This window comes from Sulfuricurvum sp., assembly GCF_028681615.1.
Classification (GTDB): domain Bacteria; phylum Campylobacterota; class Campylobacteria; order Campylobacterales; family Sulfurimonadaceae; genus Sulfuricurvum.
In genome coordinates, this window is record NZ_JAQUHV010000001.1 from 113,948 (window position 1) to 228,183 (window position 114,236).

A 114,236-nucleotide genomic window follows, 5' to 3' on the forward strand; every position below is an offset into this window, starting at 1 on the left:
ATTTCGGGTTTAGAAGAGCGAGTGCAACAAAAAAAGAGAATGCCGTGGCGCTGTGGCCTGAAGGAAACGAGTAAAAAGCACTTTCAAATTTAAAACCGCTAAACCCGTATTGCTGATTTTCGAAAAACAGTTCCGGACGCATCCGCCCTGCAATCACTTTGACGACATCGACGATCAACCCGCTGATGGCTACCGCACTGAAGATGTAGAGATTCTTACGGGCGAAGTGTTTATCGCTTCTGCGATAGATGAGATAAAACAAAAACGTTCCGATAAGGGGATATTTGGAATCCCCGAACTGGGTAACGGCATGAAAAAAAGTGTTGGAGACATTGATCCCCAACGTATGGATATAGAGGGCAAGTGCCTGATCCACATACCAATACGATAAAAAAGCCGATGCGAAAAGCAAAAACGCATAATTTGATATCAGAGCTCTGTTCATGCCGATGCATCCTAGGTTAAAAAATTGCAAAAGTGTACAGAGTGATGATAACGGTAAGGTAACGTCGGTACAATTCCACCTATGAAAACACAGATCCTTTTTGACAACGACGGCGTCCTCGTCGATACCGAACATTGGTATTTCACCGCCAGTGCCGAGATTTTAAACACGATGGGATTCCATCTGAGCGAAGAACGCTACCGTGAAATCATGATAAACGGTCAAAGCGCCTTTCTTATCGCCGAAGAAGCAGGTATACCGATCAGTGAAACCGATCAATGGCGCGCACGCCGAAACGAGCTCTATCAGCACTATCTACGTACCGAAGAGATCGCTATCCCCGGTGTCAAAGAGGTACTCGCAGAACTCTCGGAGCGTTTCCGCATGGGAATCGTCACCTCGGCACTGAGATGCGATTTCGAACTCATCCATGCCTCACGGGGACTTACCGACTACATGGACTTCGTCCTCTGCAGCGGAGAATACCCCCGTGCCAAACCCTACCCTGATCCGTACTTGATGGGGCTGGAGCGTTTGGGAGGAGAAAAAAGCGAGACGATCATCGTCGAGGATTCGGAACGGGGGCTCCGTTCTGCGGTGGGTGCGGGGATCGAGTGCGTCATCGTGCACAACCGCTTTACCGAAAGCCACGACTTTAGCAAAGCGACCCATCGGATCCAAACGCTCGAAGAATTATTAACACTACTCACATAAAGGAGAGACAATGGACGGCAAGGAACGCAAAAACATCATGTCAGGCAAACGGGTAAGCATCGTCCTCAAAGAGGATCAATCGACAGGAAGATTAACCGAGGGGATCGTCCGTGATATCCTCACCAAATCACCGAATCATCCGCACGGGATAAAAGTACGGCTCATGAGCGGAGAAGTGGGACGGGTCAAAGAGGTGTTTTAATCTTTCGTAAAACTGCATCGTCACGACAGCAAACAAGACATTTATCCGACCGCTATTTTCAAGCTATAGAAGTAGTATAAAGTATTGGCCGAGAAAAAATTGCTGGAAAAATTCCGTCAACTTTCTTCACGAAATTGAATCAAAGGAAAAAAAGTGGCATATGCAAAACCGACTTACAAAGCTCAGTATGAGAATTTCATTGGTGGAGAGTGGGTCGCTCCACAAAGCGGCGAATATTTTGAGAATATCTCTCCTGTCGACGGTGAAGTTTTAACCAAAATCCCAAGATCAAATGAAGCCGATGTCGAACTGGCAATCCAAGCTGCAAACAAAGCATTCCAATCATATAAACATACTTCCGTCGTTGAACGAAGCATTATGCTCAACAAAGTCGCCGATGCGATTGAAGCCAATTTGGAAGCCCTCGCGATTGCAGAGACGCTGGATAACGGTAAAACGATCCGTGAAACACTCTATGCCGACGTTCCGTTAGTCGTCGATCACTTCCGATATTTTGCTTCCGTTATCCGGGCCGAGTCCGGTACCGTTGCGGATATCGATGAAAATACCATCTCCCAAGAGATTTTTGAGCCCTACGGCGTTGTCGCCCAAATCATTCCGTGGAATTTCCCGTTATTGATGGCGGCATGGAAGTTGGCTCCTGCATTGGCAGCGGGTAACTGTATCGTCATGAAACCCGCGTCCGCAACCCCTATGTCGATTCTCCTCCTGATGGAAGCGATCCAGGATGTCCTTCCAAAAGGTGTCGTCAACATCATCAACGGTGCCGGCGGAAAAATCGGCAAATACATCTCAACCCATCCTGACGTCAAAAAAGTCGGCTTTACAGGTGAGACGACAACGGGTCAGCTGATCATGCAATACGCGACCGAAAATATCATCCCGACGACATTGGAACTGGGCGGTAAATCTCCGAACATCTTCTTTGAATCGATTATGGACGCCGACGATGAATTCTTCGACAAAGCGATCGAAGGGCTGATCCTCTTTGCCTTTAACTCCGGTGAAGTATGTACGTGTCCATCCCGTGCCCTCATCCAAGAGTCAATTTATGAGCCGTTTATGAAACGTGTTTTGGAGCGAATGAAAGCGATCAAACTCGGAAATCCTTTGGATGTCACCAACATGATGGGTGCACAATGCTCGCTCAATCAAAAAGAGAAAATTCTCGAATACATCAACATCGGGAAAGAAGAAGGGGCAGAGTGTCTCATCGGCGGAAATGTTTATGAGTCTGAAACCTATCCGAACGGATTTTACATCCAGCCGACCGTATTTAAAGGGCACAACAAAATGCGCATCTTCCAAGAAGAGATCTTCGGACCGGTTCTTGCCGTGACGACCTTCAAAGACGAAGAAGAAGCATTGGCAATCGCCAACGACACCATCTACGGATTGGGTTCAGGGGTATGGTCACGCGATGCCCATCAACTCCACAAAATCAGCCGAGGAATCGAAGCGGGCCGTGTCTGGGTAAACTGCTATCACATGTACCCTTCACACGCATCGTTCGGCGGATACAAAAAATCGGGTCTCGGCAGAGAAACACACATGATGATGCTCAACTCGTACCGTCACACGAAAAATATTTTGACGTCATACAACAAAAGCGCTATGGGATTTTTTTAATCGATAGTTGAAACATTCGGGCGGGGTCAATACCGTTTTGATCCCGCACATAGGGTATTTTAGGAATTAAACATGAACATAGAACGATTAACCCTCACCCCAAAAGCTGCAGAAGTCATCGAAACACTCAAAAAACAAAACGGCGCATTAGTCTTTAACCAAAGCGGCGGGTGCTGCGACGGAACGGCTCCCATGTGTTATGAAAAAAGCGATTTTTATGTTCCCAGCAGAAATGTCAAACTCGGTGAGATATGCGGATGCGAGTTTTTCATCGATAAAGACCAGTTCGAATACTTCCGTCATTCTCAGATCATTATCGATGTCAAAGAAGAAAAAAGCGCGTTTGGAAACTCGTTTTCATTGGAGATCGATTTGGGGTATCAATTTATTACTCGATCTAGAATCTTTACGGATGAAGAGTATGCGTATATCAAAGAGCAAGAGACAAACTAAATATTCAAGCCAATCCGCTCAATATTCACCGCTTTCCCTTTGCTATTCCCCTTCACATACTCCACAATCATCCCATGAAACCGCGCAAATGCGGCAGGGAGCTGAACGGTGTCGAAATAACCTCGGATTCCCGCTTCGCACCACTCCTGCAACTCATCGTAACTCTCGAACTCGTATCCGAATGCATTGAGCAGCCGCGCGGTATAGGCATCGACGACCATAGCCGGACGGGCGCAGGCGTAGCAGAGGATGGAGTCTGCCGTTTCGGGGCCGATCCCTTTTTGAGATAAGAGCCAGTCGCGGTCGACCGAGAGGGAAAAGGTCTCGAAATCGCCAAACTCTTCGAGTATGGCACGGGAGAGACGGATAAGATTGGTGGCTTTGGCTTTGAACAGACCACTCGGGCGGATAAGCTCCATGAGGATTTCATGATGGCATTGAGAGAGGACGGCAGGATCTATCAGCTCTCGGTTTCGAAGGTTATCGAGAGAGATTCGGACACGTTCCCATTGGGTATTTTGGGTGAGGATGGCACCGACGACGACCTCAAAGGTTCCATATGCCGGCCACCACAGCGGCGGAGAGTTCTCTAATAGTTTGAGGCGTTCTAGCGCACTGAAAAGTTCAAAAGAATCCTGCAATTCCACCTATTATTCCTCCAGCCACGCATCGGTGCGAAGCACCCGTCCGTCATCGAAGATTTTGAGTTTGAACGCTTCGGTGCATTTTCCCTCTTCGAGGTTCATAATGGCGATTTGGAGGATTTTTCGGCATTTTTCGGGAACTTCGAACCGCCCTGCGACACCGGTCAAAAATCGCTCAAGCGGAACATTGGCATCCATTCCGATAACGTTGTCACGGCATCCGCTGAGGCCGATATCGCTGAGATATGCCGTCCCCTGAGCAATCTGAAAATCATCGCTGCTGACGTGGGTATGGGTACCGATAATACCGCTCACCTGTCCTTGCAATAGCATCATCATCGCCCGTTTTTCGCTCGTCGCTTCGGCGTGGAAATCGAGGAAGATATGATCGATCCCCTCTTCTTTAAGGCTCGCGACGTTGTCGCGGGCACATCGGAAGGCGTTGTCGACATACGGCATCCCGTAGTGCCCCATGATGTTTAAGACGGCGAGTTTTTCCCCCGCCACCTCAAAGATGCGGCATCCGCTCCCCGGTACACCCGCAGGATAGTTGTGGGGGCGTAACAGAGGAAACGTCTCCATCAAAAGGACGATGTCTTTTTTGTCCCACGTATGGTTGCCGCCCGTCATGACGTCGATTCCGCTCTCGAACAGCTCATGGGCATTTTTGACCGTCAGTCCGAAACCGTGCGAAGCGTTTTCGTAGTTGGCGATGACAAAATCGATCCCGTGCTCTCGACGCAGTCTCATCAGATGTTCTTTGATCATGACCCGTCCCGGCCGACCTACGACATCTCCGATAAATGCTATTTTCACTCTTTCTCCTCTCTCAAATCCTCTCTCAGTTCTGCAATTCTCTGACGAAAGTTCTCACTGTCTCCGTAATCGAAGAATTTTTTATAATTGTTGTGCATAAATTTGACCCTCGACGCATGGCGTATCGGACACCAGTATTGTTCTGTCCGGCCTGCAATCTCCGAAATATACCCCATCAAACCGTTAAAATAACTGCAATAAAGGCAGTTGAGCTTTTCGATGATATTGAGATATGCCAGTCTGTGACGATCGATGATGATGTAATCACTCCGTTTCACTTTGCTTATCTTATAAATCGGAAAACAAACCCACTGATAGACACTCACAAAAGCGTCCAAAATCAAAGCAGGGATAAGAACCGACCAGATAACAGGAGAGCTCAGGAGATGCAAAATCGGAGCCGTTAGCAAATATCGCAGAGTTCCCAAGCGCTCTTTCCGATAGGAAGCGAGGATTTCTTCACGCTTTTTCGTGATTTCGCAGGTAAATTTCTCATATTCCTGATGGAGTTCCGCTTCCAATTCCGCTTCGAGTACTTTGATCTTTGCGACGAGCTCGTCGATCTTTTGGTGTTCCATCCCCGAACCTTTACACGATAATTTTCTGCTCCGAAGAGGCAGGTGCAGGCGAAGGGATTTTAAGCCTGAGCCGTTTGATTGTATGAAACTATACTATAATTTCACATGCACACCCTTAAATACCTAGCCCATTACAGCCAAGAGATACGGACTCAGGTGCGTCATCTGATCGATGCCGGCAGTCTCGGAGAGCGTCTTTTGCTCAAATATCCCGACACCCATCCCTATGCAACCGATAAAAGTCTCTATGACTACGTAGTGGAGATCAAAAATGCCCATTTACGAAACAGTTCGCCTATCTCAAAAGTGCTCTACGACACCAAAATACGCGATCTAAGCTCCGCGCTGGGAACCCATACCTTCGTCTCACGGGTGCAGGGAGGAAAACTCAAAGCCAAAAACGAGATCCGGATTTCGCATCTCTTTAAAAAAGTCCCCGAACCGTTTCTTCGGATGATCGTCACCCACGAGCTCGCACATTTGAAAGAAAAAGAGCACAACAAAGCGTTTTACAAACTCTGCACCCATATCGAACCGCAGTACCATCAGCTCGAATTTGAAGTGCGTCTCTATCTAACGTATCTTGATCACTTTGGAAAACTCTATTAATATTGAACGTAAAAGGAATTAGATCCCTCATGTGCGTAACCGCACTTTATTCTCGTATCAATTCCACCAAAACTTCGTAATGTGCCGTATGAGGGAACATATCAAACAGCTGAACCCGATTCACGCCGTAACCGCTCAGGACTTCAAGGTCTTTGGCCAAACTCACCGCATTGCAGCTCGAATAAAGTATCCGCTCCGTCCCTACGCGCATCAGCCATTTGCACAACTGTTCACCCAGCCCGCGGCGCGGAGGGTTGACGATGATAACATCCGGTTTTTCCCCTGAACTCGCTCCGAAACTCGCCGCATCGAGCGATTCGAACCGGATGTTTTGGATCTCCAGCTGTGCCGCCGAATCGCGGGCGCACTGGATCGCTTCAGGCTCGATCTCGATCCCTACGATGTTTCTATCCGGTGCGGCACAATGGAGCGCAAACCCACCTGCTCCGCAAAACAGGTCCCATAGGATTTTCGGTTTGCTCTCATCCGCCCACTCGCTCGCGGTACGGTACAGTTTTTCGGCCACTTCGGGATTGGTTTGGAAAAAACTTTTGGGACGGATATAGAGGGGGATGCCGTTTAGCCGCTCTTCGAGACGGCGTTGCTCGGTAAAAAAAATCTCCTCATCCCCTTCCAAAATCGCCATATGTACAGGTTGGATATTGGCTGTAACCACTTTCAGCTCGGGAGCGCGTTTGAGTAAATCGTCCAGACCATTTTCCAGCCGTCCGATAATCCCGTGCGATCGGAGGACGAAACGGAGCATCATCGTTCCGTTGGATTTGCTTCGGGTGAGGAGAACGTATTTCAGCTCCCCTTTTTTCTTTTTGACATCATATCCTTTGACTCCCAACTCCCTAAGCCACGTTTCTACCGTATGCAATACTTTCTGCATACTCATATCGTACAAAGGACATTCGATCAGACTCACCTCTTCGGAGAGTCCGAGCACGACTCCCTCCGGTGTCGGAGTCGCTACCATCTTGGCTTTGTTTCGAAATCCTTTGATCTGTGACGTGGCAGGCTTTAGCCATTCGACCGGGTTATAGGGGTTCAAAAGTGTATGTAAATGCTCACTCTTGAGCTTCAGCTGTTCGGCATAATGGTAATCAATCCAACTGCACGAGCGGCATTGGTAGGTATCATAGTAACTGCAAAAACTCATCAGATTCCTTTCGGCTTTACCGTACGGAGATAGTGCAAGACGGCGCCGATCAGATCATCATCGTCTTTGCTTTTGCTTTGCAGCGTCTCTTTGACACCGCTTTGGTATTCGATGGTGATGTTTTGGTTGTAATTGCTTACCATTTTAATCTTCTTCTCGATACACAGCAGCTTGATCACCATAATCTCGAAGAACTGTTTCGTCGGAGTATCCGGCTTGCCGAAACGGTCCCCCACCTCTTCTTCGATCTCGTATATCTCACTCGGAGATTCGCACTGGCTTAGACGGCGATAAAGCTCGAGGCGAAGACGGTCTTCGCTCACCAGCTCATCACTGATAAAGGCGCTGACGGTGAGTTTGATGTCCACTTTCGCACGAACCGCCGTCGTTTGGTTGGTAAGGATTTTGATCGCATCTTCCAGCATCCGCAGATAGAGGGCATATCCGATGTTTTTGATATGACCGCTCTGTGCATCCCCGACGAGATTCCCACCGCCGCGAATTTCGAGATCATGATAGGCCAGCATGGAACCGCTTCCTAAAAAGGAGTTCGATTCGAGTGCCACGAGGCGCTTTTTCGCCTCTTCAGTGAGATGGTCTTTATCATCAACGATGAAATAGGCATACCCCTCGATATGCCCCCGTCCGACACGGCCGCGCAGCTGATGCAGATCAGCCATCCCGAAACGATCCGCTCCGTCGATGATCATCGTATTAACGGTCGGCATATGGATCCCCGATTCGATAATCGAGGTGGCAAGGAGTACGTCGTATTGACGGTCGGCAAATTTTGCCAACTCCTCTTCCGTTTGGGTTGCACTAATCTGGGAGTGGAGGATGAGAATCCGCAGTTCCGGCAGGATCGCTTTAAGCTCTCCCGATTTGATGATCATCGAATCGATCGAGTTGTGGACGTAAAATACCTGACCGCCGCGTCGCAACTCGCGCAAGATGACCTCTTTGATCAGCTTTTCATCATAGTTTTTCACAAACGTCCGTACCCCTAAGCGCTCGCTCGGAGGGGTGAGAAGCTCGCTCATCGTTTTGATCGAACTAAGCGCCTGATTAAGACTGCGCGGGATCGGTGTCGCACTCATGCTGAGGAGGTGGACGTTCTCATAGAGCGATTTAAGTTTCTCTTTTTGTTTCACCCCGAATTTGTGCTCTTCGTCGATGATGACGATCCCGAGTTTCGCGCAGCTCACCCCGAACAGCGCATGAGTTCCGACGACGCAATCAAGTTCTCCCGCCTCAAGCGCACGAAGGGTCGCATTTTTCTCTTTGGTGCTGACGAAGCGATCGAGCTTCGCGACCCGAAGCCCGAACGGTGCCAACCTGACTTTGAGCGACTGGAAGTGCTGGGAACTAAGCAACGTGGTCGGAACGACGAGGAGCGATTGGTAGCCCCCTTTTGCGGCGGCGAAGATAGCGTTCATCGCCACCTCGGTTTTCCCGAAACCGACGTCTCCGCTGAGGAGCCGATCCATGATCTGCCCCGATGAGAGATCACGGACGATAGAAGCAATCGCGCTCGCTTGGTCAGGGGTGTAGTCGAATCCGGCGGAATCTTGGAATCTTCGAAGTTCACCCGCATCGACATTGATCACCGACGCTTTAATCAGCGCACGGCTCGCCGCGATCCCGACAATCTCGGAAGCGATCTCGAACAACCGTGCTTTAACCGACTCTTTGAGTTTGCCGAAGCTCCCTTTGCCCAGACGATCGAGGACAGGGAGCGAACCCGAAGCGATATAGCGGTCGATCGTGTCGAGGTTTTCGACCGGGAGAAGCAGCTTGTCATCCCCCATGTATTTGATCACGACGAGATCTTTGATCCCTCCGAGAATCTCCGCCTGCTCGATCCCGACAAATATCCCGACCCCGTACTCTTCGTGAACGACGTAATCTCCCACTTTGAGATCATCGAGGAGAATCGACGTGCGGCGGCGACGGCGTTTTTTCTCATGACGGTTGAGGGAGAATATCACCTCATCGGGACCGATCAGATTGAGAACAATCCCTGAGGTTTTAACGCTGATCCCTTTGAGTTCAAAAATTCCCGCCGCTTTGAGCTGCGTATCGCTTGCGGCGATGAGGGTGAATTTTTTGTTTTTATGGACACTCCGAAGGGTCTCGAAATTACCGCCCCCCAGAGGGGTGTAGCGTTCCGATTCGGGAAGAATATCGACCTCTAAGCGCTCGCGTGACAATACAGGCTGATTCAGACCGTACGCCTCATCAAGAACGCTTTTCATCTCACGGATACGGGCAACCTTTTTCCCTTCGCACAAATCGAGTCCATGCTCACCCAAGACCCAGAACCCGAGGGAGGCGATATCTTTGACAAAACTGTCGCTTTGTGCCGCGGCAATCGCTTTTTCGAATGCTTTGTGCTGCTGTTCATCGAGAGAGAAAAAAGCGCTGGTCACTTCGATGGAGGCGAGTTCCTCTTTGTCGGTGCGCTGGGTTTCGACATCGAATGCTTTGATCTCTTCGACCTCATCGTCAAAAAGGCTGATACGGTACGGGTTGCTTTGGTTAGGGACATAGATATCAAGAATATCGCCTCGATGGGAGACTTCACCTTCCATCTCGACCATGTCGACAAAGGTATACCCCCAATGGAGAAGCTTCTCTTTAAAGCCGTTCAAATCGATCCGTGAAGCAAACTCGATTGTTTCACTTTGGAGCAATGAAGGATTCGGCATCGGGAAAAGGAGCGTTTTAAGCGGAGCGATAATCAGCGGCTTTTTGGACGCCGTATAATAAGTACGCAATGCGGCGAAAAGGGCAAAAAGCTCTTCGCTGAAAGGGCGAAGATCGTCCATATAGGCGGCACGAAAATCGGGAAGGACGATGTGAGGAATTTCCAAAAATGACGATACATCGCTGAGTTCCGACGCCTCTTTCGTATCCTCACATAGAAGAATCTCGGGAAGAGCCTTCGGATTATTTTTTACGTATTCATACCAACGGGCTTGTGACATTTATCCTCTTTAAAAACGTTTCGGCTACACTGAAGGAGCCGAAAACCAAATACTCTTTATCTTCTCGAATCGTTTCAAATGATCCAAAAGGGATATTAAAATCATCTAAAACCTTTTCCAACTCTTCACGTTTAACAATCCGAGTTTCATCGACATCGATAATCTCGACCTTCTCGATGATCGGTTGTAACAGGCTCAATATCTCGCGATACTCTTTATCGGCGTAAGTGTTATAGATCAGGGTCACTTTTTTCCCGACATACGCTTGTGCTATCGAATCAGCCGCCAATGCATTGTGCCCGACATCCAACGTGATATTGGGTGCGATGCGGCTCAGCCGTCCGAACAGCGCGTTTTGATCAAAAAGGGGCTCAGTGGCTTCATACCCCAGAAGGGTATACGCCGCCATGGCCAAAGCGAGATTATCGCGCAAATACTCGCTGAGACCGTTTTTAGTGGCAAGATGCAATGCCTGTTCTTCGATTTTCGGAGTGAACATCTCCGATACTCCCAAAAGCGTGCACCCTTTTTCCTCAGCAATTGTTCTCGCAATCGTTTCGACTTCCGGATGTTTTTGTTTTCCCAAAAGGGCAACACGCTGCATACTGCGCAATTTTGTAGCGGCAATGGACGCTATCGTCCCTCCCAAAAATGCCGCGTGATCAAAATCGATGGGGGTAAAAATGGTGAGTATTTTGTCAAAAACAGCCGTCGCATCAAACTCCCCTCCGAGCCCCGCTTCGCATACGACGTATTCACACCCCGCATATACGACCATCGCGAGGAGCGTCGTATACTCGAAATAGCTCAGCGATTCGGCAACCTCCAACGCTAAAAGAGCCAAAAGTTTTTTATGTGACGCCTCCAAAGCTTCATCATTGATATCCGAGCCGTCCATCCATATCCGCTCGTTAAAACGAAGAATATGCGGCGAGGTGTAATGTCCTACCTTTTTACCGGAGCGATGCAATGCCGTGGCTAAAAAACGTCCCGTTGAACCTTTACCGTTGGTACCGACGAGATGAATAATCTTGGGGTGCGGAAGCAGATGTGCGATTTCTCGATACGCTTTGGGAAAACGCTCATAATCGATCACATCGTAAAAGAGCGGTTTTTGGGCTAAAAAATCATCTAACGTCATGCAGGCTCTATACGGTTTCGCCCTTTACGTTTGGCACTGTAGAGTCTCTCATCGGCACCCTTCATAAGCGCTTTCAATGAAGGGTAATCTTTGCGCTCGGCGGCTCCGATGCTGACACTGACACTGATCCGCTCTCCCTGAAACATAAAATGGGCCTGCTCAACATGGGCACGTACTTTTTCACAAAAGACTTTTGCCCCTGTGAGATCGGTGTCACCTAAAATCGCCAAAAATTCTTCCCCGCCGTAGCGTCCAACGATATCGCTTGTTCTCGCTTCTTCTTTGAGTATTTTGGCAAAAGCAAGGAGGACTGCATCCCCCGCTTCATGTCCATAGGTATCATTCACCTTTTTAAAATGATCCAGATCGAGCATCGCGACACTAAAAGTACGGCCATGCCGCTCATACTCCGCTTCTTTGATGGTTAAATACTCTTCAATCGCCCGTTTGTTGTAGAGTTTGGTCAAAAAATCTTCACGTGAAGCCTGTGTCGCCTGTGAGAGTTCAGCTTCCAGCGTTGCAATCTTTTTACCCATTTGGGTCACTTTGTCGTTATGAATTTTGAGGTCTTTGCTCAAAACTTCTACTTTCTCTTCCAGCGTGCTTGCAATCGCATAAAGGCGCTTATGTGCGGTTTTAAAATCGCTGGGTTTATTGCTCTCAAGTGATTCAAGATCCCGTTTGACTTCCCGGATTTCAGTCGTCGAGTTTTCGCTCCGTTCAATCAGTTCAATCAGCTGCGCGGAGAGCTTTTCCAACAGCGTATCGAGTGCCCGAACCATCTCTTCGACACTTTGTTTGTCCAATGCAATCCGCATCGAGATTGCTGTTTTAAGCTCTTTTTCGCATTCATCCGTTGCGATATAAGCAGGATTATCACGCAATTTTTGAGAGAGCTGAATCGTCGCGGTGTCCATCGTCGGTGCAATCGAAGGAACCAGTGAAGAGACCAGCAGACGCACTGTTTTGGCGTGATCGATCTCAACCGTCTGGGCTCCCCCCTCTTGGAGATTTAACCCCTCAATCGTTTTACGCAGATTGGCGGTATCCACCGGGCCGAACGTTGCCAATCTCATCAAAAAAGTATCGTCATAAATCGTGAGAAAATTGCTCCACGCCTGTTTGAGCAGATCAATCTGTGTGGCACCGCCTTGGGTTTCTAAAATAGCAATGGTTTTTTTAGCGAGTGCGGATGCATCCGGGTTGTGCAAAGCATCGATACTCTGCGCCATTTTTTTCGCTAATGAACTGAGTAATTCAACGAGGATTGAGGCTTCGCTCGGGTTGAGACGGCTGAGTTTTGAGATCAAAAAACGGATCAGTTCCGCTGTCGTTCGTACACGATACTGCTTGATCTCTTCGGCAGTTTTTTTATCCAATAACGATACATAGCGATCGATTCCGCTGCAATCTTCGACAGAAAAACCGGCTTTTTTAGCTTCTGCGCAAAAGGTTTCGGTATACACATCGGGAGTCCATACTTTACCTTCGGCTTTGAGCCGATCTACGGTGTTGCGAACAATTTGGTTGATGGTCATCGGATACCTCTTATTTCGAGCTTGCGCCCTGTGCCGCTACCTGTGCGATAAATGAATCGATCCCTTTTTGCGCCCCTTGGCGTATCGCCTCAAAGCGTGCCTGATCCGAAATGATGGCATTCGGTTCGATCGAGAAGTCATACATTCCCCGTGTCGAATACGAAGAGGTTGTTTCCCCTACACTACGGTCAATATGCATTATAACCGTTGTACGATACGTAATAACATATCCATTGGTATCATAGCGCAACGGTGTGAATAATACCGAAGCAATTGATATTTTCAAGTGTGTTTTAGAGAGTTTTTTCGAAACGAGTGCCGTTCTGAATTTTGTAATAACGGCCTCGTCCACGGCATCTTTAATGATAACCGTATTTTGCGGGTCTTCCATGGAGATAACTACTTCGGTGCTGACGCTGTCTCCGAGAACATTTTTGGCATAGTAGGATGCCGGAGCATACCCGCATCCGCTGAATAACACAACCCACGCCAAAAATATCACTAAACGCATCACACTACCCTTTTATAACCAGATTCACCAGTTTACCCGGAATGACAATCGATTTCACGATCTCTTTCCCATCAATCCATTTTTCAACGGCACCCTTGGCAATCTCGATAATCGCTTCTTGGCTCTCGTTTACTCCAACCTCGATTGTAGCACGATTTTTACCGTTGATAGAGACACCCAGGCTCAATGCTTCGACTTCGAAAACCTCTTCGCGCACGGTTTGGATACCGAAATTCTTTCCGTTAAACAGATTAGTCGAGAGTTCCCAGCAGATATGAGGGACGATCGGTTCCATAATCGAAGTGAGTATCCAATACCCTTCCGTCCACACATCACGGTTGCTCTGCTCATTCAGCGCGTTCATCGCTTCCATCACACCGGCAATCATCGTGTTAAACGTATGACGTTCACCGTAGACCTCTTGAGCCCGTTTCAGTGCTTCGTACACTTTTTTGCGTGCGGCTTTTTCCTCTTTGGAGAGAGAACTATGATCGATCTTCGGTAAAGAATCGGTAACATTGACGTATTGACTGCGATCGGCGAATCGTTTAAGGAAACGGAAAGATCCCTCAACCGCGCTGTCGTTCCACTCCAACTCTTGGGTCGGAGGGGCGGCAAACAGAATAAATAGCCGCGCCGTATCGGCACCATATTTCGCTACCAGCTCTCCCGGATCGACGGTGTTGCCTTTGGATTTGGACATCTTAGCCCCGTCTTTAAGCACCATCCCCTGAGTGAGCAAATGTTCAAACGGCTCATCTGAGTTGACGTATCCCAAATCACGGAGCATTTTGGTAAAGAAACGGGCATACAACAGATGTAAAATCGCATGCTCAATCCCGCCGATGTAGTGGTCAACGTTCATCCAATAATCAAGCGCTTCTTTGTCAAACGCCTCTTTGAAATCGTTTTTGACGGTATAGCGTAAAAAATACCATGACGACTGGATAAACGTATCCATCGTATCGGTCTCACGAATAGCCGGTTTGCCGCATTTCGGACACGTGCAATGTTTCCACGACGGGTGGTGTTCCAGCGGATTTCCCTCTCCGTTTATGACAACGTCTTCAGGCAATGCAACCGGAAGTTTGGCTTTATCCTCAGGGACGATGCCGCAAGAGTCACAATGAATCAACGGAATCGGGGCACCCCAATAGCGCTGACGGCTGATTCCCCAGTCTTTGAGACGGAAATTAATCACTTTTTTACCGAGCTTATTCGCTTCAAAATAGTCCATAATCGAAGCTTTGGCGGTAACATTGTCTAATCCGCTAAACTCTGCACTCTCATGTAAAACACCTGTTTCGGTATACGCACACCCCTGCGGCAACTCGCCCTCGGATGGGAAAATAACCGCTTTGATCGGAAGATCGTATTTGGTCGCGAACTCATAATCGCGATCATCGTGCGCAGGAACCGCCATAACCGCACCCGAGCCGTAATCGGTAAGGACGAAGTTCGCCACCCACACCGGAACTTTTTCCCCGGTTAACGGATGGAGTACATTGATACCGAGCGATACCCCCTCTTTCGGGCTTGTCGCACGGTCACGTGCACTTACACGCTGCATCGCTTTGATGGCATCCGCAGTCGCATCATCAAGCAGACCGAATGAGAGCATATGGCGGACAATCTCGTGTTCCGGAGCCAATGCCGCATAACTCACACCGTAAATCGTGTCAGGCCGTGTGGTAAAGACATCAAAGCTTTGATACACAGCACCGAGTTTCGACTCACTCTCATCATCGAGTTTAAATGCAAATTCCAAACCGTACGATTTGCCGATCCAGTTCTCCTGCATCGTCAAAACCTGTTTCGGCCATTTCCCTTCAAGGGTCTTGAGCGATTCGAGAAGTTCTTCGGAGTAATCGCTGATTTTGAGATAGTACTGATACATCTCTTTTTGGACGATCGGGGTGCCGCATCTCCAACATCCGCCGTCAACAACCTGCTCGTTCGCTAAAACGGTCAAGTCATGCGGACACCAGTTTAGGAACCCCTGTTTGCGGTACAAAAGCCCACGGTTAAACATATCGATGATAAAACCCTGCTCGAACGCCGTATATTCCGGATTCGACGTTGCAAATTCCCGCTCTTCGGAGAAAGAAAGTCCAAGTCCCGCAAGCTCTCCTCGCATCGTAGCGATGTTCTCGTACGTCCATTTTTTAGGGTGAACACCGTGTTTGATCGCCGCATTCTCTGCAGGCATACCGAAGCTGTCCCAGCCGATCGGGTGAAGGACATTAAAACCTTGCTGACGATAATATCGGGCGAAAGTGTCACCGATGGTGTAGTTACGGACGTGACCCATGTGGATACGCCCTGATGGGTAAGGAAACATACTGAGGACGTATTTTTTAGGTTTGCTAAAATCATCCGAAGGCTCATACGCCTTCGTAGCACTCCACGTTTTTTGCCATTTGGCCTCAATCGATGCTGGGGTGTAATTCAAAAAAAACTCCTAAATCTATCTAGAACGCCAAAAGGGATAAAATTCCTTTGGACTACGCTAGCCGCTATGGCACTTAAGCTAGCCTCTTTGAGGCAGATTTCATCCAAGGCTTACACGATACCTTGTTCGAACTGCGCTCTTAAACGCTCTTTTTCAGCACGGTTGCGTGCTTTTTCGGCATACCCCGCTTTGGCTTTTGCAACATCATACCCAAGCCAAATCAAGAATGGAGAGGCTACGAAAATAGAGCTGTACGCTCCGAAGATAACTCCGATCAACATCGCAAAGCTGAATCCGTGGATAATCTCTCCGCCGAATAAAAAGAGGGTCAAGATAACGAAAAAGACGGTTGCAACGGTCAAAATAGTTCGTGAAAGGGTATTGGTAACACTCTCATTGATAATATCGGCCATACTGTAACGTGCCGCATCTTTCGATTCGCGAATCGTTTCACGGATACGGTCAAAAATTACGATCGTATCGTTGATCGAGAATCCTAATATCGTCAGCAATGCCGCCAATACCGTCAAATCAAACTCAACATTGAACAAACTGACCATACCCGCTGTAATCACAACATCATGCACCAAAGCAATGATCGCCGCAATCCCGTAACGCCACTCAAATCGAAATGCAACATAAATCAAAATTCCTAACACAGAAAGTGAAAGAGCAAGAATCCCTTGGGTTTGGAGTTCTTTCCCGACTTTCGGTCCAACCATGTCGACCCGTCGAATCTCAAAATTCCCCGTCCCTTGAAGAGCGGCTGTAACTTGCTGAGCCGTATCTTTGGTGACATCTGCCGTCGTATTTTGAAGGCGTAAGATAATCTCCTCCGGTGAACCGAACTCTTGGATTCCGGCTGAAGCGAACTGCGTATTTTTCAATTTTTCGCGTAGAACATCGATTTGTACCGGTTTGTCGTATTTTACCTGTACAACCGTCCCTCCTGCAAAGTCGATTCCGTAAATAAACCCTTTATTAAAAATGAGGTAAAACGAAATAATCGTTACAAGGAGTGAAAAAGTGAAGATGGGTTTGACCCATCCCATCAGATTGAATGCTTTTTTAGCTCTAAAAAATTCCATACCTACTCCTTGCGCTCAAGACGGATACCGAACCATCGGTTCATCTTTCCGCTTTTTTCGATGTGTTCTATGAGCGCACTGAAAATTCCGTGTGTCCCTAAAATAGCCGTAAACATCGATACCAAAATACCGACGGCCAACGTTACCGCAAACCCTTTGATCGGACCGGTTCCGTACATATACAATGCTACGGCCGCAATCAAAGTCGTCAAGTTGGCATCGACGAGGGTACTGAACGCATTGTCATATCCCCCCTCAATCGCTTTGCGCACTTTGGCCCCTTCACGAAGAAGCTCACGTATCCGTTCATTGATAATGACGTTACCGTCCACTGCCATACCGACGGTGAGAACGATCCCCGCCATCCCCGGCAATGTCAAGGTCGCTCCGAACATCGCCATAACAGCAATGATCAAAACAATGTTGATAATCATCGCGGTCGTTGCTATAACACCGGCATACCCGTAATAGGCAACCATAAACAAGACGACCAATGCCGCACCTGTAGCGAATGCAATAAGGCTGGCTTTAATGCTGTCCGCTCCAAGGCTTGGACCAACCGAGCGTTTTTCCATCATATAGATAGGAGCCAACAATGCCCCTGAACGCAATGCGATCGCAAGGTCATTCGCTTCGGCAACCGTATAATTACCGCTGATTTGTCCGCTTCCGCCGCCGATACGTTCATTAATCACCGGAGCTGAGTAAACTTTGCCGTCCAAAACAATCGCGAGACGCTTGCCGACACTTTTACCGGTAAAGTCACCGAAAATCTGCGCTCCGGCAGAGTTGAGTGAAAAATTGATCACAGGGCGGTTGTTTTGATCGTATCCGACATGCGCATCGGTCAACATCGTTCCATCCAAGATAGGGATTTCATTGACCAAATGTTTAAGCTGCGGCTGAAGCGCATCATCGAGAATTTTATCCCCGTAACTTGCCGCTTCGGCTTCATCCATTTCATTTACCCGCATCGAACGGTCTTCATCAACCGCCATCAATTCAAGCTTCGCGGCACGGGAAATCAATTCGCGCGCACGTTGTTCTTCTTGTGGTGTCTTAATCCCCGGAAGCTCTACAAGGATTTTATCGATCCCTTGTCGTGCAACCGTCGGTTCTGCAAGCCCGAACTGATCCAGACGGTTACGAATCGTTTCGATTGCCTGATCGACCGCACGGACTTTAAGTTTTTCGATTGCTTCAGGGGTCATACTGATCGTATATTTCCCTGCACTCGCATGGACAACCGTTCCTTCAATTGTTTTAAGGTAGGTATCGATCGCTGTCGCATCATCCGCATCTATCAGATCGAATGTTACTTTATTCTCTTGCGCGCTAATGGCATCGAGTAGAATATCATTATGTTCGCCGTAATGTTTAAGCGCCGACGCAATCGATTTCATCTGCGAATTTACCGCTTCATCGGTTTTGACACCCAACAGCATGTGGAGTCCGCCTTGAAGGTCAAGCCCCAATGTGATTTTTTTTCCTTCACTGCTTTGCGTGAACGAAGGAATCGAGAAAACGAGCCCGATAACCGTAGCGATGATCAGTAAAACGACGCGATAATTAAGCTTCATCCTCGTACTTTCGCGCCACTGCGTCTTTTACAAGACGCGCTTCAGTGTCATTGTTGAATTTCACAGCAAAAAATTGCTCTTCGACTTTTTTGATCTCGACGATTAAGCCGCCGCTTGTAACGACTTTATCCCCTTTGGTGAGTGCTTCCACCATTTCTTTGTGTTTTTTAGCCTGTTGGTTTTGGGGACGAATGATCACGAAGTACATAATAGCGATCAAAAAGACGAAAGGGAGTATTTGAGTGAGAATTTCCATAGATATCCTTAACATGAAGAAAATTGTCGCATTATACTCAAAAGACATTAACATCGGTATAATTGCGCCATGAAAATCAGTTCTATCCATCTCCCGACCTATGTTTATCTCCCCCTCCTGATCGCCGTCGGATTCTCCGCTTTTATCTATTGGGAGTATTTCGGGCTCACATCACCGCTGATTAATACCCTTTTCGGTTTGGGTGCTTTGTACGGGATGCTTCATGCCCCTAAAAGAGTCCTTCCCATCGCCGGTTTTTGGATCGGGCTGTTCTGGTGCTACTGGATCGGCTTTAGTTTTGAATTTTACAATCTCAGCTGGGCGATAGGGCTTGTTTCTCTCGGATTCGGTTTTGTCTACGCCCTCTATTACGGAGTGATGGGGTTAACCTCGAATCCCCTGATCCGAGCCGCAATCCTTTTCGGCCTTACCTATGTCTGGCCGATGGACTTTAACTGGATGCAGCCGGAACTCATCTTCGTCAACAGCTATCTCGGATTTTCCAAATGGCAATTTGCCCTGATCCTTTTTGCACTTGCTTCGACTGCATGGTTCAGCACATTTAAAAAACTTTTTCCGCTGCTGCTGATCTTGTTTGCGGTCCAAACCCATTATCCTAAACCGCCGATCCCTCAGCTAAAAATCAAACTCGTCTCAACCGATATTCCGCAGGACATCAAGTGGGAAGAATCTCAGCAATACCGATTGAATACGGACAATCTCTACGCCATCCAAGATGCCATCCGAGAAAAATACGATTTGATCGTCCTCCCCGAAGCGTCGTTCGCCCTGTTTATGAATCATCATCCGCATTTAACGGCCTACCTGCAAAAACTCTCCTATCAGATTCCTATCGTGACCGGAGCGCTGTATGAAGAGAACGGCTTAAATTACAACGTATCCTATCTGTTCCAAAACGGTCACATCACCGTTGCCAAAAAAACGATTCTCGTCCCGTTCGGCGAATACATCCCGCTTCCCGCATTTATCAAAGAGTGGGTAGATCGGGTGATTTTCGGAGGGGCTTCCGATTTTGTCACCGCCGACAAACCGACCGACTTCATCATCCACGGCGTCAAATTCCGCAACGCCATCTGTTATGAAGCGACGAGAAAAGAGCTCTATACCCCCGATGTACGGTATATGATCGCCATGAGCAACAACGGCTGGTTTACCCCTTCGATCGAACCGACATTGCAAAAACTATTGATTCAGTTCTATGCACGACAAAACAATACCGTTGTCTTTCATTCGGCGAACAGCGGTGGTACGGGAATTGTGTATTAAAAGATAAAAAGTGAAGCAATAAAAGCCGTAAAGGCTTTTATCGTTTAGTGGCGGACGTTGAGGTTGTTTTTGTTGATTGCTTCGATCACTGCTGTGATGTGTTTCATTTTAGCCTCTTCGTCATCCATGTTGTGGATCGCATCGAGGTTAAAGTGCTGCAATTTGCTATCAAGATAACCGGTGTCAAGTTCACCTTTGATGAAGTGTTCATCACGAACGATTTGACGGTGAAGCGGGATATTGGTCGGAATACCCTCGATCAAAAACTCATCCAATGCACGACGTGCTTTACGAACCGCATCTTCCCATGTCAAAGCGGTAACGATCAATTTACCGATCATTGAATCGTAGTTTGAAGGGATTTGGTAGTTGGTATACGCCATAGAGTCCAAACGTACTCCCGGACCACCCGGTGCAAGATAGTTGGTGATAAGACCCGGTGATGGGACGAATCCGAGTTTCGGATTTTCTGCATTGATACGGAACTCGATCGCATATCCGCGGAATTTGATCTCTTCTTGCAAGAAAATAAGCTGATCGCCTTCAGCAATCGCAATCATACGTTGGATCAAATCGATTCCTGAGATCGCTTCCGTAACCGGATGTTCTACCTGTACGCGGGTATTCATTTCGATGAAATAGATGTTATCGTCTTGGTCGACCAGATATTCGATGGTTCCGACACTCTCGTATCCGAGTTTGAACATCGCTTTGGTAGAGATGCGGTAAAGCTCACGGCGTGTCGCTTCGTTCAAAAGCGGAGACGGAGCGATTTCGATCACTTTTTGGTGACGGCGTTGGATAGAACAGTCACGGTCACCGAGGTGAACGACGTTACCGTATTTGTCTGCTACGATTTGGATCTCGATGTGGCGAGGGTTTTTGAGGTATTTTTCGATGAATACTTCACCGCGGTTAAAGAAACGCAACGCTTCTTTGGTCGCTGACTCGTACATCTCTTTGAAGTCTTCCGCTTTTTCAACGATACGCATACCGCGTCCGCCTCCGCCGAATGCTGCTTTGATGATGATCGGGAATCCGATATCGCTTGCGATTTTTTCCGCATCGTTGATGTTATCGATCGGTTCATCCGTACCCGGAAGCATTGGAACACCGACGGCGCGCATCGCTACTTTAGATGCCATTTTGTCACCGAACAGGGCGATGTGCTCCGGTTTCGGTCCGATAAAGATAATATTGTTATCAACACATGCTTGAGCAAATTCGGCACTCTCGGACAAAAATCCGTATCCCGGATGGATTGCATCACAATCCGCTTTTTTAGCCAAAGAGATAATACGTTCATAGTCAAGATATGCGGCAATCGGATCGCCCATAATCGGGTAACACTCATCAGCTTTACGAACCCAGACGCCGTTAACGTCTACTTCTGAAAATACAACGACACTTTTAATTCCCAACTCTTTACAAGCGCGAATAATACGAAGTGCGATTTCACCACGGTTCGCTATCAATACTTTACTGATCTTTTTTGTTTTCACGGTTCCCTCATTTGAACACCTTTGAGGCATTTGGCTAGGCCAAACTCTCCAAAGACACCCGGTCTCTTGATTTAAAAATGAAATTATAGGATAAAACTGCTGTTAATGCAAAACTTTTCCCCTGCTATTTTTATTCTTTATCTCTTTATCAATTAAAGGGATATATCTCACTATCCATACTGATTTACTAATGATTATTGGATTTTTGAAATTTTGCTATTATAATGTCTAAAAAAACAGGGATTTAACATGAAGATAGCAGCCAATATCACTGAACTCATCGGAAATACCCCCCTAGTTCAGCTTAACGCCCTCTCCCAAGAAACCGGAGCTACAATTTTAGGAAAATGCGAATTTATGAATCCTACCAGCTCGGTCAAAGACCGTATCGGATTCAACATGATTAAAACAGCAATGGATGAGGGGAAAATTACTTCCGATACGCTTATCATCGAACCTACCAGCGGAAATACCGGTATCGCCCTCGCCTCTATCTGTGCTGCGTTGGGGCTAAAACTTACCCTTACGATGCCTGAATCCATGAGTATTGAACGTCGTAATCTCCTCAAAGCGCTCGGAGCCAATCTGGTACTCACCCCCGCAGCGCAAGGGATGAAAGGGGCGATTGATGAGGCCAATGCACTTGTTGCATCCAATGCCAATGCCATTATTCTCCAACAATTTGCCAATCCCGCCAACCCTGCTATTCATCGAGTCACTACGGCTCAGGAGATTCTACGCGATACCGAAGGGAATATCGATATCTTTATTGCCGCTGTCGGAACGGGGGGAACGCTTACCGGAACCGGAGAAGCGTTAAGAGCCGCCCATCCGAATGTACAGATTATCGCGGTAGAGCCGAAAGATTCCCCGATCCTCTCCGGCGGAAAACCGGGACCGCACAAAATTCAGGGGATCGGTGCGGGATTTGTCCCTGAAATCCTCAATACCGCTCTTTATAATGAAATCATTACCGTAAGCAATGAAGACGCCATAGCGGCGTCAAAAGCATTGGCCAAAACCGAAGGATTGCTTGTAGGTATCTCAGCCGGAGCCAATGTCCATGCCGCAGCACTTGTAGCCGCACGCCCTGAAAATAAAGGGAAAGTGATTGTTACGATACTCTGTGATACGGCAGAGCGTTACCTTAGTACTCCGCTGTTTGAAGCGTAAGTGCTGCTAGAAACACTTCGCTGTGAAAACGGCAGAGTTTTTCATCTCCCTTACCATCAAGCACGTTTGGATCGATCGCTCAAAACGCTCGATTCGTTGCAGCGGTATGAGCTAAATTCTCTCATACATCCTCCTGAAGAAGGATTATATCGGTGTCGATTTCTCTATGACGAAATTGGCTTTACGGTTGAATTTCATCCCTATGTACCTCGAGTTATCACCTCTTTAAAACTTATTTACGATGATACCATTGAGTATTCGCTCAAAGATTCGAATCGGGAAGCACTCAACGCTTTGTATGAGCAGCGTGGAGAATGCGACGATATCCTGATTGTCAAAAACGGCCTGCTAACCGATACGTCAATCGCCAATATCGCTTTATGGATAGAGGGGAAATGGCTCACTCCGCAAACGCCGCTACTCGAAGGGACAACCCGTGCCCGTTTACTCGAAGAAGGATTCCTTACCCCCGCACCTCTACGGCCTGAGGATATCGCTCAAGCTACCAAGGTTGCGATCTTCAATGCAATGGTAGACTTTCTTGAAGTCGAAAGTGGTATAATTCCCTAAAAACACAGGCCTGCAGTCATGTTATTCGATATTATTAAAAGTCCTTCATTTGCCAAATTAATGGAAACTCATGTACGAGACATGCTCATTTATCTTTTTGAAAATGATCAAAACTTCGGAGTCTTGTGCAAAATCGATCATGTCACTTTTGACCCTCCCCTCCCTCAACACCTGAGTGATGAGTTCCGAACGATGACTCTCTTTTTTTTGGCAGGCTATACGTTTGAAAGTGCACGGATCGATAACGATATTTTAATTTTCGAAGCGGGATTCGGTCAAGAGAATATCGGGAGTTTTGTCTCGGTACCGCTGCTTTCGATTGTACAGATTATTATTGACGACACACCGGCTTTTGTCAATCTTGCCCTTCCTCAGGAAAAGCACCCTGTTATCAATATTGAAAAAAATGAAGGGGTTCAGAATTCTATGAGCGCTTTGCTCGCGAATCCTGAAAATCAGAAGTTTTTGAAAAAGAAATAATCGTAAGAGTGTAATTTATTGTAGATTGAGAAGTGCGGTTTACTGCACGTGGGCTTCCCGCCGAGGGAAACGTAGAGTTATCGTAGCGATAGTGGCTTAGCTCCTATCGCGTTACAGTTTCAATCCAAGTAGATACGTAACAACGTTGTCAATAAAGGCATCGTGTTTACGCTCTTTGCTGTAAGCGATGTAGAACTTGCGTTTGATTTTATAATTTTTAATCCGTGCTTCAAAGAGTTTCCCCTCTTCTACCTCATCACTGATAACATGACGTGAAATAACCGATACGATTGGACGAGCAGCATCTTTCGGTGAACGCATCAACGTCTCTTTGATCGCGGTCGAACTTGCTACAACTCCGATAACGCTAAAGCCTGAGCACTCTACTCCGATCTCTTCGAAGACTTCGGCTGTCAATTTACGGGTGTGTGAGTTCTCATCACGGCAAATCCAGTCAAATTTATACATATCTTCTTTACGAAGCTGTTTCGGGATCGGCTGATTAGAGAAAATCACCAACTCATCCTCTTCCCATTCGCGGTAAATCAATCCCTCTTTAAAAACAGGAGATTCAATAAGGGCGATATCGATTTTTTTGTCGATCAATTGATCAATAATCTCTTCTGAAAATGCCACACGGATATGGACTTCATTATTGATTTTTTCTTTGAGCTGTCCAAGATACGAAGGGAGAACATAGTTACCGATCGCATACGATGCCCCCACAATAAAGGTAAATTCTTTATTGATAATTTTAAGAAGTTCTTTTTCACTTGATTGAATCGCTTTTTCGAGTTTTGTCGCGATACGATAAAGGTCTTCCCCCTCTTTGGTCAGTTTGATCCCGTTCTTTTTACGTTCTACCACACGGGTATCAAGATAGTCTTCGATAAATTTGATTTGCTGTGTTACAGCAGGCTGCGAAATACCCAATTTTGCCGATGCTTTCGAAAAGCTTTTTTCACGGACTACCGTGAGAAAAGTCATCAGTTTCGCAAAGTCTTTTAACATAATAATTCCTATAAGTTGAATGAATAGCAGTATTATAACCCATCATTATAACTAAAGCAAGTATTTCCATACTATTTTAAAAAATGGGAAAATTGGGCTATAATAAATTAACTATATAACCCATTCAAGGCGATAACGGTATGGATAAAATTCTCGAAGGGCTCAATGAAGCACAGCGCAGTGCAGTCGAACGAATCGACGGTCCGCTGCTCATTCTAGCCGGTGCCGGAAGCGGAAAAACCAAAACGATAACTACCCGTCTCGCATATCTCCTCGATCAGGTAGGGATTCCGGCAGGCAATACACTTACCCTTACTTTTACCAATAAAGCGGCAAAAGAGATGCGTGAACGGGCAATGAATCTCATCTCCCAAAATTCCTATCCGCCGCTGCTGTGTACCTTTCACAAATTCGGTCTGCTGTTTTTAAAATTCCATATCCATTTGCTGGGCCGACTCAATAATTTCGTCGTAATTGATACGGATGATAAAAAAAAGATCATCAAAAAGATCAACGCCGACCTCCCTACCGCCCTTATCGCCAGTGAAATATCCCGATACAAAAATTCACTTATCGATCCGCAAGAAGCCTATGCCCAGGCAGAACTGACCAATTACAAACACATCGCCAAAATTTATGAAGAGTACGAAGCATATTTGCTCACCAATAATCTCGTCGATTTTGACGATCTGCTCTGCCTCACCTATAAATTGCTGGATGAGCATCCCGATTTGTGTACCCAAACGTCTGAAAAATACCGCTACATCATGATCGACGAGTACCAGGACACCAATGAGCTCCAACTGAGGTTGCTCCAAAAACTCTGTTCCACCCACAACAATCTCTGTGTTGTCGGAGATGATGACCAAAGTATCTACGGATGGCGCGGAGCCCACGTGCGCAATATCCTCGAATTCGATCAGGATTTTGCCGATGCCATGGTGGTCAAACTCGAACACAATTACCGCTCCACCCAACCGATCCTGACCGTAGCCAATGCACTGATCGAACATAACCGCTCACGCTTGGGCAAAACACTGATCGCCACAAAAACCGGAGGAGACGACGTTCAAACCATCACCTCCAATGATGAGAGTGAAGAGTCTCAAAAGATCGCTAAAGCGATCAAAGGGCTGATATCCAGCGGAGTCCGTCCCAATGAAATCGCTGTCCTCTACCGGATCAATGCACTCAGCCGGTCTCTCGAAGAGGGTCTTAACCGAGCCGGAGTCGCCTACAAACTCGTCGGCGGTCTGCGATTCTATGATCGTGCGGAGATCAAAGATTTGATCAGCTATTTGCGTGTTATCACGAACGTCCATGACAACTTTTCCCTCAAGCGAATCATCAACAAACCTAAACGCGGTTTGGGCAAGGCAACCATCGATAAAATCGAACTCTCTTCCATCGAAGCGGGTAAATCGATGTTCGAATTTATATCGACGATGAGTGACAGCGAACTCGAAGGGTTGGTACGGAAAAAAAGCGCCGGAGAGTTGCGCGATTTTGTCGCCGAAGTTCTCGAACTGCGGCGTGTTTCCGAAGAGGCGATCTACCGTTTCATCGATTTGCTCGAAGAGCGCTTTAAAATCAAAGAGACCCTCAAAGGGCTGCCGGACGAAGCCGAAAAAGTTGCCAACGTCGATGAATTTTATGGATTGTTCCGCGATTACGTCAAACAAAATCCCGAAGCTTCACTCGCGGAGTTTCTAAACGATATCACCTTGCAAAGCGAACAAGACCAAGTCGAAGGCGAAAGCATCTACATCATGAGTATCCATGCGTCCAAAGGGCTGGAGTTCGAACATCTTTTTGTGATCGGGATGGAAGAGGGATTCTTGCCGCTTATCGGAGACGGAAGCGATCTCGAAGAAGAACGCCGCCTCGGATACGTCGCGATCACCCGCGCGAAAAGCAATCTTACCCTCTCCAATGTCAACAGCCGTTTTTATAAAGGACGCCGTACCGATCTGCAAAAAAGCCGTTTTATCAATGAAGCAGGACTCTGCGAGGGCTCTTTAATTCTCGAGAAAAACACCTCGTATAAAAAAGGGGATCTGGTGCGCCATAAAATCTTCGGAGCCGGACGGGTCGAAGGGGTGAGCAAGGCCGGACGCGAATTTAAACTCAGCATCAATTTCGGCGGTAATAAGCGGGATATCTTAGCTTCATTTGTGGAGAAACTGTAATTGAACCGCCTCTTCGTCGCCTATAAGCCTACAGGGCTAAGCTCCAATCAGCTCCTCGGACAACTCAAGCGCAAATACAAAGTAAAAAAAGCAGGCTATTCGGGGACTCTCGATCCGTTTGCCAAGGGGGTCTTGATCATCGCCTTCGGCAATCACGGACGGCTGTTTCGGTTTTTAAACAAAACCCCAAAGCGTTACCGCGCGACCCTCTGGCTGGGTGCCTATTCGCCAACACTGGATATCGAGAAAATCGAGACAATCAATGAAACCGAAAAAGTCAGTGAAGCACAAATTCAAGAGATCTTCCAATCCTTGACCGGAGAGCTTACCTACCTGCCTCCCAAATACAGTGCCAAGAGGATCGAAGGGCGTAGAGCGTATGAATTTGCACGTGAGGGAAAAGAGGTAGATTTACGGGAAATCACTTCTACTATCTATGATCTTTCCCTCATTCACTACTGCCATCCGTTTATCACTTTTGAGGCTACCGTATCAGAGGGGAGCTATATTCGCTCACTTGGAGAAATTATCGCAAACCGACTGGGATACGATGGAGCGCTCACAGCACTCGAGCGCCTCAACGAAGGGCAATTCGTGTATGAAAACGAAGTTCCTCTCGATGTAAAAACCTCTCTTGGAATTACTAAAAACCGCTATAATGGCACAATACAAACGATTTTATTAGGACAGCCTCTAAAACGCGAAGATTTCGATCTCCAAGAAAACGGGACCTACTGGATCGACAACGGCGATACGATCTCAATCCTAGAAATAAGCGATGAGGGTGTCCGTTATATACTTAATAAGGTTGAAGCATGCTGATTCTCTCCCGCAGACCCGAAGAATCGATCATTATCGCCGATACAATCACCGTCAAAGTGGTCTCAATCGAAAAAGGGGTTGTAAAACTGGGAATCGATGCACCGCATAACATCCGAGTGCTACGAAGCGAGTTAGTCCGCGCCGTCGAAGACGCGAACAAAGAGGCCTCTTCGGGACACGACGAATCGCTTCTGCAACAGCTGGTTCAAAAACTCAAATTATGATCCGATACCGCGCCTACGCCAAAGTCAATATTTTTCTCAAAATCACCGGAATACGGGGAAATTATCACACCCTCAGTTCCCGATTTATGCAAGTCAAAACCCTTTTTGACACGTTGTGGTTTGAGCCTAAATCGACTCCCGAGTTTGAGATTCGGGGCAATTTCAATTGTGAAGTCCATTCCAATACGATCTATAAAGCCTATAAATACCTTCAGACCGCTACCCGATCCGATAAGCTCTCCACTTTTTTCGAGAATCATGCCGTATGCGTCGAAAAAAACATCCCCTCTTTTGCCGGTCTGGGCGGAGGGAGTTCCGATGCGGCTACCTTTTTACGGATGTGCAATGAAGAGCTGGACTTAGGATTAAGTGTCGAAGAACTCGCAGAAATCGGTTCCAACGTCGGTGCCGATGTCCCTTTTTTCATTTATGGCTATGAGAGTGCCAATGTCAGCGGAATCGGTGAAATCGTCGAACGTTTTAATGAACCGTTGATCGATTTTGAAGTCACAACACCCGAACTTCAAATCAGTACCCCTGCGGTGTACCGATATTACCGTGAGCATCTGTTCGCACCTATCAGCAGTGATGAGGCGGCACGACTGGAAGCGACATCCTCACGTGAGATATTAGCCTCCGTTAACTCGAAAGAAGCGAATGATCTCTATAATGCGGCGTTAGGATGCTATCCGGAACTGGCCGAAAAAGAGGGATGGTTTTTCTCCGGCAGCGGAAGCAGTTTTTTTAGAATCAAGGAATAGAAATGGGCGAAAACATAGCCACCAATAAAAAAGCTTTTTTTGACTACTACATCGAAGAAAAATTCGAAGCGGGACTCGTTCTCAAAGGGAGCGAAGTCAAAGCCCTCCGTGCCGGACGGGTTAACCTCAAAGACGGCTTTATCAAAATCGTACGGGGTGAAGCGTTTGTCTTCGGTGTTCATATCGGCGTACTTGATACCACCCACCATTTCTATTCCCATGAAGAGCGGGGAAGCCGCAAACTGCTGTTGCATAAAAAACAGATCGACAAAATGTTTAAAGCGGTCGAAAAAGAGGGATTCACCCTCGTCCCGCTCAGTATCTACTTCAATGACAAAAACCTCGCCAAAATGCAGGTTGCAATCGTTAAAGGTAAAAAGCTTTACGACAAACGCGATGACCTCAAAGAAAAAAGCATCAAACGGGATATGGAACGGGCCCTCAAAGGGGAATAGTCATGATAGACATCCATGAGCTGCATCTCAAAGATCTCCAAAATCCTCTGCATCCCTCTGCATTTGAAGAATATAACGACTATCGTATCTTAATACTGCGGCTCCCTGAGCAACTGGGGAAAAAGGCAAAAATACACTCCTACGGCTTTATCCTCTCCGAGGAAAACGTATATTATTACGACAAGACAAAAGAAGATTTTACACAGTTTTCAGACGGCATCAATGCGTTATACCTCTTTTTAGACAAAAAGGTCAATGTCTTAATGGATGACATTGAAACCGTTCAAGAAAAGATTGCCGCAATTGAATCAAGCTTATATAAAAAACTCACTTCCGCCTTTATGGATCATTGGCACGATCTCAAAAAAGAGCTTTCTCGTTCCGAGCGGGTGATCCGTAAAACAGTCGATGTCTTGAAATTATTCATTGCAAAATCGAATGCTGCGGAAGCGTTCCCTGTCAATGAGTTTAACGACCTTTTTGAGCATTTAGAACGGACGCTGCGTTCCAATGTAGCTGCCAATGATCAGCTCGACAACCTCTATCGATATTACAGTCTCCGCTCCACCGATCGGATGAACCGAAGTATCTATCTTCTAACCATCATATCCGTTATCTTTCTTCCCCTCAATCTTGTTGTCGGATTTTTTGGAATGAATACGGGTGGATTGCCGTTTCAACATGCGATGGGGACAATGGATGCATTTATATCCATGATCGTATTTGCAACGTTGCTAACGGTTGGTGTCTTATGGAAAATTAAAAAAGAGTGATTGGAAAAGAGTAGAAAAAGTGGTTGCCGCTCAAAAGAGCGACAAGAGGGATTATTTGCGGCGAATTTCTTTAATACGTGCTGCTTTACCGGCAAGGTCACGAAGATAGAACAATTTCGCACGACGTACACGACCACGGCGAAGTACTTCGATTTTTTCAAGGCTGTCGCTGTAGATAGGGAATACACGTTCGATACCAACACCGTTAGCACCGATTTTACGTACAGTAATAGTTTTACCAGTACCTTCTCCACGAATAGAGATACAGATACCTTCATAATTTTGAACGCGTGATTTGTCACCTTCTTTAATGGTTACTGCCAAACGAAGAGTGTCACCCGCGCGGAACTCAGGAACGTTTTTGCTAGCGATTTGTGCTTGCTCGAAACTTGCAATGTACTTATTTTTCATAAGATGTCCTTATTTTATGCTTTTGAAGCTGCTCCGGTCTGAAGTATTTTGTTTTGCATTCAGACAGAGACGATTTTAGTGCACGAATTTTACTGTGATTTCCCTTTAAGTATTCTGATGGAACACTCATATTCTCATAAACAGGGGGTTTTCCGAATGAAGGGGCTTCGAGAAGTGGCGATTCGAAACTCTCGTACTCCAAAGACTCACTGTTTCCCAAAACACCTTCGATATTTCGGACGATCGCATCGGTCATGACCAAAGAGGGGAGTTCTCCTCCGGTCAGGACATAGTCGCCTATACTGAACACTTCGTCCCCAAAGCGTTCAACAACCCGTTCATCGATCCCCTCATACCGTCCACTGACGAAAACCACATGGGACTTTCTGGCGAGACGTTTGGCATCATTTTGGGTAAATTGTTTTCCTACCGGAGCGACAAAAATGATATGGGCCTCTTCATCCAATGTTTGAAGTGCATCAAACAAAGGTTGGGGAGTCATTACCATACCGGCCCCGCCGCCTGCAGCCGTATCATCGACTTTATGATGACGTGAAGCGCTAAAATCTCTGGGATTGAGATACGAAACCGAAAATTTCCCCGATTCAATTCCCCGCTTAAGGATAGAATCCTGAAAATATCCCTCGATGAGATTGGAAAAAATAGTGACATACGTAAAATGCATTACGACGCCTCTAACAGATCCAATCCGCCCTCTACGGTAATCACCTTGGCCGCTGCGTCCGCATTTAAGACAAAGCGATCGATGTAAGGGATTAAAAACGTATTTGGAAGTCCTTTGCTAACAAACGACGGATCGGTTGCCACCAAAAGATAATCCAATGGACCGATACGCTCAATCTCTTGTACTTTGCCCAGAACACTCTCATCCTCAACAACCCTACAACCGAGAAGATCAAACCAAAAAAATTCACCTTCTTTAAGGTTACAACGCTCGCGAGTTGCTTCGAAAGTAGTAAAAAGTTTTGCATTGGTGAGAGCTTTAGCCGCTTCCGGGGTATCAATCCCTTTTAAATGAACCAGTTCACGATCAGGATTATAGGAAGTGAGAGTCACTTCTTTACCGTTTTCCAAAAGAAAGGTGGTATTAGCACTAAATTGTTCTGGAAAATCGGTAGAGAGATTAAGCCTCATATCACCCTTTAAACCGACAACTCGGCCTAAAGTAGCGACATGCAAGAGATCTTGCGGAGGTGAATTACGAAAGCGGTTCGACATTGATACGGTAACTTTTTCCGTCTTTGGCTTTGCATCCGGAAATGACGGTTTTAATCGCACCGATCATTTTGCCCTCTTTCCCGATAAGCTTGCCCACATCCGCCTGATTGGCGTACAAAACGATTTCGGTCACTTCGTCGCCATCATGCGACTCTACCCGAATCTCTTCGGGATAAGACGCTATTAACTTAGCAAAACCTGCGACGAAGTCCGCGACCATCATTATTTACCGGTAATTTTTTTAACGCGGTCTGACATTTGAGCACCAACGCTCAACCAGTAGTTTAGACGCTCTTCATCTACTTTGGTAGTGATAGGGTCTGTCATCGGATTGTAGTATCCGATCAATTCGATCCAACCGCCGTCGCGGCGTTTGCGACTATCGGTTACCGCGATACGGTAGAAAGGTTGTTTTTTACGACCCATACGGGTTAAACGGATGACTGTTGCCATGTGTGTGTCCTTTTAATATTTTTATGCACCAAGAAGCTTAGAAGAGTGTTTTACCCACAAAAGTAAAAGAAAAACGTCTAAGCTGCTTCAAATGCTAAGCTGTAAACTCCGATGAGTCTATAGCTTAGCATTTGTACAGAGCAAGATTAACGCGGGATACGCGTACCTTGCATTTGACCCATCATGCTTTGAAGGTCTTTCATCCCCGATTTACCGGAGAACCGTTTTGCCATTTTCGAAGCATTTTTAAATTGCTTTAGAATTTGGTTGACCTGAATGATATCGAGTCCGCACCCTTTTGCCAAACGGGCTTTTCGGCTGTTATTGAGAAGTTCCGGATCTTCGCGTTCTTTCATCGTCATCGAGGAGACCAACGCTTTGATCCGTTTGAGTTCACCCGAGTTTTCCAAATCAAAATCTTTCAAAGCAGAAGCCATGCCGCCCATTCCGGGGATCATTCCCATTATGGATTTCATGCTCCCCATTTTTTTGAGGCTCTCCATTTGTTCTAAAAAGTCATTAAAGTTAAACTCACCTTTTTTGATCTTTTTAGTAAGAGCCTTTGCTTTTTTCTCATCGATTACGGATGCCGTTCTCTCTGCCAATCCCTCGATATCACCCAACCCCATAAGACGGTTCACAATACGATCAGGAAGGAAGATTTCAAGATCTTCCATTTTTTCCCCTGCCCCGATAAAGCGAAGAGGTACTTGGATTTGAGAAGCGATCCCGAGAGCTACGCCCCCTTTGGAATCACCGTCGTATTTGGTAAGGATAACTCCGTCAATCCCGATTTTTTCGTTAAAGGTACCTGCCGTACGGACAGCATCTTGACCTGATAGAGAATCGGCAACATAGAAAATCTCATGCGGGTTGGCTACCGCTTTGACTTCCGCCAATTCTCCCATGAGCTCATCATCAATCGCCAAACGTCCGGCAGTATCGATCAATACCACATCGACCAAAACTTTTTTAGCATGTTCGAGTGCTGCTTTGACAACTTCAACCGGGTTTTTAGTTGCATCATCGGCGTAGAGTTCAACGTCGATTCCCGCACACACCTGGCGAAGCTGCTCAACCGCTGCAAGACGCTGTAAGTCTGCCGCAACGACCAAAACCCGTTTTTTCTGACGTGTTTTAAGCCAGTTTGCCAGTTTTCCGGTCGTCGTCGTTTTACCCGAACCTTGCAATCCCGTCATCAAAATAACAGTCGGAGATACCGGAGCATAAACAAAACCCGATTTCCCTTTTACATCCAAAAGAGCATATAAAGATTTACGAAGCGCATCCAGGAATTGATCTTTTCCGATACCGCTTTGTTTGGTTTGAATCTCGACCGAATCAATAAGTTCTTTTACGACTTTGTGATTTACATCAGCTTTCAAGAGGGCTTTTTTAAGCTCGCCTAATGCCTTGGTTAACGCCTTTTCGTCGTCGTGAAAACGGATTTTGCGTATTGCGGATGTAAACGATTCGGTTAGCGTATCAAACACTAAAAACTCCTAAATAATAACTGTACAGGGGGTAAAAATTTCCGAATTATACTTAATTTTTTCTTCAATTACACTTTATTACTCTCTTCTACTTTTCTGATTAGCCAGAAAAGTACCAAAAGAACATACCGTGATCCAAGAACGCTCGTTCCTCTCTGCACTACTGCCTTCGGAACGGCTCTAGGAAATGGATCACGGAGATTTTATGAAACTAACTTCCGAAATGGCTAAAGACCTTCGGTTCTGGAGCTTCAAACGTTCGTCCTAATAACGTCACTTTTTTCGCATGAAGCATGACCCGTTTCGACTGTCGTCCGCCGTAACTCTCATCTCCAATAATCGGATGCTGAGCGTATTTCATATGGGCACGGATTTGATGGGTTCGTCCGTGATGGATGATTAGCTGTACTTTGGTTTTTTTCCCTGAAATTTCCAAAGGGGTTACTTCGGTAATCGCAGGCTTTCCGTTTTTAGCAACTTTGGTATAGGCTTTGTTCCCTTTTTTCTCGGTAATAAGAGGCTGATCGATCACGAACGGCTCACTCACCATCCCTTCTACCCATGCAACATACTCTTTGTAGACATTGTCTTTTTTAAACTCGCTAATCGCTTTTTGACGGAATTCTTCGTTTTTGACCAGCATCAAAACACCGCTTGTCTCACGATCGAGACGGTGAAGGAGCTGCGAACCTTTGAACTGCCGCTCAATCTCATCGGAGTTGACGAATGCCGGTTTATCGACGACGATCAAATCGTCGTTCTCAAAAATCGGACGTACCTTTTCCACTTTTTGGACGATAAATACCGTTTTTGGGCTGATCTCACCGCGTGCGATCATCACTTTGTTGTTTCCGACATAAACCAAACCGCGATCGATCAGTGATTTGGCCTCAGAGTTGGATATTCCTTCTTGCTCCGCTAAGAGCTTATACGCTTTTGGTTTTTCCATTTTATTTCTCCGTTAAATAATCTAATACTCTTTGCAAATCAACCGTTCCGTTGACCTGCGATGGGGGTATTTCCTGGGCATCCATTAGAGCCTCGGTAATACGATCTAATCCCACAAATTGGACATGCGAGACGTATTTGAACAACTCACGCTGTAAAAATATCTGCTCTCCCGTGATAATTTTGCACCCGAAATGAGCCGGTTCCAGCGGATTATGCCCGCCGATAGGTGCAAATGCACCGCCCAATATCGCTATATCGCTGATCGCGTAGAGGTTGTTCAGTTCCCCCATCGCATCAATGAGGATAATATCACTATCCATCGATTGCGACTCGCTCCAACGTGAGAGGCTCAATGCCGGAGCACTCCGTTCAATCAATTCGCCCACTTTGGCAAATCGTTCCGGATGGCGAGGAACGACAAGGAGTTTAGCTGAGGGGTTATATTTACGATACTCAATAAACCCTTGAATTATCCCCTCTTCTTCTCCCTCATGCGTACTTGCCGCTACGATCAACAATCCCTCGGGTTTTGGATAAGTTTTACTTGCAGCAATCTTCTGAGCTAATTTGATATTCCCGACCACTTCGACATTTGTCGCTCCCAACGCAATGAAGCGAGCCATGTCTTCTGTACTTTGACAGAAGATATGATCGCATTGTCTGAGAAGGATCCGATAAAACCATCGCATCCGATAGTATTTCGGAAAGCTTCGATCGCTGATTCGGGCATTAAGAGCAATCACCCTGCCGCCCCGAATACGCGCGAGACGGAAAAGAAGATACCAAAATTCCGCTTCCAATATCACTACCGTTTTTGGACGCTCAATCCAAAACCACAGCCATAGTTCATACGGCAAATAGCGTACTTGAGCCGCATACTTTGATGCTGCTTCATACCCGGTATGGGTGATGACGCTGATAGCGATTTTTTTATCTCCCAGTTTCTCCAAAATCGGTGCGATTGCTTTCGCTTCTCCGAGTGAGCAGACATGAAACCAAAGATCATGGTCGCGAAAAGGGGGATTCTTAATCCCGAAAAATCGTGCGGGAATCGATTCACGATATTTTTTCTTGAATGAAAAAAGGATGAGCAAGGGGAACGCAGCGGCACAGAGCAATGCCGCTGTGAAGGTATAAAAAAGGTCGAAAACTACGTTACGCACCGATAGCGTCAGAAGACGGTTCTAGGTATAAAATACGTCCGCAATGCGGACACATTGTAATCTCTTCACCTTTGATAACGTCTGAATAGACTTTATCGCTGATCGCCATGTAGCATCCCATACACGCTTGATTGCGTACTGGTACAGCCGTTGTGTTTTTTGCCCAGCGGCGAATTTTTTGGTAAAACGACAACCCTTTTTGATTCATCGTGCTTACCAATGCTTCTTTACGGCCGAAAACCTCTTTACGTGCTTCGTCGATACGCGCCAATTTTACGTCTACATCCGCTTTTACCGTTGTAAGGGTCGCTTCGATTTCGGCTGCTTTAACTTCAAGTTCGTCGATTTTGCTTTGTTTGTGAGCGATCAGTTTTTCCAAACGTTCAATCTCTTCGTTGGCAAAACTGACTTGCTCTTTTGCAATCTCTTCTTCGAGCTGAAGCGATTTCATTTCACGCTCGGTTTTCACTTCACCGCTTTTACGGCTGTTCTCTTCAAGTTTTGCAGAGAGTTCGGCCAAGTGAAGCTCGTTTTTGTGTTTTTTGAGCTGCTCGTCTTTTATCTCTTGTTTAAGGGTATCGATCTCAGCGATAATACCGTTTTTTGTAGCGCTCAACGCGTCATATTGAAGATTGGCTTCTTCGATTTGCGGTTCAAATGCATCGATATCTTTATCGACCATTGAGAGCTCGATCAATTGTTCAAGGTGTTTGTTCATGGGGTTCCTTTTGGAGTTACACAATTACCTAATTTGCGCTAAAGATAGCTGAAGGGGTTTTTTGATGGCGAAATTATAACACTCAATCCTAATTTTTCCAAATGCCCCCCTAAAACCTCGCCAAAATAGCGTTCACTTTCATAGTGTCCGATATCAATCATCGACATTCCCAATGCGGATGCTTCCATTGCATCGTGATATTTGATATCTCCGGTGAGAAAACACTCCGCTTCGATATTACGCATCAATGACGCTCCCGAACCCGTTACCAAAGCACAGGTTTTAATATGGTCATGACATTTAACCCCGCGAGTGTGAGGCAGCCCTAATGCAATTTTTATCTTTTGGGCAAAGGTATCATAGGGTTCATCAACCCCCAAATAGGCGACAAATCCCTCTTTGGCGATGATGGGGTATCCCAACACCTGTGTTGCGACGTAATCGTTGAGATGAGTTTGGTCGAAATTGGTATGCATCGCAATATTGGAGATATTTTTACGGATCATCGGGGCAACGATTTTGGCGGGGTATTGATTGAATTGAAGCTGTTTAAGGCCGCCGAAAATAATCGGATGGTGGGTAATCAAAAGGGCATTTTCCGGGATGGTTTCGATGAGATCCGCATCGATGTCGATGCTCAAAACCACCTGTGTAATCTCTTGCGTAAAATCCCCCACCAGCAACCCTGAGTTATCCCAACCCTCTTGCAATGCAAAAGGGGAAAGTTCGTCGAGATAAGTATAGATTTCCTGAACCGTCATTTTTCATAACTCCTTTTATGCCGTTTAAACCGCACATGAACTGCCTGTGAACCGGATAACGGATCGGAAAATTTAAATTCAAATTCTCCTAAACTCTCGATCAAATCAAGGAGTTTTTTAAAGCCGTAACTGCGGGGATCGAATTCGGGAGCTTTGTTGATCAGGTTTTGCCCGATTGATCCCAGATACGACCATCCAGCTTCATTCGTCGTATCTTCCACGGCATTTCGTACCAATGCGAGCAGAGCTTTGTTATCGGATTTGATTTTAGGTGCAAGCGTCTCTTTATGGTTTTGGGTACGACGGAGGTTTTCGGTAAAAATAAACTTATCGCATACGCCGATAAATGCTTTAGGGGTTTTTTGTTCTCCGAAACCGTACACTTTTATCCCCGATTCGCGGATACGGCTGGCAAGACGGGTAAAGTCACTGTCACTTGAGACAATACAAAAGCCGTCAAAGTTTTTCGTATAGAGCAGATCCATCGCATCGATAATCATCGCACTATCGGTCGCATTTTTCCCTGTGGTATAGGCAAACTGCTGCATCGGATGAAGACCGTGTTCCAAAAGGGCATTTTTCCATCCTTTGAGTTTCGTATCGGTCCAGTCACCGTAAATCCGTTTGACACTGGCAATACCGTGTGCGGCGATCTCATCCATGAGCCCCTCAATAATCGAAGGCTGTGAATTGTCCGCATCGATCAAAACGGCCAACCTTGCTTGGTCGTCAATCATTTCATTCCTCCTAACGATTGCAACGCTTCACGCGCTTGCGAAAAATCATGCTGAAGATCAAGTGCATGCGAGTACATGCTTCGCGCTGCATCGATATCATTCATATCAACCAACAGATTACCGTAATTATAATAGGTCTGAGCATACGTATCATCTATCTCCAAAGCTTTAAGGTAATGGTCTTGGGCCCGTTCATACGCATGTTCGGCACGGTAGAGGGAAGCGATCGCGTTATGGGTCAAATCATCATTCTCATCAAGTTCCAAGGAGCGTTCATAGAGTTCGATCGCAGAGAGTCGATCTCCGGATTTGGCGATGACGAATGCAAGTTTGTTTAAAATCTCAGGGTTTTCAGGATCGGCATGCAGTGCCTCTTCCAGATGCATTTTTGCTCCTGCTAAATTTCCCGCTTCGTACGCTTTATCGGCTTCAAGGACAGATGCAGGTTCGGATACAACGGGTTCAGGATTTTTTGTTTCGGGATTATGAGGAGGGGAATCGTCTAAATTTTGAACGTGACGAAAGATTTGATACGCGAAAAAAAGTGTCATAGCAAACATCAAAATTTGGAATGTACTCATTAAGTTCCCCTTTTGTAACCCTAAGTATAATATAATCACGTTAACTTAAAACCAAAACCGGTAGAAACTATGCCCACTAATTTAAAAAATCCAATTCTTTATATCAATCGAGAACTCTCATGGCTCCAATTTAATACACGTGTTTTAAAACAAGCGCTGAACGAATCTCTTCCCCTCTTGGAACGGCTCAAATTCCTCGCTATTTACGGAACCAATCTCGACGAGTTCTACATGATTCGGGTTGCCGGATTAAAAAAACTTTTCAGTGCCGGAGTCAATGTATCGGGAGGAGATCGCTTTACCCCGTTGCATCAATTACGTGAGATCCGCACCTACCTGCATGATGAACAAAAAGTGGTTGAACACTGTTTGCTGGACATCATGCATCATCTTGAAAAAGAGGGGATGTTTTTCAAATCGTATCAAGAAACCACCCCTGAACAGCGTAAAATTTTGGATAAATATTTTCATGAAAACATCTATCCCGTAATCGTCCCTATCGCTGTCGATGCAACTCACCCCTTTCCCCATCTGAATAACCTCAGTTTTGGGCAAATCGTGAAGCTTCGAGATAAAGATGAACCGAGCATCGAACGCTACGGCATTATCCGCATACCGCGTGTATTGCCTCGTTTCGTCGATATTGATAACCGTATTTATATCCCGATCGGAAGTATCGTATCCGAGCATATCCAAGATCTTTTCCCGGGATACGAGCTCATAAAATTCTCGGCTTTCCGCATCACCCGAAATGCCGATATCGCGATTGAAGAAGAAGAAGCGGACGATTTTATGGAGATCCTCGAAGAGGGTCTCAAACTCCGTAAAAAAGGGGAAATCGTTCGTCTCGAATTAAGCAACCATGCTGACGATGATCTGCTCAATTTTTTCAACCGTCATGCAAATGTTTTCAAGGATGACATTTACCGTTTCCAAACCTATCTCAATCTCGGTGCCCTGTGGCAAGTTGTCGGAAACAAAGATTTTGCCCATCTCACCAGTCCGAGTTTCAAACCGCGCAATCTCCCTCCTCTAAATTCGGATGAGAGCTTGTATACTATTCTTGACAAACAAGATCTCGTTTTGTTCCACCCTTTTGAGAGTTTTGAGCCGGTAGTGCGTCTCATCCAGACTGCAGCAAAAGATCCCGATGTCGTCTCAATCCGTATGACGCTGTATCGTTCAGGTTCCAAATCGGTTATCGTCCAATCTCTGATCGCAGCCGCAGAATCGGGAAAACAGGTCACCGTTATGGTAGAACTGCGGGCACGTTTTGATGAAGAAAACAATCTGCAATGGGCGAAAGCACTCGAAAATGCCGGAGCACATGTCATTTACGGTATCACCGGATTTAAAGTTCATGCCAAAGCCGCCCTCATCACCCGCCGTGTCGATGGCAAACTCAAACAGTACGCTCACTTAGGTACCGGAAACTATAACCCATCAACCGCAACCGTCTACACCGATATCAGCTACATGACCAGCAATGATGCCATAACCTATGATATGACCCGATTTTTCCACTTTTTGACCGGATTCAGCAAAAAAGGGAAACTGAGCGAACTCTACATGGCACCGACACAGATCAAACCGAAACTCCTCTCGCTCATCCACAACGAAACACGTATGGGAAGCGAAGGGGTCATCATCGCCAAAATGAATGCTCTCGTCGATGAGGACATCATCCGCGCACTCTACAAAGCATCACAAGCCGGAGTTAAAATCGAGCTCATTATCCGCGGAGTCTGTTGTCTCCGTCCTGGCATCGAGGGGGTTAGCGACAACATTCGTGTCACCTCCATCATCGGGAAATATTTGGAGCATGCACGAATTTTTTATTTTAAACACTCTACGCCGCAAACCTATATATCGAGTGCCGATTGGATGCCGAGAAACCTCTTGCGTCGCATTGAATTGCTCACACCCGTGTCCGGAGAAGAATCATCGGCAAAACTCCTCCAGATTTTGCAATTACAAATTTCGGACAATGATCTTGCCTATGAGCTCCAAAATGACGGCACCTACGTAAAAGTTCCTCATGACGGCTCATCAATCATCAACTCTCATGCCATAGTTGAAACCGAAATTAATAAACTCTACAGTTCAATCAAAAAACAGACTCCAAATTACGTGCAGCAACTTACGGCACGATTATTTAAAGAGAGTTAACGAAGGATTTCGATGATCAGTAATTATCTAAACTATACCCCCGAAATGAAAGAGCGCGTTTGGATTGCACCTTCTGCCGATGTTATCGGACGTGTATCAATGGGAGAAGATGTAAGTATTTGGTTCGGATGCGTCGTTCGCGGTGATGTCCACTATATCCAAATCGGAGATCGCAGCAATATTCAAGATTTGAGTATGGTACACGTCACCCACCACAAACGTGACGATATGAGTGACGGATATCCGACAATCATCGGAAACGATGTTACTGTCGGGCACCGGGTCATGTTACACGGATGTACGATTGAAGATGCCTGCCTTATCGGAATGTCAGCGACAATCCTCGACGGTGCCGTAATCGGTAAAGAATCCATTGTCGGTGCCGGTGCGCTAGTAACTAAAAACAAAATTTTTCCTCCCCGCTCGCTTATCATGGGAAGCCCTGCAAAAGTGGTGAGAGAATTGAGTGACGAAGAAGTTGCAGAGCTGTATGCTTCGGCCAAACGTTACGTGAGTTTCAAAGAAAACTACCGCGCACCGAATGTTTGATGTCGTCCTAGCCGCCGATATTCTCGGGATTTTCGCTTTTGCCCTGAGCGGGTTTTTGGTCGGGGTTCGTAATAACCTCGATCTGCTCGGTCTGATCATCTCTGCATCGCTCACTGCACTCGGTGGCGGTGTCGTGCGGGATGTTCTTCTGGGACGGACCCCTTTTGCGTTTAACGAATACTATCCGGCACTGACTGTCATCATAACCATCCTGTTCGCCTTCGCCTTCCGCCTTTACCGTCGTGAACAGCTGGAGCGCCAATGGCTGTTTGTCGTCTCGGATACGATCGGGCTGGTGGCTTTTAGTATCACAGGCGCCCTGCTGGCCATCGAGGTTGAGTTTAATTTCTTCGGTGTCATGATACTGAGTTTCCTAACGGCAGTCGGCGGAGGGGTTTTACGCGATACGATGATCAACCAAGTCCCCTCTGTCTTGATCAGCGATTTTTATGGTTCAATCGCCATTATTGTTTCTGTCTTGCTGCTGCTTTTAGTGCAAGTAGATATGATCAATACATGGGGAGTCGCCGGAGTCGCCGGATTTGCAATCTTTTTACGGCTCCTAGCGTATTACAAACAATGGCATCTGCCTAAACTCAATATGGATTAATCATGTCTAAACTCAAACTTTTTTTTATTATCCTTCTGATCGGTGGATTTATCGATATCGGACGGTATCTCATCTATCCGAATGTTTCCGATTTACGGGATATTCACCCTATTCCTACCGCCTTTATGGAGTACAGAGAAGATCAATGGGCTTCTGAAAACCGTGACATGCACATCACCCAAAAGTGGGTACCCATCTCTCAGATTTCACCCAATATTATCAAAGCGGTTCTCATCGGAGAAGACGATAAATTTTGGAACCATGACGGCTTTGATGTGAATGGAATGGAACAGGCATTGGAGCGGAGTCTGAAAAAAGGGTCTGTGGCCGGAGGAAGTACCATAAGCCAGCAACTCGCCAAAAACCTTTACCTCTCACCGAGTAAAAATCCGATCCGTAAAATCAAAGAAGCGATCCTGACATGGCGGATTGAGAGTACCCTCTCGAAACGACAAATTCTTGAGCTCTACCTCAACGTTGCGGAATGGGGAGACGGGATTTTCGGAATCGAAGCTGCGGCCCGCCATTATTATCATAAAAGTGCCAAGAATCTAACCGGACTCGAAGCGGCTCATTTGGCGGCTGTTCTCCCTAACCCTATCCGTTACAACGCGACCGGCAATCAAAAATACGTCGTGAACCGCTCTCGTATCATCTATAAAATCATGAAACGCCGTGGTATCGTCATCCCTCAATATCAAGAGGTGATGACTCCGCCAAAAAAAGAAGAAGTAATACCGACCACAGAAGAGAGCAATCAAAGCGTCACCGATTTGTTCAGTGAATCCAATCCGTCCGAGCCCGCAACCGAGAATGCAGGCGAAGCGGACATACCCACTTCAAATGATACAAACACCTCTATGAAGTTTTAATCCCTCTTCTTTTGTGGTACACTTAAGGTTACCAAATCAGGGGGTAACCGATGAATAAGCGGACGTTTCTCAAATTTTTTGCTCTGACTTCAAGTTCGTTGGTTCTGGCCAACTCAGCCGAACCTTCAGCCTCCCATCATACGGTTCCCAACACCCAAGAACTGCAAGAGATGGCTCAAAAAATGTTTGCGGATGTAATCTCCCAAAATGATTATTATGTCAATCATTCCGGTTCGACCTTTTTTGAAAAACTCAAAAACGGACAACATCCCCGTGCCACGGTAATCGGGTGTTCAGACTCCCGTTTTCAAAGTATTTCTCTTGATGCAACACCGGAAAATGATCTCTTTATGATCCGTAATATCGGCAATCAATTCGGCTCCAATATGGGGAGTGTCGAATACGGTGTCCGTCATTTGAATACCCCGTTGCTCATTATCGTCGGCCATTCACGCTGCGGTGCGATCAAAGCGGCGTTAAGCGATTATTCTGCCGAAGGGCCGCATATTATTCAAGAGCTCGATTCACTCTCTTTGGCGATTCGCAAAACATCGATGATGGGTACGGATGAAACAAAATGGCTCGCAGGTGTTGTGAACAATGTACATCAATAAGTGTTTTATGCAGAGAAAGAATTTAAAGCAGATGTAGAAAGCGGCAAGCTGACCATCGTAGGGACGGTATACGATTTAGCCAATGATTTTAATAACGGCTACGGACGGCTGAAAATTGTCAACATCAACGGTGAAAGCAACCCCGAAAAAATGATGGAATTTCCGCTGATGAAATCCATCTTTAAACCCGTACGCCTCTAAGGACTATCCATCCGATAGCTGATGCGATCGCGATGATATAGGAGGGGGCATACGGATCCCCGCTCAGTTGAGTCACTGAAGTCATCAGGGCGGGCGTAACGCCGCCTACGATACCTGCCGCACTGCCTAAAATAACCGCCGTAAACGAGGCACGGTAACCATGGTAACGTAATGCATTTACGGTCGAAGCAAAAATTGGCGATTGAAACGAACACAATAAAATCACTAAAACGATCGTTCCTCCCAAAGCTCCCCAATAACCTCCGATACTCATCCAGAAAAAGAGGGGGTAAATACTTATCGCGAGCGTTATTGCCGTAAGCCGCATTAAACGAAGCGATCCGATTTTATCTGCGACCATCGCCATCAGAGGAATAAAAATAACCCCTACTACAATAGAGATCGTATTGATCTGCCCCGCTTCAACTTTGCTGAGTCCTGCACTCCCCTCAAGCCAAACCGGCAGATAAATAAAGACCGTATAGTACAGTACCCATATAGCGGAAGCAACACTAAGAAATTGCCAAAATTCACGACGATGATGCCGTAAAATCGCAACAATAGGAACAATTTTATCGTCGTTTGGCGTATAATTATCAGTTAGATTTTGACGCAGATAAAGTCCGGCTGCAGCAATAACAATGCTTCCTATAAACGGAATCCTCCAACCCCATTCTCCCATCGCATCAGCACCTATATACCATAGCAGTGCCCCGCAAAAACCTGATCCTATCGCCATACCGATTTTAGCCCCGACTGAGACAAAAGAGCCGTATAGATTTTGACGGTTAGGGGAGGATTGTTCTACCAGATAAACAATTGAACTGGCATATTCACCCCCGACTGAAAGTCCCTGAATCATACGCAGCAGTACCAAAAGGATCGGAGCCATCATCCCGATTTGTGCATATGTCGGTAAAAAACCGATTAAAAAGGTCGGCAGTGCCATCATAATGAGAGAACTCATCAACGCTGTACGCCGACTGACACGATCACCGATATGGCCAAAAATCAAAGCCCCGACCGGACGCATAATCATACCGGCGGCAAATGCGCCGAAAGAGCCTAATAATGATAGAAAAGGATCATGTGAAGGGAAAAACAGATTTCCCATCATCACCGCTAAAAAACCGATCAGAGCAAAATCGTAATACTCGATAACATTACCGATGATTCCAGCCGCAACAATTTTTTGCTTTGGAGTTATCAAACGATCCACCCGCCCCCGAGTAATTTTTCTCCGTCATAAAAGACACCTGCCTGCCCTGATGCAACACCCAAGACCGGTTCATGCAATTCGACTACTGCATGATCTCCGTCAATTTTAACCGAACAGCGAACCGCCGTGGTACGGTAACGAAGTTTGACATCACATTCAAACTCTTTTCTCTCATCAAACATATTGACCCGCTCCAACTCGACACGGCGACACTCCAAATCTTCGCGTGTTCCGACGACGATTTGGTTTGTCTCAGGTTTAATCTCTACGACAAAGTGGGGATCATGTGCACCATTAACGGTAAACCCTTTACGTTTACCAATCGTATAATGCATGTATCCTTTGTGTTTTCCGACAACCTTGCCTTCCATATCGAGGACGTCTCCTTCTTGATCGACAGGGACGTAAGGCTTTAGAACGTCCATATAGGTTGTTTCTACAAAACAGATCTCGCTCGATTCACCTTGGGATGCAAACGATTCGAGTCCTTCAACACTTGCGGCGAATGCTTTAATATCGCTCTTGTGACGTTCTCCCAACGGAAATAAAAGGCGCGGAACCAATGCCGGATCAATATAAAACAGGAAATAGCTTTGATCTTTCGTATCATCGTGTGCCTGAAGAAGATATTGTCCGTCATGACGGATATAATGACCTGTTGCAACGAAATCGGCACCTATCGAATCGGCGAATGCCACCATCGCACCGAATTTAATATTACGGTTGCACAATGCGCACGGGTTAGGGGTTTTCCCCTCTTTATAGGTTTCAATAAACGGGGTAAACACTTTAGCATTAAATTGCTCTTGAAGATCGAGAATATGAAGTTTGACTCCGGCAAAGTCGGCCGCTTTCTGTGCGCGCGCTTGATGGATTTCATGATAGCCGGGTTTGGAATGAAGTTTCATATAAACTCCCTCAACTTCATATCCTTGTTCTTTGAGGAGAAGTGTCGAGACGGTTGAATCTACCCCTCCGCTCATTCCGATCAATACTTTTTTACCCATTATGCATCGCTCCCGTCACAAATCGGTCTGTTTTCAAAATAACTGGAGAGGATCTTATAATATTTCGTATCATTGAGCCCCTCTTTTTCCAGTGTGGCCATTTGTGCTACCAATGATTTTTCAATCTCTCTTACGACCAAATCCAAATCATCGGTGAGGATAAAGAGCTTCAAATCTTTTTCATCGATCATCCCTTCTCCCAACAATTTATCCCGGATAAACTGAATCAAAGGGGCATAAAATTCCGTACCGATAATGAAAAGCCGTACCCCCCAAACTTTACGGGTTTGGATAAGCGTCAATGCTTCAAACATCTCATCAAGCGTTCCGAATCCACCCGGAAAAATAACGTATGCCATCGAATACTTGACTAGCATTACTTTGCGTGAAAAGAAATAATCGAAACTTCGCCCTTTCGTAATATACGGGTTTGGCTGTTGTTCAGCCGAAAGCTCAATATTAAGTCCGATCGACTCCACATTCTCGTGTTGATACGCACCGCGGTTGGCCGCTTCCATTAGTCCCGGTCCGCCTCCCGTGATAATATTGTAGCCGCGCTCTCCGAGCATGCTTGAGAGTTGCATTGCTTGCTGATAATAAGGATGTTTTTCATCCACCCGGGCACTTCCGAAAATTGTTACCGAAGGACCGAGATCTCCTAATTCATCAAATCCCTGTACAAAGTCGGCGATAATCTTAAAGACACTCCAAACGTCCGCAGATTTGATATCCTTAACATAACGGCTGCTTGGGTACTCTTTTTTTTTCCCGTTTCTACGCGCCATAACTACCCTTTGAGTTTGTTCAGACGATCTCGTTTGGTTCCGATAGAGGTAATTTGAACACCAAAATTTCCATCTACAATAACCACTTCACCCTGTGCAATGACATGATCGTCTACCAATATATCAAGCGGATCATTCGCGAGTTGATTCAGTTCTATAACCGAACCGATATCCATGCTGAGAACATCTTTTAAAAGCATTTTTTTCTTCCCGATACGAACGCGAACCGGAAGTTTTACGTCCATAATGAGACCGATATTTTTCATCTCACCCTCTTCGAGTTTCACCGCCGGCTCTGAAGAGGGAGTATCAAAGATAGATCCGGATGACGATGGTGCTGCTGTTGCCTGCGATTCAGACATTTTACCGCCGCTCAAAGCAGCTTTGATTCCGGAATCAATTGCGAACATCATGAGTGAATTGATTGAGCCCAATGTGAAACTGAACACAAACATTTTCGCAAAATTATCAAGATTCACTTCTCCGTTTTCAGCGATAAATTCGGCACGCTCCGGTTTGATCGTAAATTTCGGAAGCTCTTTTTGGGATCCCAATGTCGTACTCATTGCCCCGACGATGTTGGAAACAATCTCTTTCGCCGCATCAAGATCCTCATCCGACATCGTATCCTGCGCTTCTCCCTCGCCGCCGAGCATCATATCGCCCAATGCCGTCGCCAATTGCGGAGGCATCATGATCAATCCGCGCCCCGAAGCATCTCCGCTGAAGCTGACATGAATCAAGGCTATAGGCGGGATAACATTGGAGACGATAGAGATATCTTCTGCCTCTTTGAGGATGATAGAGGGGGTTTGACCCGTCAACCCCTCTATTGTAGCAACTGCCTCATTTGCAAATACTCCGGCAAAATCACTCATCTTCATCCTCCTCATCTTCTAATGGCCCGCGAATCATATCTTTAACACCGCTGATACGTGCTTTACGTTTGGTCTCAAACTCTTTAAGTGCCCGTTTGACGGCATCTTTTTCGGTGTCGATAAGAGAGCTGATCTGAATCGACTTTCTAAATCGGCGTAACCCCATCTGTCCGACAAAACGGTTTTTCCCGTCCACACTGACATGGACGACGTCATCGGCAGGAATATTGAGCCGTATTATATCTCCCTCACCTAATTCCAACAACTCATGCAGCGTTAATTCGGCTTCACCAAGGTTGACTTCAACATTGACATGCGCACCGCCTAAAAGAACTTGAAGTTCTTGATTTCGGCTTTTTTTGGAATTGGTTTCATTCAGCATCAAATCACGGCTGGCAAGTTTCGGCAATACCGGTTCAAGGGCGATAACCGGATAACAGATGTTCATCATTCCTGAACTGTGTCCGATGATAATCTCCATAACGACCATCACGACAATCTCATTTTGAGCGACGATTTGAACAACGTTAGGGCTGGATTCTTTGGATTCGACTTGAGGATACAAATCGGTAACGGGAGCCCACGCTTCGCGGAGTGTCCCCATCATTACCCGCAATATCGTCTCGAATAGGGAGAGCTCGATATCGGAAAATTCCCGATTCGCTTCGAAAGGCTCCCCTTTACCTCCTAAAATACGGTCCAGCATCGGAAATGCGATGGAGGGATTGATTTCCAAAACCCCGTTACCTTCCAACGGCTTCATCGAAAAGACGTTGAAACTCGTAGGATTCGGAAGGGACATCAAAAACTCCCCATAGGTCATCTGGTCGACCGAGTGAAGCTGTATCTCTACGATGGAACGCATAATTGCGGATATCTGGGATGCGATGGAACGTGCCATTTTGTCGTGAATACCGCGGAAAGCCCGAAGCTGCTCTTTCGAGACACGATTGGGACGTTTAAAGTCATACAGGGTAATTTGGCGTTGGGGGAAAAGGGAATCGTCAGCCGATTCTAACGCTCCGTCTCCTTCGTCATCAACAACGTCGAGAAGGGCATCAATCTCTTCTTGCGATAAAATATCTGCCATTATCTTCCCCCTACCGCATCTTTAATGCGCCGTATTACCGATTTGTGAATCTGCGAAATACGCGATTCGGTGATGTTTACGATTTCACTGATCTCTTTGAGGGTCAGTTCTTCAAAATAATAGAGCTGGATGATGATCTGTTCCCGCTCCTCAAATCCGGATAAAACGTTTTGAATCGCTTCGATAAGATCTTCATGCTCTATCCGCTCCAATATCCCCCCCTCTTCGGGGGTTCCCAATTGATCATCCAGTGGCAAAACCGTATAAATATCCGATGCGATCCGAGCTTCATGGATTTTATCGATTTCAATACCTAATATTTCCGACAGTTCCGCATCGGTGGGCTCATCATCGTGATCGCTCATGTAAAGCTCGATAGCGCTGTCAATCTCTTTGATCAGTCGTCGGCTTGATCGGCTTACCAGATCTAACGAACGCAGGTAATCGAGCATCGCACCGTATACGCGCGTCTTGGCATATCCCCAAAACGAATCATTCTGCGTTTCGTCGTAACGGCGTGCCAGTTTTACCAGCTCTTCAGTCCCTATCGCGCTCAAATCCATATAATCGATCGAGCTGGGCAGGCGCTCTTTAAGCCGAAAGGACATCGCCTTTACTGCAGGCAAATACTGAATTGCAAGCTGGTCTTCACGGTGTTTTAACTCTTGTGAATAGACATTTGCGCCGCTCATCCTTGCCCCCGTCCATTGTTTTCATCTAACAGATCCGCTTTATGGGTGTAAAATGCATCGATGAATTGTTCTCGTTTATTGATCTCACGTACAAAAAAGTCCAAATTGTGCTCATGGGAAGCTTTGGGAAACGGATGATTTTTTACTCCCAATGTTTGGAAGAAAAAGCCGACACACAAATGGGCAAAAAGATAAAAAAACGTGCTGATAAGGATCACAAACCCTAAAAAACTCTCCGGTGAGGTCGACTTAAGTATCCCAAAAACAATACCGATAAAAAAACCTTGTACTGTCAAAAAAGAGACAAAATTCGAACCTCGCATTGGCGCACCTTATAAAATTAAAAGTGCTCCATAAGACGCTTAAACAAGCCTCCAAGACCACTCTCTTTGGGATCTACTAGCACATTTCGTTCCAATTTTTTTGCGATTCGCTTAACAATCTGTTCTAATTCAATTGTCGGTGTAGATGTCGGATAGTCCCGACTAAACAGGGCTCTTTTCTTGACGCTGTTCGCAATTTTAGCATCATTTGAAATTTGCCCGAGATAGCTGAGTTTTAATCCGTTCCCGATATTGGCTTGTGCCACTTTATGGATTTTTTCAAACAGACTTTCCGCTTCTTTGGACGAGCGAACCTGATTCATTATAACATTGATTTCATCACGTAACCTTGCGGTCACTTTAATCGTAGCGTACGCATCCGTAATTGCGGCGGGATCAGGAACCGTGACGACAATAACATCGTCACAAGCTCGTAAAAAAAGCTGAATGTGTTCACCGATTCCGGCTCCCGTATCGATCAGCATCACATCCAAATCATCCAGTACGGAGGCTTGATCCATAAACCGCTCGAACAACCCTCCCGATGCGTATTTAAAAATCTCTTCTCCGCTCTCTCCCGGAATCAGGACGAGATTTTTTTCAATCGGAACCAATATCTCATTGACCGTCGCTTCTCCCTTGAGCACGTGTAAAATATTTTTTTGGATTTTGACATTGAACATGACATCCAGATTGGCAAGTCCGATATCCGCATCAAATATTCCCACTTTCAACCCATATTTTGCCATTACATGTGCCATATTTGAGCTGATCGTACTTTTGCCGACACCGCCTTTACCGCTGGTAATCGCTATAAAACGAGTTTTTTTTGCTGCCGTATTTCGATTTTGATTGACTAAAGCTTCGAGTTTAGCGGCTTGATGATTCATGTGTTCTCACCTCTGGAAAATCCGTTCATCAGGCATTCGACCAAGAAATCGCTCGTTGCCACCACTAAATCTTCGGGGACTTCCTGTCCTACAGAAAAGTAACTAATCGGTACTTTGGTCTCATAGACGAGTGAAAAAATATTACCGAAACCTCTGGTTTCATCCAGCTTTGTAAACATCATCGTGTCAATCCCGAGTGGGGCGAAATTTTCATAGGTCGCTTTGAGATCCTCGTATTTGATCGAGCTTGGCATCACCAAGACCACATCAACACTGTATTCGGTATCGTTACCGCGCAGGCATTCATAAATCTTTTCGATCTTTCCTTTGTCGTACGGAGAAGAGCCCATGGTATCGATCAAAATATAATCCGAATAGCGCAATGCATTCAACGCGCTCGAAAACTCAGGGGGATCAACAACTGTCTCAATTCCGAGTTTCATCATTCGTGCATACTGCATCAGCTGCTCAACCGCCCCGATACGATAGGTATCGAGCACGACCAGACCTACTTTGTATTTTTTCTCCAGCAGATAAGAGAAACGCGCAGCCAATTTGGCGATAGAAGTCGTCTTGCCGACCCCCGTGGGACCGACGAGCATGATTACCTTTTTAGCTCCGTTTCTAGGGGGCGTTTCGAGACGGACCGGGATCATTTTACGCATAAGTACTTGGAAATAACGTTTAACCGTAGCCGAGCTTTCACGCATTTTCGAAGGCATATGTTCCAACGTCAGCTGCATAATCTCGTCAAGATGTTCCTGATCCATTCCGCTTTGTTGGGCAAGTCGGTAAATCTCGGCAAATTCAGGGGGGATAGCCGCCTGAATTTTGGGTGCTTTTTCAGACCAGAACATATTCTGAATCAGTTTGACTTTGTCACCGAGTTTTTCAATCTCCTCTTTAATCCGCTTGAGATCTTCGCTCTCCCTCACCGGCATCTGAGCCGGAGTACGCTCTTCTTCGGTTACTTCGGCAATTTTTGAGATTTGTTTGGCCGCTTCGGATATATTATAAAGGACATCACTGCTTTTTTGAGCTAACGGTCGCTGTTTCATCAACGGCTCTTCCACTTTTGCTCTGGGCTTAGGAACGGAATTTTCTTCAACACCGACCACGATCTCATACAAAGCGCTTTTGCCGAGCGATTTTTTCTGCACTTCGCGCGTTTCAATCAACATCGCCTCTTCGCCGACTTCCAATTGCGCTTTTTTAAGCGCCTCGGCTGGAGTGGCACCGCTAAATGTCAAAATTTTCATATTTTCTCCGTATGTTCCGATGCGCCAAACTTCTAAGAGGAATCGTCACGCTGGCGCGTTCCCTCCAATGAAGGTGTGGAATACTCAACTCCGCCGTATTGATTGATCGATTCTCAAAGAATAGTATATCCAAGTCCAACGTTCTCGGCGAATTCGCAAAACTGCGACGACGCCCAAAACGTTTCTCTATCCGCCAAATCAGCCGCAAAAGTGCTTTTGGCTCCAATGACGTCCCGATTTCGATAACCGTATTGTCAAAATCGTGCTGTTCCGTAAATCCGAAAGGGGGATTACGAAGGATCACTCCACTTCGGATTCTGCAGACCCGCGGCACTCTCCCCAGATAAATCCACAAATGATTCATCCGACGGCGTGTATCACCGATGTTTCCGCCCACTCCCAAAAGAACACGATAGCGGTAACCGGAAGCTTTTTTAAGCGACGCAGGAAAATACCGATCGACGTAAACCCTATGGCTCTCATCGAGTATACGGCATAACGGCATGGTTTACTCTTCTGTCGTACCTTGCTGAGCTTGAAGCATTGCATTGATCTCACTGAGGATTTGCATCATCCCGATCATCGCCAAATGGTAACCGAACGGACCGAATCCGACGATAGAAGAGGTACATACCGGAGCCGTCATACTTTTTTGACGGAATTCTTCACGACGATAGATGTTGCTGATGTGAACTTCGATGGTCGGAATGTTTACCGCACTGATCGCGTCACGAATCGCGATAGAGGTGTGACTATAGGCAGCCGGATTGATAATGATCCCGTGCGCATCGCCGTAACACTCTTGAATACGGTCAACGATTTCTCCCTCAAGGTTGCTTTGGTAAAACTCAATATCAACTCCGTTTTGAGTTGCGACCTCTTTCATTTGAGCATGAATCTGCTCTAAACGCATCGGACCGTATACTTGCTGTTCTCGAACACCTAACATATTGAGGTTTGGCCCTTGGATTACTACTATTTTCATTGATTAAACCTTGATTTCTGTTTTAAGGGTAGATTATAAGAGGTTCTATATTATAAGCAACTAAATCGCTTCAAGTTCTAACCGATTCCGTCGTCTCTGAAGGAGCATTTATACGCTTCTGCTATACTTTCTTTTTTTGAATATTCGATTAAAGGGATGAAGTGCAAATACTTCTCAGTGACGCAATTTTTACCGACGGAACGATTCTCCGTGATCACGGAATCGTATTTGACAAAACGATTCTTGAAGTGGCACCGAACGACGATTTACGCTCCCGTTTCGGAGCACAATGTACCGAGTTGGGTGAAGGTTCGGTTCTTCTTCCGGGACTGATCAATCCGCATGTCCATTTAGAATTCAGCGCCAACCGATCCACCCTCACCTACGGAGAGTTTATGCCATGGCTCTCCAGTGTCATCGCTTCTAGGGACGACCTTATAAACGAGTGTGACGATGCGTGTACGACGCATGCCATTGAGACCATGCTCTCCAACGGAATCACCGCATTCGGGGCGGTGAGTTCATACGGATTTGATTTGGATCCCTGCCGTCAAGCACCCCAAAAAGTGGTCTTTTTCAACGAGCTGATCGGTTCTGATCCGGCTATGGCCGATGCACTCTACGCCAATTTTCAAGAGCGTCTTTTTGCTTCACAGGAGATCAAACGTGAAGGGTTCAATCCTGCCGTAGCTATCCATTCCCCTTACTCCGTTCACCGAATTTTGATCCAAAAAGCCCTCAAATACGCAAAAGAAAAAGATTTGCGGGTTACCGCCCATTTTATGGAGAGTCTTGCGGAGCGCGAATGGCTCGATAATGACAGCGGAGCGTTTCAGCCATTTTTCCAGAACTTCTTAAAACAGACCAAAGCCGCCAATACGGCAAACGAATTTTTAAGCTATTTCAGCGAAATTCCTACCTTATTCACCCATGCAATCCAAGCAAATCACGAAGAGATCTCAGTGATCAAAGAGGGTGGGCACAGTATCATCCACTGTCCGATCTCCAATCGCCTCCTCGGAAACGGCGCTCTCGATTTGCGGCGCCTTGACACCCATACAATCCCGTGGCTGTGCGGAACGGACGGGATGAGTTCAAACTATACTCTGGATTTATTCGAAGAGATGAAAGCTGCGCTCTTTATGCACACGCAACACGATCTTCTCACCCTGGCAAACAGTCTGTTTCAAAGCGTTACCGCACAAGCAGCCACGGCATTAAGGCTCAATTGTGGTACAATCGCACCTACATACGATGCCGATATTCTCATAGTACGGGTCAACTACCCTATCAATGAGCAGCTGCCGATCCATCTGATACTCCAGCCGCGCACTGTCGAATCGGTTTATATCCAAGGGGAAAAAATCAAATGATGCAATTTATCCGAAAAATCGGCTCATGCCTTGCGACAGGGCTTAAATTTATCCAATCACATTTTAAAGCGACCGTTTTAGTGCTTGTTGTCCTTTGGCTTATTTTCCCGTCCGGCGAAGATGGAATTTCACCCCATAATCTACAAAAAATCTCCCTTAAAGGGCCGATTTTAGATGCGACGTCCATGATCGAACAAATCGATGAAGCACGTGAAAATAAAGACATCAAAGGGGTATTGTTCAGTATCGATTCTCCCGGCGGTGCGGTGGCTCCATCGGTCGAAATCGCCTATGCGATCAAGCGTCTCGCCGAGACCAAGCCGACGGTTGTTTATGCTGCGGGCATCATGGCCAGCGGCGGTTATTATTCCGGTATTTGGGGAAATGAAATCGTTGCCAATCCCGGCAGTATGATCGGTTCCATCGGTGTTATCATGGAAGGTGCCGATATCTCGGGCCTGATGGAAAAAGTGGGGATCAAAACCCAAGTCGTCCACGCAGGAGCCTACAAACAAGTCGGAACATTCGACCGTCCGTGGAGTGTAGCGGAGCGGGCAGAGCTTGACAAAGTGATCGGCGGAACGTATGATCTGTTTGTCGGCGACGTCGCACGTGCCCGTAAACTCGATCCGACAAAAAGCAGCGACTATGCAGATGCCCATATCTTTACCGCATTGCAAGCAAAAAAAGTGGGACTTGTAGATAGTATCGGTGTCGAATTCGATGCGAAAAAACGGGTGGAAGAACTTACAAAAGTAAAAGATCCGGTTTGGAACAAAGAAGATCCGATGGATAAATTCTTCAAACGCTTTGCGGCAGAGGGAGCCTCATTGGCTCATATGTACTTCCCGCCCGTTACATTGAAATAATTTCTACTACTTCCGAACGAACGACTCTATGGTCGTTCATCGCATCAAACCGATCCCCTACTTTTAATTCATCCAAATCGATCACTTTCCCCTCACGGGCAATTTGGGCAAATCCGCTTTTGTTTTTATTTTTCGGATGATTGGCAGAGAATCCTTCGGTTAATTGAGTCATCATAAACTGCTTCTGACGCAGTGTCGACTCGATACTTTGAGTTAACCGCTCCATCAATGGAGCAAGATCACGACGGTTCTGTTCCAATCGCTGCACCATCTGTCGATTCAAACGTTCTCGCAGCTCTATAATCAGCTCTCGTTGCACCTCTAAACGATGTTCAACGCCGTGGCGTTTAAACGCCTCCTGCATCGATAGGAGTTGTTCGCGTTTACGCTCCAATCTCTGAGCCACCATTCCATACGCACTGTAGCGGATCTCATCGATACTTTGGAACAACTCGTTTTGATCGGGGAGGAGCATCTGCATCGCGGCACTCGGTGTCGGTGCGCGCATATCGCTCACGTAATCGCTGATGACCCAGTCGATCTCATGCCCTACCGCCGACATTACGGGAGTCTGCATCGCAAAAATCGCATCGGCGACGATCTCCTCGTTAAACGGCCATAAATCCTCGATACTTCCGCCGCCCCGTCCTACAACCACCGCATCTGCGCGCAGCGTATCGGCATAACGCAGTGCATCGGCTATTTGTCCTGAAGCGCTTGCCCCCTGTACCAATACATCCAACACAATGAGCTTGACCAGTGGCCACCGTTGCATTGCCACCCGCTGCATATCCTGCAATGCCGCACCCGTTGCAGATGTGACCAAAACGATCGTTTGGGGAAATTTCGGAAAAGGTTTTTTATGCGAAGGGTCAAAATACCCTTTTGCTTCCAATTTTTGTTTCAGCTGCTCGAACGCTACCGCCAATGCACCCGCACCGTAGGGTTCGGCACTGAATGCATTGATCTGATATTCGCCGCGCGGTTTGTAGAGAGAGAGTGCCCCGTGCAGGATGATATGGGCCCCCTCTTCAAGAGAGAACTTCAAGCGTGCCGCGTTGCCTTTGAACATAACACATTTGATCGCGGATTCGTTGTCTTTGAGGGTGAAATAGATGTGTCCGCTGCCGTGCTTGGTCACACGGGAGAGTTCCCCCTCGACACTGACAAATTCAAAAGAGGTTTCAAGGAGTATCTTGATCTGTTCATTAAGACCACTGACGCTTAGAGTGGAAGCCATAGGATTACTTTTTACGGGCGATCATCAAGGTCGAAATATCCATCGAGAAACTTTTCGTATAAAGCATCTCAAAACCCGCTTCTTCGAGTTCCTGTTTCATTTTAGCCACCGTTAAAAATCCTTCGATGGAATCAGGGAGATAACGATACGCTTCGTAGTTGCTAGAGATCAATCCGCCGATACGCGGTAGTACGTTATTCATGTACCAATCACGAACTTTTCCAAGTGCAGATGGATTTTCGTTTTTCATAAATTCGAGGATTACCACTAATCCCCCCGGTTTGAGGACACGGTTAAATTCACCCAATCCCGCTTGACGTTCGACTACATTGCGGATGCCGTATGAGATACTGATAATATCCGCCGAACCGTCACCTTTCGGCAGCTCGGTTGCCGGAGCGATATGAAACGACATCTGAGGAAATTTCTCCCGTCCGACACCGACCATCCCCTCGGAGGGATCAACCCCCACAATCTCATTCACGCCGATTCCTGCCTTCTGGGCTCGACGATCCCAGTATCCCATCATATCGCCTGTTCCGCACGCAACATCGACGATAGAATCGATCGTTTTAGAAGAACAATAACCAAATGCCAAATCGCATGCCTTGCGACGCCAAAAGGTATCGACACCCATACTGAGCACCCGATTGGCACGGTCATACGTCGGGGCGATATCGTTGAACATCGATACGATTTTTTCTTGCTTGGTCATAAAAGTTCCTGTTGTTTCTTCATCCAAAGAATTATATTATCGGTGATTTTAGCGTGCAGTACCTCAAAATCCTCTGTAATGGGTCCAAGAGTTTGCGATCCTCCGCCGATTTTAGGCGCAATGTAACTGAGATACCAATCGCTTACACTCTGACTTGCTTGCAACATCCCAGCACCCCCTTCGATCATTACTAAACGATACTGACGAATCGGTTCAAAATCAGATGCAATAAAAACCTGTCGATTGGGGATAGTGAAAAGTGGAATTGTTCGGTCAAAGTCTCTCTCACGAGAATAAATCAATACATCGGGAGCTTTGCCGTTCACCATCCGCGCATCCAGTGTCGGTCGATCAGCCCGTACCGTATTGCCTCCGATCACGATCAAATCGCATTTATCCCGTAATGCATGCATATGCGTTCGTGAAGTGGCCGAACTGATCGTTCCGTTATCGATCGTACCGTCGAGCCGTTGTGCCCATTTAAAAAAAACAAAGGGACTATTCTGCCATTTTAAAAACGGTTCCAGAAGTTTTTGCCCCTCTGCTTCCATGATCCCGAAAACACATTCAACGCCTGATGCACGTACGATTTCACCGCCGCCAGCCGCATCCGGATTGGGATCTTTACAACTGACATATAGTGATTTGATCCCTAAATCTCGAACCAATAAAGCACATGATGGGGTTTTACCTCTGTGGGAACACGGCTCCAAAGTCACCGCCATAGAAAGTGTTCTGAAAAGATTATTGTGATGGGTACGAAGGTATTCGTGGATATGATGAGAATCGTCTGAATCTGCTATCGAAGTGTCACCGCTTAAGAGCGTATACGCATCCCGCAGAGCATAAACCTCGGCATGGGGGCCGCCTGCGTATTTATGGGCACCTACGGATAGTATAGAGCCATTTTCGGAAATACAGGCCGCACCTACCGCAGGATTAGGAAAAGTGAGGAGTTGATAATCCCACGCTGCTTCGAGCGCGAGTTTCATAGCATACTGTATGACGGCGGTATCCATTACCACTCGAAGTAGGTTTTAGCCTTGCTGATAGAACGGAAAGGGATTCTTTGTTCACCGTTTTCTTTGGTCTTTAAAATGATTTCATCATTTTCAACACCAATCATTTCTCCCTCAAACTTCTCTTTGCCGATCGTGCTCAAAGCAACTTTTTCACCGACCGATTGGGCAAAATGATCGAGGGTTTTAAGTTTACGCTCAATCCCTGGAGAACTCACTTCCAAACGATATTCACCGCTTACCGGAGAGGTAACGTCCAACAGCGGAGAGATCAAATGGGTCGCTTCAACACATTTATCCAGTGTTACACCACCGGGAGCGGTAACACTTACACGAAAAATCGTATTTTCGTTTTCACTGAGAACCGCCGTGTCATAAAGTGACAAGCCGATCGATTCGACCATTTTTTTGATATCGCTCTCAAGACTCATCTTTTTTCTCCTTGGCGATTTGTGCGAATAATGCTTCAATGTTTTGACTGCGTTTAAGAGTATCGTCAAAGACGAAGGTCATACGCGGACTACGGAACCACCCTTGATCTTTCATACAGTGTTCTTCGATAATCGGGCGGGCTTTTTCGAGCAGTTTTAAAAATACCGCTTGCTCTTGAGGCGTGTAATCGTGCGGATCCAGATAGACTTTCGCATCGCTTCGACCGCGGGAACAGTGAACATCGATAACATCCACTTCACGCACACGCGCATCGGAAAGTTGTGAAATCGCTTCGGGGATCAACTCTTTGAGGATTGATTCCGTTCGCTTGATTTTGATTTGTGCCGGTGTCACAGGGATACTTTAGTCTCGATTTTTTTGAAGGTTTCGATAACGTCACCCACTTTAACGTCAGTATATCCGTTGAGGACAACACCACAATCCATCCCTTTACCAACCTCTTTAACATCGTCTTTGAAACGTCGAAGAGAAGTAAGATCACCCTCATGGATAACAACACCGTCACGGATAACACGGACCATTCCGCCGCGTACCAGTTTACCGTCAACGACCACACATCCTGCGATGGTTCCGCTGCCTCTTGGCATAGGGAACGTATCACGAACCTCGGCTTGTCCAGTATTTTCTTCACGGAACTGTGGAGCCATCATACCGCCGAGCAATAATTTAACATCGTCGATTAGCTGATAGATAACCGAGTAGGTTTTGATCTCTACACCCATTTGTTTTGCCATCGCATTGACATTACCGGTAGGACGTACGTTGAATCCTAATAGGGCACAGTTTTCACTGTTATTGACCAAGGCAACGTCGTTTTCGGTAATACCGCCGACACCGCTGGAGATCACTTCAACTTTAACCTCTTCATTACGCAATTCTGCAAGAGCCGATTTAATCGCTTCAAGAGAACCGTGAACGTCGGTTTTGAGAACCACTTTAAGGGCTTTAATACGACCTTCGGCAATCAACGACGTCAAATCATCAAACGATGCTTTGGTGCTCAATGAAAGTTCACGGTGGCGATCATACTCAGCACGTTTTTGTGCTACTTCACGCGCTTCACGATCGCTCTCCATAGCCATCATCACTTCACCCGATGGCGGTACATCGCTCAAACCGACGACAACCGCTGTTTGACTCGGTCCGATTTCTTGGAGTTGTGCTTTACGATCGTTGATCAATGCCCGAACACGTCCATAAGCGCCACCGCACACGATGTTGTCTCCGACATGAAGGGTACCGTTTTGAACGATAACCGTGGCAACCGGTCCACGTCCTTTTTCAAGTGTAGACTCTACAACTACCGCTTTTGCCATAACTTCCGGATTTGCTTTGAGTTCCATCACTTCGGCTTGAAGCAAGATCGCTTCTAAAAGCTCATCAATACCGGTCATCGCTTTGGCCGATACACCGACAAACTCGACGTCTCCGCCCCATTCTGTAGGATTTAGCCCTAATTCGGCCATTTGCGCTTTGACCATGTCCGGATTGGCACCCGGTTTGTCCATTTTATTGACCGCAACGATAACCGGTACTTTTGCATCTTGCGCATGTTTTACCGATTCGCGGGTTTGAGGTTTTACCCCATCGTCCGCCGCTACTACGATAACGATGATATCGGTCAATTGTGCACCGCGTGAACGCATCGCACTAAACGCTTCATGCCCCGGAGTATCCAAGAACGTAATCAATTTCCCTTTTTGCTCTACCGAATAGGCACCGATGTGCTGAGTAATTCCCCCTGCTTCGCCGTGGGCCACTTTCGCATTTCGGATCGCATCAAGAAGAGACGTTTTACCGTGGTCAACGTGTCCCATAATCGTGATAACCGGAGGACGTTCTACCGCACCTTCACTGTCTTCATGCGCTTCATCGTATGCAGTCTCAAGGTTAAATGCATCTTTCGGATCGATCGTAGTGACTTCAACACCGAACTCGCTCGCCAAAATTTCGATTTCGTCTTTTCCGAGGAAGTCATTTTTGGTAACCATCATTCCAAGATCAAAAAGGACTTTGATGACCGCAGAAATGCTTTGTCCGATTTTTTCGGCAAATTCATAGACACGAACGTCTTCAGCGATTTCAACATGCGTAATGACTTCGTCTTCTTTAGCATCTTTCGTATAACGTTTACGCGCTTCACGAGAAACCTGACGAGGTTTGTTTCGATTCGCGCCCTGTTTCTTACCGGAATTACGGCCGATCGGTTTTTTCTCTTTCGGTTTTTGTTCCTCTTCAGGCTCAATTTTTGAACCCAAATCATTGAAATCCATCAAAACGACTTGATCGTCTTCATAATCCATTGATATATCGGAAATTCCGCCGCCGAAAATATCAAGACGAACCCCTTGCTCTTTTTTCTGAACCGGTCCGCTATTGCTCTGAGCTTTTTTAGCTCGTTTCGCTTCCAACTCGCGTTGCGCCTGCTCACTCAGTTTTCCGTAACTGGATACATGCGTACTCTCCTGGCGAACAGGAGCGACGACAACTTCTTCTTCTACCGGACGTTTTTTCTTGACGATTTTTAGCCCGGAACGCTTTGGAGCTTCTTCGACCGCCGATACTTCTTCCAATGCTTCACTTTTTATTTCTACTGCTGGAGCTGCAACATGTACTTTTTCTTCAACCGTGACCACATCGCTAGGAGCTTCTTCTGCAGAAGCCGCCTTGGAGGAAGACTTGGGCACCGCAGTTTCCGTAGATGCCCCGCTCATGATATAGTTCATGATTTGCTCAGCTTCTTCGATCGATACCGAACTCGAGGCAGTTTTTACATTAAGCCCTATTGCGGCTGCTTTATCCACTACCTCTTTTGAATTGATACCAAGCTCTTTGGCAATTTCATGAACTCTAACTTTATCCATCATTAACGATGATCTCCTTTAACCGATTCATTAGCGCTACAGTTGCGCCGTTTTTACATTGACGGGCCAGTTGACCCGGAGTTTTTTTGTGCTCGACACACGCAAGACACAGGTAAAAACTTCTCCCTTCATTGTCATAAGGCTGTAATAAACCTTCCCGACATTGAAGACGTACCAGTGCGGATTGCGCAAAACGTTCACGACAAACTACGCACATACGTATAGGCTGATGTAACTTTTGCGCCATTATATCCAATACTTTCTTAGTTATCGTTCGACAATGAGCCCGTCGTTGTCGAAGCCTAAAATTTTGACCTCGAAATCGGTAAATTCCGCTTTAAATTTATCGGCAAGCATTTGTGCATCCTGATCGTATACCATATTAAAAAAAGTCGACCCGCTCCCTGAGAGTGTCGACATCAATGCACCGTTTTCATACGCCATTTTTTGTACGGCAAAGAGTTCGGGCAGCATCTTCATCCGTACTTTTTGATGGAAGCGGTCTTGTGTAGCCAGTCGAAGCATTTCCCAATCTTCATTGAAAAATGCCCCCACAGTTACCGCCGTGTGCGAAAGATTAAATACCGCGTTCTCTTTGCTGTACGATTTAGGAAGCGTCGTACGCGATTTGGCGGTTGAGATCGGCTTGTTCGGAATAACGACGACTGCTTTGAGATAATCGGGAAGATGTTTTTGCTGGGAGAACACTTTTTGTTTTTCTACCATCGCCGAATTAAATCCCCCCATCACTGCCGGAGTAATGTTATCCGGATGGGACTCATATACCAGTGCATGATTTAATATACGGCGTTTTGACACCTTGACTCCTGCAGCTTCGTGCGCACAGCTGATAGCACTCACAATCACGGCAGATGAGCTTCCGAGCCCTCTGGACATCGGAATTTGGTTGTAAAACGTAAATTTGAAATTTTGCCGTTTTTGAGTCAAACGGCGATAATGCTCGTTAAAAATAGAGACAAACAGATTATTTCCCTTGAGACGGGGATTATTTTCCCCTTCCCCTTTAATCGAAACGGCAAAAAAACGAGATGGTACCAATTCGACTTGGTTGCGTAAATCAACGGCAAGCCCCAATGAATCGAATCCTGGTCCTAAATTAGCACTTGTTGCGGGTACACTGACAAACAAATAACTTCCTTATCCTACGGCATCAATCCCATAATAAGGGAGATTATCCGAATCAAATTTTTCTAAATCGATATTTTTGGGGAGCTTATATCCGATAATCTCCGGAGAGTTTAACGGAACTACCTCAATTGTAGAGCTATTTTTAACAAAATAGAGCTTTCCAACTGCTTTGATGGGGCTGTTTTGGTTAAAAAAGAAGGCATCGCATGCCAAAAGGGGGATTTTTTTCGTAATACTCAGGGTTTTTAGAAAAAGATAGGTGACCTTGATCCCCATAAAACTTCCTGGACCTTTGGCATAAATAAATGTAGAAAAGGTATAGCGTTTCAACAACGAATCAAATATTTCTGCCAAAACATCTGAACTCATCCCCTCGTCTTTTATCTCTTCGACTAAAAGCCCGTCTTTGTAGATACCGACGAGAATTGGAGAACTGAGTGCTATGACAACAGCATCATGCATACGCTTTTGCCAACTCTTTTGACTCGGCGGTAGCGAGTTCGACGATTTCATAATTGGCAGGGTCTTTGAGTAATTCAAGCGTCAATTTGTGATTGAGATCATGACTTCCTGCGAACGCTTCGTAATTGCCGATAAAGTTCATCCCTATGAGCGACATATCCCCAATCGCATCGAGAATTTTATGCCGTACAAACTCATCTCCGAAACGCAAACCTTCCGGATTCAGTACTTTTTTATCGTCCAATACAACCGCATTTTCCAAGCTTCCACCCAAAGCAAGCCCTTTGGAACGAAGATACTGAACTTCGTGAACAAAGCCGAAAGTACGTGCGCGAGCGATCTCTTTTTTGTAGTTTTCTTTCGTAAACTTCAAAACATAGCTTTGTTTATCGATAACGGGATGTTGAAATTTAATCGTAAAATCATAATTCATGTCATTTGAAGGGATCAGTTTGACGTACTTGTCCCCCTCTTGCACGATGACCTCTTTCTTGATTCGCATGATTTTTTTAGCGCTGTCTTGCTGGACAATCCCCGCCTCTTCGAGAAGCATGCAAAAGCTCATCGATGAGCCATCCATGACAGGAACTTCATCCGCATCTACGATAACACGGAGATTATCGATACCGTACGCATAAATGGCAGAGAGCATATGTTCAATCGTGGATATGGTCACTCCGTCCTTACCGATTACGGTCGCCATTTTGGTATCGACGACATTGGCAGGAACCAAAGGGATCGATACTCCGGCATCACTTCGGTAAAAGACAATACCGCTGTTTGTCCCTAGCGGCTCGAGGCGCAATTTTACGGGTGAACCCCGATGCAAACCGATACCTACGAGTTCGACACTTTTACCTATCGTTGTTTGCAACATATGCGTATTTCCCTTAGCTCTTTCAACTTATATAATTATACCGTGTTTCAGTGTTGGTTAATAATAACCTTGGCACTCTCAATGACATCGGTAATATTGTCATGAATCCATTTGGTATCCATCCACTCTTCCGGACGAACTTCAATCCCTTGTACCAAAACACCGAAATGGAGGTGATCTCCCATCGCATAACCGCTGAGGCCGGTTTTAGCGATCTCTTGTGCAGCATTGACACTATCGCCTTCTTGTACATGCAATTCCGAGCAGTGTCCGTAAAGAGTATACAAACCGAATCCGTGGTCTATAATCGGCAAATTCCCATATATCCCGTTAGGCTGTGCGAAAACGGTTTTACCTCCGTTTGAAGCAATGATTGATCCCATATGGACACTGGCCAAATCCAACCCCATATGATAGGCTTGAGAAATATTTTGCTGCCCTTTGTAGCTGTAAATACGGTGATCTCCAAAATCAGCTACTTTCTGACCGTTGACTAACGGATAAAAAGGCTGCGGATTAAAATCGGTAATCATCGTATCGGATACTTTTGAAGTGATCTCATGGATGATTTTTTCATTGTCCGCACGTACTTTTTCGTTGATGATACGGAATTGTTCCAATCGGTCGGTTACCCCGGCGGTTTGATCATACGTATTAGCCAGTTCTGCGATCTTACCTTCTAAGAATGCATCGCTGAGTTCGATATTCGATGTACGGTAAACATGGTCTTTGAGACGAAGAGGCACTGTGCTTTTAGCCACATTTCCGGCACTGTCACGTGCCACGACAGTAGCACTAAAGCTTTCCGATTGTACCGGCCATGCAACCAAAGAAGCGTAATAACCCGCTTTCATAAACGGTTGGGCAATAAACGTCTTACCGAAATTGGTTTCGATTTTCAGGCTTTGCAAATGGGCATCTTCAGCTTTAAAGATAACAATTGCCGTCCCGCCCTTTTGGATTTTATACGAGTTACCGATAATCGCAAGCGTCGGCTGACGTTGATCGATCACAAGGGTATACTCTTGTTTAAAGGTATTCCCCATAAAGAGACCCCATAAACTGTTATCCGTTGCTTTAATAGTGAGAGTTACAGATGTTGATTCAACACGACGAACCCCTTTTGGCGGAAGGATATCAAACGCTCTTTTCGTCTCATGAGACGGTGTATTGTCTTCAACGACTACCCATTCATCATGCGGTGTCGAAAGGGTCGCTTTAAACGACTTGAGCCCGCTGCTGTCTTGTACGCTCACATGAATAGGATCTCTAAAATTCCAATAACCGTCTTGAGAGATGGTTACCTGAGGAGCTTGACGCTCAAACTTCGGCGAAAAGCCCATAAAACCGACGGCTCCTAATACTAAAACCACCAATATCCATCCAATAATTCCTGAACCGTTTCGGCCTCTTCTCACTCAAACTCCTTTTTAATCATCAGCGTCACACTCTCTGTGAACTCTGCAAAATTTCCCTGTTTTAAATGTGTCCCCGCTCGGTGTAGATGCCCACCGCCGCCAAAACAACCCATAATTTTCGAAGCATCAATGGTTCCATCGGTACGCAACGAGAGCTTCAATCCTCCGCAAGGGTGTTCGATTTGAATCATCGCGGCACGAACACTGCGTATTCCCAATGCATCCTCTATCACTCTTTTACATTCGTCAACATCCGCTCCGGTCTCTTCTAAAAGAGCGCGTGATACTTCGAAAAGAGCTAACTGCCCGTTTGCCAAGAGTTTCATCTGCTTCATAAGTGCACCGCGTATTCGAAGCGATGAGAGCGATCGACGGTGATAAAGCCATTCGATACATTTTGCGTGCTCAGCACCCAGTTCAATAAGATTATATGCTATTGAAAACGTTTTGGCACTGCATTCGGGTACACTAAAACATTTGGAATCATCCATCAGTCCCGCATAAAGCGAAAGTGCCATTTTACCATTGATTTTTATACTGTTGGCAACAAAAAAATCATATACCACTTCGGTCGTACTGATTGCCGAGGTATCGATGATAGTGTAAGTACCGAAATAATCGTTACTGATGTGGTGATCGATATTGATCAGGGGCAACGATTTGTTGATCCCCAGCCGTTCATAGCTGCCGCAATCAAAACTGATCATACAATCCGCATCTTCGGGAAATCGGTCGGTGATATTATCAAACCACGGTAAAAAAGCGAGATTCGGGTTGACTTCACTCGTGGCACAAAAAAGGGTGATTTTTTTTTGGCTGCGAAGCAAATAGGAATAAAAAGCACATGCCGAACCTAACGAATCGGCATCAGGATTTTTATGTACGATCAATACAATATGTTGGGCTGAATCGATCAGTTTAAGCGGCATACAAACCCCTCCGAAGCATTTAGGGGGCGGATTATAACATGCTTTTACCCGTCTGTTTCCTAGTTAAATATCAAGCTTTATTTCTTCAGAAGTATAATAGGTAATACGGTTACGTCCCATCTCTTTGGATCGGTACATTGCTGCATCGGCGTGACGGAGAAGAATATCGATTTCTTCGCAATCATCCGGGAATAACGTCGCACCGATACTGACACCGATCGTTATTGTTATTCCATCTACCTCAATCGGCTCTTTTAACGCTTCGAGTATCCGTACCAAAAGCTCATGCGCGTCTTCACTGTTAATATCGCTTAGAAGAATCACAAACTCATCCCCGCCCATACGGGCGATAATGTCACTTTGACGCAGTTGTTGAGCTAACCGCGCTCCCGCCTTCTGTAAAATTCGGTCTCCCATTGCATGACCGTATCCGTCATTCACCTGTTTAAATCCGTCCAAATCCAAAAAAGCCACAATGGCTTTGGAGCCTTTTCGTTTGGAAAAAGCCAGCATCTGTTCCGCCAATGTCATATACATATGACGGTTAGGAAGATTGGTCAGCGGATCGTAATTGACCAAACGATGAAGCTGCTCTTCTTGTTTTTTATGTTCCGTAATATCGCTGAAAATACCGATATAATTTTCAATATCGCCATCCGTATTGCGTACAGCATCAACACGTAAAAACTCAGCATATTCCTGCCCGCTTTTTTTCTTATTCCAAATCTCGCCGCGCCATGATCCTTCTCTCTCTAGCGCCTGATCGATTTGAGCGTAAAAAAACGGGCTATGCCGTCCTGAGCGCAAAATAATCGGTTTTTTCCCGATCACATCTTCTCGTGTATAACCCGTTAATCCGCAAAAAGCTTCATTGACGTCGATAATAATCTTAGACGCATCGGTTATGATAATACCCTCACGGGAATTATGAAAAACATTGGCAATCCGTCTGAGATATTTTTGCGTCTCTTCTCGAATAGTGATCTGTTCTTCCAATGCCTGAGACTCTTTTTTAAGTGTTTTAGTCAGTTTTCGCAATCGGTATGCTAAAAAAAGCAAGATCGCACTTAATGTCCCCAATAACACAATAATACTCACTGCATATTTTCGGATAACGTCATTCACCGTAAATGCCGGGGTTTTATCAAAGGGGGGAACTCTCATCTCTTCCATAATGGCCCGTATCCCCTCATACGCAAGAGGAACACTCCAGCCATAATAACCGGCGTTTTTCGGTATTTCTGATCCGCGCGGAAGCGAGAGCAATGCAACTGCAACCTGATTGGCTAATTCGGGATCTGTCTCTTTGAACGCTACAAACGGCCATTCCGGGTAAAGCTGCGTTGAGAGGGCCTGAGGGAAATTTTCGATTTTCTGAGGGTTGATAATTTTAAAATCATCCCGATTGATTTTTCCCTCTTTTGCCATCTTTTCCAAAACGCCGGTACGGATAAATCCCGCATCCGCAGAACCGCTTTCAACAATATAGACAACTTTGTCATGCGGCATATCGGTAAATGTTACGTTAGAACTTCGAGAAATATCAATTCCCTTTGAAAGTAAAACATTGCTTTGCGCTAAATACCCTCCCAACGAGAGTTCATCGACAGCGGCTATATTTTTACCCTTTAAATCTTCTAAGTTATTAATGTCCTTCCGATCGCTTCGGGATATGATAACCCCTCCAAACTCTTTGAGCTCATTACCGCTGACATTAGCACGTATAAGGGTGGCAATTCTGGTTGCATTGTATAGTGCCGAAAAATAGACATAATGTTCCGGATTGGTAAAGGCGAAGTCGAGCTCTTTTTTAGCAACGGCTTCATTGAATTCTTTATAACTAAAAGGCTTGATAATAAAAGAGTGGGAAGGGATTTTCTGATCTAAATAATGAGCAAGAGGCGTCCATTCATTTAGGGTATCTTCTTTCGAGCGAAAGGCTAAGACACCTATGACTACTTGGTGTTTATCCGCAGAAGCGGATAAAGCATGAAGAGGTACAATACAAGTTAAAAGGGTAAAAAAAACACTAATAAAAGCCTTCTTCATCTTATACCTCAATTGTGGACAGTATAAGAAGATTAATATTAAGAAATAGTTAAACTACTCCACTGTACTTTGAAGAACACTTTCAAAATCTTTTTGTGCTTGCATTAACACTTCTTTAGCTTCAGCATCATTCACAGCGGCACTGCTCATCCAGTTATAAACTCCCGGGAATCCCATAACGATTTCAGCAGCATCTTTTTTCTTATACACCATCAATGTACACGGTGCAAAAGCCGATGCTTCCGGACGGGTTTTAGCTACCGTGTAAATAACTTTGAGCTTGCAGATGGAGTATGTATCGTAAAAACTAAACGGACTCTCCTCCCCGTTTTCAGTCAACATGAACTGATAATCGGTAAAGTTTGAAAGGACAAATCCGGCAGGTTTAAGCCCCTCTTCGAGCATCATTTCGGCATCGTCTTTATCGCTTTGCCAGTTTTTTACATCGGTCTTTTTCACAAATCGGGTCAACAGCTTCCCTTCAGCCGGTAATGAAGTGGCGCTCTTTGTTTGTTTCGTCGTTTTCGGAAGAACGGTTTTTAGCGTTGCAAAAACCTTTTTTTCGATCACAGTAAATTCGGGTGCTTTAAATCCGGCGATCTTTTGCATCGCATCGGCGCTCAAGACGGATACGTGCAGATCTTTTTCACCTTTACGTTGGTAGATTCCTACCCCCATCGGTACGAAAATACCGCCGTCCGGATGGCTTTTGACCAAAGAGGCAGCCTCTTTTTTAGGGATAACTGTCATTAAATTAAATACGGCAAAGTCGCTTTCTCCGAATTGTTTGTTGAACGGACCCGTCATCTCTGAGTCTGCCGCTATCACAAAACCATTGGCCTCAAATGCTTTTTCAATCATTGTCGGGGTCAGCTTTCCATCGGCGTTAGGCGCGCTGAAAAGGTGTAAGTCACCCCCAAAAAGGGACAAAAATCCCGCTAACACTACTAGTACAATTGCTTTCATACTAAAACTCCTTATGGATGGATATAAACGGCGCCCTCAGCGGAACGCTCTATAATTTCTGCGATACCGGCACTGACAATCTCAACCCCGTCGATTAATTCTGAGGGTTGAATATTTTTAGTACGCATAGTATTTCCGCACGCAACAAATTCAACCCCGTATTGTTGAAGTGCATCAACACGCGGGGCGAATTCTTTCTCTCTTTTCAAGACGGTACGTATACCGTGATAATACGCAACAATGCGCATATGCACTTTTTCCGGACCGTAAAACTTTAAGACATTGTTCGCGGTGCTAAGGACATGCTGAATCGTCTCATCATCTCCGGAGCTCACCCCTAAAACAACCTCTCTGGGTTTGTCTATTGACGGCACCGGCTCAGCCAAGCGGGTATCCGCAAACACAGCAGATGCCAATACCAACAACAAGATCATTATCTTTTTCATTTTTGCTCCCATTCCAACGTTCGATACGCTGCTTCTACATTTCCTCGGTGCATTGAATCGTACATATGCAACGTTTGGAAAGCCGGCATTTTGACTTTATCGATTGTCTCTTCTATCCCTAATCCCTCATCAAGAGCTTTTCGGATTTCACTGCGCATCTCGCTTAAATACGCATAAGTCATATCGATTGCACCTTTATCGGTACGATATCCATGCCCACCGACAATCGTTTTGGCACTGTAACCCTTTAACTCATCCAGTGCTGAAATCCAGCCGTTGATATCTCCCCCCTTGAGAGAGGGGACACGATCATTGAAGACAAGATCTCCGGCAAACAGAACTTGGGCCTTTGGGACAAATAGTACCATATCTTTGGCGGTGTGTGCCCGCTGTTTCATAAAATGAAATTCCAGAATCTGATCCCCGATACTCAGATTTTCATCCGAAGTAATTATCTCAGACGGCAGTGTCGGAACAGTTTTAGCATACGCTTCGGGAGAGATATAGGTTTGCATTCGGGTCGGTTCACGCGTATCCGCGTTCACTTTGAAATCTTCTGAACCCAAAACTCTAACTCCCATTTGGGTAAAAAACCCGTTCCCGAGCCAATGATCGTCATGTACATGCGTGTTAACTACCAGAAGAACCGGTAACGGTTTGATCGCTTGCATCTTTTTGAATGCCGATGCCGCATAATTATACGAAGAGCCGCTGTCGATAACAACATAGCCCTTCGCCGTATCAAGATAACAGGTGTTAACCATATTGCCGTTATTAGTCGTATTCATCGCTTCGGGCATACCGAAAAAACAGGTCACTTCGGAAGTGATCTGTTTTGGGCTCAGCGGCAGTTCATACGCACTGAGCCCGATAACGAAGATACATAAAAGCAATAAAAATCGCATCCTTTATCCCTTAAAAGAGGTAGTTGATCTCGAAACGGTATTCATCATATGATGCATAATCCGTTGTTGCTTGAGTCCCAAGAACAGGGCTTGTTCCCGTATACAGGTTGTCCGCATTTACTGTTGCAAAGCGGAATTTAAACTCAGTATTTGGAATTTCTTTGAATGTTTTCCACATATCAACATGAAAAATATCACGATCTGAGAATCCGCTAGAATAAGCTTTTCCTTCATCAAAATTCATATTCTCATAATCGGCGGCTACTTTGAAACCTTCGATAATGCCAGCTTTTCCAAAATCATACGTTGCTTTTACAGCCCAGCTTTTAGTGTTAGCAATCCAGTCTACCTGTGCCATCGAACGGGTATACCCACCTGTAGGAAATCCCCGCCACGGAGCGATGATATCAGCGTCATTGGCTACTTTTGAATATCCAACTTGTAATGCGAGAGGACCGTTTTCCGCCACGAGACGTGCCATAATGATACTTCCGTCTACACTATCAGGATTCGTATAGTTTGCACGTGCATTAGCACGTTTTGCAGCATCAGGAAGACCACTACTATTAAAAGCAACTACATTACCACTCAAAGCAGCGCCCCCAATCGCACCGGCACCGTCATCCATCTGACGAAGATATCGGACACCAGGAGTCAGTGTCCATGCATCGTTCACTTTAATCTTATAATTGCCTTCAGTCACAAGGGTATTGAAAAATCCGCTGATTCCTACATATTCAGCATCAAGTTTCAAATTAGAAATCGATTTGTTAGAAGCCGTTAGTAATAGCATTTCAGGATCTACATCCCCTCCAGCTTGACGGATGTTATAAACACTAAGACCTTTATGAACACCAGAATCATCATTCTCGTAGACTTTATCACCCTTCACTGCAACAGATGTGTCTCCTTGATCATAAGCTAATATACTATGAAATTCCTGGTGGTCACGTAGCTTTTGGCTCATGATATAACCTGCACGTAGTGTTGTATTTGGAAGGTCTTTATTCTCCATAACCGCTGCTTCGAACGTATTTGGAATCATTTTTGTGTCATTGGTCGCGAGCATAATACTATCGATCCCTTGACGCCCGATTTTGACATCGGTTTTGCCGTGTTTATACTCTCCGTACGCTTCAGCAAATACACCAATGGATGCTTCTGTACCATCCGGACGTGTACGATAAGTATCTTTTCCTGATTTTCCATAGTTAGCAGTAAGTGTATTTGTAGTGTTGCTGACAGTATTTTCGCCTACCATCGGAACCGTTCCGTAAAATCCGACTGTTGCACCAAAGCCTTTAAAAAATCCTGTTTTATAAACTAGACTTCCTCCAAGACCCCATTGATTATTGTCATGAGTACGTTTATAAATATCACTGTTTGTCAAATCTTCATTTTCCCAATCATACCAAAACATGTTCGAACGAAGGCGTCCATAAACTTCTCCTTTGGTAAACATTTCAGTGAATGAATTAACATCACCTGGCGCTTTAGTATATTCAACCTGATAATTATCTTTGAGCACGCGATCTTCTGTTTTAAGCGCATACGCCGACGTCGTCAATAAACATGCGGCAGCTGCTGCCATACTAATCTTCATCATTTTCATTCTTAACTCCTTAAGTTTTAATGCATCGCAGGGCTTAACAGCCCTTTGAACCTTTACGAGGACAACCGCAATCGTAATCGAGGATATCCACATTGCTGTGACCGTCGATATTGACATTTTTTTGACGTCGGATGTACGATGCCGTCACATCATAAACCGGACGGGTCAAAGACTCTCGTAGGTTGGTTCCTGCATTTTGCAAATTACCGCCCCATGAAGAGACTTTGTACGTTTTGTTATCATCCAAAGGTTTCCCTTTGACCAATATATTACTGATACGCTTACCACTCGGTGCACCGATTTTGATGCTGTACGTAACACCGCCCAAACGGCTCATATCCCCCCCTTGCTGATACAGCGGGTTCGGATTGAACACGTTATCGGCAATATCTTCGAGGAGTGAGCGGATATGTTTACCGGTCAATTCAAACGTGTAGACATTAGGATAAGTGATCGCCGTCATATCATAGACACTGTCCATAGTAATCGCGTCTCCGCCGAGTACCGTCGTTCCCCATCGATATCCCGGAGTAAACGAGATGTCCGAATCCATCGTATCGATGATCGCATCATTGATGAGTTCGTCGAACGGTGAATGGAAGGTATCACGTTTGTACAAGATGTTTTTGGTCACACCGAGTACTTCGCTAAACTCTTTCTCATGCGGAGCATACAGAGAGTTCACCAATTCGACCCCTTCAGGGTCAGCCGGGATCAAGTTTGCCGCTACCGGGATCAGTTTGTACTCATACCCTTTGACTTTATGGTTTTTGATATCGATATCCAAACGCCCGATATATTTACCATGGCTTCCCGCAATCACGATCACCGTACCGTTGATAACCGTCGGCTGAGGAGACGGGTCATGCGTATGTCCGCTGAGGATGAAATCGATCCCTTTGACTTGTCGCGCAACCTCTTGGTCAACGCTGAAACCGTCATGCGACAACACGACAACACAGTCCACTTTTTCCTCTTTACGTAGTTTATCGACATACGTTTGAAGAGTATCCAAACGGAGACCGAAACTCCACCCTTGGGTAAACTCTTTCGGATTTGCCGTAGAGGTAAACGGAAACGACTGACCGATGATACCGATCTTCGCACCGCCCCGTTCTTGAATCGTGTATGGTTTAAAAATCAACTCTTCGAAATCTTCGGCAAATGAATCATCTCCGATGATATTTTGGGAGATAAACGTCGCATTTAGCATTTCGATCAGCTCTTTAACCCGTGTTTTGCCATAGGTAAATTCCCAGTGACCGACCATAACGTCGACACCGAGGTAATTTTGCGCTTTAACGATTGCTTCACCGGTCGTTTTGAGCGCCAGACCTGTACCCTGCCATGTATCACCCGAGTCCAGAAGCATGACATTATCCGCCCCGCGCTCTTTTTTGATATGGTTGATGAGGGTTTTCATATGGGCGATCCCCCCCATTTTCCCGAATTTGTGTGCCAATGCATCAAAATTCATATGGGTATCGAAATAGGCATCGAGCGTTTTGCCTTTCATGCCGTAATGTTTTAAAAACGATTCACCGCACAAAAATCCGGGAGTTCCCGTAAGATTCGGTGCCGAAATCAGTGTCGAAGGCTCACGCCAGTACAGCGGTTTGATATGCGCATGCATATCACAGATATGCAACAGCGTCACATTTCCGCGGGCATTAAATGAATAAATATCTTTCAACCCTACCTCATCAGCCCGTTTCGGGGTTGAAGCGGCTGAACCAAGAGTCGGCAAACCGATCCCTAGTGCGGCGGCGATATGGAAAAAATCTCTGCGTGATACGTCCATACTCTCCCCCTTAGCGTTTCAAGCCCGGGATTTGAATCTCGTTGCCTTTTGTTTTATTAGTAATGTAGACTTCGAGTCCTACCATCTCACGAGAACCCAACGGGATTTTTGCTAACAACGCATTATCCATACATTGTTGGAAACGTTTATCCAATAATGTTGTTTCGCTTTTTGTCATACGGTACGCCGGCCATGTTCCTGCCGCTCTGTTTACACCCAAATCCGGAAGCGGTTGCATACGAAGACGCTGCCCGATGATGTCTGGACTGTGACAACTGTTACATGAAAGACCGCGACCGCCGCGACGTTCTTCAAATACTTCTTGACCGAGCTTCATCATCTCTTTCATTTGTGCGTTAGCTTTGACATCGATCGATGTTTTTTTACCGTTCGCCAATGATTTGACATACGCAGTCATTTTGAGCATCTCTTTGCTCTCTAATTTCGGAACCGTTTTGCCTGCATCAGCCGCCGCCATTTGGATCGTTTGAGAGAGTGTCACCACTTTTTTTGCCGCATCGACATACCGTGGAAAGCCGGCAATGTAATTTGATAAATCTTTCTCTTTAACACCCAACATTTTGCTATAGGCATCCAGAGTAGTCATGCCGCCAAACAATTGTTCACCCTCAGCAATATCCATATCTGCCGGATTATTCTCAAGCATTTCAGCGTACATTGCTTTATCGGCGTCGCTCATGCTCATTTTCTCTTCGGCATTGGAATTACTCAAAAGTGCCAGACAAATCAATGCGGCACTTAAAGACAGTTTACGCATTATTTATCCTTTAGGGCTAATTTGTTGAGTGGTCTCAACGCTTTGCCCTTTGTTATCTTTGGCAATGACTTTAAGTGTTCCCGCACCCGGTACTTTGAAACTGATCGAGAATAACGGATTGACCGATAGTGATTCCCAAATGACCATCTTTGTAATCAACTGATCGTTAAACATAAAGTTTACTTCGTTGATGTAATGCGCAGGGATAATCTCGCCTGTGTCTTTGTTTTTACGCATTCCGGTTTCCATCGGATGCATCGCCATAAAGTCGATCTTGACGACTTCACCTACTTTGTACTCTTTTGGTTTGATTTTAATCAGTGTTTTCATCTCTGCCATGGGTTATCCTTTATCTTTTTTCATTTACATTTCTGCCTCGATAGAGGCAAGCTTTAGTGCCTTAGCGGCTAGCGTAGCCAATCGGGGCGTGTTCCGATGGCGTTAAAAACTATATAATCAACCGCATCCGCCGATGGTTACTTTGACATTTTGCTTTGCACTTAAGAATGTTCCGTCGCTCATTTCGGCAATCGCCACAACATCCTGAGTCCCGCCGAGTTTTACACGGGTACCGAAATAGGCTTCGCCGTTGGCAGGGGTAAGATAGATGTTTGCACATCGGACATTTCCGTTTTTAGATGCCAAGATATGAATCGCTTTGACATAATCTTTACTTGTCATAGGGCTTTCTACATTTACTTTAACCGGAACAACCGCACCGTTTTCTGCGATTTCAGGTGCCGATACAACAACTTTAGCAGATGGAGTTACCGGTTTTCCACCTGTAATTGCCGCTACTGCAGCATCGTAATTCATCTCGTTCGGTCCTACAACCTTTTTTGCTTCATCCGCCGCACTTGCAATTTGAGGCATCATAGCAGTACACGCTGCTACGACTCCAAATCCTTTTAAAAATGATCTGCGTTCCATAGTTTCTCCTTGGTAATTATTTTTTTGATACGATATAAGAGGTCAAATCACACACTTCGCGTTCATTCATCAACCCATTGGTCATGTTGATCGTCATATGGGTAACCGGATTGTCGACACGAGCATCCGCAATTTTTTGGTAAACAAACTCCGCTTTTCGTGCACCGCTGTCCATAAACAACCCTTTATAGTTGCTCAGATCGGGTCCGATATTGCCATAGCCCTTTGCACCTTCGATATTGTGACACGCGACACAATTTCCGAATTGTTTCTCTTTTCCGTCAGGAAGGATTTTAACGAGACCTTCCGGCGCGGGATCTTTTGCATCTTTTCCATTTAGATTGTGGAAAATATACTTCCCTCGTGCAATGACGGCAGGATCTTCACTGATACATCCCGCCGGCATAGCATACACTTTCGGTGCAGGAAGGGCATCTTTTTTTAAAATGGCCGTCGCATCCGGGCTTTCGATCACTTGCGATAAATCTGCCGCTCCCAAAAGGGTGGCGATTCCAAGCATTATTGCTATTCGCATTGGCTCTCCTTGTTCTAATGTTCACCTAGCATTGTAAAGAAGGAGTGTAAAATTAATGTAAAAAAAGAGGAAATTATGCGTCAATAGAAAGAGGTGGGTAAAAAGTGTAGCTAAATGTACTCCCCTTACCGTAGATAGAGTCGATTTTGAGTTCGATGCCCGCTTTATCAATAATCGACTTCACGATATTCAAACCGATACCGAATCCGCCTTTGTCACGGTTTTCCCGATAATAGCGTTCAAAAATTCGGTTCACATCTTCAATCCCAACACCGTTATCTTGAAAGCTCATTACACATCGATTCTCAAAATGTTCTAAAACAACCGTGATCGTCCCCTCTTCATGCGAATACTTGATCGCATTAGAAAGATTGTTATCAATAATACGTTGTAACTGAGTCGGATTAAATGCGATAAAAATACCCTCTTCAATACGGGGCTGAATCGTAATGTTTTTCAGTGCGGCAACTTCCGAAAAATAATCAATCCGCTCTTGCAGATAGTGACTCAGATCAATCCGCTCATATTCAAATGCCAAGCGCTCGTTTTTGATCAGATAGTCCATGTCATTATAAAGTGTTGCCAACGTTTTGGTTGCCGCTTTGATCCGCTGCAGATATTTATTGGTGGGATTGGAACGGTTATAGAGATCGATATTGACGTTGATAATCGAGAGCGGCGTATTGATCTCATGCATCGAGTCTTTAATAAACTGATCAAGCCGCTTGTTAACGCGCTGAAACGGAAGGGCAAACCGATCCAGAAAAAAGAGGGAAAGGACAAATATTAGTGCCGCGATAGAGAGGAGAATGACGACAACATCCTGATAAATACGCACATACGACAGTTCTCCCCCTACTACCAAATACGATGCATCGAAATATCGCCCTTCCGGAAGTGCCTCGATCAGATAGGCGTATCCGTTTTGTACATGATATCCGATTTCCTGTAGTTCCAGAGGCTTATCAATGAGGCTGAAAACAGGTTTAAAATGTTCATCATATAATCCCGACTGAAACGAACGAAACCTCGGGTAATCAAAAGGCTGCGTCTCTTTCGGGTCAAACTCTTCCATCGTTCGTAAAATCAGATGCGATTGATGCTTTAGTTTAAACTCATACTGTATCTCATACACGTATTTCATATAAGTGACATACAGATACGTCGGTGCCAACAGCAATACCGCAACGAGCATCGTATAAAAAAAAGCGTTTTTCAGTGCGTAGAAATTATCGTTCAATGATGTATCCCAGCCCGCGCCGATTTTGAATGATCTCAATCGGGAGCTTTTTTCTCAAGTTGTTGATCTGTACCCGTATGTTTGCCGGATCGACATATTCTCCCCATATTTCATCCTGAAACATTTCGACCGATACCACCTGATTGGTGTGTTTCAACAAAACCGTAAAAATCTCTTTTTCGGTTTTACTGAGTGCGATATTCTGGCCGTTATGAGTTAACGTAAAATTTTCAGTGTCATAAATCAGATCCGAACCGAAATCGATTTTGTTTTCCCCGTCGTGATAATAGCTTTTGAGTGCATGCATGATCCGTATCTGCAATTCGGTCAGATCGAAAGGCTTGCGGATATAGTCACAGCATCCCGATTTGTACCCTTCCTGCAAATCACTGACGTTTACCATAGAGGTGAGGAAAATAGCCGGAGTTTTATTCCCCTCTTTGCGCAGCGTCCGCAGCAATTCAAATCCGGTCATACCCGGAACGTTCACATCGAGAAGATAAAGATCGAAATGGGTTTCATAAATAGCGTCAAACGCTTTTTCTCCGTTGGAAAACCCTGATACTTCATACCCCATATCTTCCAAAAATTCGGTGATGCTGACGCGTAGCATGTATTCATCTTCCAGTAACAATACTCTCATCGAATCTCCCCTTTTATCTTTTTGTTCACTTTATAATCCAACATGATTCCGATCAACTCTTCTTTTGAGTAGGCATCCAAGCGATCATGCGCCTCCTGTAAAAACAGCTCCCGATCTTCAGGAGCCACCGTGTCTTTGAGGTAGAGGAGATCTTTATCGTACACGCTTTGGAACAATGCATTATCAAACGATTTTTTGACCATGACATCATAAAGCTCATTACGTGAAAGATGGATTAGGAATGAAATATCTTCTTCGTCCGAATGGGCATAGGTTTTAATCTGCTTCGGAGAAAGAGAGAAGACGAATGCGCCGATTGTTTCTCCTGCTCCGTTCTTCATCGGTTCATAAAAGAGATAACGTCCTCCGCTGGAGATGACACGGCTATGCTTAAGAACATTAAAATTGACCCCTCCCAAAAGTTTCAGGTCACTTTGGGTGTATTTTGGATTCGCCAAAATATATTCTTTCCCGATAGCGGGGTTTTCTTGCATAAATACGGCCGTATCATAAAATTGTGCATCCATTAAAACATACATTTTAACCCCTAACCGATCGAAATAGTCCTGTGTCGATTCAAAAAAGGAGACGACTTCGACAAATCCGAGCATTTTATCACTGCGATAGACCGGAACTGTTGCTTTCACCCCAAGTTTACGCCCCACTTCGATCGCCGAGCGGGGATTTCTGTGGGTTTGGAAATAGAGTAAATCGGGGCGAAGAAACTCAAGCGGCATCCCCGCATACGAGTTATCCCAGCTGCGGGCGAAAATAATATAATCCGAGGTGATAACCTGAGAACGTATCAACGCATCCGTATTGACCTTAATCGATTCCATCCCCTCCGAGAGGATTTTGAATCCTTTGTCCTCATCATCATTTTCCAATGCATCGTTGAGTGCCGTATTTTGGGAGAGGATGAGGGCATAACGCAATGCTGTCGAACGCTCTTTTTCAAGCTGGTTATTAAGAGCCAATGAGAGCTGATCGCTCAGCCGTTCCAGCGTTTGCGACGTCACTTTTTTATCCAACTGCCACAGAACAACCCCTAAGATCATCATAATGACCAAAAATACCGCGGCAATCGTCTTTTTATTCGCAAAAAGCTTAACCCAGCGATCCATTACGGCGTCTCCTTGCGTTTTTTGCCCATTTTATACACGTAAGCCAACACCTCTGCTACAGCGGCAAACATCATATCGGGGATTGCCCGGTCAATCTCGACCTCTTTATAAAGCGATCGTGCGAGCGGAGGGTTTTGGACGATATGGACTCCGTTTTCGCGTGCGATTTTTTTGATCTGTATAGCAATATTATCCACCCCTTTTGCCACAACGACGGGAGCATTGTGCTTCGTCTCATCATACTTGATTGCGACCGCATAGTGGGTCGGATTCGTAATCACCACATCCGCGGTAGGGACAGAAGCCATCATCCGCTTACGTGCCGCCTGAAACTGAATCTGGCGTATTTTTGCCTTGATATGCGGATCCCCTTCCATATTTTTAAATTCGTCTTTAATCTCTTGTTTCGACATTTTGAGTTTGTCAAAATATTGTTTTCGAGTGAGGAAAAGATCGATCAGTGCATAAAAAGTAATGATGATGAGCATGACTGCGGCAAGCACGATCACTTTATCCCGAAGCCATCCCATCTGATCTTGCAGGGTAAAAAGCGCTACAGTCGGCAGTTCTTGGATGTAATACCAAAAAAACAAAAATCCGATCCCCAACGCCGTAAATGATTTAAGGGTGATTTTAATCGATTCAAGCACTTTTTGCAGAGTAAACATATTTCCGAGCCCTTTGATCGGATCGAGTTTGGAAAAATTCGGCATTAACGGTTTTGTCGTAAAATTAAATCCGATTTGAGCTACCGTCCCTGCGACTCCTGCAACCGCAACGATGATACTGATCGGCAATGCCATAATCAAAAATTCCCGAAATGTGACAAATGCCATATCAAACATCAACTCTCTCGTCAACGGCTGTCCCATAAGGGAAAAATAATAGCGTGAAAGATTGAGAATACGATCCGCAATAAACGTAAACATCATAATCAATCCCAAAATAGCGACGAATAAAACGAGAACCCCGACAATATCCTGACTCTTGGCGACATTCCCTTCCGCTCGGGCGTCTTCAATCTTCTTGGAGGTGGGTTCTTCAGTCTTTTCTTGATCGTCGGCCACGTATTAATCCATTTTCATCGACATATCGATCCAGTTGGCCTGATGAATCATCGAGCCGGTACTGATCGCATCCACCCCCGTTTTAGCATATTCCGCAATCGTCTCCAGGGTGATATTCCCGCTCGCTTCGAGCAAGACGCTGCTATGATGTTCCCATTTGTACTCCACCACTTCACGAAGCTGTTCAGGTGTCATATTGTCACACATTACGATGTCGGCTCCCACCTGCATTGCACGTTTAGCCATCTCAAAATCTTCCGCTTCAATCTCGATTTTTGAGGTAAATGGGATTTTTTTACGTGCTTCCGCCATAAATGCATCCAAATCATCTATCGTTTTGAGATGGGTATCTTTGAGCATCAGGGCATCGTCCAATCCCATCCGATGGTTCGTCGCTCCGCCGATACGGCTCGCGTATTTTTCAAAATTACGCAGAAGAGGACGGGTTTTTCGGGTATCGAGAAGTTTGGTTCCATAAGGTGCGATCAAATCGACGTATTGACGAGTCAATGTCGCAATCGAGCTGGCATGCAGCAGCATATTCAGCAAAGTACGCTCTATACGAAGAAGGGTATGCGAATCGCCGCTGAGACTCAACACTACGTCTCCTTTTACAAATCGTTCGCCGTCACGTTTATACGATACCATATTGAACTTTTCGAGTTCAGCCAGTACACGCAGATATTCTTCTCCCGCTAAAACACCGTCACTCTTGGCAATAATTTTCGCAGATGCGGGAACAGCCTGAGAAACGCGCGCATACAAATCCCCACGCCCTACATCTTCGGCTAACACTTCACGGATAAATTGTTCGATCATAGCGCCATCATCCTCTCAAGTGCAACTTTTGCCCAGTACGCCGTATCTTCATCCACCTCGATCTCATTGATCGGAGCACCGTCTTCGATCGCTTTGAGGGCGAGATACAAATCTTCCAGTGTCGTCTCGTTCATCGTCGGACATTCAGGCTTGGTACTTGAAAGAATATACGTGTTACTAGGGCGCAGACGGTTGACCATGTTAAACTCGGTTCCTACCGCCACCTTTTGATCGGCAGGAAGTTCCGTAATGTACTTGATGAGCTGCGACGTCGATCCGACGAAATCGGCACGATCACAGATAGCAGGATCGCATTCCGGATGAACGGCGATCAAAATCCCCGGATATTTGTTACGATAGAACTCGATGTCGTCGACACTGAAGAGCTGATGAACGGAGCAAAAACCGTCATAACAGATGATATCGGCCTCTTTCGGATCGGTTCCGTCTCCGATGACGCACGATTTGAGTCCCATCATATTGGCGATGTTTTGACCCAAACAGCGGTCAGGGACAAAAAGGATCTTTTTCCCCTCGGCGAGTGCTTTGGTAATAATCGTTTTGGCGTTGGAGCTGGTGCAGACCATCCCCCCCATTTTCCCGACGCGGGCTTTTACGGCAGCGTCGGAATTGATATAGGTGATCGGTAAAATATCTTCCGCTTTGATCCCCGCATCTTCGAGTTTCTGGATCGATTGGTCATAATAGAGCCCGTCGATCATTTTTGCCATCGCGCAGCAGGCGACTTTTGGCATTACGACCCGTTTGTGCGGACTGAGGATTTTAACGCTTTGCCCCATGAATCCGACACCGCAAAATACGACAAACTCTTTATCGTCCGCCATCGTACGTTTTGCCAATTCGAGAGAATCGCCCGTGATATCTCCCATCTCAAACACTTCATCACGCTGATAGAAGTGTGCCACAACGGTGACACTGAGACGGCTTTTAAGATCAATAATTTTTTGTTTTAATTCTTCGGTATTCAAACCCGTATTCCTTCTCTATTCGGTAAAGCTGTTATTATAACCAAACTCATATCGCCCACTCCTTGAAGGGAAAACTTTCTTAAGCACTTTTTTAGGCAGTTGTAACCATCGGTGAATTATAATATCGACTTGTTTATCCCAAAAAGGAACCTAATGGATTTTTTATTTAATCACAATGTTCAGTTTTACCTAATCGCCTACCTGCTCGGAGGTATCCCGTTCGGACTGATTCTCGCAAAAGTGTTTGCCGGAGTCAACGTCAAAGAATCGGGTTCTCAAAGCATCGGTGCAACGAACGTTCTTCGTGTCGTCAAAGAGACCAATCCGTCATTGGCTAAAAAACTCGGTGCCGCAACGCTCGCTCTCGATGCACTCAAAGGAATCGCCGTTGTCCTCGCCGCAAAATATTACGGAATGGATGAGAGTGTCCAATGGCTTGTTGCCGTTCTTGCCGTCATCGGTCACTGTTTCAGCCCTTATTTGTGGTTCGAAGGGGGCAAAGGGGTTGCAACCGGAATGGGAGTCATGATGGTCATGCTTCCGATTCCAACCCTCATCGCTCTTGTCGTATGGGGAGTTGCGGCTAAAACGATCCGTATTTCATCTCTTTCATCGATGCTCGGACTCTTAGCCCTCGTGATAGCGTCTTTCGTCCTTTACCCTGCTATGTTCCATGCGCCGGTACTGTTCATCGCCTTTATTTTATTTTACAAACACATCCCGAATTTCATCCGTCTTTTCCAAGGGGAAGAGAAACGGGTTGCATGAAAATCCTGATCGAGAACCTTACCTTTGACACTATCATCGGGATCCTCGAACATGAGCGCACAACAGCTCAAAAAGTTCACATCGATTGCATAATCGACTACCCTTATTCTGAGGGTCATTTTATCAATTATGCCGAAGTGGCGGAAATGATTGAAACGACAATGCACAAAGAGCGGTTTGAACTTATCGAAACCGCCCTCGAAGTTCTGAACGCGACGCTCAAAGAACACTTTCCTCTGATAAAAGAGCTTTTATTAACCATACGAAAACCGACAATTCTCCCCAATTGCAGTGTTGGCGTACAACACGCAACACACTATTAACCCTCACCGCGTCAACAATTGATTCACGTTTGCACGATATAATCCCTCTATAAAACTCTTACCCAGATAAAGGAACAACCATGACACGTAACGTCTTATCACTTTTAACAGCAGGACTCTTATTTATCGGATGTGCTGAAACCCAAACCGGTCTTTCTAAAACACAAAGCGGTGCACTTATCGGAGGGCTTGTCGGTGTGGCTGCCGGAGCGGCTACAGGTAATCACAGTGCCAAACGGATCCTCATCGGAGGTGCTATCGGCGCGGCGGCCGGAGGAGGAATCGGGTATTATATGGACAAACAGCAAGAGGAACTTAATAAAGAGCTCAAAGGAAGCGGCGTAGCGGTACAACGTCAAGGCGATACGATCAACCTCAATATGCCGGGCGGCATTACCTTTGATACGGGCAAAGCAGTAATCAAGCCTAACTTTAATCCAGTCTTGGATGATATTGCCAATGTCATGATCAAATATCCTGAAACCAAAATTGAGGTCCAAGGGCATACTGACAATGTCGGAAGCGATGCGGACAATCTTAAACTCTCCGAACTGCGCGCTCAAAGCGTTACAACGGCGCTCATCAACAGAGGGGTAGAAAGCACACGTCTCAGTCCCGTCGGATACGGCGAAAGCAAACCGATAGCGACAAACGATACTCCGGCCGGACGTGAAGCCAACCGTCGCGTCGAAATCAAAATCATCCCGAATCCTGCAAAATAAATTCTTTTCCTCTCTTTGCATGAGAGGAAATTTCTCTCCGAGAAGCACTATTTTCGTTTTTAAAAATTCCAATATTTAAAATAAATTGAAAAATAGTTTAAATTTTCCTAAAATTGTGGTATCATTTCCGGAAAATTTCGCACCGAGGAGCGTGAATGCGCATTCTGATCATTGAAGATGAAGTAACCCTCAACAAAACCCTCGCAGAAGGGCTAAAAGAGTTCGGTTACCAAAGCGATGTCGTCGAGACTTTGAAAGACGGAGAGTACTATCTCGATATCCGTAACTATGACTTGATCTTGATGGATTGGATGCTGCCGGATGGCAATAGCATCGATATAATCCCTGACATTAAAACCAACACCCCTAAAACCGTAATCGTCGTTCTTTCTGCGCGTGATGATAACGAAAGTGAAATTGAAGCGCTTCGCGCCGGTGCTGATGATTACATCCGTAAACCGTTCGATTTTGACGTACTTGTTGCCCGTGTCGAAGCACGTTTGCGTTTCGGCGGCAGCAACATCATCGAGATCGATGATTTGACAATCAATCCTGAAGAGGAAAAAATCATCTATAAAGAAAAAGAGATCGAGCTCAAAGGGAAACCTTTTGAAGTATTGACTCATCTTGCACGTCACCGTGACCAAATCGTTTCAAAAGAGCAATTGCTTGATGCGATTTGGGAAGAGCCTGAACTCGTTACTCCGAATGTTATCGAGGTTGCAATCAACCAAATCCGTCAAAAAATGGATAAACCTCTCGGTATTACAACCATCGAGACGGTACGTCGCCGTGGATACCGCTTTTGTTTTCCAAAAGAAGTATAAGACGACGCTTTCTCTTCCAACTCATTGTCGCTTCGGCGGCATTGGTTATCCTGTTTTCCTCTTTTTTATATCTGTTTATCAAACAATCTATTTACGATGAGAAACAAGCCGAATTAATCACGTATGCCGAAAATATTTCTGCCTATAAATCTCTTTTATCCTCTCAGCAAAACAATGCGGACGCACTCATGGGATTAAGTGTCGAACTCGTAACTCTCAAATCGCAAGTAGAACATCTCGATTTTTATGAAACGCTCCATAAAGATAAAACAACAACCTTGACATTGGTCTATCCGTTTGATTTTGAACACTCATCCTATCTCAAAGTAAGCCGGGATATAACGCCGACAAAACGGCTCTTGGCTAAAATTCTCAATTCCATTTTCATAATCAATGCAGTCGGTTTTGTTGTCATTATCCTCTATGCAATCGCCTTTTCAAAAATGCTGATTGCCCCGATTACCGCACTTAGCCGACGTTTAGCCAATATGAACGAGCATCTGATCCGACCGATCAAAGTTGAGCAGCTCCCTGATGAGTTCGAACCTCTGGGCGAAACGCTTAATCGTCTGATGGCACGTATCCAAAACTTTGTGAAATATCAAAAAGAGCTCTTTATCGGTGCGGCTCATGAGCTTAAAACCCCGTTGGCGGTTATCAAACTTAAAAATCAGGTTACCCTGATCAAAAAGCGCTCACCCGAAGAGTATATCGAAGCGATCCGCATTACCAATAAAAGTGTCGATGAGATGAATAAAATTGTCGCCAATATTTTGAATATCGGCCGTCAGGAAGGGGCTCAACTCGAAATTCCCGTCGAAGCCGATATTATTCAGATACTCAAAAAATGGGAAGGAGATTTCGCTTTGCTGGCAGACAGTGAAAACAAAACCCTTAAAACCCATTTTACGCCGGATTCGTTTATGGCAGTTCTTCAAGTAACCCTGCTTAATCAAATCCTCCAAAATTTCTTGCAAAATGCCCTGAAATTTACTCCTGAGGGGAAAATCATCCTCTTTCAAAGTTATCTCAACGATGTCGGAATCGTCATTGAAGTCATTGATGAAGGGTGCGGAATCGATGAAAGCGTGGATCTTTTTGCGCCGTTTAAGCGGCAGGGGAATAAATCAGGGGTTGGGCTCGGCCTCTTTTTAGCTAAAAGTGCCGCTGAAGCCATCGGAGCGCAAATCACCCTGACCAATCGTGAGGACGGAGTTGACGGGTCATGTGCCCGACTTGTCCTCCCTTCGAAACTGTGTTGTGTCCTTCCGCAACGTAAAATCTCAAAGGTTTAAAAATGCTCAAAGGTTCGTTTCGCTATAAATCGCGCATAAACGAAAACTAATCGAGGGTTTAACCTATGCCATTACTAATAGTCGATGAATGTATTGCATGTGATGCATGCCGTGAAGAGTGCCCGATGGATGCGATTGAAGAGGGCGATCCGATTTATATCATCGATCCTGACCGTTGTACCGAATGTGTAGGAACCTACGATGAGCCTGCTTGTATCGCAGTATGTCCTGTTGATTGTATTATCCCCGATAAGGATAATGTAGAGACTATGCAAGAACTCCTCTATAAGCATAAGCAATTGCAAGAGGAAGAGGAGTAATATGGCGAAATGTACCGCCGTTATCGACATAGGAAGCAATTCCATGCGCCTGGCGGTATTTCAAAAGACCAGCCGTTTTGCTTTTCATATTCTTCATGAGGTTAAAAGTTCCGTTCGTATAAGCGAACATGCCTATATTAACAACGGCTTTCTCCAAGAAGAGGCGATGGACCGCACGGCCAAAGCTATTGGTGAATTTTTATCTATCGCCCGTTCTTTTGACGCACGAAAAATTTTATGCGTCGCAACCTCTGCCTTGCGTGATGCTCCCAATGCTTCCGTATTTCTCTCCCGCATACAACGTGAACACAATCTTTCCATCAAAGTAATCTCAGGGGAAAAAGAAGCGTATTTCGGTGGGATCGCCTGTGCGAATCTTCTGCCTCGGATGGATGCCCTCACCGTCGATGTCGGAGGCGGATCGAGTGAGTTTGCTCTGCTTCGAAACGGTAAAGTCGAGACTCTCTTTTCCTTGAATATCGGTACGGTTCGAATAAAAGAGCTCTTCTTTGACCAAAACAATATCCCAGGCGCAATCGCCTATATTGATGAAGCCCTTAAACAGCTCCCTCAATTCAATGCAGACACTCTTATCGGAATCGGCGGAACGTTTCGGGCCATTACCCGTGCATTAATGAAAAAAGAAAATTATCCTTTGAGAAAACTGCATGGATTCAGTACCGATGACACTCGCTTTTTAGGATTTACCGGACAAATTCTAGAGGCAGGGGCCAAGAAACTTCGCTCACTTTATATCAAGCCCGATCGTTTTGATACGATAAAACCCGGCGTATTGATCCTTGAGCGTATAATCCGGCATACGTGTACCACACAACTCGTTTGCAGCGGTGTCGGAGTACGTGAAGGGGTATTTTTGAGCGATTTGCTCCGCAATTCGGGAGACATGTTCCCTGCCAATTACAATCCGAGTGTCCGCTATCTGCTCGATACCTATGCGATCCATAGTAATCACGGTTTACAATGCGCCCATTTATCCAAACGTCTTTTTGAACTCCTTGCATCCCCATTGAATATCAATCCGATCTATCAATATGAACTGGTCATTGCGGCAAAATTGCTCTCTATCGGAGTCGGAGTCCGCTATTATGCGTATCAGCGCCACAGCCACTACTTGGCAATGAATGCATTGGACTATGCATTAAGCCATTCGCAGATTGTCCTAATATCTCATCTTCTGTTGTTTAAAAAAGGGCATTCCTCTTCCTCATTAATAGCAAAAGAGGGGTATGGTTCTCTTTTACCCGATAATGCGACCGTAGATGCCCTCTCAGCCATTCTTCGCCTCTCTCATATCCTCATGGCTAGCCGTGTCAATGCATCGTCTGTAAGCGTTAGTTATGAGAAAGGGATAGTGCATGTTCAGGGAGATAATCTCTATTTAGCCAGAGAACAGCTGAAAAATATCATTCTTCCAAAAAATCTGACGGTTGTGTTTGATTAGGTTATAGAGCGAGTGACTTCATACAATCACAAGTGATTTTGGGCCTACTGCCGAAGTAAACTTAGCGTTAGCGTAGTCATCGGGGCTTTGCTCCGATGACGTTATAGCAGTAAATAGTGTTAGAATCGTTGTCCGATGGTAAATTCAAAGTGGGTGACGTTATCACCCGCTTTATTCCCGATTGGATTGGCGAATACGAGCTGTAACGGTCCTACTGGGCTAAACCACTCTAAAGACACCCCATAACCTCCCCGTTTGATTTCAGTTAGGCTGCTGTCTCCGATCATCCCGTAATCGACAAAAGCGGCTGCCCGCATCTTCGCCTCAGGAACAAGTGGGAAACTGAATTCAAGATTATTCGAGAACGTTTGGGTTCCGCCGATTTTAAACGGTTTATTATTGATATCCAACCCTTGTGTCGGAGAAAGGGAATAGCTTTGATATCCGCGAACCGAACCGATCCCCCCCATATAATATTTTTCTCCGATTGGCAAATCTGTATCTTGGCTTCCGCTGTTTTTCACATAATTAAAGCGGGCTTTGTAGCGTAAAATCAAGTCAAAATCGGTCAATTTTTGAAGCCCTCGGTATATACCGAAACTGGTTTTACTTTTCCAAAAATCGGTATCTCCACCCAATCCCGCTTTTTCAAAACTCTGAGAGACCACCATCCCTTCGCGCGGAATATAGTAATCGTCAGTGTTATCAAACGTAGCCGAAACCGAGGCTGAACTTTTGGTATAGTTCGCATAATAACGGGGATCTATTGTTGTTGTAGTCGTAGTGATCCCCGTATTATTGACATCGGTATAGCTGTTTTGGGAGTAGTTGTACCCTAAATATCCGGTTATATATCGACTAAAGCGATGTCCTGTACCGATACTGAGTCCATTGGAATTGATCGTATAACTGCTGTATTTGGTTGATGTTTTACTAACCGAGAAATTACCGCTGAAATCGCTGTCGTTTAGACGGGGATTTGAAACATTAAATGAATAGTTTTGTGTCCGTTGAGATTTTTCAAGGTTTACCCCGACGTTGATCCCCGAACCGAAAATATTACGGTCACTCACCGCAACACTCATCAAGATACCGCCGAAGCTTCCGTATCCTCCACCCAACTGGATATTTCCGGTCGGTGCCTCTTTGGTCTGAACGATCAAATCCATCGACTCATCGTCAATCCGCTTCTCTTCAATCGTATTGCTCTCGAAATATCCGGTTCGCCCGATCGCATTACGGGAATCTTTGAGATTGGTAAGGCTATACAAATCGCCCGGTGCCAAGAAAAGTTCACGGCGTACTACACGGTCTAATGTACGGCTATTTCCTGAAACAACCACATTACGGATATGAACTTTTTTACCCGGAACGATGCGATAGACGACATCAACGCTTTTACCCTCTTTGTCTTTTTTCAAATCAGGCAATACCTGCACATATGCATATCCCAAATCGGCGATTTTGGTTTTAATCCGATCCGCATCGTCTCGGAATGTTTTAATGTTAAACGGCTTGTTTTTTTCGAGACTGATAACGCTCAATATATCTTTATCCGCAATCACCGGAGTGTCTTGAAAAACAAGAATATCGCTGACACGGTAAACATCCCCTTCGAAAATGGTGTAATCCATTTGGGCCGTATAGTGGTCAAAATCGACCTGAACAAACGGTTCGTCCACTTTCGCATCCAAAAATCCGCGCTGCATGTAAAAATCGCGGATACGCAACGGATCGTATTGCAGCTCGCTGAGTTTCATTTTACCGTCATTGCGTCCCCACATCCAACCCATGAATTGGTGCTCTTTATTGGCGATCATACTGTTAAATTCATCACTGTCTTGGGTAACGACTCCCGCATAGTGAACTTTTTTGATAATGATCTCTTCCCCTTCATTGACAATAAACGTAACCTGCATACTCCCGTTATCGAGTTTAGTCGTATCAATCTCGACGACTGAATCGATTTTTCCGTCTTGACTTAACGCATCGATAATCCGTTTTTTTGCGCTTTCAAGCCGTTTTTCATCGTATAAAGCCCCCTTCTCGATCTGCAAGAGTGTCTTTTTAGCCTCTTCATCGTTCTCTTTGTACCCTTTGAGCTCGATTTTAGAAATGATCGGTTTCTCTTTGAAATGGAACGTCACTTTTCCGTCGTTCTCTTCTGCCCAAATATCTTCAAAATACCCTTGATCGAAGAAGTTTTTAATTGTCTTGTCAACTGCAACCGCGTCCAAAGGAGCTCCGATTTTGACTTCATTGAGACGTTTAGCAACCGCCTCGGATATATGGACCATGCCGTCATACTGAATCGATTGGACATTTTGCGTAGATGCATGCGCCAACGCGCTTGCGACTATCAATGAGAGGGTAATTGTTTTCAAGCCAAGATTTCCGTTGCGTTAAAATAGTCTCTCATTCTATCACTTACATGATTAATGTTCCGTAAATTAAACTTAAAGCGGCTAAAATAGCGCTAATTAAGCTAAAAGGAAACGAATGCGAATAGGGATAGTCGGGTTGGGATTGATGGGGGGATCGATGGCTTTGGCCCTCAAGCATATCTCTTTTGTCACCTCAATTGTCGGAAGCGACCACAATGAAGAGCACCAGCGCATTGCGTTGGCGCGCGGATTAGTGCAGGCTATCGTCCCATTTTCCAAACTCAAAGAAGAGTGCGATGTTATCTTCCTAGCTGTTCCGGTCAACGGCGTTATCACACTCTTGAATGAGTGTACCGATCTTGAGGGAAGCGATAAAACGCTGATCGATTTGGGAAGTACCAAGGCCCCTATCGTCGATGCGGTTCCCCCTTGCATACGTGAAAACTTTATTCCGGCACATCCGATGACGGGAACTGAGCAATTCGGTCCCAATGCTGCTCTCGAAGGGCTCTATGCCGATAAAGTTGTCGTATTGTGTGACCTCGAACACAGCGGCGCCGCTCAACGCGACATCGCATTGCGTATTTTCCGCTCTATCGGGATGCAGGTGCATACTATGGGTGCGGCGCAGCACGATCGACATGCGGCATTTATCAGCCATATGCCCCACGTCATCTCTTATGCACTTGCCAACACCGTGTTAGCCCAAGAGGAAAAAGAGAATATCCTAACCCTCGCTGCCGGGGGATTCCGTTCCATGAGCCGTTTGGCAAAAAGTTCACCTGCAATGTGGGAAGATATTTTCCGTCAAAACCGTGACAATGTCCTGGAAGCGGTCGAGTTATTCGAAAGAGAGCTGCACACCCTCAAAACTGCCCTTAAAAATGAAGACTATACCGAGTTGCGCAAAGAGATGAAGGGGGCGAATAAGCTCTACGAAATCTTTTCGTGAATCACATCGAATAGAGTCTGGTTTTCACTTTTTCACCCGCCGGTTTTATCGGTGTATGAGCCGTATCTTCCAATAATTCTTCACTGAGACTCTCCGATTTCATCTCTGCCGTATCATGTAAATCATGCGCTATGTGCTGTTCACACACACTGAGATTATAGGCTGTTCTTTGTGCCAATAACCGATTGTTTGTGTATACATGCCGATACCAGTAGCACGCTTTTTGGTACTCACCGGCTTTGTAGAGGGCATTTGCGAGGTTGTATCGTATTTCAGGCGAGTCGTGGATTGTTTGATAGCGTTTGAAATATTCGGCACTTCGGCGATACTCTTCCTGCTCATACGCGCTGTATCCCTCCCGCAACATTCGAAAATCCAACATTCCCGCCCTCGAGGGGGCCTCACCGATCGATACCATAAATAACACTGCGACAAGGGGGACACTCAGCCGTTTGCTCATAGAGGAGAGGGCGATCCATATCAGCAGCATCGCCAATCCGAGCGGATAGGTAAAGAGAGGGACATGCGCATAGAGGCGTTGAGATTTTTTTATTTTTTCTATTTTCTCCGTAACTTCTGAAAACGGCGTATTCACTTCCGTAAGCGGGTCGCCGATGAGTACTTTTACATCCTTTGAACCCAGTTTCCCGACTATAGCCCTGTTACTCTCGTCGCGAACCATGACATCTGCATCCAGCCCTTCAATCAGAGTTACCAGCATATCCGTATCGGTGCTATGAGGCGATATCCGGTACAGTTGCGTATCGTATCCGACCAAAGCGATATTTTCTCCCCGCAGATGACGAACCGTATCAATCGCAGAGGCTTTCTCCGCTTCGAACGCCTCACGTGATTTTTTTGAGAGGTTCAGCGCCATCACGACATCGGCGCTCCCCTCTCCTATTGCATCCTCATCCAGTATCACAGGCTGTGCCATCGCGATTATCAGTAAAATAGAAGCAATCAAAAACAAAGTATTGCGTCCGCGAAGCCCCATCGTAATTTCAGGCGCTCTGAGCTGAGCCAGTGTCTTTTCGCTAAAAGGGGCGGATTGAGGAGCTTTTTGGGTCTGCCAAAAATAAAAAAGTACGATAACACCCGGCAGCATCCAAAAGAAAAATTCACTGTGCAAAAAGGTCATTTTATCCCCTTTTGATTCCGTCCGTACAGATACGCCAGCAGAAATAAAAAGGCTAAAAAAAGAGGATAGATATAGTAATACTCAAAATATCGGTGTGTCTCCTGAACCTTATACGAAGGATATTTACGGCTTAGCGTATCGATCCAATGGCGATCTTTGAGAGGAGAGACAAATGCCGTTTGGACTCCTGAGGGGAGTGATTTAACGAATGCATCGGGAGTATCTGAAACAATAACGGCCAATCCTCTCCCCTCCCCGGATGTAGCGAAAAAACGGCCGATGGTTCGTTGAACCGATTCGGAGAGATCATGTATCGGTGTCTGCATCAGAATAGATTTGAGCACATCATGCTCATACGTCATCGGAACTACCGTGTCCGGAGGGATCCACAATGCGATTCGCTCATCCGGACGACGATCGATAAAAGAGGCGATTTCGGCACGCACTTCAGGTTTATTGATTGAGGGATCGAGGACTATAAGTATATCCCATCCGCCGCCGTGGCGGGGCATTTGCAGATCACGTACGGGTGACATCAACGCTACGATCAACAGTGAAATCATCCCCCATTTGGCTATCCATATCCATATCGGAGGTTTTACTCCCACATCGCTGAACATTGCCGTTCTGGGAAAATAGAGAGGGTTGGAGCGCAGCGGACAGAGCGCTTCACACGCCAAAAAAAAGAAAACAAGAAATCCCAGTTTCGGAAACTGGAAATAGACGTCCTCAAACATCAATGATCTCTAGATAAAGGCGGTAATACCCCAGAGTCTCCTCATCGATGGCATCCACTACGGGAGCATATTTGTACGGGGCCAAACGTTCAAAAAGATTATGATAGGCCTGATGGGTCCGTTCATTATCATTCGAAAAGAAATACCCGATGCGGCTGATCGCATACGCCGCAGATTTCGGCTCGCTCAAACTGATCGATTCCAGCGCCTTATACGCTTTATGGCGTTCGCTGAGGCGTCGGTTGCGTAATTTTTTGAGGATGAAAAAAACAAGAGAGAGTGATACGACGATGCCGATTGTAATACTCCCTGCAAAGAGGTAAATCGTGTAATCATGTATCTCGACCAGCGGTGCGATATCATTCACCGGAATATCTGCCATCTGAGCCATTATTGTACGCCTCTCGAGCAAAGCCTAATCGGCTTCGCTGGCCGCTGTGGTTCTGAAGCTAGTTCGCAAAGCGAGCAGAATAAATACATCATACTCTTCCCTCAAATAAACGGCGAAGGGTTACCGAAGCCGATCCGTCCGTGTACAGTTTGGTCGCTCTGATCCCATCACGTCGTAGACGATCGAATAACGCGGCATCGTGTTCGCGGACCCGCTCATGATATTTACGAACGCTCCGGGCATTGAAATCCCCCTCCAAGACCGCTCCGCTTTCCGGGTCGATCAATGCGCTAAACCCCATCGGTTCCGGTTTCTCTTCAAAACGATCTCTCACCACGATGGCGACAACTTCATGTTTTTTCGCCAACAGCCGCAAATCGGGAATCTCGAAAAAATCGCCGAGCACGACGATCAGGGAACGCCGTTTCAGCCGTCGATAAAGGGTCGTTGCCATAACATTGTAATCGGCATGATGGTGGAGCAGTTCCGAGCCTAAAATCGTTTCAACGCTTTGCGCGACGGCGAAGCGCTTTTTGCTCGCCCGCACCTCATCCCGCAGCGTTTCGGAAAAATTGATATGGGTAAACAAATCTCCGTTGGCGAGTGCCGAATAGCCGATCAACGCTACCGCTTCCGCAAGGGATTCGATCTTGAACTGCTCGTGCCCGAAATGGAGGCTTCCCCCCAGCATTGCAACTGTAACGACAGATAGTTCCCGCTCTTCTCTGAATACTTTCACAAACGGACGCTGCATCTTTGCGGTGATATTCCAGTCGATATGACGGGTATCGTCTCCGCTGACATATTCGCGCAGTTCGATAAAGTCATACCCTTCGCCACGGAACATGGAAGGGTTGTTACCGATACGATCGCCGATAATCTGGCGTCGGGCTTTGAGGAGAATGTGGCGAGTATTTTTCATCGGTTAAGGTATCGGTACCGCTTTGATGATCTGCTCGATCAAATCGTCGATTGCAATCCCCTCCGCTTCCGCTTCGTAGCTCAGTACGATACGGTGACGCATCAGCTCTTTAATGATCGAGGCGATATCACCCGGTGTAACGAATGTTTTCCCCCGCAAAAAGGCTACGGCACGTACCGCTTTGAACATATCGATACTGACACGTGGGCTGGCACCGAACTGCAGATAGCGTTTGATTGATCCGAGTCCGAATTTTTCCGGTTCACGCGTTGCGCTGACGAGCGTAATCATATAGCGTTCCACCTCTTCATCGATATGGATCGTTTTGACCTTCTCCTTGAGGATAGTGAGCGTATCCAAATCAATGACGGCATTAATCGCTTCCGCAGTCGATGAGGCAACACGGCGGGCAATAAAGAGTTCCTCTTCGGCACTGTTGTAACCGACCGTAATTTTGAGCATAAAACGATCCAGCTGCGCTTCAGGGAGGGGATAAACCCCCTCGTTTTCGATCGGATTCTGCGTCGCCATAACGAGAAACGGAGGGGAGAGCTTGAAACTCTCATCCCCAAGCGTCACCTGACGTTCCTGCATCACTTCGAGCAGTGCGGACTGTACTTTCGCGGGGGCACGGTTGATCTCATCGGCGAGGAGGAGGTTCGTAAAAATAGGCCCTTTTTTAATTTTGAACGCATTGTTTTTCGGATCATACACCTCAGCCCCCAAAATATCGCTCGGCAGCAAATCAGGGGTAAACTGTACCCGCTTAAATCCGAGTCCCAAAGCCGAAGAGAGTGCTTTGACCGTCGTCGTTTTTGCCAGTCCCGGAATCCCCTCGATGAGGATATGTCCGTCACACAATAATCCGATCAACAATCCGTCAATCATCTTTTCCTGACCGACAACGACTTTGGCCATTTCGGAGCGTATTTGATTAATAATATCTGTCATTGTTAATTTACCTCTTTTTCTATTGTGAGTGTACTTAATTTCTTTTTGGCTTCGCTTAAACCGATCGTATTTGATTCAAGTGCATTGATAATCACATCATAGCGCTTATCTCCGCTCAGAGCCAACATCAATACCAGTTCTTTCGTATTTCCGGCTTTTTCCCAAAACTGAGCCGTTTTTCGGCGCGGCCGATGTTTCCAAAGGCGTCTTGCAATCTCTCCGAGGAGAACCCCGAAAGCAATCAGCATAGTATAAAAGGCGTACCGTTTTAGTGTCGACGTATCGGTCAGATCGGGAGCATCGAGCAAAGAGGAGATATCATACCCCTCGCTCACTTCTACCTGTAACGGAGCGCTTTGCAGCATTTTCATCCGATTGTGTACCGTATCGAACACACTTAGACGCAGTGACGGTATCGTATACGGCTTTTCTGCGACCAGAGCAAACTCTTGTCGTACCTCACCCGAATAGCCGTCTTTTGAAGGAGAGAGTGATTTTTGAGGCGGTTCGGCAAATACCTTCACTCCACTGATATTGAGTTCATACGGGACGAACTGATCCAAGTTTCCTGAACCTTTGATAAACAGACTCAGATGCAGAGGCTCGTAAGCACGGACACTTGTATGATCCATACGAGCTTCAAGTGTAATATTTCCGATCAATGCCGCACTGTTTGACTGGGCAATCAGCTTGAAAGAGGGAAGATGCGTCTTTGTTTCGACAATATCCTCTTTACTGATGTTATCACGCCCAAGATGGGCATTATAATCAATTGCTCCGGGAGGAACATATTCTACTGTCCCATCCAAATTGACTTCAATGGAACCGCTTCTTTTAGGGGTGATGATGAGTTCAAACGAGTTTATTCTCTTCCCTTTGACAACTCGGTCTTGTTCCCGCAAGATGCTTATAGCATAGTCTGTATTTTCTTTTAGATTCAACTTGATCGAATATTCGGTCGCACTTCCATCAAAAAGACATTCATATCGGGCAAGGGCACTTTGTCCCACACGAAGCGATTTAGGAGATTCGACAAGCTGCCAATGGTATGCCTCTGCCCATACGTACAGAGGAAATAAGAGGATTAGGATCACAACCCTACCAAGGCTTCGTCTCATGCACACTCCTTTGATTAATCAACTCATATTGGCGGGAACTGAGTTTTGCCTTCCCTTGCGACATTGAAAAACGAGGGTCACTGTCGGTCTTTTTCCCCTCATCTCCCCCGCCTCCGGATGCCGTATCGGTTTTCATGTTCGATCCGCCCCCCTCTTTCGAGGTTTTTTTCTCTCCCGTAGGTTTGTTCTCATCGGCAGAAAAATTATCTTTTTTCTCTTTACGGACACTGAGGCTTTTTTGTTCCTGCACATCCTCAATCGCATAGAGGTTCTGATCCGCGGCTTTCGTATAGCGCAGTGTCAACGATTTCAGATACGCTTCTCGTGCCTGGGCAAACTCCTGAAGACGGATATGACAATTACCCATATTGTAAAAAACATTGGCTTTAAACTGTTTATCGTCCGAACGGATCGAGTGATAAAGGCTCAATGCCTCCTGATATTTCCCATCTTTATAGAGCGCATTGGCACGGTTATAACGGGCCTTATCCCCTTCGACATGGCGATACAGATCAGCTGAGCGTTCAAAGTTCCCGTGCAGATAATTTTGTTTCGCCAAATAAAGATAGCCGAAATCCAAAACGCCCCCATGCGCCGACAATCCGATCAGTGCTGCCAAGGGAACCAATGCCCGCGACACTCTCTCGCCGATAGAGGTAAAGGCGGCGATGAAAGCGAGCAAGGCAATAAAGAGCGGAATGTAAAACAGTTCCTGATACCGCATCACCGACGTACTCCCTGCAAAATCCTCCTGACGGGCATCATCGATAAGCGTACGCACCGCATCACTGTCTTGACCCTGGATCATTCTCCCCTCATGAATAAGCGCTTCAATCGCGTCATTGCGGGCACTGACCACGATATGGCCCGCTTCGTCTTTGAGAAACGACCCATCCGGCATCGGAAGCGTACTCCCCTCATGGGTAGCAAGCATCACGACACTCACCGCCAAGTTGTTGTCGCGGATAAACTCCGCTTCTTTGAGATAGGAGCTGTCATCTCCACCGTCGGTGAGCAGAATCACGATCGGACGGGCGGCATGGGACATTTTTCGCGCCAGCTCCAGCGCGCTCATCACATCGGTCCCTTTGGTAATGATCTGCGATTCGTCCAGAGAGTTAAACAAATGTTCGAGAAGCTCCGTATCCTTTGTCAAAGGAGAAAGGACGATCGCACTGGTCGTAAACCCTATCACACCGAAACGATCGCGGTGATCGCTGTGCACTACTTCCTTCAGCAATCTTTTTGCAGCTTCCAGACGGCTGGGAGAAATATCCGTCCCCCGCATCGAATACGACAAATCCACCGCCATAATCACATCGGAACCCGCTTCATCCACCGTAACCGGCTTTTGTGAAATCACCGGACGGGCCAGGGAGAGGATCATAAAGCTCATCGAAACCAGCAGCCATACTTGCATGTTCCAACTCTTACGCCGCGCCATCCACAGATACCCTAAAACCAAAACAAAAGCGATCAGCCAGAAGGGGGAAAGAAAACTCATACCCACACCCTCCTTCTCCACATCAATATCAGCACAATCATCAGGGCAGGAGCCAGAAGCCACTGATAATAGTGGGTAAAAAAAGTATGCTGTTTGCTTTTAATCGATGAACGCTCGAGTGTATTGATCTCATCGTACACCGCCTTCAACTCTTTTTGATTCGTAGCGGCAAAAAATTTCCCGCCCCCATCCGCAGCCAGTTGCTTCAAAAGTGCATTATCAAACTCTCCCGGTTTTCCGATTCCGATCGTATAGAGCTTTATCCCGGCTCTCTGCACCATCTTAACCGCCTCTTTGGGAGAGATCGAACCGCTGTTGTTCTCTCCGTCAGTTAGGAGGATAATCACTTTACTGCGTGCCTTGGAATCGCGCAGTGCGCGTACGGATTGGGCTATCCCTTCACCGATCGCCGTATTCTGCCCTGCCATTCCGTGATTTAAATATCCGATCATTTCGGCGATAATCTCTTTTTCATACGTCACGGGAGTCGCTATAAAAGCGAAATCTCCGAACAATACGACTCCGACATTGTCTTCGAGGCGCTTCATCACGAAATCAGAGGCGATTTTTTGGACGATTTCAAACCGGCTCTCACGAGACCCGGCATCGGCAAAACCGGATGCATTCATCGATCCGCTCCCATCGAGGGCGAGCACCATATCGATCCCGTTGCGATTGCGCGGATCGGAGAAGTCTACAACCACGGGAGTTGCCAATGCCCCCACCATCAGCATAACGGCCAGAGCCTTGAGCAGCCATTCGAGATTGCGCCATTTTCCGACTGCACCAAAAAAATGCAAGTGAGGAAAATAGCGGGGATTTGGAGTGATTTTGCATTTATACAGACAATAGAGCAGTGGTATCAGCAGTAAAAATGCCCATGGAAAATCAAACGACCATACATTCATACGATAATTATAACCCTTTTACCGGCACGAAACATGTGCACCCAAAACAGCCTCTTCTTTTTTGGCATGCACGCATTGGGCTTTGCTCATGACGACATCGCTGAAACGGGTTTGCCATAATAAAGTGTCTTTCATTTTAACGGAGCGCAGATCGTTTCGGATAAACTTTGCATCCCCCAGCTCCGCATCGGTAAAATCCGTTTTCGCAAAATGTGCGTCCGTAAAATTGGCTTTCCAGCTCTTGGTTGAGCGAAGATCCGCAGAATTCAAAGTGCTTTGTTCCAGATGAACCCCTTTAAAATTGGCCCCTTGGGCATGGATACCGGTCAAATCCGCTCTTTGCATCGTCCCTTTCCAAAAAAGAGCTTTTTGCGCATTTGCCCCGCTGAGATTGCAATCGCTGAAATCTCCCATCTCGAAAAGACTCTCATGCAAATCCGCACCGCTGAGATCACTGCCGTGAAAATCGCCTCCGCTAAAATCGTTTTGGCTGAGATTTGCCCCGCGCAGGTCACATCCGACGCACTCTTTATCCTCCAGCGCTTTTTTCAGATGGGCGGCATCGTACGCACTCAGTGACATTCCTACCAAAAGAGCCATCACCGCTTTTTTCATTGAATCCCCCGAATGCGGTGCAGTTCAGTCAAAAACGGTTGTGCGCGTTTACTCCCCACAATCGTCTCTTTTTTATTCCCCGCTTTGTCGATAAAAAACATCGTCGGAATCCCGAAGAAATCATATCCGTCAGGGAGTTTGCTTTTATGGACATTTTTTTCTATCACGACGAAGTTACGCTTCATATACGCCTCAACCGCTTTATCGTGAAACACTTTTTGTTTCATATACGCACATTCGGGACAATCATCCGTGGTATAGATCATCAACACCAACTTATTCTCTGTCCCCATCGATGCAACGGCGGTTTTAAACTGCTCATCCGTTTGAATCGGCGCAGCGCTCCCCGCAGCCACCATCATCCACACTGTAAAAAAGAATTTGATCATTCTCTCCCCTCATTTGATAGTATTATTATAATTTAATGCCGTATTGATTTAGTACCGTCACCATGAGCCAATAACATAGCATCGTTACAATGATAGAGACTGAAAGACTCAGATAAAAATTTATCCCTTGCTTCAGTAAAAAAGGGAGCGTTACGAATAACGCTAACGATGGCAGTACCAGCCAAAAAATACTCGTTGAGAGCATACTGATTTTAGAAACATCTTTCGTATCGACATACAGCCAAAGCATTGCGAGTACCGACATTAACGGAATAGAAGCGAGCAGAGCACCGATGAATGAGCTTCTTTTTGAAATCTCTGAAATCAACACTATCAAGAAAGTGGTAATGACGATTTTGATAATGTAATACATCACGATGATATTCTCCTGTTCCCTATATCTTCTATAAAGTATTATTTTATCATGAAACACTCCCCAAAGACTCGTGTTAATTCCCCTCTTGAGCACTTTACGAGAAAAAATACGCTATTAGTTCCATTTTCACTCAAATTCTATTGACAAAAAAGGTTACAACCGCTATAATTCCCGTCCATAAATTGTGCTGGAACAGTTTATTGTTATTTCATGTCTCGTTAGCTCAGCCGGTAGAGCATCTCACTTTTAATGAGGGGGCCGATGGTTCGAATCCATCACGAGACACCACTTTTCAACCGCATTTATGTGGCCCCATCATCTAATGGTTAGGATTCCAGATTTTCATTCTGGCCATACGAGTTCGAATCTCGTTGGGGTCACCAACTTTAAACTCCCTTTATTATTTATTTTCAATCACTTTAAGTTTTCTCAGCTAACCTGGTTTCTTCCTATTATTCTATTTACTTCCACGACATAAATAACAATTTTAGTCCCATTTATATATAAGAACATATGAATGTCAATTCACTTTTATTGTAACTCGTAATAATCTCTTCATTAAAACATGGAGTGATACATGAGAAAATTATACGTTTCTATCATACTAGCCAATGTCTTGTATTCAGTATCGGTTTACGCAGGAGGTGAACAAAGTATTCACGATTTAGTATTACCGAAAATCACTGTCAAAGCTCAAACAATAGATTTTGTTGAGACGGATGCATCGAGTGAAGGAACCGTAACTGCAGAACAACTCTCTAATCGACCGATTCTCCGTCCTGCGGAAGTGCTAGAGACGGTTCCGGGACTTATCGTCACACAGCACAGCGGAGATGGGAAAGCAAACCAATACTTTCTTAGAGGATTCAGCCTCGATCACGGAACCGATTTTTACACAACACTCAATGGTATGCCAACCAATCTTCCGACTCACGCACACGGTCAAGGGTATAACGATCTAAATTTCTTAATCCCGGAATTAATTTCAGAAATTACCTATAAAAAAGGTCCTTACTATGCCGAAGAAGGAGATTTTGCTTCCACAGGAAGTGCACACATCAATTATGCGGATGCAATGGATCAAGGAATCGCTAGTCTCTCGTTAGGCAGTTTCGGACACAAACGGTTGCTCAATGCCGATTCGTTTGAACTTAAGGGCGGAACATTACTGTATGGAATGGAATATTTTTATAATGATGGGCCATGGGAACATCCGGAAAGGTATAAACGATTCAACGGTATCGTCAGTTACACCAAAGAAGAAGGGAGAAACCGCTATAAAGTGACCGCAATGGGGTACAAAGGGGATTGGGATGCCACCAATCATGTCCCCGTACGAGCCATCGATTCTGGTGTTATAGGGCGCTATGGATCGCTTGATCCGAGTGATGGCGGAATCACCCACCGTTACAGTCTAAGCGGAGAATTTGAACGACACGATAATAGAGTCACAACAAAAGCCAATGCCTATATTATTGACTATGGCTTGGATCTTTTTTCAAACTTTACCTATTTTCTCAATGATCCCGTCAATGGGGATCAGTTCCAGCAAAAAGAGTCCCGTATCATCGCCGGTGGAAATATCGGGCAAGTTCGGGTCGGATCAATTTTTGGAATGGATTCTATCGCTTCTTATGGATTACAGGTGAGACATGACTCCGTTGATGTTGCTCTCAATCATACAAAAAGTCGAAGTTGGCTCAATACAATGACTTCGGATAAAGTCAAAATCACTACTGCAGCCCTCTATTATCAAAATGAACTCTCACTCAGCGATAAGGTTCGTATGATTCCGGGAATTCGATTTGATACGTACTGTTTCAATGTGGAAAGTGATGTTAATAGTGCTAACTCAGCCACGAAATACGCTTCAATCGCTAGCCCGAAACTCAATTTTATTTTCGGACCGTGGGAAGAGACTCAATTCTTTTTAAACGGAGGGTACGGTTTCCATAGCAACGATGCGCGCGGAATTAGTGCTTCAAGCAATCCCGCAACTCCACTAGTGCGAACCAAAGGAGCTGAAATCGGTATTCAAAACCGCTCGATTACGGGGTTAGAAACTTCCTTGGCTTTTTGGATGATGGATAGCGATTCTGAACTCGTATTTGCAGGGGATACGGGCGGTACGGAACCGACGGGAAAATCACGACGGCAGGGGATCGAATGGGCAAACTATTGGACTCCATCGGATTGGTTTATTTTGGATGCAGACGTAGCAGTCTCTCAAGCCCGCTATAAATATCCTGATATAACAGGGGGAAAATATGTTCCTGAAGCGATTGAAAAAGTCGTCTCAGTAGGCATTTCAATCAACGATTATAATGATTGGTTCGGAGGTATGCGTTTGCGCTATTTCGGCAGTCGTGCATTGATTGAAGATAATTCAGTACGTTCAGAACCATCAACACTTGTCAATCTAAAAGCAGGCTATCACATCGCGAAAAATTTAGATGCAAGTATGGATATCTATAACGTGTTCAATCGAGAAACCAACGACATTGAATATTTTTATGAATCTAAATTGGCTTCAGAAGGATCGGGTGTATTAGATCACATGGTTCACCCCGGTGAACCCAGATCATACCGTTTTAATCTAACTTATCGGTATTAATCTCGCTTCAGCACTATTTTTTTGAAATCTCCTGCACTGTTCCACTCGGCTTGGGCCGGAGAACACGGGTGCGGATTTGCGGTTGTCGCCGATGAAGGTTAATCTCCATAGAGGTGATCTAAACAAAATGATTGCCTAAACTGTAGCGACAGGTTCTCCGAAATAATACCCCTGTGAAAAATCTACTTCCAAATCCTTGACTTTCTCGTAAACATTTTTGGAGTGTACAAACTCTGCGACGGTCTGAATGTTCATGCTTTTGGCAAAATCAACGATTGTTTTCGTAATCATTTTAGCATTTTCGTCACTATCGATGTTTTTAATCATCGAGCCATCGATTTTTATGTAATCGACCTTGAGCTTCATAAGATATTCAAAGTTAGAATATCCTGTTCCGAAATCATCGATAGAGATTTTAGCTCCGTATTGTTTTACGCTGTCGATAAATTCCAGCACCTGTTCAAAGTTTTCGATCCCTTCTGATTCGATAATTTCAAAAACTATTTGCGAACCCATATTGGATTCTTGCAATTTTTTCAGGATAAAATTGTTGGTATCTTTATTGATAATATCTTCAACGGAAATATTGATCGAAACAATATACGGCAAGTCCTTAAATATTTTCAATGTTTTTTCTACAATTATATTTGTCAGCTGATGATACAATTTATTCTTTTTGGCAAGGTCTAAAAAATGAATCGGTGCGATATAGGAGCCATTATGGTCAACCATACGCATGAGTGCTTCATACTTAACAATTTTTTGAGTCACTGTATCGACGATCGGCTGAAAAACAGGAACTATTTTATCTTCTTCTATCGCTCTTTTAAGGCGTTTGGTCCATTCAAAATTTTTCTCGTATTCTTTTGCCATCGCCATTGAATCATCATATATCAGAAAATTCTTTTTACTTTTTTTAGCAAGTTTTAGTGCTATGTCCGCATTCATTAACAATGATTCCGAACCATGGGATATACCCATCGTCGCACTTAAACTCACTTCACTTGTTTCGCTGATCGTAAAGCTTTTACGCGAGATTTTTTCGCTGATTAACGAAGCGAATATTTTATATTCATGCAGACTCATTCCCATATTGCAAACATGGGCGAATTCGTCCGAATGGAGTCGGTAAAGACCGTTATGTTTCGGCATAATCTCTTGTAAATACAGAGCGAACTCTTTTAAAATAATGTCGCCGGCCGGATCGCCGTAAAGATCATTTATCTCCTGAAAAGCATCGATATTTATGATCATTAAAAACACGTTTGCTTTTTCTTCAAGTCTTTCAGTCAACCTTCTTCTGTTTTCAAGACCGGTTAGGCTGTCATAATAGAATTGATGTTCTATGGAATCAAGCATTGAGTTAAAGACATTTTTAATGGAATCTATCTCTTCAATGTTATCATCAATATTTACCCGTTTTTTCATGTCGTTAGATGCGGTAATACTTTTAATGACGTTCACGAAATTTTTGATCGGCTTTATCAAATACTGTCTGAGTTCTACAAATATAGCTGCATAAACGGTTAATGAAAAAATCACAATAAACAAAATGAAAAAATTAATCATCTCACTCAGAGATATTTTCAAATCTTCGATAGGATAGGAGACATCAATTACACCGAGCGTATCGCCGACCGTTGCATTCGTATGACATTTAAGACAATCACTTTTTGCCTTGACGGGATAGTAGTATTTGATAAGGTCAGATTCCGATATACTGAGAACCTCTTTGCCGTGAATGGCTGTCATAATATCTTTATCGGTAGTTCGGGCTTTCTTGTCTTTTTCAATTTCTCCAAAACGCTGCGCAACGATTTCACTTCGATAGACATTGATTTTCATATTTTTATCAACATTGTTCAATCTGCCGATGATCTCATTGAGGTCATCTTTATTCCAACCTCTCTGCATTGCCGAATAGAGTGCTTCAAAAACAAGTAGACTGGTTTTTTTAGCATCGATATGCGCAAGATTCGTAATAGCATTACGCTTCATATATTCACCGTAGACAAACGCAAAAACAAGCGTTATAACCATTGTGACAAATATAATTTTTGCTGCTATTTTTGTATAGGTTGTTTTATATGACATTTGCTTTCGACCGATTCCTGCATCAAACTAAAGTAATTCAAAAACAAACTATCCCTGAAAAAATTGCTAGGGACAATTTTAAAGCCTGATGCTACTTAGTAAGGTGTTATTATACTCAAAGGAAAAGATTTTACTATGTTAACATTTCTCCGTTACAATTTTCTAATTTTATAGTAGGAGGCAATCATATGAAATCTTTCCTTTACACTACCCTAGCATTCGTATTTTTATCCGGCTGTTCCGCAACATGGCACGGCGTGAAAGAGGATACTTCCCATTCTGTCGAATGGACCAAAGAACAAGTGAATCACGGGGCCGCTTACGTCAAAGAAAAAACCGAATAATGTGTTTTATCCTTACCATTGCATTTATCGTTGCTACTATCGCTTTTTATACAAACGGGCTAATGATACAGGCGCTCTCGAGCGCTCTCATAGCCTCTGTCGCACTCTTTTTCCTTATCCGAAAACTCATTACGAACGGTCGCTGTATCTTCGGCAAAGATCGCGACTGCAACAAAAGCTAAGCCCGTCTTTTCAGCTTCTGCGCTACAATCATCCCTTTAAATTAAAGGTCAGATCGATGATAAAAGTGTTTCTTCTTTTCCTGTTCGCAGCAACCCTTTCGCTTAGTGCCGATGAGCCGAAAGAATGGGGGGAAAACGTTAGTGGGGTAACCACAAAATTCCATACCGATAAAAAAGAGATTGCCCTTACCTTCGATGCATGCGGAGGAAGTGTGAAAAGTTCACAATTTGATGCGGGGCTTATCGACTTTTTGAGCGAAAACCGTATTCACGCCACGTTATTCATTAACTCCCGATGGATTCAAAGCAACCCCGAAATTTTTGAGCGTTTGGCGGCAAACCCTCTGTTTGAAATCGCCAACCACGGTACGGCACATCATCCTCTCTCCGTCAACGGTAAAAGCGTTTACAATATTCCCGGTACCGCTTCGCCCGAAGAGGTCGCACATGAAATCAACGGTAACGGTGACTTGATCGAAAAACTCACCGGAAAACGCCCTCGTTTTTTCCGATCCGGTACCGCTTATTATGATGAACAGGCGGTTGCGATCGCGCATCAAAACGGAGTCGAGATCGTAGGATTCAGTGTTTTGGGAGATGCGGGGGCCACCTTTAGCGCACCCAAAGTAGCGCAGCAGCTGGAGAGCGCCCATGCCGGCGACATCGTTATTTTCCACATGAATCATCCCGAAAGCGGGACACGCGAAGGGGTAATGGAGGGGATTTCCAAACTCAAAGCGGAAGGTTTTACTTTCGTCCGCCTCAGCGATGTCAAAGACCGCTTGGAGCGTATCCCCTGAGTTGTATCAGTGTTATTTTAAATATCCAGATCCACAGCCACGCAAGCGTCAACTCGAACCCGATAAATGCGACAAGTTTTACTATGGCGAACATCTCATATCCCATCATAATAGGGACCACACTCAGCTGATCGAAAACATAAAGAGTGAAGAGGAAATGGGTAAAACGTGTTCTGGTATTTGATGAGATTACATCAATAAAGGAAAAAAAATGGAGCACAACCATAAGTGCGATCCCAATGAAAAGCGTATGCGGTAAAAGCACTTCGACTAATCCGTGAAATGATTTATGGGCATAGTGGGCTGTAATCTCATGCGGGGAGATTCCGATATTGTAAAAAAAGAGCCATCCTCCCAATGCCGCTTGCAGAACCAAAAGGGCGCCAAAACCTAATGCCAAGAGGGTAAATAGACGTTGATTCATTTAGAGGCGTCTCCGAATAAGTGCAATAAACAGATCCGTCGACATGAGAATAATCACAGTGTGAAAGAGGATAAAAGAGCTCAATGCGATGATAACGGATATACCTCCGAATACAGATGATGCGAGCAATCCGATAGGATAGCTTAATAATGTTATGAGAAGGAGCGAAAAAAGGGTCATTTTTGTCCGCGTCGTCCGTGAAGTACGTACATAGAGTGCTGCTATTATAATAAACGTAATAATAAGCCCAAAGAGATCGGTATGAATCTTTAGCAGTAAATCACTAAAGAGCAAAGGGTCGACAAATTCTGATTCATTCCCCAAAACGGTAGTAACCCATTTATCAGGTGTCAAACCGAAATCAATGCTTTTAGCGCTTAGACTAAGCCCCATAGCGAGTATTATAGCAATCAACATCCATAACATAACGGCACGTAACGTTACATTATTAGAGAGTTTTTTTGACGCAATAAACTTCATGGTTTCACGATCTCCAATAGTTCCAATGCGATCCGTGCCCCATCGGTAATGGCACGGGCGGACAAAGTAGCCCCTGTCGTAGTGGGAATGTCCTGATTGAGTTTGAGCGTATTGGCACTGCTTTTATTATCGAATACGTCTAACCATGTCTTGCTTGGAAGATACTCAATAGGTTCATTGAAAGCGACGATCTCAATCGATTTTATTTTACCGCCGAGATCGATAAGATAGAGGGCAATAGCCGTTTTAGTCCGTACTTTTTTATTCATCAGCACACCATAGCCAACTGTTTTTTCCCCGTTTTTTGCGAGATAAATCCGATAGAGTTTGGTATCGATTTTTTGCATAGATGCCTGTGAAAGCTGTGTCATCTGTGCATCTGTTAAAATGATGTTTTGCGTATCAACACTTTTGGCATTAAAGGTCCGTTGTGTGAGAACAAGAGGATCGCCCAATACCTGGGCGAAACTAAGAGTACTAAGAGCGATTAGAAAAAGAACGATTTTAATCAAAATATGAATCCTAATCCGAAGGAGTAAATCCCTTCATTTTCATTGGTATCAATACCATTCTTATTATGCCGTAATTTATATTCCCCTTTTAGGACAACTTGCTCATGAGGAAAGTAATTTAAACCGTACGTAAAACTCTCAGTATTTCCAAATGAAGTCCCATCCGTAAGCGATGTTGCAAGATTATAGTTTTCATACTGGAAGAAAATCGGTAACCGCGTACTTGCCTGTGTTAAGTACGGCAAGATATTATATTCCATATTGACATACCCGCCACGCGCTGATTCCGGATGTACCGTGGCAATGACTCCTTGGTGATCACCGAGATAGGAATCGGCTTTACTGAGATGCGATTGCGTATAGAGCCCTTTTATTTTGAATCCTTCATATTGGTACTGAGCATGTATGTCGGCGATCGTCATGATCCCTTCCGCTTGCCCATTGGTAGAAGGCCCTGCTTTACCCGCATATAGACTTGTTCCAATGAGCAATCCGTTCATTCCGACATAATCAAGCCGTGCGACTCCGCCGATATTGGATGTTTCATTGTTGGATTCATTTCCTCCGCGTCGCGCATCACGAATCCAGCTTTTTCCGAAAGTATCGGCTTCCGGTGTTCCATCATGGTTGGCAAGACCCATATCGAGTGCAACAATGGCTCCTGCCGCATAATTAAAAGTATCGGTTTTTCCATATACCGTCAATCCCGTTTCATGCCACGTTGAGGGGATAAGATATTGTTCAACATCAGGACGTGCAACCGTATTAAATAATACCGGCTCATGATTCAGATTGATTAATCCCATAGGGACGACTTGATGTCCTAAACGAACATTAAAGGCTGGATCGATTAAAAAATCAAGATAAAGTTGTTCTACAGAAACTTCTTGCCCACCGTGTTCAAATTCGATTTCAGAATTCAAGATAATGTTGTCACTGAACTTATACCCGATATAGGGGACAAATCTATACACTTCGGATGTATCCGTACCGGTATGGTTTTGATGCGAATAATACATCTCGCCATAGCCGCCTATAGAGAGCGGATTCTTAGAATAATAAACTTTGGAAGCCGCCGCACCCAGCCCTGCTTCGGTTTTTGTCATGTCCACTGTACTGAATGAAGTGGCGTTTTGGGCATTGATTACTTCATCAGCGAGGGCATTAGTTTGTTCCGCCTGTTTTTTAGAATTCATTTCAAGAGACTCTAGTCGCTCCGTAAGCGCTTTCAACTGAACTTTGAGATCAGAAATTTCATCCGCAGACAGAGTGTTGGCTAGAACCAACGCAGCTGCAGAACTCAAGAGGAGTTTTTTCATACGACAACCTTTTTGATAGTGATTATTAATAGCGAAAGTATAGAGCATAAACCTAAAAATAATATTAATAATGAAAATAGGTATCAATATTTGTATATTTTTTGAGAATTCTTGGTAAACTTCTAAGATGAAAACACTATTTGTACTCTTATTATCCCTTTCCATCCTCTACGCTGCACCTCGTACCCAAGTACATATGGGGACTCTCATCAGCATTGACGTAGACGATCAAAATCTCAGTGACACTGTTTTTGATTTGTTTACAGAGTTGGATAATCGCCTTTCGACGTATAAAAACGATTCAGAAATTTCACGTCTTAATCGTGAATATAAGTTAAACGCTTCCAACATAACACGGAAAATTTTGGAGCGATCCCTTGAAATGAATCATATCAGTGACGGTGCATTTGATATTACAGTCGGTTCATTAACGCATGGAGCCTATCGTTTTGGATACGATGACGAACATCTCCCTTCAAAAGAGCTTCTCCAAAAATCAGAAAAGCTTGTCGGATCCTACAGACTTAGGATTGAAGAGAATGATGTCAAAACCCTCCCCGGAACCATCATCGATTTAGGGGGAATCGGCAAAGGATACGCAGTCGATTTAGCGATAGATGAACTCCAAAAAAATGATGTTTCAAAAGCAATTGTAGCTGCATCAGGTGATATCGGCTGTTTAGGCGACTGTAAGATTGAGATTCAAGACCCTTTCCATCCAAATGCCCATATTGCGACCATCCGATCCACGTTGCCTCGATTTGCCGTGAGTACCAGCGGAAATTACGAGCGTTATATTAAAAACAAATCCAATAATCACCTACTCGACCCAAAAACTGGGCAATCGGAACACTCTTATGCATCGGTTACGTTGATTGACAGTGGAGACAATACGCGAATAGATGCCCTTGCGACTGCCGTGTCCATAATGAAAGAAAAGAAAGCCATCGCGATGTTACAAAAACTCAATATAGGCTATGTATTGATTCACAATAATGGCACGATACTCAAAAGTGCCATGCCGCAGGGTGTTTCTATCACTTTTGTTACTGTCACATCCACTCCGGATACGGCAGAAATCAATAAAAATGTTCTTTGAGTTATAATTCCGCACTTTATTTGCGGAATTTTTATGGAAACACTTCTTCTCCTCGCTGTTGCCTTGGCAATGGACTCCGTCGCTGTCTCGATTGCGATCGGTTCTAAATACAAAGAGCTGTTACTCTCCAGCGCCCTTTTTGTTTCCGGCGTTTTCGGATTTTTTCAGGCAGCCATGCCGATTGCTGGATATTTTATCGGAATCAGTTTTGCCGAGTACGTCCAGGCGTTCGATCATTGGATTGCCTTTATTCTCCTGGTAGGGCTTGGGGCTAAAATGCTCTATGAAGCGTATAAAAACGAGTTTGACGAGGAGGTAACCGATCTCTCGAATAAAACCCTTATTTCTCTGGCTGTTGCAACCAGCATCGATGCCATGGCGATCGGGGTAACGTTCGCATTTTTACAAACGGATATTTTTACGGCAGCGGGAGTCATCGGGCTTGTCACCTTTATCCTCTGTGTCGCGGCAGTTTATATCGGGAAAAAACTAGGTTCATTGTTAGAGAGTAAAGCGGAGATGCTGGGGGGACTGATGCTGATCGGATTGGGATGCAAAATCCTGCTGGAACATTTGGGGATACTTTAATCCCAACCGTCCTTGGCATGATTATCATGTTTTGATTTCTTATAGCGGCGGGCATTCACCCGTTTTTCCAGCTGATTTTGGGCATAAAACAGCTCTTCTTTGATCGTCTTGATATCAACATCACTGGCTCGAAAATCGAGTATTTTTTGCCCCAACGCTTCGAGTTCGGTATATTCATCTTTATAAAGCGTCACCGCCTCATTTTTTTCCAGAAACCGAAAATTCATATCGACTTTCTGATCGTACTGCTCTTTGGTCGGGTTTTCGCTTTTTGCCAAAAAGGAAAGTATTCCGCTGATAAATCGTCCCAACAGACGAATATACCGAAGCCGTTTTGAATTTTCTGTTTTAGATGTCCCCATAAACCCTCATATTAATCATTCAGCGATACAATACCGCCATTATACCCTCAAGAGGATTTAGAATGCGTATTTTACTGATTGCCCTTATGCTGTTTGCCACCACGTTGATGGCCGATTACATTCGTCAACCGATCGATCAAAAACTAATCGACTCCAAAATCAAAATCATAGATATCCGTACACCTGAAGAATGGAAAACCACAGGCTTGGTCAAAGGATCAATCCCTATTATGTTTTTCAATGAAAAAGGGGATTACGATATCAACGGATTTTTAGCGGAACTGAATACAAAAGTCAAAAAAAATGAACGCTTTGCCGTTATCTGCAACAGCGGCAGCCGCAGCAAAGTGTTAGGGACGTATTTAGGAAACCAGTTAGGATACAACGTTATCGATTTGGCTGGAGGAATCCAATACGCTATCAGTAAAAAGCTCCCGCTTGAACCCTATAAAGCAGCGAAATAAGATCAGATAGCCTTAGAAAGTATGTTGGAGATTCAATCCGATATACTTCCCTTCACTTGCCGAGTTTTGGACGACCGGAGATAAGATATACTGGTCTGTAACATAGGCACCCAACGCTGAACCGGCAATATGCGAAGCCGTATCTAGTAATTGACTGCGTCCATTACCATGAAGGGCATACTCGATACCTTGTTCAGCTGCTATCACAATACTGCTCACCCCAAAACCGATCATCCCTCTATCGGATCGATGTGCCGGATAATATCGGTCAACAACCGCCGTAATCCCCCCTGCCATGACCGCTCCGCCGACAAAATGACTGAATTCACTGTTAAAACTGTCATTTGCGCCAAGCGTTGTAACAGCGATCATACTGCTAACAACTAAATATTTTAATTTCATGCTTTCAACCTTTTTCAATTTATTCTTAACGTAAAAATTCGAGTAAATCGATATACTCTTTTTCGATCACACCCAAATTTTCCAACATGCGCATCTCATCGACTCCGGGATTCTCACTTAAAAATTCTCTGCGCCACTGGATATTGTCCTGAAGTTCGCTCAGCCCTGTTGAGAGATATTCGATCATAAGATCGATATCGCTTCCGCGGACCGCACCTTCCGTATCTACTTTATAAAACAAAAGAGCATAATCCCCTGTTTCATGTGAAAAACGAAAGTCTTCGGCAATGTTATGGACAATTGTTTTAATCCGCTCATCTTTAATAAGACGTTTCGCCATTGTCTACCCCCCGACTATGATATGTGATTGTATTGGCTTTTGGTATAGGAGTTGCTTAGATTATTTATCCAAATACAAAAGATTAAGCCAAACCGTGGAATCGCTCAAACTAAAATCCAAACTGCTTTACTTATTGTTACTGGTCGGATTTGGGCTGAGTGTTGTAGGATTGATCGGATATTTCAATATTAAAAATATCAAACGGCATATGGACACCCTCTATTACGGTTCCCTTGTCCCTTTAAGCGAACTCGCTTCTATCAATGATGCCTATGAAAACGATTTAACCATAACCGTCTATCGCTGGAACAATCATCTTATCAGCGACGATGACGCGGCACAAAAAATCTCCAACGGATTGGAAAAAATACAGCAGGGCTGGTCAAACTATCTCTCCTATCCCAAACGTCCCGAAGAGATGCCTTATGTCGATTACACCGAATCGCAGATGGACCTCATAGGAGGCTACTTTACCCAGATCCGTTCCATCATGCTTGATCCGAAACATTCACATCCGATTTCGTTAAGTACATTAAACGAAAATCTCCATTCCATCCACGAAACGATCCGCCAATTGATCACGTATGAAAATGCCTCTGCACGCTATGAACATTTGGAACTGATGGCACGATATGAAAATGCCCTGATGCAGTTAATTCTGTTTTTGGGAGTTATTTTAGTACTGGTGATGGGGTTGGCATGGAAAATTTTTGCCCGAATCGAATGGCAGCAGCACCAACTCATCTCCACAACCGAAACCCTAAAGCATCTCAACCTCAAACTTGAGCAGGCTTCCTACACCGATTCACTCACCTCCCTTTATAACCGACGCTATTTTAATGTCGTGTATGAGCGGGAGTTCAAACGGGCTTTGCGTGCATCAAAACCTTTTGTATTTATGATGCTCGACATCGATTTTTTCAAACAGTACAACGATACCTATGGCCATCTGCAAGGTGACCAGGCACTTCAGGCAGTTGCAAAAACACTCAAAGCGACCTTCCAGCGTCCGGGAGACTATCCGTTTCGTCTCGGCGGGGAAGAATTCGGTATTATCCTCACCGATATCAATTGTAAAAATGCCCATATTATGGGGGAGAGATTGCGCTCGAATATTGAGAAATTAAAAATAGAGCATAAAGGGTCAAAAATTTTGCCGACGCTGAGTGTTTCCATCGGAGGTATCTGTATCGTTCCGACGGCTCTTATGGGTGATGATGCATTGATCCACGCGGCAGATACCAACCTCTACGCGGCAAAAGAGCGGGGACGCAATCAAGTGGTGTTTGGTAATAAGTTATAATTATTTTTTGAATTTAAAGGAGAGTTTTTCGAGGTTTTCACGTACTTTTGGAGCAATTTCGCCCTGAAACTCCATCCATCCCTCTTTGTATGTACCGCCGCAGGCAAGTGACTTTTTAAGCGATGACAGCGTCTTTTGGGCATCTTCTTCGCATAAACTGAAAGGACCCACGAGTGTCACCACTTTCCCTTTACGCTTCTCTTTTTGGAATACAAGACGGTGAGCGGAAGGTTCCAGAATCGTGAGTGTTTGAGACGTTTTTTCCTCTTCCATACTCCACCCCTCGGCCCATGAGGCGCCGAGGTCCAGAGAGAGTTTCGTTCCACGGCTCACTGGATCTCTCCGCAGTATTCAAAGCGTTTCATGCCGTTGGGGAGAATTTCGATAAACATTTCGAGCGGTCGCACCCATAAACCGCGTTCACCGTACAATGGGCGGTACACAACGAGACTCTCGGATGTTTCAGAGTGCTTTGCAACACCGATCACCTCGTAATGCTTCCCTTTGTAATGGCGGTAGAGTCCAGGTTTAAGCACGGATTACCTTTTGTACCAATGCGCTGATCCCCTCAGCTTCAAAAGCATTTCGATTCGCCATCGATAGGATAGGGTTGGTACAGTATCGTGCATTATCATACACCACGACAATCACCTCATCTCCCTCTTGGAGAAAGTTTTTCTCACCGAAACGGGTATAGCGGGTCGCACCGATACTGATAATAGCGTTCTTAGGATTCCCGGCCTCTTTGAGATAACCGCTGATCGGTTCCAGCGGACCGAAATCAGCTTGGGAATTGATCTGATTTT

At 45.3% G+C, this 114,236-nt stretch carries 128 protein-coding genes and 2 tRNA genes (2 of these 130 running past the window's edge); 41 read left to right on the forward strand and 89 right to left on the reverse strand.

Annotation, left to right across the window (positions count from 1 at the left end; all coding sequences use genetic code 11):
• Positions 1-445, reverse strand: the 5' portion of a protein-coding gene (locus PHE37_RS00590; RefSeq protein WP_300008086.1) for a phosphatase PAP2 family protein. Its footprint begins 209 nt before the window's first position; 445 of the gene's 654 nt are visible here — the first part of the coding sequence; it begins with the start codon at positions 443-445; the stop codon falls past the left edge of the window.
• A gap of 81 nt (positions 446-526) precedes the next feature.
• On the opposite strand from PHE37_RS00590, the gene PHE37_RS00595 reads away from it, so the two are divergent.
• The 4 genes from PHE37_RS00595 to PHE37_RS00610 all read left to right on the forward strand — a co-directional run bounded on the left by PHE37_RS00595 (position 527) and on the right by PHE37_RS00610 (position 3,464).
• A complete protein-coding gene (locus tag PHE37_RS00595; protein ID WP_299997091.1) occupies positions 527-1,159 on the forward strand; it encodes an HAD family phosphatase in 633 nt (210 codons plus the stop codon).
• A 10-nt stretch (positions 1,160-1,169) separates the two neighbouring features.
• Positions 1,170-1,361 carry a YwbE family protein gene (locus PHE37_RS00600; RefSeq protein WP_299997093.1) on the forward strand — a complete coding sequence of 64 codons (192 nt, stop codon included), beginning with the start codon at positions 1,170-1,172 and terminating at the stop codon, positions 1,359-1,361.
• 153 nt (positions 1,362-1,514) lie between these two features.
• Positions 1,515-3,011: an aldehyde dehydrogenase family protein gene (locus PHE37_RS00605; protein ID WP_299997096.1), complete on the forward strand. Its 1,497-nt coding sequence runs from the start codon at positions 1,515-1,517 to the stop codon at positions 3,009-3,011.
• Between the two features lie 72 nt (positions 3,012-3,083).
• Positions 3,084-3,464 carry a DUF779 domain-containing protein gene (locus PHE37_RS00610; protein WP_299997099.1) on the forward strand — a complete coding sequence of 127 codons (381 nt, stop codon included), beginning with the start codon at positions 3,084-3,086 and terminating at the stop codon, positions 3,462-3,464.
• On the opposite strand, the gene PHE37_RS00615 is transcribed toward PHE37_RS00610, so the two are convergent.
• From PHE37_RS00615 to PHE37_RS00625, 3 genes are read right to left on the reverse strand one after another with little or no spacing between them, the layout of a single operon-like run.
• The gene (locus tag PHE37_RS00615) at positions 3,461-4,111 is read right to left on the reverse strand and encodes a 3-methyladenine DNA glycosylase (protein WP_299997102.1); all 651 of its coding nucleotides are present in this window, start codon (positions 4,109-4,111) and stop codon (positions 3,461-3,463) included. The two genes, PHE37_RS00610 and PHE37_RS00615, sit on opposite strands and share 4 nt — an antisense overlap.
• Positions 4,112-4,114: 3 nt before the next feature.
• Positions 4,115-4,924: a TIGR00282 family metallophosphoesterase gene (locus tag PHE37_RS00620; protein WP_299997105.1), complete on the reverse strand. Its 810-nt coding sequence runs from the start codon at positions 4,922-4,924 to the stop codon at positions 4,115-4,117.
• A complete protein-coding gene (locus PHE37_RS00625; RefSeq protein WP_299997108.1) occupies positions 4,921-5,502 on the reverse strand; it encodes a hypothetical protein in 582 nt (193 codons plus the stop codon). Before PHE37_RS00625 ends, PHE37_RS00620 begins: the two co-directional genes overlap by 4 nt.
• A gap of 105 nt (positions 5,503-5,607) precedes the next feature.
• On the opposite strand from PHE37_RS00625, the gene PHE37_RS00630 reads away from it, so the two are divergent.
• On the forward strand, positions 5,608-6,111 hold the full coding sequence (locus PHE37_RS00630; protein WP_299997111.1) for a YgjP-like metallopeptidase domain-containing protein: 504 nt from the start codon (positions 5,608-5,610) through the stop codon (positions 6,109-6,111).
• Positions 6,112-6,157: 46 nt separating this feature from the next.
• On the opposite strand, the gene rlmC is transcribed toward PHE37_RS00630, so the two are convergent.
• The 9 genes from rlmC to yajC form a co-directional block, all read right to left on the reverse strand.
• A complete protein-coding gene (rlmC, locus tag PHE37_RS00635) occupies positions 6,158-7,276 on the reverse strand; it encodes a 23S rRNA (uracil(747)-C(5))-methyltransferase RlmC (RefSeq protein ID WP_299997696.1) in 1,119 nt (372 codons plus the stop codon).
• A complete protein-coding gene (mfd, locus tag PHE37_RS00640) occupies positions 7,276-10,263 on the reverse strand; it encodes a transcription-repair coupling factor (RefSeq protein WP_299997699.1) in 2,988 nt (995 codons plus the stop codon). The genes rlmC and mfd overlap by 1 nt, the downstream gene beginning before the upstream one ends.
• Positions 10,241-11,404 carry a bifunctional folylpolyglutamate synthase/dihydrofolate synthase gene (locus tag PHE37_RS00645; protein WP_300008089.1) on the reverse strand — a complete coding sequence of 388 codons (1,164 nt, stop codon included), beginning with the start codon at positions 11,402-11,404 and terminating at the stop codon, positions 10,241-10,243. The genes mfd and PHE37_RS00645 overlap by 23 nt, the downstream gene beginning before the upstream one ends.
• Positions 11,401-12,942: a GGDEF domain-containing protein gene (locus PHE37_RS00650; RefSeq protein WP_299996062.1), complete on the reverse strand. Its 1,542-nt coding sequence runs from the start codon at positions 12,940-12,942 to the stop codon at positions 11,401-11,403. The genes PHE37_RS00645 and PHE37_RS00650 overlap by 4 nt, the downstream gene beginning before the upstream one ends.
• A gap of 10 nt (positions 12,943-12,952) precedes the next feature.
• The gene (locus PHE37_RS00655; protein WP_299996060.1) at positions 12,953-13,453 is read right to left on the reverse strand and encodes a hypothetical protein; all 501 of its coding nucleotides are present in this window, start codon (positions 13,451-13,453) and stop codon (positions 12,953-12,955) included.
• Positions 13,454-13,457: 4 nt separating this feature from the next.
• Positions 13,458-15,905 (reverse strand): leucine--tRNA ligase, encoded by a 2,448-nt coding sequence (gene leuS, locus PHE37_RS00660; RefSeq protein ID WP_299996059.1) that lies wholly within the window; start codon positions 15,903-15,905, stop codon positions 13,458-13,460.
• Between the two features lie 110 nt (positions 15,906-16,015).
• Positions 16,016-16,993, reverse strand: coding sequence for a protein translocase subunit SecF (gene secF, locus PHE37_RS00665; protein ID WP_299996057.1), 978 nt, complete (start codon positions 16,991-16,993; stop codon positions 16,016-16,018).
• 2 nt (positions 16,994-16,995) lie between these two features.
• Positions 16,996-18,573: a protein translocase subunit SecD gene (gene secD / locus PHE37_RS00670; RefSeq protein ID WP_299996055.1), complete on the reverse strand. Its 1,578-nt coding sequence runs from the start codon at positions 18,571-18,573 to the stop codon at positions 16,996-16,998.
• A complete protein-coding gene (yajC, locus tag PHE37_RS00675) occupies positions 18,563-18,829 on the reverse strand; it encodes a preprotein translocase subunit YajC (RefSeq protein WP_299996053.1) in 267 nt (88 codons plus the stop codon). The genes secD and yajC overlap by 11 nt, the downstream gene beginning before the upstream one ends.
• A gap of 69 nt (positions 18,830-18,898) precedes the next feature.
• On the opposite strand from yajC, the gene PHE37_RS00680 reads away from it, so the two are divergent.
• On the forward strand, positions 18,899-20,116 hold the full coding sequence (locus PHE37_RS00680; RefSeq protein WP_299996051.1) for an apolipoprotein N-acyltransferase: 1,218 nt from the start codon (positions 18,899-18,901) through the stop codon (positions 20,114-20,116).
• 44 nt (positions 20,117-20,160) lie between these two features.
• Here the strand turns inward: PHE37_RS00680 and PHE37_RS00685 are convergent, their stop codons facing one another.
• Positions 20,161-21,618: an acetyl-CoA carboxylase biotin carboxylase subunit gene (locus PHE37_RS00685; protein ID WP_300008091.1), complete on the reverse strand. Its 1,458-nt coding sequence runs from the start codon at positions 21,616-21,618 to the stop codon at positions 20,161-20,163.
• A gap of 249 nt (positions 21,619-21,867) precedes the next feature.
• On the opposite strand from PHE37_RS00685, the gene cysK reads away from it, so the two are divergent.
• The 3 genes from cysK to PHE37_RS00700 are packed head-to-tail and all read left to right on the forward strand — an operon-like array spanning position 21,868 to position 23,841.
• Positions 21,868-22,791 (forward strand): cysteine synthase A, encoded by a 924-nt coding sequence (cysK, locus tag PHE37_RS00690; RefSeq protein WP_299996047.1) that lies wholly within the window; start codon positions 21,868-21,870, stop codon positions 22,789-22,791.
• On the forward strand, positions 22,792-23,361 hold the full coding sequence (locus PHE37_RS00695; RefSeq protein ID WP_299996045.1) for an aminotransferase class IV family protein: 570 nt from the start codon (positions 22,792-22,794) through the stop codon (positions 23,359-23,361).
• Between the two features lie 18 nt (positions 23,362-23,379).
• Positions 23,380-23,841, forward strand: a complete 462-nt coding sequence (locus tag PHE37_RS00700; protein ID WP_299996043.1) for a hypothetical protein — start codon at positions 23,380-23,382, stop codon at positions 23,839-23,841.
• A gap of 111 nt (positions 23,842-23,952) precedes the next feature.
• On the opposite strand, the gene PHE37_RS00705 is transcribed toward PHE37_RS00700, so the two are convergent.
• Positions 23,953-24,852, reverse strand: a complete 900-nt coding sequence (locus PHE37_RS00705; protein ID WP_299996041.1) for a LysR family transcriptional regulator — start codon at positions 24,850-24,852, stop codon at positions 23,953-23,955.
• 140 nt (positions 24,853-24,992) lie between these two features.
• Here PHE37_RS00705 and PHE37_RS00710 point away from each other — a divergent pair, with 140 nt between their 5' ends.
• The 6 genes from PHE37_RS00710 to PHE37_RS00735 are packed head-to-tail and all read left to right on the forward strand — an operon-like array spanning position 24,993 to position 30,076.
• The gene (locus PHE37_RS00710) at positions 24,993-27,041 is read left to right on the forward strand and encodes an ATP-dependent helicase (RefSeq protein WP_300008093.1); all 2,049 of its coding nucleotides are present in this window, start codon (positions 24,993-24,995) and stop codon (positions 27,039-27,041) included.
• Positions 27,042-27,863 (forward strand): tRNA pseudouridine(55) synthase TruB, encoded by an 822-nt coding sequence (truB, locus tag PHE37_RS00715; RefSeq protein ID WP_299993982.1) that lies wholly within the window; start codon positions 27,042-27,044, stop codon positions 27,861-27,863.
• Positions 27,857-28,087, forward strand: coding sequence for a carbon storage regulator CsrA (gene csrA / locus PHE37_RS00720; RefSeq protein WP_299930150.1), 231 nt, complete (start codon positions 27,857-27,859; stop codon positions 28,085-28,087). The genes truB and csrA overlap by 7 nt, the downstream gene beginning before the upstream one ends.
• Complete coding sequence (locus PHE37_RS00725; protein ID WP_299993980.1) at positions 28,084-28,848, forward strand: 4-(cytidine 5'-diphospho)-2-C-methyl-D-erythritol kinase; 765 nt, start codon at positions 28,084-28,086, stop codon at positions 28,846-28,848. Before csrA ends, PHE37_RS00725 begins: the two co-directional genes overlap by 4 nt.
• Positions 28,849-28,850: 2 nt before the next feature.
• Positions 28,851-29,303, forward strand: a complete 453-nt coding sequence (gene smpB / locus PHE37_RS00730; protein WP_299993978.1) for an SsrA-binding protein SmpB — start codon at positions 28,851-28,853, stop codon at positions 29,301-29,303.
• A 2-nt stretch (positions 29,304-29,305) separates the two neighbouring features.
• Entirely contained in the window at positions 29,306-30,076 is a 771-nt protein-coding gene (locus PHE37_RS00735) for a CorA family divalent cation transporter (protein WP_299993977.1), read from the forward strand.
• A 51-nt stretch (positions 30,077-30,127) separates the two neighbouring features.
• On the opposite strand, the gene rplS is transcribed toward PHE37_RS00735, so the two are convergent.
• The 12 genes from rplS to PHE37_RS00795 form a co-directional block, all read right to left on the reverse strand.
• Positions 30,128-30,487, reverse strand: coding sequence for a 50S ribosomal protein L19 (gene rplS / locus PHE37_RS00740; protein ID WP_299993975.1), 360 nt, complete (start codon positions 30,485-30,487; stop codon positions 30,128-30,130).
• Positions 30,477-31,172 (reverse strand): tRNA (guanosine(37)-N1)-methyltransferase TrmD, encoded by a 696-nt coding sequence (trmD, locus tag PHE37_RS00745; RefSeq protein ID WP_299993973.1) that lies wholly within the window; start codon positions 31,170-31,172, stop codon positions 30,477-30,479. Before trmD ends, rplS begins: the two co-directional genes overlap by 11 nt.
• Positions 31,172-31,726, reverse strand: a complete 555-nt coding sequence (rimM, locus tag PHE37_RS00750; RefSeq protein WP_299993971.1) for a ribosome maturation factor RimM — start codon at positions 31,724-31,726, stop codon at positions 31,172-31,174. The genes trmD and rimM overlap by 1 nt, the downstream gene beginning before the upstream one ends.
• On the reverse strand, positions 31,707-31,946 hold the full coding sequence (locus tag PHE37_RS00755; RefSeq protein WP_299931038.1) for a KH domain-containing protein: 240 nt from the start codon (positions 31,944-31,946) through the stop codon (positions 31,707-31,709). Before PHE37_RS00755 ends, rimM begins: the two co-directional genes overlap by 20 nt.
• Before the next feature lie 2 nt (positions 31,947-31,948).
• Complete coding sequence (gene rpsP, locus PHE37_RS00760) at positions 31,949-32,179, reverse strand: 30S ribosomal protein S16 (RefSeq protein ID WP_013459360.1); 231 nt, start codon at positions 32,177-32,179, stop codon at positions 31,949-31,951.
• A 146-nt stretch (positions 32,180-32,325) separates the two neighbouring features.
• Positions 32,326-33,672, reverse strand: a complete 1,347-nt coding sequence (gene ffh, locus PHE37_RS00765) for a signal recognition particle protein (protein WP_299993969.1) — start codon at positions 33,670-33,672, stop codon at positions 32,326-32,328.
• 211 nt (positions 33,673-33,883) lie between these two features.
• Entirely contained in the window at positions 33,884-34,621 is a 738-nt protein-coding gene (locus PHE37_RS00770; protein WP_299993968.1) for an RluA family pseudouridine synthase, read from the reverse strand.
• Position 34,622: 1 nt separating this feature from the next.
• Positions 34,623-35,786 carry a lipid IV(A) 3-deoxy-D-manno-octulosonic acid transferase gene (waaA, locus tag PHE37_RS00775; RefSeq protein ID WP_299993966.1) on the reverse strand — a complete coding sequence of 388 codons (1,164 nt, stop codon included), beginning with the start codon at positions 35,784-35,786 and terminating at the stop codon, positions 34,623-34,625.
• Positions 35,779-36,504, reverse strand: coding sequence for a zinc ribbon domain-containing protein (locus PHE37_RS00780; protein ID WP_299993964.1), 726 nt, complete (start codon positions 36,502-36,504; stop codon positions 35,779-35,781). The genes waaA and PHE37_RS00780 overlap by 8 nt, the downstream gene beginning before the upstream one ends.
• Positions 36,505-36,542: 38 nt before the next feature.
• Entirely contained in the window at positions 36,543-37,265 is a 723-nt protein-coding gene (locus PHE37_RS00785; protein WP_299993962.1) for a Nif3-like dinuclear metal center hexameric protein, read from the reverse strand.
• Positions 37,262-38,002: an NYN domain-containing protein gene (locus tag PHE37_RS00790; protein WP_299993960.1), complete on the reverse strand. Its 741-nt coding sequence runs from the start codon at positions 38,000-38,002 to the stop codon at positions 37,262-37,264. The genes PHE37_RS00785 and PHE37_RS00790 overlap by 4 nt, the downstream gene beginning before the upstream one ends.
• Complete coding sequence (locus PHE37_RS00795; RefSeq protein ID WP_299993958.1) at positions 37,999-38,583, reverse strand: tetratricopeptide repeat protein; 585 nt, start codon at positions 38,581-38,583, stop codon at positions 37,999-38,001. Before PHE37_RS00795 ends, PHE37_RS00790 begins: the two co-directional genes overlap by 4 nt.
• Before the next feature lie 69 nt (positions 38,584-38,652).
• Here PHE37_RS00795 and PHE37_RS00800 point away from each other — a divergent pair, with 69 nt between their 5' ends.
• Genes PHE37_RS00800 through PHE37_RS00825 form a run of 6 tightly spaced genes read left to right on the forward strand, consistent with a single transcriptional unit; the run spans position 38,653 to position 43,598 of the window.
• On the forward strand, positions 38,653-40,752 hold the full coding sequence (locus PHE37_RS00800; protein WP_299993956.1) for an RNA degradosome polyphosphate kinase: 2,100 nt from the start codon (positions 38,653-38,655) through the stop codon (positions 40,750-40,752).
• A 12-nt stretch (positions 40,753-40,764) separates the two neighbouring features.
• Positions 40,765-41,301 (forward strand): gamma carbonic anhydrase family protein, encoded by a 537-nt coding sequence (locus tag PHE37_RS00805; RefSeq protein WP_299993954.1) that lies wholly within the window; start codon positions 40,765-40,767, stop codon positions 41,299-41,301.
• Positions 41,294-41,911, forward strand: a complete 618-nt coding sequence (locus PHE37_RS00810; protein ID WP_299993953.1) for a trimeric intracellular cation channel family protein — start codon at positions 41,294-41,296, stop codon at positions 41,909-41,911. Before PHE37_RS00805 ends, PHE37_RS00810 begins: the two co-directional genes overlap by 8 nt.
• A gap of 2 nt (positions 41,912-41,913) precedes the next feature.
• The gene (gene mtgA / locus PHE37_RS00815; protein WP_299993952.1) at positions 41,914-42,783 is read left to right on the forward strand and encodes a monofunctional biosynthetic peptidoglycan transglycosylase; all 870 of its coding nucleotides are present in this window, start codon (positions 41,914-41,916) and stop codon (positions 42,781-42,783) included.
• A 50-nt stretch (positions 42,784-42,833) separates the two neighbouring features.
• Positions 42,834-43,397 (forward strand): carbonic anhydrase, encoded by a 564-nt coding sequence (locus PHE37_RS00820; protein ID WP_299993951.1) that lies wholly within the window; start codon positions 42,834-42,836, stop codon positions 43,395-43,397.
• Positions 43,398-43,598, forward strand: coding sequence for a hypothetical protein (locus tag PHE37_RS00825; RefSeq protein WP_299993950.1), 201 nt, complete (start codon positions 43,398-43,400; stop codon positions 43,596-43,598).
• On the opposite strand, the gene PHE37_RS00830 is transcribed toward PHE37_RS00825, so the two are convergent.
• From PHE37_RS00830 to aroQ, 11 genes are read right to left on the reverse strand one after another with little or no spacing between them, the layout of a single operon-like run.
• Positions 43,579-44,817, reverse strand: a complete 1,239-nt coding sequence (locus PHE37_RS00830; protein WP_299993949.1) for an MFS transporter — start codon at positions 44,815-44,817, stop codon at positions 43,579-43,581. The two genes, PHE37_RS00825 and PHE37_RS00830, sit on opposite strands and share 20 nt — an antisense overlap.
• Positions 44,805-45,824: a tRNA 2-thiouridine(34) synthase MnmA gene (gene mnmA / locus PHE37_RS00835; protein WP_299993948.1), complete on the reverse strand. Its 1,020-nt coding sequence runs from the start codon at positions 45,822-45,824 to the stop codon at positions 44,805-44,807. Before mnmA ends, PHE37_RS00830 begins: the two co-directional genes overlap by 13 nt.
• Complete coding sequence (locus PHE37_RS00840) at positions 45,824-46,609, reverse strand: TIGR00730 family Rossman fold protein (RefSeq protein ID WP_299993947.1); 786 nt, start codon at positions 46,607-46,609, stop codon at positions 45,824-45,826. The genes mnmA and PHE37_RS00840 overlap by 1 nt, the downstream gene beginning before the upstream one ends.
• 2 nt (positions 46,610-46,611) lie before the next feature.
• On the reverse strand, positions 46,612-47,487 hold the full coding sequence (gene fliY, locus PHE37_RS00845) for a flagellar motor switch protein FliY (protein ID WP_299993946.1): 876 nt from the start codon (positions 47,485-47,487) through the stop codon (positions 46,612-46,614).
• Positions 47,480-48,577 (reverse strand): flagellar motor switch protein FliM, encoded by a 1,098-nt coding sequence (gene fliM / locus PHE37_RS00850; RefSeq protein WP_299993945.1) that lies wholly within the window; start codon positions 48,575-48,577, stop codon positions 47,480-47,482. The genes fliY and fliM overlap by 8 nt, the downstream gene beginning before the upstream one ends.
• Positions 48,577-49,269, reverse strand: coding sequence for an RNA polymerase sigma factor FliA (locus PHE37_RS00855; protein WP_299993944.1), 693 nt, complete (start codon positions 49,267-49,269; stop codon positions 48,577-48,579). The genes fliM and PHE37_RS00855 overlap by 1 nt, the downstream gene beginning before the upstream one ends.
• Positions 49,266-49,592, reverse strand: coding sequence for a hypothetical protein (locus PHE37_RS00860; protein WP_299993943.1), 327 nt, complete (start codon positions 49,590-49,592; stop codon positions 49,266-49,268). The genes PHE37_RS00855 and PHE37_RS00860 overlap by 4 nt, the downstream gene beginning before the upstream one ends.
• A gap of 17 nt (positions 49,593-49,609) precedes the next feature.
• A complete protein-coding gene (locus PHE37_RS00865) occupies positions 49,610-50,482 on the reverse strand; it encodes a P-loop NTPase (protein WP_299993942.1) in 873 nt (290 codons plus the stop codon).
• Positions 50,479-51,741, reverse strand: a complete 1,263-nt coding sequence (flhF, locus tag PHE37_RS00870) for a flagellar biosynthesis protein FlhF (protein WP_299993941.1) — start codon at positions 51,739-51,741, stop codon at positions 50,479-50,481. The genes PHE37_RS00865 and flhF overlap by 4 nt, the downstream gene beginning before the upstream one ends.
• Positions 51,722-52,246 carry a 2-amino-4-hydroxy-6-hydroxymethyldihydropteridine diphosphokinase gene (gene folK / locus PHE37_RS00875; protein ID WP_299993940.1) on the reverse strand — a complete coding sequence of 175 codons (525 nt, stop codon included), beginning with the start codon at positions 52,244-52,246 and terminating at the stop codon, positions 51,722-51,724. The genes flhF and folK overlap by 20 nt, the downstream gene beginning before the upstream one ends.
• Before the next feature lie 3 nt (positions 52,247-52,249).
• On the reverse strand, positions 52,250-52,726 hold the full coding sequence (gene aroQ, locus PHE37_RS00880) for a type II 3-dehydroquinate dehydratase (RefSeq protein WP_299993939.1): 477 nt from the start codon (positions 52,724-52,726) through the stop codon (positions 52,250-52,252).
• Positions 52,727-52,887: 161 nt separating this feature from the next.
• Here aroQ and PHE37_RS00885 point away from each other — a divergent pair, with 161 nt between their 5' ends.
• Entirely contained in the window at positions 52,888-54,099 is a 1,212-nt protein-coding gene (locus PHE37_RS00885) for a metal-dependent hydrolase (protein ID WP_299993938.1), read from the forward strand.
• Positions 54,096-54,968, forward strand: coding sequence for a signal peptide peptidase SppA (sppA, locus tag PHE37_RS00890; RefSeq protein WP_299993937.1), 873 nt, complete (start codon positions 54,096-54,098; stop codon positions 54,966-54,968). The genes PHE37_RS00885 and sppA overlap by 4 nt, the downstream gene beginning before the upstream one ends.
• Here the strand turns inward: sppA and xseA are convergent.
• From xseA to nadA, 28 genes are all read right to left on the reverse strand, one after another.
• Positions 54,955-56,208 (reverse strand): exodeoxyribonuclease VII large subunit, encoded by a 1,254-nt coding sequence (gene xseA, locus PHE37_RS00895; protein WP_299993936.1) that lies wholly within the window; start codon positions 56,206-56,208, stop codon positions 54,955-54,957. The two genes, sppA and xseA, sit on opposite strands and share 14 nt — an antisense overlap.
• Before the next feature lie 4 nt (positions 56,209-56,212).
• Positions 56,213-56,923: a bifunctional demethylmenaquinone methyltransferase/2-methoxy-6-polyprenyl-1,4-benzoquinol methylase UbiE gene (gene ubiE / locus PHE37_RS00900; protein WP_299993935.1), complete on the reverse strand. Its 711-nt coding sequence runs from the start codon at positions 56,921-56,923 to the stop codon at positions 56,213-56,215.
• Positions 56,920-57,942, reverse strand: coding sequence for a bifunctional diaminohydroxyphosphoribosylaminopyrimidine deaminase/5-amino-6-(5-phosphoribosylamino)uracil reductase RibD (gene ribD / locus PHE37_RS00905; RefSeq protein ID WP_299993934.1), 1,023 nt, complete (start codon positions 57,940-57,942; stop codon positions 56,920-56,922). The genes ubiE and ribD overlap by 4 nt, the downstream gene beginning before the upstream one ends.
• Entirely contained in the window at positions 57,942-58,373 is a 432-nt protein-coding gene (locus PHE37_RS00910) for a ribosome maturation factor RimP (RefSeq protein WP_299993933.1), read from the reverse strand. Before PHE37_RS00910 ends, ribD begins: the two co-directional genes overlap by 1 nt.
• The gene (gene rbfA, locus PHE37_RS00915) at positions 58,363-58,728 is read right to left on the reverse strand and encodes a 30S ribosome-binding factor RbfA (RefSeq protein WP_299927262.1); all 366 of its coding nucleotides are present in this window, start codon (positions 58,726-58,728) and stop codon (positions 58,363-58,365) included. The genes PHE37_RS00910 and rbfA overlap by 11 nt, the downstream gene beginning before the upstream one ends.
• Positions 58,725-61,262, reverse strand: a complete 2,538-nt coding sequence (gene infB, locus PHE37_RS00920) for a translation initiation factor IF-2 (protein WP_300008096.1) — start codon at positions 61,260-61,262, stop codon at positions 58,725-58,727. Before infB ends, rbfA begins: the two co-directional genes overlap by 4 nt.
• Complete coding sequence (locus PHE37_RS00925; RefSeq protein ID WP_299996064.1) at positions 61,252-61,506, reverse strand: DUF448 domain-containing protein; 255 nt, start codon at positions 61,504-61,506, stop codon at positions 61,252-61,254. The genes infB and PHE37_RS00925 overlap by 11 nt, the downstream gene beginning before the upstream one ends.
• 20 nt (positions 61,507-61,526) lie before the next feature.
• Entirely contained in the window at positions 61,527-62,408 is an 882-nt protein-coding gene (gene thrB, locus PHE37_RS00930; RefSeq protein WP_299927256.1) for a homoserine kinase, read from the reverse strand.
• Between the two features lie 9 nt (positions 62,409-62,417).
• Positions 62,418-62,870 carry a hypothetical protein gene (locus tag PHE37_RS00935; RefSeq protein WP_299996066.1) on the reverse strand — a complete coding sequence of 151 codons (453 nt, stop codon included), beginning with the start codon at positions 62,868-62,870 and terminating at the stop codon, positions 62,418-62,420.
• Positions 62,863-63,747, reverse strand: a complete 885-nt coding sequence (gene lpxC / locus PHE37_RS00940; protein ID WP_299996068.1) for a UDP-3-O-acyl-N-acetylglucosamine deacetylase — start codon at positions 63,745-63,747, stop codon at positions 62,863-62,865. The genes PHE37_RS00935 and lpxC overlap by 8 nt, the downstream gene beginning before the upstream one ends.
• A 47-nt stretch (positions 63,748-63,794) precedes the next feature.
• Entirely contained in the window at positions 63,795-65,165 is a 1,371-nt protein-coding gene (locus PHE37_RS00945; RefSeq protein WP_299996070.1) for a M23 family metallopeptidase, read from the reverse strand.
• Complete coding sequence (locus tag PHE37_RS00950) at positions 65,162-66,094, reverse strand: DHH family phosphoesterase (RefSeq protein WP_299996072.1); 933 nt, start codon at positions 66,092-66,094, stop codon at positions 65,162-65,164. The genes PHE37_RS00945 and PHE37_RS00950 overlap by 4 nt, the downstream gene beginning before the upstream one ends.
• A gap of 63 nt (positions 66,095-66,157) precedes the next feature.
• Positions 66,158-68,143 carry a PhnD/SsuA/transferrin family substrate-binding protein gene (locus tag PHE37_RS00955; protein WP_299996074.1) on the reverse strand — a complete coding sequence of 662 codons (1,986 nt, stop codon included), beginning with the start codon at positions 68,141-68,143 and terminating at the stop codon, positions 66,158-66,160.
• 54 nt (positions 68,144-68,197) lie between these two features.
• Entirely contained in the window at positions 68,198-69,109 is a 912-nt protein-coding gene (locus PHE37_RS00960; protein ID WP_299996075.1) for a DUF302 domain-containing protein, read from the reverse strand.
• 11 nt (positions 69,110-69,120) lie between these two features.
• A complete protein-coding gene (locus tag PHE37_RS00965) occupies positions 69,121-69,555 on the reverse strand; it encodes a DsrE family protein (RefSeq protein WP_299996077.1) in 435 nt (144 codons plus the stop codon).
• The gene (locus PHE37_RS00970) at positions 69,552-70,460 is read right to left on the reverse strand and encodes an MBL fold metallo-hydrolase (protein WP_299996078.1); all 909 of its coding nucleotides are present in this window, start codon (positions 70,458-70,460) and stop codon (positions 69,552-69,554) included. The genes PHE37_RS00965 and PHE37_RS00970 overlap by 4 nt, the downstream gene beginning before the upstream one ends.
• Before the next feature lie 10 nt (positions 70,461-70,470).
• A complete protein-coding gene (locus PHE37_RS00975; RefSeq protein ID WP_299996080.1) occupies positions 70,471-72,072 on the reverse strand; it encodes an OprD family outer membrane porin in 1,602 nt (533 codons plus the stop codon).
• Between the two features lie 34 nt (positions 72,073-72,106).
• A complete protein-coding gene (gene soxB, locus PHE37_RS00980; RefSeq protein WP_299996082.1) occupies positions 72,107-73,873 on the reverse strand; it encodes a thiosulfohydrolase SoxB in 1,767 nt (588 codons plus the stop codon).
• Positions 73,874-73,883: 10 nt separating this feature from the next.
• On the reverse strand, positions 73,884-74,651 hold the full coding sequence (gene soxA / locus PHE37_RS00985) for a sulfur oxidation c-type cytochrome SoxA (protein ID WP_299996084.1): 768 nt from the start codon (positions 74,649-74,651) through the stop codon (positions 73,884-73,886).
• Positions 74,652-74,654: 3 nt separating this feature from the next.
• Positions 74,655-74,990: a thiosulfate oxidation carrier complex protein SoxZ gene (soxZ, locus tag PHE37_RS00990; RefSeq protein WP_299996086.1), complete on the reverse strand. Its 336-nt coding sequence runs from the start codon at positions 74,988-74,990 to the stop codon at positions 74,655-74,657.
• 117 nt (positions 74,991-75,107) lie between these two features.
• Positions 75,108-75,581 (reverse strand): thiosulfate oxidation carrier protein SoxY, encoded by a 474-nt coding sequence (gene soxY, locus PHE37_RS00995; RefSeq protein WP_299996088.1) that lies wholly within the window; start codon positions 75,579-75,581, stop codon positions 75,108-75,110.
• Between the two features lie 16 nt (positions 75,582-75,597).
• Positions 75,598-76,116 carry a sulfur oxidation c-type cytochrome SoxX gene (gene soxX, locus PHE37_RS01000; RefSeq protein WP_299996090.1) on the reverse strand — a complete coding sequence of 173 codons (519 nt, stop codon included), beginning with the start codon at positions 76,114-76,116 and terminating at the stop codon, positions 75,598-75,600.
• 73 nt (positions 76,117-76,189) lie between these two features.
• On the reverse strand, positions 76,190-77,395 hold the full coding sequence (locus PHE37_RS01005; RefSeq protein ID WP_299997310.1) for a HAMP domain-containing sensor histidine kinase: 1,206 nt from the start codon (positions 77,393-77,395) through the stop codon (positions 76,190-76,192).
• The gene (locus PHE37_RS01010; protein WP_299927217.1) at positions 77,346-77,999 is read right to left on the reverse strand and encodes a response regulator transcription factor; all 654 of its coding nucleotides are present in this window, start codon (positions 77,997-77,999) and stop codon (positions 77,346-77,348) included. The genes PHE37_RS01005 and PHE37_RS01010 overlap by 50 nt, the downstream gene beginning before the upstream one ends.
• The gene (locus tag PHE37_RS01015) at positions 77,996-79,123 is read right to left on the reverse strand and encodes a cache domain-containing protein (protein ID WP_299997307.1); all 1,128 of its coding nucleotides are present in this window, start codon (positions 79,121-79,123) and stop codon (positions 77,996-77,998) included. Before PHE37_RS01015 ends, PHE37_RS01010 begins: the two co-directional genes overlap by 4 nt.
• On the reverse strand, positions 79,123-80,190 hold the full coding sequence (gene flhB, locus PHE37_RS01020) for a flagellar biosynthesis protein FlhB (protein ID WP_299997304.1): 1,068 nt from the start codon (positions 80,188-80,190) through the stop codon (positions 79,123-79,125). The genes PHE37_RS01015 and flhB overlap by 1 nt, the downstream gene beginning before the upstream one ends.
• A gap of 3 nt (positions 80,191-80,193) precedes the next feature.
• Positions 80,194-81,009 carry a carboxylating nicotinate-nucleotide diphosphorylase gene (gene nadC / locus PHE37_RS01025; RefSeq protein ID WP_299997301.1) on the reverse strand — a complete coding sequence of 272 codons (816 nt, stop codon included), beginning with the start codon at positions 81,007-81,009 and terminating at the stop codon, positions 80,194-80,196.
• Entirely contained in the window at positions 81,006-81,998 is a 993-nt protein-coding gene (gene nadA / locus PHE37_RS01030) for a quinolinate synthase NadA (RefSeq protein WP_299997298.1), read from the reverse strand. Before nadA ends, nadC begins: the two co-directional genes overlap by 4 nt.
• A 153-nt stretch (positions 81,999-82,151) precedes the next feature.
• Between nadA and plsY the strand changes: the two genes are divergently transcribed.
• From plsY to PHE37_RS01065, 7 genes are all read left to right on the forward strand, one after another.
• Positions 82,152-82,766 carry a glycerol-3-phosphate 1-O-acyltransferase PlsY gene (gene plsY, locus PHE37_RS01035; RefSeq protein WP_299997295.1) on the forward strand — a complete coding sequence of 205 codons (615 nt, stop codon included), beginning with the start codon at positions 82,152-82,154 and terminating at the stop codon, positions 82,764-82,766.
• On the forward strand, positions 82,763-83,089 hold the full coding sequence (locus PHE37_RS01040) for a dihydroneopterin aldolase (RefSeq protein WP_299997292.1): 327 nt from the start codon (positions 82,763-82,765) through the stop codon (positions 83,087-83,089). Before plsY ends, PHE37_RS01040 begins: the two co-directional genes overlap by 4 nt.
• Positions 83,090-83,169: 80 nt before the next feature.
• Positions 83,170-83,811, forward strand: a complete 642-nt coding sequence (locus PHE37_RS01045; protein WP_299997289.1) for an OmpA family protein — start codon at positions 83,170-83,172, stop codon at positions 83,809-83,811.
• Positions 83,812-83,966: 155 nt separating this feature from the next.
• Positions 83,967-84,638: a homeostatic response regulator transcription factor HsrA gene (gene hsrA, locus PHE37_RS01050; RefSeq protein ID WP_299927184.1), complete on the forward strand. Its 672-nt coding sequence runs from the start codon at positions 83,967-83,969 to the stop codon at positions 84,636-84,638.
• Positions 84,617-85,933 (forward strand): HAMP domain-containing sensor histidine kinase, encoded by a 1,317-nt coding sequence (locus tag PHE37_RS01055; protein WP_300008099.1) that lies wholly within the window; start codon positions 84,617-84,619, stop codon positions 85,931-85,933. The genes hsrA and PHE37_RS01055 overlap by 22 nt, the downstream gene beginning before the upstream one ends.
• A 65-nt stretch (positions 85,934-85,998) precedes the next feature.
• Positions 85,999-86,253 carry a YfhL family 4Fe-4S dicluster ferredoxin gene (locus tag PHE37_RS01060; RefSeq protein WP_295013171.1) on the forward strand — a complete coding sequence of 85 codons (255 nt, stop codon included), beginning with the start codon at positions 85,999-86,001 and terminating at the stop codon, positions 86,251-86,253.
• A 1-nt stretch (position 86,254) separates the two neighbouring features.
• Positions 86,255-87,715, forward strand: coding sequence for a Ppx/GppA phosphatase family protein (locus PHE37_RS01065; RefSeq protein WP_299996476.1), 1,461 nt, complete (start codon positions 86,255-86,257; stop codon positions 87,713-87,715).
• Positions 87,716-87,834: 119 nt separating this feature from the next.
• Here PHE37_RS01065 and bamA read toward each other — a convergent pair whose 3' ends face one another.
• On the reverse strand, positions 87,835-90,099 hold the full coding sequence (gene bamA / locus PHE37_RS01070) for an outer membrane protein assembly factor BamA (protein WP_299996473.1): 2,265 nt from the start codon (positions 90,097-90,099) through the stop codon (positions 87,835-87,837).
• Between the two features lie 115 nt (positions 90,100-90,214).
• On the opposite strand from bamA, the gene PHE37_RS01075 reads away from it, so the two are divergent.
• Entirely contained in the window at positions 90,215-91,051 is an 837-nt protein-coding gene (locus PHE37_RS01075) for a prephenate dehydrogenase (RefSeq protein ID WP_299996470.1), read from the forward strand.
• A 1-nt stretch (position 91,052) separates the two neighbouring features.
• On the opposite strand, the gene PHE37_RS01080 is transcribed toward PHE37_RS01075, so the two are convergent.
• From PHE37_RS01080 to PHE37_RS01130, 11 genes are all read right to left on the reverse strand, one after another.
• Entirely contained in the window at positions 91,053-92,192 is a 1,140-nt protein-coding gene (locus PHE37_RS01080; RefSeq protein ID WP_299996467.1) for a hypothetical protein, read from the reverse strand.
• Positions 92,189-92,929: a hypothetical protein gene (locus PHE37_RS01085; protein ID WP_299996464.1), complete on the reverse strand. Its 741-nt coding sequence runs from the start codon at positions 92,927-92,929 to the stop codon at positions 92,189-92,191. The genes PHE37_RS01080 and PHE37_RS01085 overlap by 4 nt, the downstream gene beginning before the upstream one ends.
• A complete protein-coding gene (locus PHE37_RS01090; protein WP_299996461.1) occupies positions 92,922-93,320 on the reverse strand; it encodes a hypothetical protein in 399 nt (132 codons plus the stop codon). Before PHE37_RS01090 ends, PHE37_RS01085 begins: the two co-directional genes overlap by 8 nt.
• Before the next feature lie 88 nt (positions 93,321-93,408).
• Positions 93,409-94,242: a DUF58 domain-containing protein gene (locus PHE37_RS01095; RefSeq protein WP_299996459.1), complete on the reverse strand. Its 834-nt coding sequence runs from the start codon at positions 94,240-94,242 to the stop codon at positions 93,409-93,411.
• A 3-nt stretch (positions 94,243-94,245) separates the two neighbouring features.
• The gene (locus PHE37_RS01100) at positions 94,246-95,193 is read right to left on the reverse strand and encodes a MoxR family ATPase (RefSeq protein WP_299996456.1); all 948 of its coding nucleotides are present in this window, start codon (positions 95,191-95,193) and stop codon (positions 94,246-94,248) included.
• A gap of 2 nt (positions 95,194-95,195) precedes the next feature.
• Positions 95,196-96,311, reverse strand: coding sequence for a hypothetical protein (locus PHE37_RS01105; RefSeq protein WP_299996453.1), 1,116 nt, complete (start codon positions 96,309-96,311; stop codon positions 95,196-95,198).
• Positions 96,292-97,815 carry a VWA domain-containing protein gene (locus PHE37_RS01110; protein WP_299996450.1) on the reverse strand — a complete coding sequence of 508 codons (1,524 nt, stop codon included), beginning with the start codon at positions 97,813-97,815 and terminating at the stop codon, positions 96,292-96,294. Before PHE37_RS01110 ends, PHE37_RS01105 begins: the two co-directional genes overlap by 20 nt.
• Positions 97,812-98,723 (reverse strand): VWA domain-containing protein, encoded by a 912-nt coding sequence (locus tag PHE37_RS01115; RefSeq protein WP_300008102.1) that lies wholly within the window; start codon positions 98,721-98,723, stop codon positions 97,812-97,814. The genes PHE37_RS01110 and PHE37_RS01115 overlap by 4 nt, the downstream gene beginning before the upstream one ends.
• 18 nt (positions 98,724-98,741) lie before the next feature.
• Complete coding sequence (locus tag PHE37_RS01120) at positions 98,742-99,338, reverse strand: pentapeptide repeat-containing protein (RefSeq protein ID WP_299997829.1); 597 nt, start codon at positions 99,336-99,338, stop codon at positions 98,742-98,744.
• Positions 99,335-99,727: a thioredoxin family protein gene (locus PHE37_RS01125; protein WP_299997827.1), complete on the reverse strand. Its 393-nt coding sequence runs from the start codon at positions 99,725-99,727 to the stop codon at positions 99,335-99,337. Before PHE37_RS01125 ends, PHE37_RS01120 begins: the two co-directional genes overlap by 4 nt.
• A 25-nt stretch (positions 99,728-99,752) precedes the next feature.
• Positions 99,753-100,100 carry a DUF3147 family protein gene (locus PHE37_RS01130; RefSeq protein WP_299997832.1) on the reverse strand — a complete coding sequence of 116 codons (348 nt, stop codon included), beginning with the start codon at positions 100,098-100,100 and terminating at the stop codon, positions 99,753-99,755.
• Positions 100,101-100,315: 215 nt separating this feature from the next.
• Here PHE37_RS01130 and PHE37_RS01135 point away from each other — a divergent pair.
• The 3 genes from PHE37_RS01135 to PHE37_RS01145 all read left to right on the forward strand — a co-directional run bounded on the left by PHE37_RS01135 (position 100,316) and on the right by PHE37_RS01145 (position 102,717).
• Positions 100,316-100,391 (forward strand) — tRNA-Lys (locus PHE37_RS01135).
• A 20-nt stretch (positions 100,392-100,411) separates the two neighbouring features.
• Positions 100,412-100,486, forward strand: a tRNA-Glu gene (locus tag PHE37_RS01140).
• 194 nt (positions 100,487-100,680) lie between these two features.
• Positions 100,681-102,717 carry a TonB-dependent receptor gene (locus tag PHE37_RS01145; RefSeq protein WP_300008105.1) on the forward strand — a complete coding sequence of 679 codons (2,037 nt, stop codon included), beginning with the start codon at positions 100,681-100,683 and terminating at the stop codon, positions 102,715-102,717.
• Between the two features lie 135 nt (positions 102,718-102,852).
• Here PHE37_RS01145 and PHE37_RS01150 read toward each other — a convergent pair whose 3' ends face one another.
• Positions 102,853-104,811: an EAL domain-containing protein gene (locus PHE37_RS01150; protein WP_299996485.1), complete on the reverse strand. Its 1,959-nt coding sequence runs from the start codon at positions 104,809-104,811 to the stop codon at positions 102,853-102,855.
• A 188-nt stretch (positions 104,812-104,999) separates the two neighbouring features.
• Between PHE37_RS01150 and PHE37_RS01155 the strand changes: the two genes are divergently transcribed.
• Genes PHE37_RS01155 through PHE37_RS01165 form a run of 3 tightly spaced genes read left to right on the forward strand, consistent with a single transcriptional unit; the run spans position 105,000 to position 106,137 of the window.
• A complete protein-coding gene (locus PHE37_RS01155) occupies positions 105,000-105,155 on the forward strand; it encodes a hypothetical protein (protein WP_299996488.1) in 156 nt (51 codons plus the stop codon).
• Positions 105,155-105,337 (forward strand): hypothetical protein, encoded by a 183-nt coding sequence (locus tag PHE37_RS01160; protein WP_299996490.1) that lies wholly within the window; start codon positions 105,155-105,157, stop codon positions 105,335-105,337. The genes PHE37_RS01155 and PHE37_RS01160 overlap by 1 nt, the downstream gene beginning before the upstream one ends.
• 56 nt (positions 105,338-105,393) lie before the next feature.
• Positions 105,394-106,137: a polysaccharide deacetylase family protein gene (locus PHE37_RS01165; protein ID WP_300008107.1), complete on the forward strand. Its 744-nt coding sequence runs from the start codon at positions 105,394-105,396 to the stop codon at positions 106,135-106,137.
• Here the strand turns inward: PHE37_RS01165 and PHE37_RS01170 are convergent.
• From PHE37_RS01170 to PHE37_RS01185, 4 genes are read right to left on the reverse strand one after another with little or no spacing between them, the layout of a single operon-like run.
• Positions 106,109-106,561 carry a hypothetical protein gene (locus PHE37_RS01170; protein ID WP_299996495.1) on the reverse strand — a complete coding sequence of 151 codons (453 nt, stop codon included), beginning with the start codon at positions 106,559-106,561 and terminating at the stop codon, positions 106,109-106,111. The two genes, PHE37_RS01165 and PHE37_RS01170, sit on opposite strands and share 29 nt — an antisense overlap.
• A complete protein-coding gene (locus PHE37_RS01175; RefSeq protein WP_299996497.1) occupies positions 106,562-107,041 on the reverse strand; it encodes a hypothetical protein in 480 nt (159 codons plus the stop codon). It abuts the gene before it with no gap.
• Entirely contained in the window at positions 107,038-107,553 is a 516-nt protein-coding gene (locus PHE37_RS01180; protein ID WP_299996500.1) for an FMN-binding protein, read from the reverse strand. Before PHE37_RS01180 ends, PHE37_RS01175 begins: the two co-directional genes overlap by 4 nt.
• Positions 107,550-108,872, reverse strand: coding sequence for a porin (locus PHE37_RS01185; RefSeq protein WP_299996502.1), 1,323 nt, complete (start codon positions 108,870-108,872; stop codon positions 107,550-107,552). Before PHE37_RS01185 ends, PHE37_RS01180 begins: the two co-directional genes overlap by 4 nt.
• A gap of 127 nt (positions 108,873-108,999) precedes the next feature.
• Here PHE37_RS01185 and PHE37_RS01190 point away from each other — a divergent pair, with 127 nt between their 5' ends.
• A complete protein-coding gene (locus PHE37_RS01190; RefSeq protein ID WP_299996504.1) occupies positions 109,000-109,971 on the forward strand; it encodes an FAD:protein FMN transferase in 972 nt (323 codons plus the stop codon).
• Positions 109,972-109,998: 27 nt separating this feature from the next.
• Positions 109,999-110,559: a manganese efflux pump MntP family protein gene (locus PHE37_RS01195; RefSeq protein ID WP_299996530.1), complete on the forward strand. Its 561-nt coding sequence runs from the start codon at positions 109,999-110,001 to the stop codon at positions 110,557-110,559.
• Here PHE37_RS01195 and PHE37_RS01200 read toward each other — a convergent pair.
• Positions 110,556-110,921 carry a hypothetical protein gene (locus tag PHE37_RS01200; RefSeq protein WP_299996507.1) on the reverse strand — a complete coding sequence of 122 codons (366 nt, stop codon included), beginning with the start codon at positions 110,919-110,921 and terminating at the stop codon, positions 110,556-110,558. The two genes, PHE37_RS01195 and PHE37_RS01200, sit on opposite strands and share 4 nt — an antisense overlap.
• Before the next feature lie 62 nt (positions 110,922-110,983).
• Here PHE37_RS01200 and PHE37_RS01205 point away from each other — a divergent pair, with 62 nt between their 5' ends.
• Positions 110,984-111,385 carry a rhodanese-like domain-containing protein gene (locus PHE37_RS01205; RefSeq protein ID WP_299996510.1) on the forward strand — a complete coding sequence of 134 codons (402 nt, stop codon included), beginning with the start codon at positions 110,984-110,986 and terminating at the stop codon, positions 111,383-111,385.
• 12 nt (positions 111,386-111,397) lie between these two features.
• Here the strand turns inward: PHE37_RS01205 and PHE37_RS01210 are convergent, their stop codons facing one another.
• Positions 111,398-111,787: a hypothetical protein gene (locus tag PHE37_RS01210; protein WP_299996513.1), complete on the reverse strand. Its 390-nt coding sequence runs from the start codon at positions 111,785-111,787 to the stop codon at positions 111,398-111,400.
• A gap of 25 nt (positions 111,788-111,812) precedes the next feature.
• Positions 111,813-112,127 carry a hypothetical protein gene (locus PHE37_RS01215; RefSeq protein WP_299996516.1) on the reverse strand — a complete coding sequence of 105 codons (315 nt, stop codon included), beginning with the start codon at positions 112,125-112,127 and terminating at the stop codon, positions 111,813-111,815.
• A gap of 94 nt (positions 112,128-112,221) precedes the next feature.
• Here PHE37_RS01215 and PHE37_RS01220 point away from each other — a divergent pair, with 94 nt between their 5' ends.
• A complete protein-coding gene (locus PHE37_RS01220) occupies positions 112,222-113,430 on the forward strand; it encodes a diguanylate cyclase (RefSeq protein ID WP_299996518.1) in 1,209 nt (402 codons plus the stop codon).
• Here the strand turns inward: PHE37_RS01220 and PHE37_RS01225 are convergent, their stop codons facing one another.
• The 3 genes in view from PHE37_RS01225 to PHE37_RS01235 are tightly spaced (each overlapping or abutting the next) and all read right to left on the reverse strand, a layout consistent with a single transcriptional unit that may run on beyond the window.
• Positions 113,431-113,763: a translation initiation factor gene (locus tag PHE37_RS01225; RefSeq protein ID WP_299996521.1), complete on the reverse strand. Its 333-nt coding sequence runs from the start codon at positions 113,761-113,763 to the stop codon at positions 113,431-113,433.
• Complete coding sequence (locus PHE37_RS01230; protein WP_299929052.1) at positions 113,760-113,966, reverse strand: DUF1653 domain-containing protein; 207 nt, start codon at positions 113,964-113,966, stop codon at positions 113,760-113,762. The genes PHE37_RS01225 and PHE37_RS01230 overlap by 4 nt, the downstream gene beginning before the upstream one ends.
• A protein-coding gene (locus PHE37_RS01235) for a DUF5718 family protein (protein ID WP_299996524.1) crosses the window boundary here: on the reverse strand, positions 113,959-114,236 show its final stretch. Its footprint extends 556 nt past the window's final position; only the last 278 of its 834 coding nucleotides appear in the window; its start codon lies off the right edge, out of view — the gene reads right to left on this strand; it ends in the stop codon at positions 113,959-113,961. Before PHE37_RS01235 ends, PHE37_RS01230 begins: the two co-directional genes overlap by 8 nt.

Bases quoted from the DNA above. Each gene is read 5' to 3' on its own strand.
- PHE37_RS00855 (WP_299993944.1), bottom strand. From the start codon at position 49,269: ATGAGCGGCGCAAATGTCTATTCACAAGAGTTAAAACACCGTGAAGAC.
- soxA (WP_299996084.1), bottom strand. From the start codon at position 74,651: ATGCGTAAACTGTCTTTAAGTGCCGCATTGATTTGTCTGGCACTTTTG.
- PHE37_RS00800 (WP_299993956.1), top strand. From the start codon at position 38,653: ATGCCCACTAATTTAAAAAATCCAATTCTTTATATCAATCGAGAACTC.
- PHE37_RS00770 (WP_299993968.1), bottom strand. From the start codon at position 34,621: ATGGAAAAACCAAAAGCGTATAAGCTCTTAGCGGAGCAAGAAGGAATA.
- PHE37_RS01185 (WP_299996502.1), bottom strand. From the start codon at position 108,872: ATGAAAAAACTCCTCTTGAGTTCTGCAGCTGCGTTGGTTCTAGCCAAC.
- PHE37_RS01165 (WP_300008107.1), top strand. From the start codon at position 105,394: ATGATAAAAGTGTTTCTTCTTTTCCTGTTCGCAGCAACCCTTTCGCTT.
- soxB (WP_299996082.1), bottom strand. From the start codon at position 73,873: ATGGACGTATCACGCAGAGATTTTTTCCATATCGCCGCCGCACTAGGG.
- rplS (WP_299993975.1), bottom strand. From the start codon at position 30,487: ATGAAAAATAAGTACATTGCAAGTTTCGAGCAAGCACAAATCGCTAGC.
- cysK (WP_299996047.1), top strand. From the start codon at position 21,868: ATGAAGATAGCAGCCAATATCACTGAACTCATCGGAAATACCCCCCTA.
- secF (WP_299996057.1), bottom strand. From the start codon at position 16,993: ATGGAATTTTTTAGAGCTAAAAAAGCATTCAATCTGATGGGATGGGTC.
- mnmA (WP_299993948.1), bottom strand. From the start codon at position 45,824: ATGGGTAAAAAAGTATTGATCGGAATGAGCGGAGGGGTAGATTCAACC.
- PHE37_RS00970 (WP_299996078.1), bottom strand. From the start codon at position 70,460: ATGCGATTTTTATTGCTTTTATGTATCTTCGTTATCGGGCTCAGTGCG.
- PHE37_RS00795 (WP_299993958.1), bottom strand. From the start codon at position 38,583: ATGAGTACATTCCAAATTTTGATGTTTGCTATGACACTTTTTTTCGCG.
- PHE37_RS00975 (WP_299996080.1), bottom strand. From the start codon at position 72,072: ATGAAAATGATGAAGATTAGTATGGCAGCAGCTGCCGCATGTTTATTG.
- PHE37_RS01095 (WP_299996459.1), bottom strand. From the start codon at position 94,242: ATGAAAAATACTCGCCACATTCTCCTCAAAGCCCGACGCCAGATTATC.
- xseA (WP_299993936.1), bottom strand. From the start codon at position 56,208: ATGGCTTCCACTCTAAGCGTCAGTGGTCTTAATGAACAGATCAAGATA.
- PHE37_RS00790 (WP_299993960.1), bottom strand. From the start codon at position 38,002: ATGATTGACGACCAAGCAAGGTTGGCCGTTTTGATCGATGCGGACAAT.
- PHE37_RS01160 (WP_299996490.1), top strand. From the start codon at position 105,155: ATGTGTTTTATCCTTACCATTGCATTTATCGTTGCTACTATCGCTTTT.
- PHE37_RS00910 (WP_299993933.1), bottom strand. From the start codon at position 58,373: ATGAGTCTTGAGAGCGATATCAAAAAAATGGTCGAATCGATCGGCTTG.
- PHE37_RS01215 (WP_299996516.1), bottom strand. From the start codon at position 112,127: ATGGCGAAACGTCTTATTAAAGATGAGCGGATTAAAACAATTGTCCAT.
- PHE37_RS00820 (WP_299993951.1), top strand. From the start codon at position 42,834: ATGAATAAGCGGACGTTTCTCAAATTTTTTGCTCTGACTTCAAGTTCG.
- PHE37_RS00600 (WP_299997093.1), top strand. From the start codon at position 1,170: ATGGACGGCAAGGAACGCAAAAACATCATGTCAGGCAAACGGGTAAGC.
- PHE37_RS00805 (WP_299993954.1), top strand. From the start codon at position 40,765: ATGATCAGTAATTATCTAAACTATACCCCCGAAATGAAAGAGCGCGTT.
- rlmC (WP_299997696.1), bottom strand. From the start codon at position 7,276: ATGAGTTTTTGCAGTTACTATGATACCTACCAATGCCGCTCGTGCAGT.
- rimM (WP_299993971.1), bottom strand. From the start codon at position 31,726: ATGTCGAACCGCTTTCGTAATTCACCTCCGCAAGATCTCTTGCATGTC.
- PHE37_RS00840 (WP_299993947.1), bottom strand. From the start codon at position 46,609: ATGGCGCGTAGAAACGGGAAAAAAAAAGAGTACCCAAGCAGCCGTTAT.
- ribD (WP_299993934.1), bottom strand. From the start codon at position 57,942: ATGGATACCGCCGTCATACAGTATGCTATGAAACTCGCGCTCGAAGCA.
- PHE37_RS01170 (WP_299996495.1), bottom strand. From the start codon at position 106,561: ATGAATCAACGTCTATTTACCCTCTTGGCATTAGGTTTTGGCGCCCTT.
- PHE37_RS01150 (WP_299996485.1), bottom strand. From the start codon at position 104,811: ATGTCATATAAAACAACCTATACAAAAATAGCAGCAAAAATTATATTT.
- yajC (WP_299996053.1), bottom strand. From the start codon at position 18,829: ATGGAAATTCTCACTCAAATACTCCCTTTCGTCTTTTTGATCGCTATT.
- fliY (WP_299993946.1), bottom strand. From the start codon at position 47,487: ATGAGTGATTTTGCCGGAGTATTTGCAAATGAGGCAGTTGCTACAATA.
- PHE37_RS01065 (WP_299996476.1), top strand. From the start codon at position 86,255: ATGGCGAAATGTACCGCCGTTATCGACATAGGAAGCAATTCCATGCGC.
- infB (WP_300008096.1), bottom strand. From the start codon at position 61,262: ATGATGGATAAAGTTAGAGTTCATGAAATTGCCAAAGAGCTTGGTATC.
- PHE37_RS00700 (WP_299996043.1), top strand. From the start codon at position 23,380: ATGTTATTCGATATTATTAAAAGTCCTTCATTTGCCAAATTAATGGAA.
- PHE37_RS00680 (WP_299996051.1), top strand. From the start codon at position 18,899: ATGAAAATCAGTTCTATCCATCTCCCGACCTATGTTTATCTCCCCCTC.
- PHE37_RS00645 (WP_300008089.1), bottom strand. From the start codon at position 11,404: ATGACGTTAGATGATTTTTTAGCCCAAAAACCGCTCTTTTACGATGTG.
- PHE37_RS00950 (WP_299996072.1), bottom strand. From the start codon at position 66,094: ATGCCGCTTAAACTGATCGATTCAGCCCAACATATTGTATTGATCGTA.
- nadC (WP_299997301.1), bottom strand. From the start codon at position 81,009: ATGATCGAACAATTTATCCGTGAAGTGTTAGCCGAAGATGTAGGGCGT.
- PHE37_RS00810 (WP_299993953.1), top strand. From the start codon at position 41,294: ATGTTTGATGTCGTCCTAGCCGCCGATATTCTCGGGATTTTCGCTTTT.
- fliM (WP_299993945.1), bottom strand. From the start codon at position 48,577: ATGGCAGATATTTTATCGCAAGAAGAGATTGATGCCCTTCTCGACGTT.
- PHE37_RS01015 (WP_299997307.1), bottom strand. From the start codon at position 79,123: ATGGATCGCTGGGTTAAGCTTTTTGCGAATAAAAAGACGATTGCCGCG.
- PHE37_RS00610 (WP_299997099.1), top strand. From the start codon at position 3,084: ATGAACATAGAACGATTAACCCTCACCCCAAAAGCTGCAGAAGTCATC.
- aroQ (WP_299993939.1), bottom strand. From the start codon at position 52,726: ATGAAAATAGTAGTAATCCAAGGGCCAAACCTCAATATGTTAGGTGTT.
- PHE37_RS01040 (WP_299997292.1), top strand. From the start codon at position 82,763: ATGAAAATCCTGATCGAGAACCTTACCTTTGACACTATCATCGGGATC.
- PHE37_RS01130 (WP_299997832.1), bottom strand. From the start codon at position 100,100: ATGTATTACATTATCAAAATCGTCATTACCACTTTCTTGATAGTGTTG.
- mtgA (WP_299993952.1), top strand. From the start codon at position 41,914: ATGTCTAAACTCAAACTTTTTTTTATTATCCTTCTGATCGGTGGATTT.
- smpB (WP_299993978.1), top strand. From the start codon at position 28,851: ATGGGCGAAAACATAGCCACCAATAAAAAAGCTTTTTTTGACTACTAC.
- PHE37_RS01155 (WP_299996488.1), top strand. From the start codon at position 105,000: ATGAAATCTTTCCTTTACACTACCCTAGCATTCGTATTTTTATCCGGC.
- PHE37_RS01100 (WP_299996456.1), bottom strand. From the start codon at position 95,193: ATGACAGATATTATTAATCAAATACGCTCCGAAATGGCCAAAGTCGTT.
- PHE37_RS00960 (WP_299996075.1), bottom strand. From the start codon at position 69,109: ATGAAAGCAATTGTACTAGTAGTGTTAGCGGGATTTTTGTCCCTTTTT.
- soxY (WP_299996088.1), bottom strand. From the start codon at position 75,581: ATGGAACGCAGATCATTTTTAAAAGGATTTGGAGTCGTAGCAGCGTGT.
- PHE37_RS00755 (WP_299931038.1), bottom strand. From the start codon at position 31,946: ATGGTCGCGGACTTCGTCGCAGGTTTTGCTAAGTTAATAGCGTCTTAT.
- rpsP (WP_013459360.1), bottom strand. From the start codon at position 32,179: ATGGCAACAGTCATCCGTTTAACCCGTATGGGTCGTAAAAAACAACCT.
- PHE37_RS00595 (WP_299997091.1), top strand. From the start codon at position 527: ATGAAAACACAGATCCTTTTTGACAACGACGGCGTCCTCGTCGATACC.
- PHE37_RS00925 (WP_299996064.1), bottom strand. From the start codon at position 61,506: ATGGCGCAAAAGTTACATCAGCCTATACGTATGTGCGTAGTTTGTCGT.
- soxZ (WP_299996086.1), bottom strand. From the start codon at position 74,990: ATGGCAGAGATGAAAACACTGATTAAAATCAAACCAAAAGAGTACAAA.
- PHE37_RS00710 (WP_300008093.1), top strand. From the start codon at position 24,993: ATGGATAAAATTCTCGAAGGGCTCAATGAAGCACAGCGCAGTGCAGTC.
- PHE37_RS00860 (WP_299993943.1), bottom strand. From the start codon at position 49,592: ATGCGAGGTTCGAATTTTGTCTCTTTTTTGACAGTACAAGGTTTTTTT.
- PHE37_RS00655 (WP_299996060.1), bottom strand. From the start codon at position 13,453: ATGCGTTTAGTGATATTTTTGGCGTGGGTTGTGTTATTCAGCGGATGC.
- PHE37_RS00625 (WP_299997108.1), bottom strand. From the start codon at position 5,502: ATGGAACACCAAAAGATCGACGAGCTCGTCGCAAAGATCAAAGTACTC.
- PHE37_RS00935 (WP_299996066.1), bottom strand. From the start codon at position 62,870: ATGCATGATGCTGTTGTCATAGCACTCAGTTCTCCAATTCTCGTCGGT.
- folK (WP_299993940.1), bottom strand. From the start codon at position 52,246: ATGCCGTTATGCCGTATACTCGATGAGAGCCATAGGGTTTACGTCGAT.
- PHE37_RS01190 (WP_299996504.1), top strand. From the start codon at position 109,000: ATGAAAACACTATTTGTACTCTTATTATCCCTTTCCATCCTCTACGCT.
- PHE37_RS01090 (WP_299996461.1), bottom strand. From the start codon at position 93,320: ATGGCTCAGATGGCAGATATTCCGGTGAATGATATCGCACCGCTGGTC.
- PHE37_RS00725 (WP_299993980.1), top strand. From the start codon at position 28,084: ATGATCCGATACCGCGCCTACGCCAAAGTCAATATTTTTCTCAAAATC.
- secD (WP_299996055.1), bottom strand. From the start codon at position 18,573: ATGAAGCTTAATTATCGCGTCGTTTTACTGATCATCGCTACGGTTATC.
- flhF (WP_299993941.1), bottom strand. From the start codon at position 51,741: ATGAAAATTTTGACATTTAGCGGTGCCACTCCAGCCGAGGCGCTTAAA.
- PHE37_RS00865 (WP_299993942.1), bottom strand. From the start codon at position 50,482: ATGAATCATCAAGCCGCTAAACTCGAAGCTTTAGTCAATCAAAATCGA.
- PHE37_RS01110 (WP_299996450.1), bottom strand. From the start codon at position 97,815: ATGAGTTTTCTTTCCCCCTTCTGGCTGATCGCTTTTGTTTTGGTTTTA.
- PHE37_RS00735 (WP_299993977.1), top strand. From the start codon at position 29,306: ATGATAGACATCCATGAGCTGCATCTCAAAGATCTCCAAAATCCTCTG.
- PHE37_RS00965 (WP_299996077.1), bottom strand. From the start codon at position 69,555: ATGAAAAAGATAATGATCTTGTTGTTGGTATTGGCATCTGCTGTGTTT.
- PHE37_RS00955 (WP_299996074.1), bottom strand. From the start codon at position 68,143: ATGAAGAAGGCTTTTATTAGTGTTTTTTTTACCCTTTTAACTTGTATT.
- PHE37_RS01010 (WP_299927217.1), bottom strand. From the start codon at position 77,999: ATGAGAGTATTGTTACTGGAAGATGAATACATGCTACGCGTCAGCATC.
- PHE37_RS01080 (WP_299996467.1), bottom strand. From the start codon at position 92,192: ATGACCTTTTTGCACAGTGAATTTTTCTTTTGGATGCTGCCGGGTGTT.
- PHE37_RS00650 (WP_299996062.1), bottom strand. From the start codon at position 12,942: ATGACCATCAACCAAATTGTTCGCAACACCGTAGATCGGCTCAAAGCC.
- PHE37_RS01085 (WP_299996464.1), bottom strand. From the start codon at position 92,929: ATGTTTGAGGACGTCTATTTCCAGTTTCCGAAACTGGGATTTCTTGTT.
- ubiE (WP_299993935.1), bottom strand. From the start codon at position 56,923: ATGACCAAGCAAGAAAAAATCGTATCGATGTTCAACGATATCGCCCCG.
- hsrA (WP_299927184.1), top strand. From the start codon at position 83,967: ATGCGCATTCTGATCATTGAAGATGAAGTAACCCTCAACAAAACCCTC.
- PHE37_RS01145 (WP_300008105.1), top strand. From the start codon at position 100,681: ATGAGAAAATTATACGTTTCTATCATACTAGCCAATGTCTTGTATTCA.
- soxX (WP_299996090.1), bottom strand. From the start codon at position 76,116: ATGCGAATAGCAATAATGCTTGGAATCGCCACCCTTTTGGGAGCGGCA.
- csrA (WP_299930150.1), top strand. From the start codon at position 27,857: ATGCTGATTCTCTCCCGCAGACCCGAAGAATCGATCATTATCGCCGAT.
- PHE37_RS01120 (WP_299997829.1), bottom strand. From the start codon at position 99,338: ATGAAAAAAGCGGTGATGGCTCTTTTGGTAGGAATGTCACTGAGTGCG.
- PHE37_RS01115 (WP_300008102.1), bottom strand. From the start codon at position 98,723: ATGAATGTATGGTCGTTTGATTTTCCATGGGCATTTTTACTGCTGATA.
- PHE37_RS00630 (WP_299997111.1), top strand. From the start codon at position 5,608: ATGCACACCCTTAAATACCTAGCCCATTACAGCCAAGAGATACGGACT.
- trmD (WP_299993973.1), bottom strand. From the start codon at position 31,172: ATGCATTTTACGTATGTCACTATTTTTTCCAATCTCATCGAGGGATAT.
- PHE37_RS00785 (WP_299993962.1), bottom strand. From the start codon at position 37,265: ATGACGGTTCAGGAAATCTATACTTATCTCGACGAACTTTCCCCTTTT.
- PHE37_RS00705 (WP_299996041.1), bottom strand. From the start codon at position 24,852: ATGTTAAAAGACTTTGCGAAACTGATGACTTTTCTCACGGTAGTCCGT.
- mfd (WP_299997699.1), bottom strand. From the start codon at position 10,263: ATGTCACAAGCCCGTTGGTATGAATACGTAAAAAATAATCCGAAGGCT.
- lpxC (WP_299996068.1), bottom strand. From the start codon at position 63,747: ATGTTGCAAACAACGATAGGTAAAAGTGTCGAACTCGTAGGTATCGGT.
- PHE37_RS01105 (WP_299996453.1), bottom strand. From the start codon at position 96,311: ATGAGACGAAGCCTTGGTAGGGTTGTGATCCTAATCCTCTTATTTCCT.
- PHE37_RS01200 (WP_299996507.1), bottom strand. From the start codon at position 110,921: ATGGGGACATCTAAAACAGAAAATTCAAAACGGCTTCGGTATATTCGT.
- PHE37_RS01060 (WP_295013171.1), top strand. From the start codon at position 85,999: ATGCCATTACTAATAGTCGATGAATGTATTGCATGTGATGCATGCCGT.
- PHE37_RS01210 (WP_299996513.1), bottom strand. From the start codon at position 111,787: ATGAAATTAAAATATTTAGTTGTTAGCAGTATGATCGCTGTTACAACG.
- PHE37_RS01175 (WP_299996497.1), bottom strand. From the start codon at position 107,041: ATGAAGTTTATTGCGTCAAAAAAACTCTCTAATAATGTAACGTTACGT.
- PHE37_RS01045 (WP_299997289.1), top strand. From the start codon at position 83,170: ATGACACGTAACGTCTTATCACTTTTAACAGCAGGACTCTTATTTATC.
- PHE37_RS01125 (WP_299997827.1), bottom strand. From the start codon at position 99,727: ATGATCAAATTCTTTTTTACAGTGTGGATGATGGTGGCTGCGGGGAGC.
- sppA (WP_299993937.1), top strand. From the start codon at position 54,096: ATGATGCAATTTATCCGAAAAATCGGCTCATGCCTTGCGACAGGGCTT.
- plsY (WP_299997295.1), top strand. From the start codon at position 82,152: ATGGATTTTTTATTTAATCACAATGTTCAGTTTTACCTAATCGCCTAC.
- PHE37_RS01075 (WP_299996470.1), top strand. From the start codon at position 90,215: ATGCGAATAGGGATAGTCGGGTTGGGATTGATGGGGGGATCGATGGCT.
- PHE37_RS00780 (WP_299993964.1), bottom strand. From the start codon at position 36,504: ATGAACAAACACCTTGAACAATTGATCGAGCTCTCAATGGTCGATAAA.
- PHE37_RS01205 (WP_299996510.1), top strand. From the start codon at position 110,984: ATGCGTATTTTACTGATTGCCCTTATGCTGTTTGCCACCACGTTGATG.